59 protein-coding genes are annotated in these 83,674 nt (G+C 72.1%); 19 read left to right on the top strand and 40 right to left on the bottom strand.

Annotated features, from left to right (window positions below; all coding sequences use genetic code 11):
* The 3 genes from AB0B14_RS15455 to AB0B14_RS15445 form a co-directional block, all read right to left on the bottom strand.
* A partial coding sequence (locus tag AB0B14_RS15455) for an SDR family NAD(P)-dependent oxidoreductase (protein WP_357522809.1) occupies positions 1-12,475 on the bottom strand: 12,475 nt, incomplete at its 3' end.
* Positions 12,476-12,551: 76 nt separating this feature from the next.
* Complete coding sequence (locus tag AB0B14_RS15450; protein WP_357522808.1) at positions 12,552-18,068, bottom strand: type I polyketide synthase; 5,517 nt, start codon at positions 18,066-18,068, stop codon at positions 12,552-12,554.
* Between the two features lie 141 nt (positions 18,069-18,209).
* Positions 18,210-19,079, bottom strand: a complete 870-nt coding sequence (locus AB0B14_RS15445; protein WP_357522807.1) for a helix-turn-helix domain-containing protein — start codon at positions 19,077-19,079, stop codon at positions 18,210-18,212.
* Positions 19,080-19,701: 622 nt separating this feature from the next.
* Here AB0B14_RS15445 and AB0B14_RS15440 point away from each other — a divergent pair.
* The 3 genes from AB0B14_RS15440 to AB0B14_RS15430 all read left to right on the top strand — a co-directional run bounded on the left by AB0B14_RS15440 (position 19,702) and on the right by AB0B14_RS15430 (position 24,591).
* Complete coding sequence (locus tag AB0B14_RS15440; RefSeq protein ID WP_357079113.1) at positions 19,702-20,844, top strand: glycosyltransferase family 4 protein; 1,143 nt, start codon at positions 19,702-19,704, stop codon at positions 20,842-20,844.
* Between the two features lie 67 nt (positions 20,845-20,911).
* Positions 20,912-22,639 (top strand): ABC transporter ATP-binding protein, encoded by a 1,728-nt coding sequence (locus AB0B14_RS15435; RefSeq protein WP_357079116.1) that lies wholly within the window; start codon positions 20,912-20,914, stop codon positions 22,637-22,639.
* Positions 22,636-24,591, top strand: coding sequence for an ABC transporter ATP-binding protein (locus tag AB0B14_RS15430; protein WP_357079119.1), 1,956 nt, complete (start codon positions 22,636-22,638; stop codon positions 24,589-24,591). The genes AB0B14_RS15435 and AB0B14_RS15430 overlap by 4 nt, the downstream gene beginning before the upstream one ends.
* A gap of 123 nt (positions 24,592-24,714) precedes the next feature.
* On the opposite strand, the gene AB0B14_RS15425 is transcribed toward AB0B14_RS15430, so the two are convergent.
* Genes AB0B14_RS15425 through AB0B14_RS15415 form a run of 3 tightly spaced genes read right to left on the bottom strand, consistent with a single transcriptional unit; the run spans position 24,715 to position 29,187 of the window.
* Positions 24,715-26,208: an RICIN domain-containing protein gene (locus AB0B14_RS15425; RefSeq protein ID WP_357079122.1), complete on the bottom strand. Its 1,494-nt coding sequence runs from the start codon at positions 26,206-26,208 to the stop codon at positions 24,715-24,717.
* Positions 26,209-26,259: 51 nt separating this feature from the next.
* A complete protein-coding gene (locus tag AB0B14_RS15420) occupies positions 26,260-27,699 on the bottom strand; it encodes a glycoside hydrolase family 43 protein (RefSeq protein WP_357522806.1) in 1,440 nt (479 codons plus the stop codon).
* A 36-nt stretch (positions 27,700-27,735) separates the two neighbouring features.
* Complete coding sequence (locus AB0B14_RS15415) at positions 27,736-29,187, bottom strand: family 43 glycosylhydrolase (protein ID WP_357522805.1); 1,452 nt, start codon at positions 29,185-29,187, stop codon at positions 27,736-27,738.
* A 257-nt stretch (positions 29,188-29,444) separates the two neighbouring features.
* On the opposite strand from AB0B14_RS15415, the gene AB0B14_RS15410 reads away from it, so the two are divergent.
* The gene (locus AB0B14_RS15410; protein WP_357522804.1) at positions 29,445-29,927 is read left to right on the top strand and encodes a hypothetical protein; all 483 of its coding nucleotides are present in this window, start codon (positions 29,445-29,447) and stop codon (positions 29,925-29,927) included.
* Between the two features lie 63 nt (positions 29,928-29,990).
* On the opposite strand, the gene AB0B14_RS15405 is transcribed toward AB0B14_RS15410, so the two are convergent.
* The gene (locus AB0B14_RS15405; protein ID WP_357079136.1) at positions 29,991-30,608 is read right to left on the bottom strand and encodes a response regulator transcription factor; all 618 of its coding nucleotides are present in this window, start codon (positions 30,606-30,608) and stop codon (positions 29,991-29,993) included.
* A gap of 8 nt (positions 30,609-30,616) precedes the next feature.
* Positions 30,617-31,780: an ATP-binding protein gene (locus AB0B14_RS15400; RefSeq protein ID WP_357522803.1), complete on the bottom strand. Its 1,164-nt coding sequence runs from the start codon at positions 31,778-31,780 to the stop codon at positions 30,617-30,619.
* Between the two features lie 174 nt (positions 31,781-31,954).
* Between AB0B14_RS15400 and AB0B14_RS15395 the strand changes: the two genes are divergently transcribed.
* Positions 31,955-32,605, top strand: a complete 651-nt coding sequence (locus tag AB0B14_RS15395; protein WP_357522802.1) for a DUF998 domain-containing protein — start codon at positions 31,955-31,957, stop codon at positions 32,603-32,605.
* Between the two features lie 159 nt (positions 32,606-32,764).
* On the opposite strand, the gene AB0B14_RS15390 is transcribed toward AB0B14_RS15395, so the two are convergent.
* Complete coding sequence (locus AB0B14_RS15390; protein WP_357522801.1) at positions 32,765-33,679, bottom strand: phosphotransferase; 915 nt, start codon at positions 33,677-33,679, stop codon at positions 32,765-32,767.
* Positions 33,680-34,003: 324 nt separating this feature from the next.
* On the opposite strand from AB0B14_RS15390, the gene AB0B14_RS15385 reads away from it, so the two are divergent.
* Positions 34,004-34,399, top strand: coding sequence for a DUF3224 domain-containing protein (locus AB0B14_RS15385; RefSeq protein WP_357079149.1), 396 nt, complete (start codon positions 34,004-34,006; stop codon positions 34,397-34,399).
* Between the two features lie 337 nt (positions 34,400-34,736).
* Here AB0B14_RS15385 and AB0B14_RS15380 read toward each other — a convergent pair whose 3' ends face one another.
* The gene (locus AB0B14_RS15380) at positions 34,737-34,949 is read right to left on the bottom strand and encodes a hypothetical protein (RefSeq protein ID WP_357079152.1); all 213 of its coding nucleotides are present in this window, start codon (positions 34,947-34,949) and stop codon (positions 34,737-34,739) included.
* Between the two features lie 877 nt (positions 34,950-35,826).
* On the opposite strand from AB0B14_RS15380, the gene AB0B14_RS15375 reads away from it, so the two are divergent.
* A complete protein-coding gene (locus AB0B14_RS15375; protein WP_357522800.1) occupies positions 35,827-36,951 on the top strand; it encodes a transporter substrate-binding domain-containing protein in 1,125 nt (374 codons plus the stop codon).
* Between the two features lie 119 nt (positions 36,952-37,070).
* Here the strand turns inward: AB0B14_RS15375 and AB0B14_RS15370 are convergent, their stop codons facing one another.
* The 4 genes from AB0B14_RS15370 to AB0B14_RS15355 form a co-directional block, all read right to left on the bottom strand.
* Positions 37,071-37,193, bottom strand: coding sequence for a hypothetical protein (locus AB0B14_RS15370; protein WP_357522799.1), 123 nt, complete (start codon positions 37,191-37,193; stop codon positions 37,071-37,073).
* A gap of 302 nt (positions 37,194-37,495) precedes the next feature.
* Positions 37,496-37,990, bottom strand: a complete 495-nt coding sequence (locus tag AB0B14_RS15365; RefSeq protein ID WP_357522798.1) for a LamG domain-containing protein — start codon at positions 37,988-37,990, stop codon at positions 37,496-37,498.
* Positions 37,991-38,015: 25 nt separating this feature from the next.
* A complete protein-coding gene (locus tag AB0B14_RS15360) occupies positions 38,016-38,411 on the bottom strand; it encodes a hypothetical protein (protein WP_357522797.1) in 396 nt (131 codons plus the stop codon).
* A gap of 94 nt (positions 38,412-38,505) precedes the next feature.
* Positions 38,506-39,381, bottom strand: a complete 876-nt coding sequence (locus AB0B14_RS15355; RefSeq protein ID WP_357522796.1) for an endonuclease/exonuclease/phosphatase family protein — start codon at positions 39,379-39,381, stop codon at positions 38,506-38,508.
* Positions 39,382-39,694: 313 nt separating this feature from the next.
* Here AB0B14_RS15355 and AB0B14_RS15350 point away from each other — a divergent pair, with 313 nt between their 5' ends.
* Positions 39,695-40,225, top strand: a complete 531-nt coding sequence (locus AB0B14_RS15350; protein ID WP_357079172.1) for a GNAT family N-acetyltransferase — start codon at positions 39,695-39,697, stop codon at positions 40,223-40,225.
* Between the two features lie 14 nt (positions 40,226-40,239).
* On the opposite strand, the gene AB0B14_RS15345 is transcribed toward AB0B14_RS15350, so the two are convergent.
* The 3 genes from AB0B14_RS15345 to AB0B14_RS15335 form a co-directional block, all read right to left on the bottom strand.
* Positions 40,240-41,112: a CPBP family intramembrane glutamic endopeptidase gene (locus AB0B14_RS15345; RefSeq protein ID WP_357522795.1), complete on the bottom strand. Its 873-nt coding sequence runs from the start codon at positions 41,110-41,112 to the stop codon at positions 40,240-40,242.
* A gap of 131 nt (positions 41,113-41,243) precedes the next feature.
* The gene (locus AB0B14_RS15340; protein WP_357522794.1) at positions 41,244-42,260 is read right to left on the bottom strand and encodes an ATP-binding protein; all 1,017 of its coding nucleotides are present in this window, start codon (positions 42,258-42,260) and stop codon (positions 41,244-41,246) included.
* Positions 42,253-42,948 carry a response regulator transcription factor gene (locus AB0B14_RS15335; protein ID WP_357522793.1) on the bottom strand — a complete coding sequence of 232 codons (696 nt, stop codon included), beginning with the start codon at positions 42,946-42,948 and terminating at the stop codon, positions 42,253-42,255. The genes AB0B14_RS15340 and AB0B14_RS15335 overlap by 8 nt, the downstream gene beginning before the upstream one ends.
* Positions 42,949-43,097: 149 nt before the next feature.
* Between AB0B14_RS15335 and AB0B14_RS15330 the strand changes: the two genes are divergently transcribed.
* On the top strand, positions 43,098-44,174 hold the full coding sequence (locus AB0B14_RS15330) for an NAD-dependent epimerase/dehydratase family protein (protein WP_357522792.1): 1,077 nt from the start codon (positions 43,098-43,100) through the stop codon (positions 44,172-44,174).
* On the opposite strand, the gene AB0B14_RS15325 is transcribed toward AB0B14_RS15330, so the two are convergent.
* Entirely contained in the window at positions 44,146-45,492 is a 1,347-nt protein-coding gene (locus tag AB0B14_RS15325; RefSeq protein ID WP_357079190.1) for a hypothetical protein, read from the bottom strand. The two genes, AB0B14_RS15330 and AB0B14_RS15325, sit on opposite strands and share 29 nt — an antisense overlap.
* A 156-nt stretch (positions 45,493-45,648) precedes the next feature.
* Here AB0B14_RS15325 and AB0B14_RS15320 point away from each other — a divergent pair, with 156 nt between their 5' ends.
* The 7 genes from AB0B14_RS15320 to AB0B14_RS15290 all read left to right on the top strand — a co-directional run bounded on the left by AB0B14_RS15320 (position 45,649) and on the right by AB0B14_RS15290 (position 50,865).
* Positions 45,649-46,326 (top strand): glycosyltransferase family 2 protein, encoded by a 678-nt coding sequence (locus AB0B14_RS15320; protein WP_357522791.1) that lies wholly within the window; start codon positions 45,649-45,651, stop codon positions 46,324-46,326.
* Positions 46,323-47,003, top strand: a complete 681-nt coding sequence (locus AB0B14_RS15315) for a DUF2064 domain-containing protein (RefSeq protein ID WP_357522790.1) — start codon at positions 46,323-46,325, stop codon at positions 47,001-47,003. The genes AB0B14_RS15320 and AB0B14_RS15315 overlap by 4 nt, the downstream gene beginning before the upstream one ends.
* A complete protein-coding gene (locus AB0B14_RS15310) occupies positions 47,000-47,713 on the top strand; it encodes a class I SAM-dependent methyltransferase (protein ID WP_357079200.1) in 714 nt (237 codons plus the stop codon). Before AB0B14_RS15315 ends, AB0B14_RS15310 begins: the two co-directional genes overlap by 4 nt.
* Positions 47,710-48,858, top strand: a complete 1,149-nt coding sequence (locus tag AB0B14_RS15305) for a molybdopterin-dependent oxidoreductase (RefSeq protein ID WP_357522789.1) — start codon at positions 47,710-47,712, stop codon at positions 48,856-48,858. The genes AB0B14_RS15310 and AB0B14_RS15305 overlap by 4 nt, the downstream gene beginning before the upstream one ends.
* Positions 48,855-49,268 carry a hypothetical protein gene (locus AB0B14_RS15300; protein ID WP_357522788.1) on the top strand — a complete coding sequence of 138 codons (414 nt, stop codon included), beginning with the start codon at positions 48,855-48,857 and terminating at the stop codon, positions 49,266-49,268. The genes AB0B14_RS15305 and AB0B14_RS15300 overlap by 4 nt, the downstream gene beginning before the upstream one ends.
* 34 nt (positions 49,269-49,302) lie before the next feature.
* Positions 49,303-50,145 (top strand): S-methyl-5'-thioadenosine phosphorylase, encoded by an 843-nt coding sequence (locus AB0B14_RS15295; protein WP_357079209.1) that lies wholly within the window; start codon positions 49,303-49,305, stop codon positions 50,143-50,145.
* A gap of 108 nt (positions 50,146-50,253) precedes the next feature.
* The gene (locus AB0B14_RS15290; RefSeq protein ID WP_357522787.1) at positions 50,254-50,865 is read left to right on the top strand and encodes a DM13 domain-containing protein; all 612 of its coding nucleotides are present in this window, start codon (positions 50,254-50,256) and stop codon (positions 50,863-50,865) included.
* Positions 50,866-50,888: 23 nt separating this feature from the next.
* Here the strand turns inward: AB0B14_RS15290 and AB0B14_RS15285 are convergent, their stop codons facing one another.
* Positions 50,889-51,482 (bottom strand): histidine phosphatase family protein, encoded by a 594-nt coding sequence (locus AB0B14_RS15285; protein WP_357079215.1) that lies wholly within the window; start codon positions 51,480-51,482, stop codon positions 50,889-50,891.
* A 9-nt stretch (positions 51,483-51,491) separates the two neighbouring features.
* On the bottom strand, positions 51,492-52,136 hold the full coding sequence (locus AB0B14_RS15280) for a transcriptional regulator (RefSeq protein ID WP_357522786.1): 645 nt from the start codon (positions 52,134-52,136) through the stop codon (positions 51,492-51,494).
* 112 nt (positions 52,137-52,248) lie between these two features.
* Here AB0B14_RS15280 and AB0B14_RS15275 point away from each other — a divergent pair, with 112 nt between their 5' ends.
* A complete protein-coding gene (locus AB0B14_RS15275) occupies positions 52,249-53,394 on the top strand; it encodes a PEP/pyruvate-binding domain-containing protein (RefSeq protein ID WP_357522785.1) in 1,146 nt (381 codons plus the stop codon).
* 113 nt (positions 53,395-53,507) lie between these two features.
* Here AB0B14_RS15275 and AB0B14_RS15270 read toward each other — a convergent pair whose 3' ends face one another.
* The 5 genes from AB0B14_RS15270 to AB0B14_RS15250 form a co-directional block, all read right to left on the bottom strand.
* Positions 53,508-55,631 (bottom strand): radical SAM protein, encoded by a 2,124-nt coding sequence (locus tag AB0B14_RS15270; protein ID WP_357079224.1) that lies wholly within the window; start codon positions 55,629-55,631, stop codon positions 53,508-53,510.
* Positions 55,632-55,641: 10 nt separating this feature from the next.
* Positions 55,642-57,039 (bottom strand): TfuA-like protein, encoded by a 1,398-nt coding sequence (locus AB0B14_RS15265; RefSeq protein WP_357522784.1) that lies wholly within the window; start codon positions 57,037-57,039, stop codon positions 55,642-55,644.
* On the bottom strand, positions 57,032-58,198 hold the full coding sequence (locus tag AB0B14_RS15260) for a YcaO-like family protein (protein ID WP_357079231.1): 1,167 nt from the start codon (positions 58,196-58,198) through the stop codon (positions 57,032-57,034). The genes AB0B14_RS15265 and AB0B14_RS15260 overlap by 8 nt, the downstream gene beginning before the upstream one ends.
* A gap of 27 nt (positions 58,199-58,225) precedes the next feature.
* A complete protein-coding gene (locus AB0B14_RS15255) occupies positions 58,226-58,600 on the bottom strand; it encodes a class IIb bacteriocin, lactobin A/cerein 7B family (protein WP_357079234.1) in 375 nt (124 codons plus the stop codon).
* A 131-nt stretch (positions 58,601-58,731) separates the two neighbouring features.
* A complete protein-coding gene (locus tag AB0B14_RS15250; protein WP_357522783.1) occupies positions 58,732-59,094 on the bottom strand; it encodes a hypothetical protein in 363 nt (120 codons plus the stop codon).
* Positions 59,095-59,418: 324 nt separating this feature from the next.
* Between AB0B14_RS15250 and AB0B14_RS15245 the strand changes: the two genes are divergently transcribed.
* Positions 59,419-60,198, top strand: a complete 780-nt coding sequence (locus AB0B14_RS15245; protein WP_357079240.1) for a MerR family transcriptional regulator — start codon at positions 59,419-59,421, stop codon at positions 60,196-60,198.
* Positions 60,199-60,201: 3 nt separating this feature from the next.
* On the opposite strand, the gene AB0B14_RS15240 is transcribed toward AB0B14_RS15245, so the two are convergent.
* The 15 genes from AB0B14_RS15240 to AB0B14_RS15170 all read right to left on the bottom strand — a co-directional run bounded on the left by AB0B14_RS15240 (position 60,202) and on the right by AB0B14_RS15170 (position 81,636).
* Entirely contained in the window at positions 60,202-63,234 is a 3,033-nt protein-coding gene (locus AB0B14_RS15240) for an ATP-binding cassette domain-containing protein (protein WP_357522782.1), read from the bottom strand.
* A gap of 24 nt (positions 63,235-63,258) precedes the next feature.
* On the bottom strand, positions 63,259-65,442 hold the full coding sequence (locus tag AB0B14_RS15235; protein WP_357522781.1) for an NHLP family bacteriocin export ABC transporter peptidase/permease/ATPase subunit: 2,184 nt from the start codon (positions 65,440-65,442) through the stop codon (positions 63,259-63,261).
* Positions 65,439-66,248 (bottom strand): hypothetical protein, encoded by an 810-nt coding sequence (locus AB0B14_RS15230; RefSeq protein WP_357079249.1) that lies wholly within the window; start codon positions 66,246-66,248, stop codon positions 65,439-65,441. Before AB0B14_RS15230 ends, AB0B14_RS15235 begins: the two co-directional genes overlap by 4 nt.
* A complete protein-coding gene (locus AB0B14_RS15225) occupies positions 66,245-67,708 on the bottom strand; it encodes a SagB family peptide dehydrogenase (protein ID WP_357079252.1) in 1,464 nt (487 codons plus the stop codon). The genes AB0B14_RS15230 and AB0B14_RS15225 overlap by 4 nt, the downstream gene beginning before the upstream one ends.
* A 52-nt stretch (positions 67,709-67,760) precedes the next feature.
* Entirely contained in the window at positions 67,761-70,034 is a 2,274-nt protein-coding gene (locus AB0B14_RS15220) for a TOMM precursor leader peptide-binding protein (protein ID WP_357522780.1), read from the bottom strand.
* 149 nt (positions 70,035-70,183) lie between these two features.
* The gene (locus AB0B14_RS15215) at positions 70,184-71,209 is read right to left on the bottom strand and encodes a hypothetical protein (protein ID WP_357079258.1); all 1,026 of its coding nucleotides are present in this window, start codon (positions 71,207-71,209) and stop codon (positions 70,184-70,186) included.
* 151 nt (positions 71,210-71,360) lie between these two features.
* Positions 71,361-74,240: an AAA family ATPase gene (locus AB0B14_RS15210; protein WP_357522779.1), complete on the bottom strand. Its 2,880-nt coding sequence runs from the start codon at positions 74,238-74,240 to the stop codon at positions 71,361-71,363.
* Positions 74,241-74,775: 535 nt separating this feature from the next.
* Entirely contained in the window at positions 74,776-75,201 is a 426-nt protein-coding gene (locus AB0B14_RS15205; protein ID WP_357522778.1) for a hypothetical protein, read from the bottom strand.
* 20 nt (positions 75,202-75,221) lie between these two features.
* Positions 75,222-75,599, bottom strand: coding sequence for an AtzH-like domain-containing protein (locus AB0B14_RS15200; RefSeq protein ID WP_357079267.1), 378 nt, complete (start codon positions 75,597-75,599; stop codon positions 75,222-75,224).
* Positions 75,600-75,681: 82 nt separating this feature from the next.
* On the bottom strand, positions 75,682-77,310 hold the full coding sequence (locus AB0B14_RS15195; protein ID WP_357522777.1) for a regulator: 1,629 nt from the start codon (positions 77,308-77,310) through the stop codon (positions 75,682-75,684).
* Positions 77,311-77,322: 12 nt separating this feature from the next.
* On the bottom strand, positions 77,323-78,015 hold the full coding sequence (locus AB0B14_RS15190; RefSeq protein WP_357079273.1) for a cysteine hydrolase: 693 nt from the start codon (positions 78,013-78,015) through the stop codon (positions 77,323-77,325).
* Positions 78,016-78,024: 9 nt separating this feature from the next.
* Positions 78,025-78,714 carry an isochorismatase family cysteine hydrolase gene (locus AB0B14_RS15185; RefSeq protein WP_357079276.1) on the bottom strand — a complete coding sequence of 230 codons (690 nt, stop codon included), beginning with the start codon at positions 78,712-78,714 and terminating at the stop codon, positions 78,025-78,027.
* Positions 78,715-78,751: 37 nt separating this feature from the next.
* A complete protein-coding gene (atzF, locus tag AB0B14_RS15180) occupies positions 78,752-80,554 on the bottom strand; it encodes an allophanate hydrolase (RefSeq protein WP_357522776.1) in 1,803 nt (600 codons plus the stop codon).
* Positions 80,555-80,636: 82 nt separating this feature from the next.
* Positions 80,637-81,302, bottom strand: a complete 666-nt coding sequence (locus AB0B14_RS15175; RefSeq protein WP_357079282.1) for a GntR family transcriptional regulator — start codon at positions 81,300-81,302, stop codon at positions 80,637-80,639.
* A 199-nt stretch (positions 81,303-81,501) separates the two neighbouring features.
* On the bottom strand, positions 81,502-81,636 hold the full coding sequence (locus tag AB0B14_RS15170) for a hypothetical protein (protein WP_357522775.1): 135 nt from the start codon (positions 81,634-81,636) through the stop codon (positions 81,502-81,504).
* A gap of 544 nt (positions 81,637-82,180) precedes the next feature.
* Here AB0B14_RS15170 and AB0B14_RS15165 point away from each other — a divergent pair.
* A complete protein-coding gene (locus AB0B14_RS15165) occupies positions 82,181-83,485 on the top strand; it encodes a ricin-type beta-trefoil lectin domain protein (RefSeq protein ID WP_357522810.1) in 1,305 nt (434 codons plus the stop codon).
* The last annotated feature ends 189 nt before the right edge of the window (positions 83,486-83,674 follow it).

Below are 83,674 nucleotides of genomic sequence, written 5' to 3'. Positions count from 1 at the left end.
CCACACCCGACCCCGAACCACCCGACGCCACCACACCCAAACCCCGCAACAAACCCCCACGACCACCCGCCAACACCACCGCACGATGCTCCAGGCTGGAACGGCCGAGACCGAGGGAGAGGGCCAGGGACGACAGCGACACAGCGGGGTTGGCGGTGACGAAGTCGCGCAGCTGCGCGGCCTGGGCGCGCAGCGCCTCCTCGCCGCGCGCGGAGATCGGCACCGGCACCAGCTCGGGTTCTGGGTCGTCGCCGACGGGTACGGCCGGTACGTCGACCGGGACGTGTTCGAGGATCACGTGGGCGTTGGTGCCGCTGACGCCGAAGGCGGACACGCCCGACCGGCGCGGGCCCTCGCCCGCCGGCCACTCCGTACGCTCGGTGAGCAGGTCGACAGCGCCGGCAGACCAGTCCACGTGTGGCGTGGGCTCGTCGACGTGCAGGGTGCGCGGCAGCACGCCGTGGCGCATCGCCTGCACCATCTTGATCACACCACCCACACCGGACGCGGCCTGGGCGTGGCCGATGTTCGACTTCAACGACCCGAGCAGCAACGGCCGTTCCCGGTCCTGCCCGTACGTCGCCAACAACGCCTGCGCCTCGATCGGATCACCCAACCGGGTCCCCGTCCCGTGCGCCTCCACCGCATCCACATCCGACGCCGACAAACCCGCGTCCGCCAACGCGGCCCGAATCACCCGCTGCTGCGCCGGACCATTCGGCGCCGTCAACCCATTCGACGCACCATCCTGATTCACCGCCGAACCCCGCACCACCGCCAGAACCTGATGCCCGTTACGCCGCGCGTCCGACAACCGCTCGAGGACGAGCATGCCCGCACCCTCGGCCCAGCCGGTGCCGGCGGCGGAGGCGGCGAACGACCGGCAACGCCCGTCGGCGGAGAGCCCCCGCTGGCGGCTGAACTCCAGGAAGACGCCCGGCGTGGAGAGCACCGCCACGCCGCCGGCAAGCGCCAGCGAGCACTCGCCCCGGTGCAGCGCCTGCACCGCCAGGTGCAGCGCCACCAGCGACGACGAGCACGCCGTGTCGACGGTCAGCGCGGGCCCCTCCAGCCCCAGCTCGTACGCCACCCGCCCGGAGATCACCGCGTCGAGGCTGCCGGTGAGGAAGTGGCCCTCCAGCCCGGCGGGCACCTCGTGCAGTCGGGGACCGTAGTCCTGACTGCTGGATCCGATGAACACGCCGGTGTCGGTGCCCCGCAGCCGGACCGGGTCCAGCCCGGCCCGCTCGAACGCCTCCCACGAGGTCTCCAACACCAGCCGCTGCTGCGGGTCCATGGCCAGCGCCTCGCGTGGCGAGATCCGGAAGAACGCGGCGTCGAAGTCGGCCACGTTGGCGAGGAAGCCGCCGTGGCGGGTGTAGGTGGTGCCGGGGTGCTCCGGGTCCGGGTGGTACAGCGCCTCGACGTCCCAGCCGCGGTCGACCGGGAAGTCGACGACCGCGTCGACCTCCTGCTCCACCAGCCGCCACAGGTCCTCCGGCGACCGGACACCGCCCGGGTAACGGCAGCTCATCCCGACGATCGCGATGGGCTCGTCGACCGGCCGGGTACGGGTTACGGGCACCGCCTCGGCGCGGGCCGAGGTGCCGTAGACGAGGTGGAGCAGGTGCGCGGTGAGCGCTTCCGGCGTGGGGTGGTCGAAGATCAGGCTGCTCGGCAGTTTGCGTCCGGTCGCGGCCGAGAGCCGGGTACGGATGTCGACAGCGGTCAGCGAGTCGAAGCCCATCTCCTTGAACGTCCGCCCGGCGATGTCGGTGGCGTCGTCGTGCCCGAGGACCCCGGCGACCGCCGCGCGCACCACCTCGCGGATCGTCCTGCCCCGGTCGGCTTCGGCCACGGCGGCGAGCCCGGTCGGGGCGGCCGGCGTCGCGGCCAGCGCTCGGCGCACCTCGGGCAGCTCCGAGATCAGCGCACTGGGCCGCGCCACGGTGAAGGTGGCGGCGAACCGCTCCCAGTCGACGTCCGCCACGGCGACGAAGGTCTCGTCGTCGGTGAGGGCCCGCTCCAACGCGGTGAGCGCGTCCTCGGGGCGCATCAGCCGCAACCCCAGGCGGGCGAACCGGGAGCCGGTGTCGCCCGCCGCCATCCCGTCACCGGACCAGGAGCCCCAGGCCACCGAGAGGGCGTGCCGGCCACGGGCACGACGGCGCACGGCGAGTGCGTCGAGCATGGCGTTGCCGGCGGCGTACGCGCCCTGGCCGCTGCCTCCCCAGACGCCCGCGTTGGACGACATCAGCACGAACGCGTCCAGATCGCGGTCGAAGACGGCGTCCAGGTTGGCCGCGCCGACGGCCTTGCCGGCCACCGCCTCGGCCACCTCGGCCGGGGTGAGATCCCGCAGGTCGCCCCAGTGCGGGACGCCGGCCGCGTGCACCACGGCGCGGATCGGGTCGTCCGCCTCGGCGGAGGAGACCAGGGCGGCCAGGGCGTCGGCGTCCGCGACGTCGCAGGCCGCGATCGTCACCCGGGCGCCGAGGGCCCTCAGCTCCTCGGCCAGCGCTTCGGCGCCGGGCGCGTCCGGGCCGCGTCGGCCGGTCAGCAGCAGGTGCTCCGCGCCACGGGCCGCGAGACGGCGGGCCACGTGGGCGCCGATCGCCCCGGTGCCGCCGGTGATCAGGACGGTGCCGGTGGGCCGCCAGGTCGCCTCGCCCCGACCGGTGGGCGGGGCGTGCACGAGCCGCCGGCCGAGCACCTGCTGGTCGCGCAGCGCCACCTGGTCCTCCGCGCTGCCCGCGGCGAGCACCCCGGCGAGCTGCCGGTACGACTCCTCGTCGGCTTCCGTGGGCAGGTCGATCAGACCGCCCCAGCGGGTCGGCGCCTCCAGGGCGGCGGCACGGCCGAGGCCCCACACGGCCGCCTGGTCGGCCACCGGTTCGGCGCAGTGCACCGCCTCGCACGTCGCCACCCACAGCGGCGCCGGGAGGTCGGCCTGGATCAGGGCGAGCGTCGCGGCGACCGGGTCCGGGTCCGTGAGGGCGAGCAGGGACAGCACCCCGGCGAGGTCCGGGGTCGCGGCGACGGTCTCCGCGAGGGAGTCGACGGTCACCGCGACGGGTGACGCGCCGAGCGCGGTGAGCGCGGCGGTGGCCGGCGCCGCGGCGGTTTCGTCGGCGTGGACGATCAGCCAGGTCCCGGTGAGCGTCGGCGACGCGGCGGCGGGGACGGGCCGCCAGTCGATCCGGTAGCGCCAGGCGTCCGGCCCGGACCGCCCGGCGGGCGGCTCGGGGGCTTCGAGCCAGAGGTGGGTGCGTTGGAACGCGTACGTGGGCAGGTCGACCCGGCGGGCGCGCGCGGGGAACGCGGCGGTCCACCGCACCGGCACACCCTGGGTGTACGCCTCGGCGACCGAGCGCAGGAAGCGCAGCGGTCCGCCCTCGTCCCGGCGCAGTGAGCCGAGCACGATCACGTCGTGCTCGGCGGCCTCGGCGGTTCCGGCGACCGCGGCGGCGAGCACGGGGTGGGTGCTGGTCTCGATGAAGGCGGTGATGCCCTGGTCGAGCAGGCTGCGGGTGGCGAGGTCGAAGCGGACCGGTTGCCGCAGGTTGCGGTACCAGTAGCCGGCGTCGAGGGTGGTGGTGTCCAGCCGGGCGCCGGTGACCGCCGAGTGGAACGGGATGGTCGACGGCTGCGGGGTGATCGGGGCGAGGAGGTGGAGTAGTTCGTCCTCGATGGCCGTGACGTGCGCCGAGTGGGACGCGTAGTCGACGGGGATGACCCGCCCCTCGTTGCCGGCCACGAACTCGCGCAGCGCGTCCGCGTCTCCGGAGATGACGGTGGCGGTGGGGCCGTTGACGGCGGCGACGTCGACGCGCCCGGCGTACGGCGCGATCAACTCGCGGACCGTGTCCACGGGCAGCGCCACGGAGACCATGCCGCCGTGGCCGGCGAGCGAACGCCGGATCGCCTGACTGCGCAGGGCCACCACGCGGGCGGCGTCGGCCAGGCTGAGCGCCCCCGCCACGCAGGCCGCGGCGATCTCGCCCTGTGAGTGCCCGACCACCGCGGCGGGCTCGACCCCGTACGACCGCCAGAGGGCGGCCAGGGACACCATCGCGGCGAAGAGGACGGGCTGGACGACGTCGACCCGTTCCAGTGCCTGCGCGTCGTCGAGCACCTCGAACAGGTCCCAGTCGACGTGCTCGCCGAGGGCGTCGGCGCACTCGGCCATCCGGGCGGCGAAGACCGGTGCGGTGTCGACGAGCTCGCGGGCCATCCCGACCCACTGGGAGCCCTGGCCGGGGAAGACGAACGCCACCCGTCGCTGCGTGCCGCCGTCGCCGCGGACGACATCGGTGCCGGCGAGGAGGGTGGCCCGGTCGGTGCCGAGCACCACCGCGCGGTGTGGCATCCGTGCCCGGCTGGTGACCAGGGAGTATCCGACGTCGATCGGGTCCAGGGCGGGGTCCGCCGCGACGAACCGGACGAGCTGGTCCACCTGCGCGGTCAGCGCCGGGGCGGTGTGCGCGGAGAGCACCCACGGCACGACCGGTGGCGTGTCCCCGTCGGCGTCCGGGACGATCTCCGGCTCCGGCTCGGCCTGCTCGATCACCACGTGGGCGTTGGTGCCGCTGACGCCGAAGGAGGACACGGCGGCCCGGCGGGGCCGGTCGACGTCCGGCCAGTCGGTGTGCTCGGTGAGCAGGGAGACGGCACCGGCGGACCAGTCCACCCGTGGCGTCGGCTCGTCGACGTGCAGGGTGCGCGGCAGGGCGCCGTGCCGCATCGCCTCGATCATCTTGATCACGCCACCGACACCGGCGGCGGCCTGGGCGTGGCCGATGTTCGACTTCAACGACCCGAGCAGCAACGGCCGCTCCCGGTCCTGCCCGTACGTCGCCAGCAACGCCTGCGCCTCGATCGGATCACCCAACCGGGTGCCCGTACCGTGCGCCTCCACCGCGTCCACATCCGACGGCGACAGACCCGCATCGGCCAGCGCCGCCCGGATCACCCGCTGCTGCGCCGGCCCGTTCGGGGAGGTGAGTCCGTTCGACGCACCGTCCTGGTTGACGGCGGTGCCGCGGACCAGGGCGAGGACGCGGTGGCCGTTGCGCCGGGCGTCGGAGAGCCGTTCCAGCAGCAGCACGCCGGCGCCCTCGGCCCAGCCGGTGCCGTCTGCGGCGCCGGCGAACGACCGGCACCGACCGTCGGACGACAGCCCGCGCTGCCGGCTGAACTCGACGAACAGCGACGGGGAGGACATCACCGTGACGCCGCCGGCCAGCGCCATCGTGCACTCGCCGCGCCGCAGCGCCTGCACGGCCAGGTGCATCGCCACCAGCGAGGACGAACAGGCGGTGTCGACGGTCAGGGCGGGGCCCTCCAGGCCCATGGTGTAGGCGACGCGACCGGAGGCGACGCTGGCGGCGGTGCCGCTGGCCAGGTACCCCTCGAACTCGCCGGACCCGTCCGGCGCGGCCATCTGCTGTGCGCCGTATCCGCCGTTCATCACCCCGGCGAACACGCCGATCTGGCTGCCCCGGACGGTGTCCGCGTCGATCCCGGCCCGCTCGAACGCCTCCCAGGAGGTCTCCAGCAGCAGCCGCTGCTGCGGGTCCATGGCGGTGGCCTCCCGCGGGGAGATCCCGAAGAAGACCGGGTCGAACTCACCCGCGTCGAGCAGGAAGCCACCCTGCCGGACGTAGCTGCGGCCCGAGCGCTCCGGGTCGGCGTCGAACAGGTTGGCCAGATCCCAGCCCCGGTCGGTGGGGAAGTCGCCGACCGCGTCCGCGCCCGACTCGACAAGCCGCCACAGGTCCTCCGGCGAGCGGACCCCTCCCGGGTAGCGGCAGCTCATCCCGACCACGGCGATGGGCTCGTCGGCGCGGTCGCGGGTCGGCACCGGCGCCGCCGCGTCCGGCTGCGCGCCGGACAGCTCGGCGACCAGGAAGTCGGCCACCGCCCGGGGCGTCGGGTGGTCGAAGACCAGCGTCGCGGGCAGCCGCGTCTCGAACAGGGTGTTCATCCGGTTGCGGAACTCGACGGCGGTGAGCGAGTCGAACCCCATCTCCTTGAACGCCCGATCGGCGTCGACCGAGCCGCCGGAGCCGTGCCCGAGCACGGCGGCGACCTGGCCGCGTACCAGGTGCAGCACCGTGTCGAGACGCTCCTGGGCCGGCAGCGTGGCCAGGTCCGGCCGGCCGGCCGTGGCCTCCGCGACGGGGGTGCGCCGCACGGGCACCCGGACCAGACCGCGCAGCGCCGCCGCAAGGGTGCCGGCGGCGGCCTGCGCGCGCAGCGTGGCGTGGTCCAGCCGTACGGCGGTCGCGGTGACCGGGCCCCCGGCGACGGCGGCGTCGAAGAGCGCGAGAGCGTCCGAGGTGGGCATCCCGACGATGCCGGAGCGGGCCAGCCGGGCCCGGTCCGTGGCGGTCAGCTCGCCGGTCATGGTGCTGGTCTCGGCCCACAGTCCCCAGGCGACGGAGGTGGCCGGCAGCCCCGCGGCTCGCCGGGTCGCGGCGAGCGCGTCGACTGCCGCGTTCGCCGCCGCGTAGTTGCCCTGGCCCGCGGTGCCCAGCACCCCGGCGATCGAGGAGAACAGCACGAACGCGGTGAGGTCACGGTCGCGGGTCAGCTCGTGCAGGTGGACGGCGGCGGCGACCTTCGGCCCGTGCACGACGGCCAGCCGCTGCGGGGTCAGAGACTCCACCACCGCGTCGTCGAGGACCGCGGCGGCATGCACCACGGCGGTGACCGGGTGCGCGGCCAGCACCGCGGCGAGGGCGTCGGGGTCGGTGACGTCACAGGCCACCGCGACGGCGTCGGAGCCCAGCTCGGCGCAGAGCTCCGCCGCGCCGGCAGCCGCCGGCCCCTGCCGCGACAGCAGCACGAAGCCGCGTACGCCGTGCGTCCGCGACAGGTGACGGGCCACCGCCGCCCCGATCGTGCCGGTGCCGCCGGTGATCAGGACACAGTCGTCCGCACGCCAGGGCGCGTCACCGACCGGGCCGGTGACAGCACGCAGGCGGGGGGCGGTCAGCGCGCCCGCCCGCAGCCACACCTCGGGTTCCCCGCCCGCCAGGATCTCCGCGACGTACGCCGGGACGGTCTCCGGGTCGTCCGCGTCGACCAGGACGATCCGGTCGGGGTGCTCCGAGATCGCCGAACGCACCAGGCCGCGTACGGCCGCCTGGTCGAGGTTGCTCCCGGCGTCCCGGGTGACCACCAGCAGTCGTGCCCCGGTCGGCCGTTCCTCGCCGATCCACGCCTGGACGACCTCCAGCACCCGCTCGACCGGGGCCGGGCGCAGCAGCACGGCACCGGCGGACGAGGGCAGACCGGCCAGCTCGGAGACGTCGTCGACGGGCGTCACCGGCACCGGCACCGCCTCGGCGGCGCGCGGCACGGCGACCGGCGCCAGCTCCAGGAGCACCCCGGCGCGCCGCTGGACCAGCTGCTCCGGCACCGGCCGCAGCACCATCGCGGCGGCGGTGAGCACCGGGCTGCCGTCCTCGGCGGCGACGTGCACGGTGAGCCCGGCCGCTGTCGGCGCGAGCCGGACCCGCAGCGTCGTCGCACCGGCGGAGTGCAGCGTGACGTCGTGCCAGCTGAAGGGGAGGCCGGAGGCATCGAGCACGGCGGGGTGCAGTGCCGCGTCGAGCAGGGCGGGATGGATGCCGAAGCCGTCGGCGGTGACCATCTCGGGCAGGCGCACCTCGGCGTGGATCTCGTCGCCGTGCCGCCAGGCCCGGCGCAGGCCCTGGAACACCGGTCCGTACTGGTAACCCTTGTCGCGCAGCGTCTCGTAGGCGGTGCTGAGGTCCAGCTCGTCACCGGCCGGCGGCCACGGCATCCGCGCGACGGCCTCCGGTCGCCCGACGGCCAGCACGGCCGTGGCGTGCAGCGTCCAGTCGGCGTCCTCGGCCGCCTGCTCCTCCAGCGAGTGCACGGTGAGCCGGCGGTGACCGGCGGCGTCGGCCGCGCCGACCGTCACCTGCAACCGCACCCCGGCACCGTCGCCGGGGAGCACGAAGGGCGCCTCCAGCAGGAGTTCCTCGACCGACGTGCTGCCGACGCGCTCACCGGCGCGCAGGGCCAGTTCCAGGAACGCGGTGCCGGGCAGCAGGACCACGTCGTGGACGGCGTGGTCGGCCAACCACGGGTGGGTGACCAGGGAGATCCGCGAGGTGAAGAGGTAGCCGCCGGACTCGGGCAGCGCCACGGCGGCGCCGAGCAACGGATGCTCGGCGGCGAACAGCCCGAGGTCTGTCGCGTCGGTCGCGGCGGGGGCGGCCGAGCCGAGCCAGTACCGGCGGTGGTGGAACGCGTACGTCGGCAGGTCCGCCGGGCCGCCCTGGACCACGGTGTGCCAGTCCACCGGGACGCCCGCGACGTGCGCCTCGGCGAGCGACTGGCGGAACCGGGCCACGCCGCCCTCGCCCCGGCGCAGCGAGCCGAGCGCCGGCCCGTCCAGCCCGTGCACCAGCACCGGGTGCGGGCTGCACTCGACGAAGACGTGCCCGTCGAGCGCCCGTGCGACCTCGTCGAAACGGACCGTCCGGCGCAGGTTCTCGTACCAGTACGCCGCGTCCAACTCCGGGCCGTCGACGAACTCGCCGGTCACCGTGGATCGGAGCGGCACCCGTACCGGCTGTGGGTCGAGGCCGACAAGCGCGGCCAGCAACTCGTCGCGTATCGCCTCCACCTGGGCCGAGTGGGAGGCGTAGTCGACCGGGATCCGCTTGGCCCGGTCCCACCGGGTGAGCACCTCGTCCAGCGCCTCGGGCGCACCCGACACCACCGTCGCCGAAGGGCCGTTGACGGCCGCCACCGACAGCCGCCCGTCCCAGTGCTCCAGGGCCGCCCGGACCTCGGCCGCCGGCAGCGGCACCGACACCATCCCGCCGAGACCGGCCAGCACCTCACGGATCAGGCGGCTGCGCAGCACCACCACGCGCGCCGCCTCGTCCAGGGAGAGCGCCCCCGCGACGCAGGCCGCCGCGATCTCACCCTGGGAGTGGCCGACGACCGCGGCCGGTTCGACGCCGTGCGCCCGCCACAGCTCCGCCAGCGACACCATCACCGCGAACAGGATGGGCTGGACGATGTCGACGCGGCGCAGGGCGTCCTCGTCGCCGAGCACGTCCAGCAGGTCCCAGTCGGCGTACGTGGCGAGGGCGGTCGCGCACTCGTGCATCCGGGCGGCGAAGACGGGAGCGCTCTCCATCAGCTCCAGCGCCATGCCGGTCCACTGCGAACCCTGCCCGGGGAAGACGAAGACCGCGCCGGCCGGCCGGGCCACGCCGGTCACCACGCCGGGCGCGTCGGTCTGCCCGGCCAGTGCGGCGAGGCCGCCCAGCAGCTCGTCGCGACCGGCGCCGAGCACGACGGCCCGGTGCTCCATCAGGGTCCGTCCGGCCAGGGTGGCCGCCACGTCGGGCAGCGCCACGGCGGGCGTTGCGGTGAGGTACGCGTGCAGCCGCCCGGCCTGCCCGCGCAGCGCCGCGGCGTCACGCGCCGACAGCAGCACCGGTACGGGTCCGACCACGGTGGCGGCCGGCACGGGCACCGGGTCGGTCTCCGGGGCCTGCTCCAGCACCACGTGCGCGTTGGTGCCGCTGACCCCGAACGAGGAGACACCGGCGCGCCGCGGCCGGCCCACCTCGGGCCACGGCGTCTGCTCGGTGAGCAGCGACACCGCCCCCGCCGACCAGTCCACGTGACGTGTCGGCTGGGTGACGTGCAGCGTGCGGGGCAGGACACCGTGCCGCATCGCCTCGATCATCTTGATCACGCCACCGACACCGGCGGCGGCCTGGGCGTGGCCGATGTTCGACTTCAACGACCCGAGCAGCAACGGCCGCTCCCGGTCCTGCCCGTACGTCGCCAGCAACGCCTGCGCCTCGATCGGATCACCCAACCGGGTGCCCGTACCGTGCGCCTCCACCGCGTCCACATCCGACGGCGACAGACCCGCATCGGCCAGCGCCGCCCGAATCACCCGCTGCTGCGCCGGGCCGCTCGGTGCGGTCATGCCGTTGGACGCGCCATCCTGGTTGACCGCCGTGCCCCGTACGACGGCGAGCACCCGGTGCCCGTGCCGGCGGGCCGCCGAGAGGCGTTCCACCAGCAGCACGCCCACGCCCTCGGCCAGCCCGAAGCCGTCGGCGCTGTCGGAGAACGCCTTGCTCCGGCCGTCCGGGGCGAGCCCACCCTGGCGGGAGAACTCCACGAACATTCCGGTACCGGACATCACCGTCACGCCCGCGGCCACCGCGAGGGCAGACTCGCCCCGCCGGACGGACTGGGCGGCCAGGTGCAGGGCCACCAGCGACGACGAGCAGGCGGTGTCCACGGTCACCGCCGGCCCCTCGAACCCGTACAGGTACGCCAACCGGCCGGACATCACGCTGCCCGTGTTGCCGGTGAAGACGTAGCCCTCGACGTCGGAACCCTCGTCCATCCGGGGTCCGTAGTCCATCGTCATCGCACCGATGAAGACGCCCGTGCGGCTGCCCCGCAGCGTGCCCGGGGCGATACCGGCCCGCTCGAACGCCTCCCACGAGGTCTCCAACAGCAACCGCTGCTGCGGGTCCATCGCCGCGGCCTCACGCGGGCTGATTCCGAAGAAGTCCGGGTCGAACAGGTCCGCGTCGTGCAGGAAGCCGGCTTCGCGCTGGTAGAACGTGCCGGCGGGACGGGAGTCACCGTCGTACGACGCGGCGAAGTCGTACCCCCGGTTGTCGGGGAACGCGGAGACCGCGTCGCCACCGGCGGCGAGCAACCGCCACAGCTCCCCCGGGCCGGTCACGCCTCCGGGGTAGCGGCAGCCGACACCGACGATCACCACGGGGTCGTCCGCGTCGGCCGCGACCGGCAGGTCACCGTCGTCGGCCGACGCGTCGGCGGCGGCGCCGGTCAGCGTCACCCGAAGCTGCTCGGCCAGCTCGGCCGGGGTGGGGTGATCGAAGACGATCGTCGCCGGCAGGGTGGTGCCCACCGCCGCGCCGATCCGGGCCCGGATCTCCAGCGCCGTGACCGAGTCGAACCCCAGCTCCCGGAACGCCAGGTGCGACGCGACCGGCTCGGTCGTGTCGAGCAGCGCGGCGACCTCCTGGCACACCAGCTCGACAAGCAGGGCCCGCTGCTCCGGCACACTCAGAACGACCAACCGGGCGCGCAGTGGGGACTCCGGCCGGGCCTGGGCGCCGTCGGGTGGTGCCGGCAGCGTCACCGTCGTCGGGTCGTGGCCGGCGAAGACGGCGGCCCAGTCCGGGGCGACGCCGTCGACGTACAGCTCGCCCAGGGTACGAACGACCTTGCCGAGGTCGGCCTGTCCCCGCCGGACGGTGGCGCGGACGTTCGCCCGTGCGCCGGCCGCCTCGACGGTGCCCTGGAGGGCGCCGGTCAGGACGGGGTGCGGGCTGACCTCCAGCAGCACGCCCGCGCCGTCGGCCAGCGCGGTCCGGGTGGCCTGCTCGAACTCGATGGTGCTGCGCAGGTTGCGGCACCAGTACTCGGCGTCCAGCGGCACGTCGTCGGGGAGGACGTGCCCGTAGACGGAGGAGTAGAAGGGGATCCGCGGCGGACGCGGGCGCAGCGGGGCCAGCACCTCCCGCAGTCGGGGCACGATGCGGTCGATGTGCGCGGAGTGGGCGGCCAGATCGACTCCGATCGCCCGCGCCTTCACCCCCTCGGCGCCCAGCTCGTCGAGGAGCGCCGCGGCGGCGTCGGCGTCACCGGAGACGATCAACGCGCCGGGCCCGTTCACCGCCGCCACGTCCAGCCGACCCTCGTACGCGGCGAGCCGTCGGCGTGCCTCGTCGAGTGGCAGCGACACGGCGACCATCGCCCCGTCACCGGCCAGGGTGGCCTGCAGCTGGCTCCACAGCGCCGTGATGCGGGCGCCGTCGGCGAGGGACAGGGCGTCCGCGACGACCGCGCCGACCACCTCGCCGAGGCTGTGGCCGAGTACGGCCGACGGCTCGACGCCGTAGGACCGCCAGAGGGCGGTGAGCGACACCATCACCGAGAAGAGCACCGGCTGGACGACGTCGGTCCGCTCCAACGGTGGCGCGTCGGGCACCCCGTGCACGACGTCCAGCAGGGACCAGTCGAGGAACGGGGCGAAGGCGTCGGCGCACTCCCGCATCCGGGCCTCGAACACTCCGGCGGTGGCCATCAGCTCGGCGGCCATCGCCGGCCACTGCGAACCCTGGCCGGGGAAGACGAACACCACCCCGCCGGGAAGCGGTGCGCCCTCGGTCAGCCCGGCCGCGCCACGCCCCTCGGCGAGGGCGCTCAGCGCGCGGCGGAACCCGTCGGCGTCCTCCGCCGTGACCGCGGCGCGCCAGCCGTCGGTCCTGCTCTGCCGGGACAACGACCAGCCGACGTCGGCCGGCCGCCAGTCGGGCCGGCGGTCCAGCTCGTCGAGCAGCAGTCCGGCCTGCGCACGCAGCAAACCGGCGCTGGCTCCGGACAGTCCCCACAGCAGTGAGTCGGCGTCGCTCCGCACGATGTCATCGGCCCCTTCGGTGCCCGGTCCCCCGTGACGGCGGTCCGGAAAGGTGGTTCTCGGTCGGTCAGGTGGCTCAGGCGTCGGCGCGGCTGAGCGCGAGGCGGATCAGATCCTGGGCGTCCATGCCCCGGATCGCGCTCTCCTCCGGTGCCGCGGCGGCGCTGGCCTCGGTGCCGGTCTCGGTGGTGCCGGTATCGATGGCGGCGAGAGCGAGCACCTGGTCAAGGAGGCCGGCGGCGCGCAGCCGGGCCGCCGGGATCGAGGCGACACGTCGCTGGATGTCCGCGTCGTCGGTCACGACGGGCGTGGCCTGCGAGTCGTCGGGCAGCAACCGCGAGAGCAGGTGCTCGGCGAGCGCCTGCGGAGTCGGGTAGTCGAAGCTCACCGTCGAGGGCAGCCGCAGCCCGGTGACGGCGTCGAGCCGCTTGCGCAGCTCGACGGCCATCAGCGAGTCGAAGCCCATGTCGAGGAAGCCCTGGCCGGTGTCCACCGCGGCGGGTGTCGCGTGTTCCAGTACGGCGGCCACCTGCTCACACACCAGGTGCAGGAGTTCGCGGGACCGACCGGCGGCGGGCAGCTCGACCAGCCGACCCCGCAGCGCCTCGGTCTGTCCACCGGCCACACCGGATCGGGGTCGGGGCAGCCGAACCAGGTCGCGCAGCAGCGGCGGCACCTGGTCGTACGTGCCGAAGGCCTGCCGCATCACCCGGACGTCCAGCCGCGCGGCGACCACCATGGCGGCGTCCGCTCCGGAGGCCTGGTCGAGCAGCGCCAGCGCGTCCTGCGGGAGCAGGGGCGCCAGTCCGGTCCGGGCGATCCGGTCCAGGTCGGCGGTCTGCCCGGCCATGCCGGCACCTGCCCAGCTGCCCCAGGCCACCGAGACCGCGGGCAGACCCGCGGCCGTCCGGTGCGCGGCCAGGGCGTCGAGGAAGGCGTTGGCCGCCGCGTAGTTCGCCTGGCCCGCCCCGCCGAGGGTGCCGGAGAGGGACGAGAAGAGCACGAAGGCGGTCAGGCCCGTGTCGCGAGTCAGCTCGTGCAGATGCCAGGCGGCGTCGACCTTGGGTCGGAACACGGCGGCCAGCCGTTGCGGGGTCATCGATTCGAGGACTCCGTCGTCGACCACGCCGGCCGCGTGCACGACTCCGGTCAGCGGCTGCTCGGCCGGCACCTGCGCGAGCACCCGGGCCAACGCCTCGCGGTCGGCGGCGTCGCACGCGACGGTGGTGACCCACGCCCCCAGTGCGGCCAGCTCGGCGTCCAGCTCGGCGTCGGCGCGGCCGGTGCGGCTGAGCAGGAGGAGATTCCGGACCCCGTGGGTCGTCACGAGGTGCCGGGCCACCTCGCGGCCGAGCGCACCGGTGCCGCCGGTGACCAGCACGGTGCCGTGCGGCCCGAACGGCACGACGTCCGGCGGCGACACCGCACGGCGGGCGAGCCGGGGGGCCAGCAGTTCGCCGTCGCGGACCGCGATCTGCGGCTCGGTCAGGCCGACGACCGCCGGCAGCACCCGCACGGATGCCTCGGCGTCGTCCACGTCGACCACGAGGAATCGGCCGGGGTTTTCGGTCTGCGCGGTGCGCAGCAGTCCCCAGACCGCCGCCCCCGCCAGGCCGCCGCCGCGGCCGGCGGCGGGTGCCGCGTCGCGGGTCACGACGACCAGCCGGGAGGAGGCCAACCGGGCGTCGGCGAGCCAGGCACGTACGACGGCGAGCGTCCGGGTGGTGGCGTCGAGGACGCCCGCCGGCACGTCGCCGGGGGCCGGCGCGGGGCAGTACAGCACACCGACGGCGGGCGCCGGAGTGCCCGCGTCGAGGGCCGCCGTGAGCGAATCCGGGTCGGCGTGCCAGTGCCCGTCGCCCCAGGAGGGGCGCAGCGCCGCGGAGAGCCGGACGTCGTCCGGGCCGACCACGGTCCAGCCGCTGGCCAGCCAGCCGGAGCGGTCGCGCGGTGGCTCCTCGACCGGCACCCAGTCGACGTGGAACAGGCCGGCGTCGGACATGTCGCTGGCGATGAGCTGGTCGGCCGCGACGGTCCGCAGGCCGAGCCCCGCGACGCTGATCACCGCCGCGCCGGCCGGGTCCGCCGCGGCGAGGGTGACCTCGTCGTCGCTGACCGGCACCACCGCGACCCGCAGGGTACGCGCGCCGGTGGCGTGCAGTGTCACGTCCCGCCAGCTGAAGGGCAGCCGGGCCTGCGTCATCTCGCCGTCCTCGCCGAAGCCGGCGGCGGCCAGGGCCTGCACCGCCGCGTCGAGCAGCGCGGGGTGCAGCAGAAAGCGTTCCGCGTCGGCGTGCCCGGCGGCGGGGAGGTCCACCTCGGCGAAGACCTCGTCGCCGCGGCGCCACACCGCCCGCAGGCCGCGGAAGGTCTCGCCGTAGTCGTGCCCGTGCGAGGCCAGACGCTGGTAGGTGTCGGAGATGTCCACCGGGACGGCCCGGGCGGGCGGCCACTCGGCCGGCACCCGGGGCGTCGTCTCCGCCGGGTCGGCGGTGAGCACCCCACTGGCGTGTCGGTGCCACGGCTCGTCGAGATCGCCGCCCTCCGGCCGGGAGTACATCCCGATGGCGCGGTCGCCGTGCTCGTCCGGCGCGTCGACCACGACCCGCAGGTGCACGGCGGAGCGGTCGCTGATGGCCAGGGGCGCGTGCAGCACCAGCTCACGAACGCCGGGCCGGTCGACCAGGTCGCCCGCGGCAGCGGCCAGCTCGACGAAGGCCGTGCCGGGCAGCAGCGGAGTGTTCCAGATCGCGTGCTCGGCCAGCCAGGGATCGGTGTCCAGGGAGAGCCGCCCGGTCAGCACCACCTCGCCGCCCGGCACGTCGGCCACCGCACCCAGCACCGGGTGGTCGAACGGGCGCAGGCCGGCCCCGCCCACGTCGGCGGACGTGACGATCTGGTCGACCCAGTAGCGCTGCCGTTGGAAGGCGTAGGTGGGCAGGTCCACCACCCGGGAGGGGCGCTGCCCGTAGACGGCGGACCAGTCGACCGGCTCGCCGGCGGTGTGCAACCGCGCCATCGCCTCGGTGCTCGTCGTGATCTCCGGACGGCTGCGTCGGAGCGTGGCGGCGAACACCTCGTCCCCGCTGCCGGGTAGGTCGGCGAGGGTGTCCTGGGCGGCGGCGGTCAGCGCCGCGTCCGGGCCCACCTCGACGAAGCGGGTCACGCCCACGGCACGCAGCCACCGGACGCCGTCGGCGAAGCGGACCGTCTCCCGTACGTGCGAGACCCAGTAGTCGACCGAGCACGCCTGCTCGTCGGTGAGCAGTGCGCCGGTCACGTTCGACACCACGGGGATCTGCGGCGGGGCGAACGTCGCCGTGGCGAGCACCTTGGCGAAGTCGGCCAGCATGGGTTGCATGCGGGACGAGTGGAAGGCGTGCGACACCCGCAGCGGCCGGGTACGCAGGCCCTCCGCGCGGCACCCGGCCGCGAGCTTGCGGACCACGGCCTCGTCGCCGGAGATGACGATCGCGGAGGGACCGTTCACCGCCGCGACGCTGACGTCGGCGTCGAACTCGGCGATCCGCTCGCGCATCCACTGCTCGGTGGTGGCGACGGCGATCATCGCGCCGCCATCGGGCAACGCGCGCATCAGTCGGCCGCGGTGGGCCACGATCCGGGCGGCGTCGGCCAGGTCGAACACCCCGGCCACGTGCGCGGCGGCCAGCTCACCGACGGAGTGGCCGATCAGGTGCGACGGCCGTACGCCCCAGCTCTCCAGCAGTCGGTACAGCGCCACCTCCAGGGCGAACGTGGCGACCTGGGTGTAGTCGGTACGGTCGAGCAGCTGCGCCTCCGCGGTGTCCGGCCGGGCGAAGATCACCGTCCGGAGTGGCCGTTCGAGGTGCTGGTCCAGCTCGGCGCAGACCCGGTCGAAGGCGGCCGCGAACGTCGGGAACGCGTCGTGCAGCTCGCGTCCCATCTGGGCCCGCTGCGAGCCCTGGCCGGTGAACACGACCGCCAACTGGCCGGTGGCCGCCTCGGCCCGCACCACCTGGGGCTCGGGCGCACCGGCGGCGAGAGCGTCCAGGCAGCGGAGCAGGTCGGCGCGGTCGGCCGCGAGCACGGCCGCCCGGTGGGCCATGGCCGGGCGTCGGGTCAGCGCCACCGCCACCTCGGCCGCGTCGAGATCGGGGCGTTCCTCGACGTACGCCCGCAGCCGCGTCGCCTGATCCCGCAGTGCCCGCTCGCCGCGCGCGGACAGCAGCCACGGCAGTGGGCCGGCGAGCGCCGGCGTCGGCGCGTCGGCCGGCTCGGGTGCCTGTTCGAGGACGACATGGGCGTTGGTGCCGCTGAGCCCGAACGACGACACGGCGGCGCGCCGGGGACGGTCCACCGCCGGCCAGGACACCGGCCCGGTCACCAGCTCGACCGCGCCCTCGCTCCAGTCGACCTGGGGTGACGGCTCGTCCACGTGCAGGGTGGGGGGCACCACGCCACGCCGCATCGCCTCGACCATCTTGATCACCCCGGCCACGCCGGCGGCTGCCTGGGTGTGGCCGATGTTCGACTTGATCGAGCCGAGCAGCAGGGGCCGGTCCGCCGGGCGGTCCTGGCCGTAGGTGGCGATGAGTGCCTGCGCCTCGATCGGGTCGCCGAGCGTGGTCCCGGTGCCGTGCGCCTCGACCACGTCGACCTCGGCGGCGGGCACCCGTGCCTTCGCCAGCGCCTGGCGGATCACCCGGCGCTGGGCCGGCCCGTTGGGCGCGGTCAGCCCGTTCGACCTGCCGTCCTGGTTGACCGCCGTGCCCCGCACCAGTGCCAGCACGGGGTGCCCGGATCGGACGGCGTCGGAGAGTCGCTCCAGCAGCAGGATGCCGACGCCTTCCGCGAAACCGGTCCCGTCGGCCGACCGGGCGAAGGACCGGCACCGGCCGTCGACGGACAACCCACGCTGTCGGCTGAAGTCGACGAACAGGTCCGGGGTGGTCATCACCGTCGCGCCTCCGGCCAGGGCCAGGGTGCACTCCTCGGTGGCGAGCGCCTGACACGCCAGGTGGAGGGCGACCAGGGAGGAGGAGCAGGCGGTGTCGACGGTGACGGCCGGCCCCTCCAGCCCGAAGGCGTACGCCACCCGGCCGGAGGCGAGGCTGCCCATCTGCCCGGACGACGAGTTCGGCATGACCCCGCTGAACACGCCGGTCCGGCTGCCGCGCAGGGTCTCGGGGGCCAGGCCGGCCCGCTCGATCGCCTCGGCGGAGCACTCCAGCAGCAGGCGGTGCTGCGGGTCCATGGACGCCGCCTCGCGCGGACTGATGCCGAAGTGGTCGGGATCGAACAGGGCGGCGTCCGGCAGGAAGCCACCGTGCCGGACGTAGCTCTTGCCGGCGGCCTCCGGGTCGGGGTCGTAGAGGCCGGACACGTCCCAGCCGCGGTCGCGGGGGAACTCGGTCACCGCGTCGCGGCCCTCGACGACCAGCCGCCACAGCGCCTCGGACGAGTCGATACCGCCCGGGTACCGGCAGGCCATCCCGACGATCGCGACGGGCTCCTGACCGCGGCTCTCCACCTCCCGCAGTCGCCGCCGCAGGTCCTGGATCTCGGCGGTGGCCCGCCGGAGGTAGCCGAGATACTTCTGGTCGTCCGTCAACGCGCCGTCCCCCCATGATGTGCCGGCCGGCGATCGGTCTGCTGGATCAACCGGAATCATCTGCACCGACAGCGGCAGGGTCCAGGCGATTTCGGCGGCGGTTTCGCCTGCAGAAATCGCAATCCAAGACCCCGGTCGGTGCTAATTGCGGACCGGATTGGCCACCGGACGTGGCGCGCCGTGCACAACCTGGGCAGGCGTGGCAGCAGGCACGTCGATGGTCCAGACGCCCTCGAATGCGGCGAGCCTTCGAGGCGCTGTGACAATAATCGCGCACGAACCGCCACGGGGCAGCAGCGGTCGGATGTGAGTCGCGTCGGTGACGTTTTCCAGGACGACCAATGCCCTCCTGGAACGCAGCGCACTGCGCACCCGGCGAGCCTTTTCCTCAGGTGTGGCGCCGTCGCAGGGATCGATTCCTAAAAGCCAGGAGAGACGGGTCGTCAAAACATCAGCGCCGGGCTGGCCCGCCTCGGCGCTGACATAGAATTGACCGTCGGGGAAATGTCGCTGGAAACGTGCTGCGGCCTGGACGACCACCGCTGTCTTGGCTGGTCCAGGCACACCGACGAGTTCCACAAGTCGCATCTCGGCGCTGCCCGCCGCCTCCGCCTGATGCTGCCCGCCCGGTTCCTCGATCAGCACCTGCCGCATCCACTCGATCAGCGCGGACAGCCCGCCATGCTGCTGAACAGCGGAAACAGGAGTCGTGGTCGAGGGTCGGTGGCCAACCGCCATCGAGTAAAGGTGTGTGCCCGGCCTACGGCGGGCGGTCCGGCGGAAGCTCTCCAGGGAGTCGCCCTCCACTCGAAGCGCCTCGGCCAGGAGCGCCACGGAGCGGCGATGCGGTGTGCTCGTCCGCCCGCGCTCCAGATCAGAAATCGCCCGGATGCTCAGCCCGGATTTTTCCGCTAGTTCTTCCTGCGTCAGGCAGGCCTGCGTTCTCAGCTCACGCAGTAACAGTGCAAATTCGGACCCGGCGGCCTCGTCTAGAACATCCAGTGATTTCACTTTACCTCCCCCGTAGGCCGCGATGAATGACCCTGAGGTAAACGCGCTGGTTTAGTTGTCGAGCACACGCAGAACGAGAGGGGCACCGATTTTCTGGCGCACCGTTCCCCGGTGGGGACCTTTCCCGCCTACCGGTGATGTGAGACGACCATCAATAGATGGCCTGCCCTCTGTTTTTTGCATAGATCGAGGGCAAAGTGTCGACCTGCACTCCAGCGCGCTCCCCGTGTATCGCGGCATGCATAGTGATCTTTATACCCGAAGGGATGAAGGCGTGGCAACCGGTCGACCGGAAGAGTTGGAATGTTCATCGACACGCGCGCCCGCCGAACGCAATACGGGTCTTACGGGAAATCCCACCCCTTGTCAGCTTTACACGGCCTGTACCCCGTTGCATCCCTTTGGTCCAGGACGCCCCGCCACACCGCCGGAGACCGGTCGGCAGCGCGACGAGACCATCGCACGCGACACCCTGGCTGACACCGTCGGACGGTCGGGATGCTGCCCCGGGCGCGAAGCCGTGGCGGTGCAGGTCACCGCTGCGGCTTCGATGGACGTGGATGCGTTGGGCCCGTCGCCGACGGCGATCGCGGGCTCCGCGTCGGTGGCGTTCTTGGCTAGCATGCCGCTCGTGACTTCGCGCACCCTACTCATCACGACCGATTTCCCACCCCGCATCGGCGGCATCCAGTCGTTCGTGCACAACCTCGCGATCCGCCAGCCGGCGGACTCCGTCGTCGTCTACACCGTCACCGCGCCGGGTGCCGAGGCCTTCGACGCGCAGCAGCCGTTCGAGGTGATCCGTGAGGACACGCGCCTGCTGCTGCCCGTGCCCGGCGTGCTCCGGCGTGCGGTGGACATCGCCCGGTCCAACGAGTGTGAACGGGTCTGGTTCGGCACCGCGGCGCCGCTCGGCTTGTTGGCTGCCGACCTCCGCAAGCAGGCCGGTGTCGGCCGGTTCCTCGGCCAGACGCACGGGCACGACACCGCCTGGGCCGCCCTGCCCGGAGCACGTTCGGTGCTGCGCCGCCTGGGCCGGGAGGTCGACGTCGTGACCTACCTCGGTGAGTACACGCGGCGCCGGCTGGCCCGGGTGCTGTCCAACCTGGACCAGCTCGCGCCGGGCGTCGACACCGAGTTGTACCACCCAGGTGTGGACGGCTCCTCGGTGCGCGAGCGGCACGGGCTGACCGGGCGCCCGGTGGTGGTGTGCGTGTCCCGGCTGGTCCCGCGCAAGGGCCAGGACGTGCTGCTGCGGGCGCTGCCGCTGGTACGCCGCGCCGTGCCCGACGTCAGCCTCCTGATCGTCGGCGACGGCCCGGACCGCGTACGTCTGGAGAAGCGGGCGCACGACGCGGGTCTGGGCGACGCGGTCGTGTTCACCGGTGCGGTCGCGTCGGAGGAGCTGCCGGCGCACTACGCCGCCGGAGACGTGTTCGCGATGCCGTGCCGGACCCGGCGCGCCGGGCAGGACATCGAGGGTCTCGGGATCGTCTACCTCGAGGCGTCCGCGACGGGTCTGCCCGTGGTGGCCGGCAACTCGGGCGGCGCGCCGGACGCGGTACGCGAGGGTGAGACCGGGTACGTGGTGGACGGCCGCGACCCGGCAGCGGTCGCCGAGCGCCTGGTCACGATCCTGCGCGACAGCGCGCTCGCGAAGCGCCTCGGTGACGCCGGCCGCCGCTGGGTGGAGGCCGAATGGCACTGGGACCACCAGGCGGCCCGCCTCGCGGACCTCCTGCGCGACGGGCACGCCGCAAACTGATCGGTCAGACAGTTTCTGCCTGCGAAACCGCATTCTGGCGCGGGCCGCCCGCCGATAGCCTCGCCTTGTGCTGATCCGGTTGCTGCGTAGGTGCCTGCGCCCTTACCGGCGGCAGCTCGCCTACGTGGCGCTGTGGCAGCTGGTCGGCACGCTGGCGACGCTCTTCCTGCCCAGCCTCTATGCCGACATCGTCGACCGGGGCATCGCGACCGGCGACACCGGGTACATCCTGCTGACCGGGCTCCGCATGCTGGCCGTGGCGGCGGTCCAGGTCGGTTGTCTGATCGCGGTCGCCTACCTGAGCGCCCGAACGGCGATGGGCGTCGGGCGCGACCTGCGCCGGGACATCTTCGAGCAGGTCGCCGAGTTCTCCAGCCGTGAGATAGCCCGCTTCGGCCCGTCGTCGTTGACCGTCCGGTGCACGAACGACGTCCAACATCTGCAACTGCTGCTCATGCTGTCGCTCACCATGCTGGTCACCGCTCCCATCATGTGTGTCGGTGGCCTGGTCATGGCGATCCGGGAAGACCCGGGCCTGTCCTGGCTCATGGTCCTGATCGTGCCGGTGCTGGCCGTGGCCATCGGCCTGATGGCACGGCGGCTGGTCCCGCAGTACCGGTCGATGCAGATCAGGATCGACACCATCAACGCGATGTTGCGCGAGCAGATCGCCGGCGTACGCGTGGTCCGGGCGTTCGTACGGGAGGCGCACGAGAAGGCCCGGTTCGAGCGCGCCAACGCCGACCTCACCGCCACCGCCATCCGGGCCGGCCGGCTGCTCGCCCTGGTCCTGCCGACGGTGACGCTTGTGCTCAACCTGTCGAGCGTGGCCGTGCTGTGGTTCGGGGGCCGACGGGCCGACGCGGGCCTGGTGGGGATCGGTTCGCTCGCCGCCCTGCTGAGCTACCTGATGTTGATCCTCATGTCGGTGCTGATGGCGACCTTCATCCTGATGATGGTGCCCCGGGCCACGGTGGGCGCCGGGCGGGTCTGGGACGTGTTGGACACCCACTCCTCGGTCGTTCCCGCCGCCCACCCGGTCACGCCGCCGCTCGCGTACGCGGACCTGACGGTGGACGCGGTCCAGTTCCGGCACCCGGGCGCCGCCGAGCCGGTGCTCAACGACGTGAGCTTCCGGGCCTCGGCGGGGCAGACCACCGCCCTGGTCGGCAGCATCGGTGCCGGTAAGACGACGATGCTGTCGCTGGTGGCGAGGTTGCTCGACGCGACCGCCGGCGCGGTGCGGATCGGCGGGATCGACGTGCGCGAGTTGAACCTGGAGGAGATGTGGTCCCGGGTCGCGCTGGTGCCGCAGAAGCCCTACCTGTTCTCCGGCACCGTCGCCAGCAACCTCCGCTACGGTGACCCGGCGGCCACCGACGAGGAGTTGTGGGCTGCCCTGGACGTCGCGCAGGCGCGGGACTTCGTGGCGCGGATGCCCGCGGGCCTCGACGCGCCGATCGCGCAGGGTGGCACCAACGTGTCCGGTGGGCAGCGGCAACGACTGTCCATCGCGCGGGCGTTGGTCAAGCGGCCTGACGTGCTGCTGCTGGACGATCCGTTCTCCGCGCTCGACCTGGGCACGGAGAGCCGGCTCCGCACGGCCCTGCGCGCCGTCACCGCGCGGATGACTGTCATCGTCGTGGCACAACGCGTCTCCACGATCGTGGACGCGGACCAGATCGTCGTCCTCGACGGTGGTCGGGCCGTGGGCGTGGGGACGCACGCCGACCTGCTGGAAACCTGCCCCACCTACACCGAGATCGTCAGGTCGCAGCCGATGGCGATCGTGTGAGCAGCGTGCAGGGCGCGGCTGAGGTTGCGGCCGCGCCAGCGGCCAAGCCGAGGGCGTTCGGGCCGTCCGCCGCCCGGCTCATCCGGCGGTTGGCCGGCGATCGCCTGCGCCTGCTGTCACTGCTCGGGCTGGCCGTGGTCAGCGTGGTGCTCTACGTGCTCGGCCCGCTGGTCCTCGGGCACGCCACCGACCTCATCTTCACCGGTGTCGTGGGGCAGCGTCTCGACGCCGGGACGAGCCTCGACCAGAACATCGCCGAGGCGCGGGCAGCCGGCGACGACACCCTGGCCGACATGCTGCAGCGCATCCACCCGGTGCCCGGCGTCGGCGTCGACTTCACCCGGCTCGGCCAGGTGCTGCTGCTGGCCCTGGGCCTGTTCGTGGGCGCCAGCGTGCTCGGCTGGTTGCAGGGGCACCTGCTCGCCGGCGTCGTGCAGCGGGCGGTACGACAGCTCCGCACCGAGGTCGAGGCGAAACTCAACCGGTTGCCGCTGTCGTACTTCGACCGGCAACCTCGGGGTGAGCTGCTCAGCCGGGTCACCAACGACGTGGAGAACATCGCGCAGAGCCTGCAGCAGACACTGAGCCAACTGCTGACCTCACTGCTCACGGTCATCGGCGTACTCGTCATGATGATCGTGGTGTCCCCGCTGCTGGCCGTCATCGCGCTCGTCGCGCTGCCGCTGTCGGCGGTGGTCACCGGCCAGATCGCGAAGCGGTCGCGGCGGCACTTCACCGCTCAGTGGGCGAGCACCGGCGCGCTGACCGCCAAGGTCGAGGAGGCGTTCAGCGGGCACGAGCTGATCCGGGTGTTCGGCCGCCGGCGCGAGGTGTTGGCGTCGCTCACCGCGACGAACGACGAGCTGTACGAGGCGGGCTTCCGCGCCCAGTTCATGTCCGGGATCATCCTGCCCCTGATGGTCCTCATCGGAAACCTGAGCTACGTCGGCATCGCGGTGGTCGGCGCGATCAGGGTGGCGAACGGCGCCATCTCGCTCGGTGACGTGCAGGCGTTCATCCACTATTCCCAGCAGTTCAGCCAGCCGCTCGCCCAGGTCGCGTCCACGGCGACCCTGGTGCAGTCCGGCGTGGCCTGCGCCGAGCGGGTGTTCGACCTCCTCGATGCCGAGGAGGAGAGCCCGGAACCGGCGGTGACCGCGGCGGCCGTCCGACCGGCCCCGCCGGGTTCCGGCCGGGTGATCTTCGAGAAGATCTCCTTCGGGTACGCCCCGGGCGCGCCGCTGATGAAGGATCTGTCCCTCACCGTCGAACCGGGCCAGACCGTGGCGATCGTCGGCCCCACCGGTGCCGGGAAGACCACCCTGGTCAACCTCATCATGCGGTTCTACGAGCTGGACGGCGGGCGGATCACCCTCGACGGTGTGGACATCGCCGAGCTGCCCCGGGCCGACCTGCGTGGCCGGATCGGCATGGTCCTGCAGGACGCCTGGTTGTTCGGTGGCACGATCCGGGAAAACATCGCCTACGGCCGGTTGGGCGCGACCGATGAGCAGATCGTCGCCGCGGCGCGGGCGACCTACGTCGACCGTTTCGTCCGCAGCCTCCCCGACGGGTACGACACCGTCATCGACGAGATCGGCGGCAACATCAGCACGGGCGAGAAGCAGTTGGTGACGATCGCGCGGGCGTTCCTCGCCAACCCGCCGCTGCTGATCCTGGACGAGGCGACCACCTCGCTCGACTCGCGGACCGAGGTGCTGGTCCAACGCGCGATGGCGGCGCTGCGGGCGGAACGGACGACCTTCGTCATCGCGCACCGGCTGTCGACGATCCGCAACGCCGACCTGATCCTCGTGCTGGAGGACGGGCGCCTCGTCGAACAGGGCACGGAGCCCGAGCTGCTCGCCGCCGACGGCGCGTACTGCCGTCTCTACCACGCCCAGTTCGCCGGCGCGGTCAGCGACGAGGCGCAGGTCAGCGGGGCGCACTGACCGGTGCGCCGAGGGGCCCGCGCCGGGCCGGCTCCACGCTCCCGTAAAGGAAAAGCGGGTACGGCCCGCACCTCCCGGTGCTCGGGGGGTGCGGGCCGTACCGTGCTCAGGTCGCGACGACGGTCAGACCGCCGTGCGGGACCACTGTTGGTTGGTGCCGGTGTTGCAGGTGTACTGCTTGAGGACCACGCCGTCCGCGGTCGACGCGGCCGGTACGTCCACGCACTTGTTGCTGTGTCGGGCCCGGAGCTGGAAGTAGTTGCCGTTGGTGACCATCTGGAACTGCTGGTTGGTGCCGCTGCCGCAGGTGTACTGGACGAGTTCGGCACCGTCGGCGGTCGACGCGCTCACCACGTCGAGGCACTTTCCGCTGTGCCGGCTGACGATGCGCCAGTAGCCGCTGCCGGCGTCCTGGAACTGCCACTGCTGCCAGGCGTTGCCGCCGTAGGTGGACTGGGCGACACGCGCGCCGTTGTCGGTGTTCGGTGACTGGACGTTCATGGCCTTGCCGCTGTGCCGCACGTCGAGCCGGTAGAACGTTCCCGTCGACGGCGGCGGCGTCGTCGGGTCGCCGCCGCCGATGGTGTCGCCCCACGCGTACCGGATCCGGTCCGCGCCGGAGGTGTTGCGGACGGTCAGGTTGAGGTCGGTGCCGCTGCCGGTGAGGGCGAACATCGAGTACCAGTCGTAGCCGATGGTGCCGGTCTTGCCGCCGAGGGCCGGCCAGTAGGTGCCGCCCATCTGGTTGTCCCGCATGACCTGGGCCATGGCGCGGATGTAGCGCACGAAGTTGTCGGTGCTGCCCGCGTCGGCGTAGTTGCGACCGTCGTTCATGGGACCACCGAACTCGGTGGCGACCGCGCGCGAGGCGCAGTTTCCGAGGCGTTCCCGGATGTGGCTGCGGAAGCCGTCGTAGGTCATCGCGCCGTAGAAGAAGGTGTAGTAGTGGAAGGACAGCAGCGTCGAGTTGAAGCGGCTGTCGTTACAGATGTCACGCAGGTCCTGGCTGAAGCCGGTGCCCCCGATCAGCACCCGGCCGGGCACCGCCGAGGTGTGGTAGCTGAGCCAGTTCGCGGCGACGTTGCGCCACTCCGTCGAGCTGTAACCGTGCGGCTCGTTCATCGGCTCGAAGTAGACGTTGGTGTTCGAGCCGTACGTGTTGGTCACCGTGGACCACATCGTGTTCCACGCGGCGAGATTCGTGATTCTGCCGCCGGAGGCGGCGGCGTCCTCCCAGTAGGCGAGGATTACCTTGAAGCCGCGGGCGGTGGCGGCGTCGATCGCGCCTCGGTAGGCCTCCCACCAGGCAGTACCCACCGTGTGCGTGTTGATGGGCAGCCGGACGGTGTTGACGCCCATGGTGGATGCCATGTCGTCGTAGATGGCATTGGCCTTGGCCCGCACCGTCGCGTTGCTGTCGGACATGCTCAGACCCTGCACGACGAGCGGGCTGGTCTTGAAGTTGTCACCCAACATGGCCCAGTTCATGCCTCGGAACTGGTTGGTGGCGGCGGCGGCGGGCGACGACGCGACGACGACCACGCCGCCGACCATCGCCGTCACGGCGGCTACCAGGGCGATCAACGTCCGGCGCAACGACCGGCTGATCCGTTCCATGCGTTGTCCAATCACTAGATCGTGCCTCTCCGGGCTCGACATCTTGAGGGGTTAGCCGGTCACGCGGAAGGTCGCGTCGGCACGGCTCTGCGCGTCGGGGATCTGGTCGAGCCGGAGCAGGTAGCTGTAGTGCCGGATGTAGCGGTCCGGGTGGCTGTAGGACTGGAACGACGTCCACGAGGAGTTGGCGAGGCCGGCGACCTGTCGGAAGGTGGCGTCGGCGGCGAAGGTGGCGGTGCCGTCGTTGGCTTCCAGCCGGAAGTCGAACCCGTAGTGGCGCAGGTAGTAGCCCGGGTAGTTGACCGACTGGATGGAGACCGTGCCGGAGCCGACCAGGCCGGGCACGATCCGCCACTGACCGTCCTGGGCCGGGCTGACGTTCGGGTCGATGCGGACGTCGTAGTCGTAGTGCCGCACGTACCGGTCCTGGAAGTTGTACGACTGGATCCGGTTGACGGCGGTGACGGGCCAGCGGGCGAGCACCCGGTCCTGTTCGGCGGCGGTCAGGTTGAGGATCGTTCCGTGCCGCTTCTTGGTGCCACCCATGGCGTACGAGCCGGACGCCGGCAGCCGGTAACTGCTCGCGCTGGACGGGTTGGTGGTCAGCACCGGCAGGTAGCCGCGCCCGCTGGCGTACTGGTCGAGGTAGAGCACCCACTCGTTGCGGTTGTTGTACTTCAGCCACATCGGGCCCTCGACCTGGGCACCGGTCAACCCGATGCCGGACAGGTTCCCGAGGCTCGTCCAGGTGCCGAGGATGGAGTTGCTGCCCTCGATGGCGATCTGGCCGTCCCGGGAGGCCCGCACGTACCGGTAGGCGCTGACGCCGGACGGCACCTCGACGATCTGGGTGTCGATGATCTCCTGGTTACCGGGTCGGTTGATGTAGGGCTGCGGTGTGGTGATGCTGCGGAAGTTCGTCGTGCGCGCGGCGTAGATGCGGTGCTTGGTCGCCCCGTTGAGCGGGACGTTCGTCGCCCAGTAGAGGACGTAGTCGCCGGTTTCCGGGTTCCAGATCGCCTCCGGCGCCCAGGCGTTGCGTCCGTCCGGGATCGCGCCGGCCACGTTCAGCAGCCACGGCGCGGACCAGTTGACCAGGTCGGTGGACTCCCACACGACGAGGTTGCGGCTGCCGTTGTTGATCGCGGTCGACCAGTCCTGACCACAGCCGATGCACAGGTCGGTGGCGATGATCCAGTACCTGTCGCCGGCCGGCGAGCGGACCAGGGCGGGATCGCGAACGCCACGGGTGCCGACCGTGGAACGCAGGACGAGCCCGCCGTTGTTGAGGTCCGTCCAGCGCAGGCCGTCGGTGCTGTGGGCGAGGTAGATCTGCTGGGCGGTCGACGACTCACCGGTGAAGTGCGCCATCAGGTAACCGACTGTCGGATCGAGCGCGGACGCCTCCTTCGGTGTCGCCGCCGACCAGGTGGTGAACAGCAGGCACGCGGCCACCGCGACCGCGCCGAGCCGCGCGAGGACTCTCGACATGTGTCTTTCTCCTTCGCGGAGGGGCATCCGGGTCAGCTAGAGGGTCGGTACGACGGGGCGGATGGTGCCGTCGGCGTTGAACTCCATCCGGTCGGTGGCGGTCTCCCGGTTGGTGCCGTTGCCGGACGGCACGGCGAACCGGTGGTAGGCGATGTACCAGGTGTCGCTGCCGGGTGCCCGGACCACGGAGTGGTGGCCGGTGCCCTTGACGCCGACGTCGAGGCGCTTCTGCAGCACCACGCCGCGCCTGGTCCACGGCCCGAGGGGCGACGAGCCGGTGGCGTACGCGACCCGGTAGTCCTCGCTCCGTGTGTCGTTCTCCGACCACATGAAGTAGTAGAGGCCGTTGCGCCGGAACACGAACGGGGCCTCGTTGTAGCCGGACGGCGTGACGACCCGTACCTGTGCCGCGTCGAAGGAGGTCAGGTCCGCGTTCAGCCGTACCGCCCGCGCGACGCCCTGACCCCAGTACAGGTAGGACTGCCCGTCGTCGTCGGTGAACACCATCGGGTCGATGGCCTGCCCACCGGAGAACTGGTCGCTGCGGACGAGCGGCCGGCCCAGCGCGTCGCGGAACGGCCCGGTGGGGCTGTCGGCCACGGCCACGCCGAGCTGTTTGGCGGTGTTGCCGCTGGCGGCGCCGCCGCTGAAGTACAGGTAGTAGCGGCCGTTGGCGGTGGCCACCGCCGGCGCCCAGGCCGAGTTGTCCGCCCAGGACACGTCCGGGCCGTGGTCGAGGATCACGCCGTGGTCGGTCCAGTTGACCAGGTCGGTGGAGGAGAACGCCTTGTAGTAGGTGCCCGCCCAGCCCGCGTAGCCGTCGGTGGTCGGGTACAGGTAGTAGCGGCCGTTGAAGACGGCGAGGTGCGGGTCGGCGAAGAGGCCCGGGAGCACCGGCCCCTTGGTGGTCCTGGGCGCCCACGGCGCGGCGAGGCGGAAGGAGCTGTCCGCCCGGAACGCGGCCGTGTCCTGGTAGGTGTCAATCCAGAGCGCGTAGTCGCGGTGGCGGATCCGCCGGTCCGGGTAGTTGTACGAGGTGAGCGCCACCGAGCCGGAGACCGAGCCGTCCACCGCGCAGAAGGTGGCGTCGGCGCGGAACCCCGCGTCACCGGTGTTGGGGTCGACCCGGAGCCGGTAGTCGCGGTGCCGCAGGAACAGGCCGGTCTTGGTCTGGAACGAGTAGCAGGCGGGCGATGCCAGGCCGTTGACCACGGTGAAGGTGGCGTCGAGCTTGGTCTGGTTGGCGCTGCCGGAGGTCACCGGGTCGAGCTGACCGAGATAGTTGACGTGCCGTACGAATCGTCCGGCCTGGTTGACCGCCTCCAGCGAAACCGCGCCGGTCGGCAGCGTGGCGGCCTGCGCCGGCCCGTCGGCGACCACCACGAACGCGGCGGCGGCCACGGCGGAGAGCACCAGGATCCGGATCCGGGAGTAGCCGCTGGACCCGGTGGTCGATGCCGCTGTCGTTCGCCACGGAACCACGGTCACGACCCCTTCCGGAACGACAAACGTTGTTAGCGTTAACAAGATCAACTCGGGCGCGGCCTGGAGGGCTTCGCGGTTTCGGCGGCGGGCAACCCGCCACACGGGACAGCTCTGGTGCGCCGCGCGTTACAGGCACAATGTGTTCTGCTCGTTAAGGTCGCGTTGCGGACCAGTGTTAGCGATCGCATCAGCGAGTGTCAAGGATCGACGAAGCTCGTTCGTCTTGATCGCGCCGCCACGGCCGGCGCTATCGTTCTGGCATGGTGCGCACGTCATCCGGTGCCGTCGGTGCCGCCTTCCTCGCGGACGAGCCGGCCGACGGCGTCGACCTCAGCCTGTTTGGGCAGTTCTCGGGCTCCTGGGCCCTGGACTGCACCGAGTACGACCCCGACGGGTCCCCCACCGTGCGGCGAGGCGAGTGGCATTTCGGGTACGCGCTGGGCGGCCGGGCCACCACCGATGTCTGGATCCTGCCCGGCGTCGAACACGGCGTCAGCGTGCGATTCCCCGATCCCACCGCCGGTGCCGGGGTCTGGCGCTCCACCTGGGTGGGACCGGGACGGCGTCGGACACACACCTTCCTGGCCTCCCGCGTCGGCGAGCAGATCGTGCTCGACGGCGGCGATCTGCGCTGGACCTTCTCCGACATCGAGGCAGACGAGTTCCGCTGGCGCAACGAGGCACGACAGCCCGACGGCACGTGGCGACTCGACCAGACGTTCCGGGTGTGGCGGCAGACCTGACCCTCCCTGTGCCGCCGGGCCTGCCGGGGGCGTCGGGCCTCTCTGGGGCCTGCTCGGCTCGGACTACCCGTACCTGACGAGCCCGGCGCGCTGGGCGAGGAGGGCCGCCTCGGTCCGGTTGGTGCAGCCGAGTCGGGTCAGGACCCTTGAAACGTAGCCTTTGACGGTAGCCTCGGCGAGGTGCAGTTGGGCCGCCAACTGCGCGTTGGTCAGACCCTGTCCCAGGCCGGTCAGGATCTGCCGGTCCCGTTCGGACAGACCGTTCGGCAGGGTGACCGACGGGTCCGCGGGCAGCAGAAGCCGGGTCGCACCGGGCGGCAGGATCAGGTGGCCGGCGGCGGCGGTGCGGACGAGGTTGGCGAACTCGCGCGGCGGCGTGGTCTTTAGCACGTAACCGCTGGCTCCGGCACGTAGCGCGGCAGCCAGATACCGATCGGCCGTGAACGTTGTCAGTACCACCACGACCGGGGCCGGGTGCAGAGCGGCGATCTGCTCGGTGGCGACAAGTCCGTTGACACCCGGCATGCGCAGGTCCATCAGGACCAGGTCCGGACGGTGCCGGATGGCGGCCTCGACCGCCGCGGCCCCGTCCGCCACGGTGTCGACAACCTCGATGTCGCCGGCGCTCCCCAGGATTGTGCGCAGGTGCGCACCGACCAAGGGATCGTCGTCAGCCACCACGACCCGGATCATGACGACCCCCGCTGTTGTACGCCGGGCAGCCGCGCCCGCAGCGTGAAACCACCGCCCGGCTCGGGCCCGGCCGTGAGCGTGCCGCCGAGCAACTCGACCCGACGCCGCAACCCGTGCAGCCCGGTCCCCGACCCGGAAGCGGCCAAGCGCGCGTCCGCCGCCGACCGAACCACTCCGTTGCGGACAAGAACTCGCACCCCTCCGCCCTCGTACCGCACCCCCACCTCGACACAGGCACCCGGCGCGTGTTTCCGCACGTTGGTAAGGGCTTCCTGAACGACCCGGACCACCGCCCGCCCGACCGCCGGGGAAACCGGCACCGGGGTGCCCGTCACCTCCAGAGCCGCCGGACTCACCAATGGCCGCAAGTCGGGCAACAGCACCGGCGCCGGCTCCCGTTCCGTCCGCTGTTCGGGCAGGACCCGGACCAGGTCGCGAAGGTCGTCGAGCGCGGCGCAACCGGCCTCTCGGATCCGCTCGGCGGCCACCCGGGTCGCCTCGTCGACTGCGCTCATCCCGAGCGTCCCGGCTTCCAGGACGATGAGGGTGACCCGGTGCGTCACCACATCGTGCATCTCGGCGGTGAGCCGGTCACGTTCACCTGCGACCGCCCGCTCCGCCGCCGCGTACCGGTCAGCCTCGGCCCACCGGGCCCGCTCGCGCAGCAGATTGACCATGCGGCGGCGCGCCGCCAAGTACAGACCGAGAAGGACCGGAACACCGAGCAGCACCAGACCGGAGCGCAGCCGCACCCAGGAGGGCGGCCACGGCACCGCGGCCGCGACCACGAGAGCGACCACCGCCGCCCAGCCCAGGACGCGACGAGCCGCGTAGACCGCGACCGCGTAAGCCGCGAACGGGGCCGCCGGTATGAGGAACATGATCGTGTTCTCGCCCGGCCGGATCGAGCTGTCCGGGCCGAGAGTCTCGACGGCGACCAGGACGGCGCTGCCAGCGACAGCACTCCAGGCCACCGTGACCGGTGCGCTCCGGCGCCACCACAGCGCGCCCGCCCCGGCCGCGAAGACCACAGGTGTGAGGCCACTGCCGCCCCGCGGGTCAACGGTCGGCCCGGCCAGCAACAGCAGACCGGCGAGCAACGCGACCGCCACCACCACGGCGTCGACTGACCGCCGCCTCGGTGAGTCATCCCGCCGCACGACGGACTGCGTCCACCTCAACCTGGCCCCCACCACGGCGCCAACGGTAGGCCGGGACCGGGCGCCCCGTCCGGCCCGTACCGACGAAAGTAGGTTCGGAACCGCCACAATCGTCGCCATGGGGACCGACGGCCGCCGCTACCACGATTCCGGTCCCGCACGCCCAATGGAGTCATGAAGGAAAGCGTCACCACCCGCCGGCTCCTCGCCTGCGGTACCGCTGCCGGGCCTCTGTTCGTCATCGTGGTCCTCGTCGGCGGCGCGCTACGGCCCGGATACCGCCCGATCCGCCAAGCCGCCAGCGAGCTGGCCCTCGGGTCGACCGGATGGATCCAGATCACCAACTTTCTCGTCTGCGGCGCCCTGTTCGTGCTCTGTGCCCTCGGTGTACGCCGCGCCCTGCACCCCGGGCCGGCCGCCTGGATCGCGGCTGCCCTCACCGGCCTGTTCGGTGTTGCCCTCATCGCCTCCGGGCTGTTCGTCACCGACGTCGCCGGGCAGGCCCAGCGCACCTGGCACGGCACCGCGCACAACGCCGCCGGCAGCGTGGTGTTCCTGTCCCTGCCGCTGCTGACCTTCACCTGGGCATGTCACGCTGCCCGACGTCGGTCCTGGGGCTGGGCGACAACAAGCGCGATCACCGGCGTGACAATGCTTCTCCTCATCCAGGGCCTGGCCATCGCCGAATACCAGGGCCTGTACCAGCGCATCACCATCGGACTCGGCTGGACCTGGATCACCGCCTTCACCCTGCACCTCCGTCGCGCGACGCCCACCCACCCACGTGCGGCAGCAAATCGCCTCGGCTACTGGCGGCGTCGATGACACCCCCGAGGGTTCGTGACCTCCGGCGGTGGCGAGTCGGGCATCGTCCCGTCGGCGGCCCGGAGCGCCGCGATCTCCTTGCGTGCCACGGTCAGTCGTCCGTTTCCTCGCCCTCGTCGCCGGGCGTGGTCCGCACGCGCACGGCGGTCTGGTGATGGGTCAGCGGGTTTTCTGGAACCAGGCGGCGACCAACTCCAGCGGGCGGCGGCGACCGGTGAACATGGTGACCGTGTTACGGAGGTCGTAGGTCTGGCGGGCATCCGTGGGCGTGCTTATGAGGCGGTTGAGCATCAGGGGCGCTAACCAGAAGTACTTCGCGGCGCCGGTGAGTTGGATGGCGCGGCGGACGGTGGCGGCGTCCACCGCGCCAGCGAGGCCGCGAAGGTAGCCGGTGGTGACCAGTTCGACGACCTCGTCGATCAGGACCAGGTCGACCAGGCCGTCGAAGAACGTGTCGAGGATGAGGTTGGCGGCGTCCTCGCCGAGTGGACCTGGGCCGACGAAGCTCCAGTCCAGCAGCACCGGCCCCGAGTCGTCGACGATCAGGTTCGTCGGCCAGACGTCGTGGTGGCAGAGGGTGCGGGGCAGCTCATCCGTGGCACGCAGCACGTCGTACCGGCGTAGCCAAAGCTCTCGAAGGCTGGTCCGGAGGTCGTGCGGCCAGGCGGAGGCCGCGGTGGGATGGTCCCAGGGGATCGGTTCGGTGACGGGGCGGGTCGTGGTGTAGTCGCGCAGCCAGTCGCGGGACAACCATGGCTCGGTGGGGCGCCGGCCCAGCCAGAACGCGTGCCCAGCGCCGAGCCGCTCGGCGAAGTCGCCAAGCGTCGCGGGCGTTGCCGCGGTGCCGGGCACGCCGTCGACGTGCTCCAGCCACAGCGCGACCGACCCGTCGGGCCGGTCCGTCCACTCCAACAGGGCCGGAGCGCGGATGCCCGCCGCCGAATAGGCAGTCTCCGCCAGCCCGTCGCGGTAGGCCAGGGCTTCTCGCTGCCAGTAGTTCCAGTGGCCCTGGTCGGCGCTCGCCGCCCAGTGCGCGGGCACCCCGTTCCGGCCCGGCGGGGCCGCGATCTTCAAGATCGTATTGCGGCCATCGCGGTTCACCCGCCAGATGCCACCGGTCGCCCCGTTGAATGAGTTGTGAGTCAGCAGCTCGGCCTCTGACTGCCGCCCTATCAGATCATCAGGCGGGTTCATCAGCGCATCCTATGTACCGCTCTCAGCTGGACGCTGGCCAACCCGCCGGGCATGGTCACCCTCGGGGTGAGACACGACTATCGACGCTCTGTCGGCCCTCCGCCGGAGCAGTGAGCAGGGCCTCCGAGGGTCACCGTCCGGGAATGTCAGTGCCGTCTGCAAGGCTGCTGCGCGACAAATGCCACCAAGATGAGAAGGTGCGACATGAGCTCGAAGGCTGGCGGAACATTTGATGTCACATCATTCGAGCCAGAGGTGCTCGACGAAGGCCCGGGGGCCGCGCTTGGCCGGGCGCGGGTCACCAAGACCTTCCAGGGCGGCCTGGCCGGCACCAGTACGGTGACCATGCTGTCGGTGGCCGACAACGAGGGCAGTCCCGCTGCCTACGTCGCCGTGGAGCGATTCACGGGCGAACTTGACGGCCGCAAGGGTTCGTTCGTCCTGCAACACAGCGCACCCGGCAGCCACGGTGAGCAACTCGCGATCCGCGTCGTCCCGGGAACGGGCTCCGGTGACCTCACCGGGATCGCGGGAGCATTCGAGATCATCCAGTCCGACGACGGCGGCCACTCCTACGTCTTGGAGTACACCCTGGCCTGACGCGTGCCGACCTGCGCGACCAGCGACTCAACCGACCCACCGGGCAGTGGCGGCGAGACTTGCCCAGCACTCGCACCCCACAGAGCAAGGATGCTCGCGTGGAATCCAACACTGTGCACTGGGCGTCGGGCCCAGCGGATGTACGAGAAGGTCGGGTTCGTCGTCCAGGGCGTGTTGCGCCGCGCACGAGCGCCGGCCCCGGACACGCTCGAAGCACACCCGCCGCCATCCGTCCAGCGGACCAACTAACGGGGGCAGGATCTCTGGGCATCGGGGAACTCCGTGATGGGCGGTTACACGTGGCAGCGTCGGCCGGTGGGTACTCGTCAACCCCGGGTCAGTTCCAGGGATCGGCGTTCGGATTCTCGCCGAGCAACTGCGCGCTCTCCAGGCACAGGTCCTCGCCGAACAGTTGATTGCCGCGGGAGTCGGTGCCCCATGCGTCGTCGGCGGAGGCAGCGATGGCGCGCCATGTGTAGCCTTCAGCCCGCCACTGCCTGACTTGCCGCGCTATGTCCGTGGTCAGGGTCAGTCCCCACGCCTCCAGCATGGGTCGAAACTACGTCGAGCCTGGGACTCCACCCAGATGCGTGCCACGAACAGATCGGAATCCCCCCACAGCCGTAAGCCTGCCGAGGTCCCACAGCGGTCGGAGGATGCCCCTGCCCGGGATCGGCATGCGCCGGCCACCTTCGGACGGCGACAGGAGCCGTAACTCGGCGCGGATGATGCCGTGGATGTTTTCCCACCTACCCCAATGGCACCGTGCGGCGGTTTCGGCGAGCCACATCAGCTGCGTCGGTCACCGTCACGCCGGCCCCGTTGGCGACATCAGCCGGGACCATGGCCGCAGCCCGAGCGAGCAGATCGGCAACATCCACCCTCGGATTATTCAACGTCGCCGAAGCATCAGCGGGAATTGCTTCACCGGCGCGCTGATCTGCCGCGAACCGCGTTGCGCCAGCGAAGCTTCGCTTCAATGGGCCGCGGTCAACCAGATGTGCGCCGACTCACCGACGGGATCCGGCCCGGCGACAACAACGACGCACCTTCAAGTAGCCCGACCGACAGCCCACTCAAACACTCACCCAGAACGAAGGGCAGTCAGACGCGGTGTGAACATCTTGCGACGGCCCGTGTGGCGAGGGAACTAAGGAGACCACGACCGACGGACTCCTCTCGGGCAGTCAGAACAGATTCGATCGAGATCAGTCGCCTATCGGACTTATTGCGGGGACGACTGGCCTCGTTCATCAAGCTCCGGTCATGCGAAAATCTACTCGCCGTACCCGGCATTGTTCGATGACCGACACGTTCCAAAAAACGCAAACACGAATTTCGTTCGTCATGAGGTCGGCGCGTGGGGCAACCGGCACATTATCGCGCCACCGACCAGGCAGTGCACCAGCGGCACAAGGATGATCATCATGACCCAAGCGACAACAGCGAACAGTACCTCGACCGAACCCGTCCCCGTCCCCGTGCGACATTCGATCAGCAGGCAACTTTTCTGGCTGCTGCCCGTCGCCTTGGCCTCGGTCGGAATTTGCGTGTTGCTGTTCCAGAAGGAAGCGTGGGGTGCGAACGCTGCGGCCATCATCAGCGTGCCCATCAACATCGCGGCGATCGTGGTGACGATCCTAGTCGACCGGGGCGTATTCAAGACTCCCGCCCTCCGCAAGCCGGGCGGCAGGTCGTGGAGGATGAAGGGCGCTGTCTACTTCACCGCAGGCACCCTCGTCCTCAGTGCCGCGTTTTGGTGGTTCCAGCGGGAGCCCGACCCGTTCGACTACATGTCGGGCGAGGTCCGGATCGGTTACAACGCTTTCGAGTACGAGGGCTGGCATACCGACAAGGACGGCGGGACCGGGTTCGATGTCGCCCTGGCCAACGAGATCCAGTCGCACTTCGAGAACGCACACCTGAAGTGGGTGGACCTGGGCACCCTGGACAACCGGATCAACGCGCTACACGGGAAGTGGCGCGCCACTGACCAGAGCCCGCTCCAGAAACCCGTCAAACTCGTGATCTCCAACTTCTCGATAACCCCGGAACGAGCCGAGGTGATCGACTTCGCCGGGCCCTACTTCGTCGACACCCAGGGCTTTCTCAGCCGGAGCGATGCCAAGACCATAGCGGCGATCCCACGTGGCAAGGTGTGTGCCATCAAGGGCTCGACCACCTTCAAGAGACTGGATCAGATCAACTGGAATCCGGTACCGGCCGATTCCATCGCCGAGTGCATCAACAGATACAAGAGCGGGGAGGTCGATGCCGTGTCGGGCGACCGTTCGGTCCTCGCCGGATACGCACGAGCGGTTGGCGTGAGTCCACCGATCCGGCTGAGTAACGGATCGGAGAAGTACGCCATCGGCATCCCGAACAACATGCCACGGCTGTGCGGCGAACTCAGCAAGGTGATCACCGACTTCCTGGAGTACGGCTGGCAGACCAACTTCGACACCACCCTCGGAGCCCTCGGCCTGTCCGAGTCGCCACCACCGCAAGCCGTCGAACCCTGCCAACCGGCAGGGCCGTGGCTGGACCGTTAGCACAGCTCCGGTGCCTTACGCCTGCCGTGGCGAACCGACGTCCAGCAAGCACGCCGCGATCCCGTCGAGCTCGGTGGCCGAAGGGCTCGCCGGCACCTCACCCAGCGGTGACAGCCCGGTCAGCAGCACGTCGAGGCCGTCGGCTGGTAGCGCTGCACGCGCTGGATCCACTCCTCCATGCTGCGCTGGCGCCACGCCGTGCCCGCGCCGGCAGGGAAACCGATTTCGTCGAATTCGCGCACGACGAGTCCCTCGATCTCCGCGCAGGCCCGAATCGCGGTGGTCTTTCCAGAACAACTCGAGCCGGCGATCGTCAGCCCACATCACGAGAGGGTGCCCACGGGTACCGGCTCGCGGGCCGACTGATGGCAGACGGTCCGGTGGTCCGCCCCCTCGCCGGACCCGCTGCGAGGTCGTATACCCAGGTCTCGGTGCTTCGCCGGGACTTGGCGGACCACGTCGTTGCGATCCTTGACGCGAAGTCGTCCAGGACCTGATGTTCACTCACGATCCCACTCGTCGACGGGTTCGGCCTCGAGTCTGTTCAGCTCGACAACTCGGCGATCTCGGCGGGCTGAAGGGCCCGCTGGCGGACCCGCACGTCGTCTAGCGCGCCGACCAGCCAACCTCCGCTCATCGACACTCCCAGGTGGAACCCTCCGGTCGACGGGGGTGAGGTGGTTGCCGCGCCGGTTCCCTGTAGTACGCCGTCCACGTACAGCTGGAAGTGCCCCCATCCGGCGTTCCCGACCGCGGCTACGTGGGTCCAGCGGTTGACCGCCGCCGGGGACATCGACTCCACGGTCGGCCAGTTCGTGGCCCCCGAGTCGCTCGTCGGAACCTCGTAAGCCCACCGGCCGCTGTCCGTCTCGTACTGGAGGTAGAAGGTCGCCTGCTCCCGACCGTCCTGGCTGGCGATCACCTGGTCGCCGGGGCCGTCCGGGCGGCCGTCACGGTTGGCGTCCGTCAGGCGCACCCAGGCCGTTACCGTGTACGACCGGTCGGTCCACAGGGTCATGCCGCCGCGTACGTCGACCACCTCCGTACCCGTGAGCAGTAGCGTGCTAGCCCGCGATACCGCGGAACGGCCGCCCTTCCTCGATGGTCGGCAAGGCTGCCATTCTCGCGGTCCAGCGGTCGATGTAGATGTTCAACCCATCGGCGTTACGCGCCATGCTCAACCAGTCCCAGGCAACGTCGCGGATCTCCCGTTGGGCGATCATCTCGGCACCGTCGCCGTAGTCGAACGGGAAGCCGTCGACAATGTCCGACAGGTCGGCGTAGATGGGGTACAGCTTGTCGACACCCCGCACGAACACCTCGGGGTGCAGCTCGACCAATGCACCCTTCAGCTCCTCGATCACCATCACCGGATCCTCTGCGCCTTTCAGCACCCGGTACAGGTGCCCGTCGATGAGGTCGATCACGGTAGGCAGCCAAGACTGCGCGGTGTCGGTCACGCTCGCATTGTCGTCTGCCGTGACACGCGTGTGGCGTCTGCCCCCGGCCGCACAAACCGCTCCAGAAACTCGTGGCCGGCCGGAGGCGGGCGCGTCAGTTCTGGATGGAGAACGTCGCGACGACACCGTTGTGATCGGACCTGGTGCCACCGACGATGTCGTAGTCGGTCATCCACATGACCTGGTGATCGGGCAGCCGCTTCCAGAAGTAGACGTAGTCGATGTGCCGGTTGCCGTGCGTTCCGGTGCCCTTCTCGCCGTAGAGGTTGTAGCTGGAGCGCAGGTTCGGCAGGGCGTTGGCCTCGAAGACCTGCCACGGGAACTTCGCGTACCCGTAGCTCCGGTCGGCGCTGAAGTCGACGTTGAGGTCACCGCTCACGATGACCTGGCCCTCGTCCTGCTTGTCCACCGCCAGGTCCTTGAGTCCCTGGAACTGCGCCTCGGCGCACCTGGTGCGCGGCAGGTCCTCGGGCCGGCCCGCGTTTTCGATGCTGGCCACCGCATGGGCGTTGATGTGGGTCACGATGCGGCCGCTGGCCTTGTGCCGGTACTTGACCCAGTTGTTGTACCGCGCGGGCGGCACCTCGCCCGGACCGTTGGTGTCGCAGACGAAAATCGACCCCTTGTCGACCACGTCGAACATGCTCTTCCTGGCGATCAACGCTTCGCCGGCCTGGTTGGTCCCGCCCGGCGCGTACAACCACCAGCCGTTGTCGGCGGCCCAGCTCTCCAGGAACGCCTTGCGGGCACCGACCTCGTTGAGACCGACGAGATCCGCCCTGGACACGATCAGGTTCAGGTCGTGCACGAAGTCGGCCTGGCTCAGCCCGTAGTAGATGTTCAGCGTCGCTGCCCTGAAGCCCGCACTCGCGGCAGCCGCCGGGGCCGGCGGCAGCAGGGCCGCCACCAGCGCGACCGCGCCCGCGAGAGCGCCCAGTGCGCGGGCCCGCCACTCCGTTGTCCTGCGCATCGACGCCCCTCCACCCGAACCGCCGTCGGTGGCGGCCAACGCACCCTATCGATTCGAGTCGACGCGAGGCCGAACATCCGGTGACGAAGCATGGACAGACCTGGGTCGACCGGTGCGGGCGTAACCGGCTCTCCCAGTGGCGGTGGTGCTGCTACGCGAAGGTGAGGCCGTCGGACCGGGCGCGCTTGAGCTCGAGAACGCCTGGCAGCCGGAGAGCAGGCGGGCGCCGTCGAAGAGATTCTGGGCCTGCGGGCGGGGGTCAGGTCGGATGACGACCGGCCGTGCTCGACCAGGCACGAATTATCATTCCGCCATGGACGACACCACCCGCGGCGTACGAATCAGACGCGGTGGCCCGCCCGACGCCCCCGCGATACTGGACATGCTCGACGCCGCGGTGGCCTGGATGAATGATCGCGGGAACACCGAGCAGTGGGGCACGACCCCGTTCTCCGCGAAGCCCGGAGGGGCCGAACTGGTCGACCGGTACCTGACCGAGAACCTCCCGTACATCGCGGAGGTGGACGGGACGCCGGCCGCAGCCCTGGTGTTGGACTCCGGGCCCGATCCGCGGGCACCGATCGCGCCTGCGGACGAACCCGAGCGCTACGTCCGCCTCCTGGTCACCGACCGACGATTCGCCGGCCGGAATCTCGGGTCGGCCCTGCTGGCCCACGCCGTGCAGGAAACCCGGCGGGCCGGCGTGCGGTTGCTACGCGTCGACTGCTGGGCGGGCGGCGGTGGCGAGTTGGTGGCGTACTACGAACGCCACGGGTTCACTCCCACCGAAACCTTCCTGGCTGGATCCTGGCCGGGGCAGGTACTGGCCCAGCGGGTCGGCTGAGCCGCGCCTCTCCGTCAGTTGTGCGACCACAGCAGGCCCACCACTGCCGCCGTAGCCGACAGGAGAACAAGCTTCAGCCACGGGCCGCCGTTGCCCAGGTGTGGCATCGTCTCGTCGGCGAGGTTCCAGGCCGCGTGCATCAGGATCGCCGCTGGGACACCACCGCGCAGGCGTTCGGTGACGAAGAGCATGAGGTAGGTGAATGGAAAGAGCGCCAGGAAGAACACCACCCCCTGCTGGGTGAACAAGCCTTCGTCGTGCTGCCCGGTGCCAGGCAGGAAGAACAGCGGCACGTGCCACAGGCCCCACGCGGCTCCCAGCACCAGGGTGGTCGCCATCCGGCTGTAGGACTGCCTCAGGCGTGGCTGTACGTACCCCCGCCAGCCGAACTCCTCCGCCACTGGCCCTGCGAGCAGCGTGTAGGCCAACGCGATGAGCGGTCCGCCCACACCGGCGACTACCGAACCCGCGTGCTGCGGGATCGCCGACAGGTCGTTCAGGTTCATCAGGACCGCCGCACCCACCGGGGCGACCCCGCCCAGCAGTACCGCCACCACTGACGTGCCAAGCGACCATCGCGTGCGGGGGCCCGGACGCCTCTCCCCGCGGCGCCGCAACCACAGGATCAGCGCCGCCAGGGACGGGCCACTCGCCGCGAGCGCGAACACCAGCAATCCGAGGCCCTCGTCGATGCTCACACCCAGCACTCCCAGCAGTGCAAACGGGATCCAGGTCAGCAACAGACACACAGCCCAAAGCTCCAGCAGCCGCAGGCGGACCAAGCCGCGTTCGGCGGGCAGATGGCGCGTCAGCGCGAATTCGTCCACCACCGCGGCCCTGGTGACCGGACGGCGATGCCCACGCTGCCGTTGGCGCAACTTGGCCATGGTGTGCTCATCTCGTCGTCGCATTGATGATCACGACGCTACGAGGATCCTCAGTCCCTAACGATCCGGCTGGTCGGTGAGCGTCCGGTAGGGTTAACCCGCCTACCCCGCCACCCCGAACGTTCGATTCCTCAGGCGGTGGCCAACCGGACCAGGAACTGGCAGCCTTCCGGGGTGTTGCGCACCTCGACCCGACCCCCGTGCGCCTCCACCAGGCCGTGGACGATGGCCAGGCCGAGCCCCCCGGACGCCCCGCCGTCGCCGGCGCGGGGCGTGCGGGCCGGTTCGCCACGGAACGCGATGTCGAACAGCCGGGGCAGGTCGGCCGGGGGGATGCCGCCACAGGTGTCGGCGACCGACAGCCAGGCGTGGTCCTCCTCGTGGCCGGCCTCGATGCGGACGGTGCCGTCCTCCGGGGTGTAGCGCACGGCGTTGAGCAGCAGGTTGGCCACGACCCGGGCCAGCTCCGGCTCGCTCGCGGCAACCATCGGCCACCCCGACTCGCTGGCGATCAACTTGATCCGCCGGGCGTCGGCCAGTGGGGTGGTGCTGGCCAGCGCGTCCGAGACCACCTCGCCGAGCGACACCGCCCGCAACGACAACCGCAGCGCTCCCGCGTTGATCCGGGACAGCTCGAACAGGTCGTCGACGAGTCGGGTCATCCGGTCGGTCTCCAGCCGGATGCGCCGGTGGTACTCGTCGACGGTGTCCGGGTCACGGACCACCCGGTCCTCCAGCGCCTCCGCCATGGCCCGCAGCCCGGCGAGCGGGGTACGCAGGTCGTGGGAGACCCAGGCGACCAGGTCGCGCCGGCCCTTCTCCAGTCGCCGTTCCCGCTCCCGGGCCTGGTCGCGCCAGACCGCGGCGCGGGCCAGTCGACGGCCGAAGTGCCCACCGACGGCGAGGCTGACCACCGCCGCCGCCGCGACGGTGATCAGGACCACTTCGAGGTCGTGGGCGGAGAGGAACATCGCCTCCGCGACCGCCATCACCCCGACGACGACGGCGACCACAGTCGTGGTGAGCAGCACACTGACGTGCACGGTGATCGAGCTGCGCCGCAGCACGCGGAGCAGCACCGCGCCGGCGAGCCCGATGCCCACGGCCGCGCCGAGGGCGATCGCGAAGATCAGCAGCAGGTCACGCATCGGCGGGCTCGTACCGGTAGCCGACGCCCCAGACGGTCACGATCCGCCGCGGATCGGCCGGGTTCGCCTCGATCTTCTCGCGCAGCCGGCGGACGTGCACGGTCACTGTCGAGTGGTCCCCGAAGTTCCAGCCCCAGACCTGTTCGAGGAGTTCGGCCCGGCTGAACACCCGGGACGGATGCCGCATGAGGTAGACGAGCAGGTCGAACTCGCGCAGCGTCAGCGCCAGGTCGGTGCCGGCGAGGCGGGCGGTGCGGGAGGTCGTGTGCACCACCAGGCTGCCGTCGGTGAGCGCCTCCGGTCGCTCGGGGGGCGGCCCACCGCCGGCGCGCCGGAGCACCGAACGGACCCGCAGCACCAGCTCCCGGGGGGAGAAGGGCTTGGTCAGGTAGTCGTCCGCGCCGAGTTGCAACCCGAGGATCCGGTCGGACTCGTCACCGCGCGCGGTGAGCATGATGATCGGTACGCCGTCCGGCCGGGCCCGCAGCTCCCGGCAGACCTGGAGGCCGTTGATCTTGGGCAGCATCAGGTCGAGCACGACCAGATCCGGCGCCTGCCGCGCCACCGCCGCCAGCGCCATCGCCCCGTCGCCGGCGTGGCTCACCTGGAAGCCGTCGTGTTCGAGGTATCGGCAGATGACGTCACTGACGGTCTGGTCGTCGTCGACCACCAGCACCCGCTGTGTCACGAACGCCCCCCGCCCCGGCCCGTCGACCTGTCCATCCGCCCAGCGTAGCCAGGCACCGGGCACCGAGCGCACCGGCGAGACCTAACGAGGTTCTTACGGCTGCGCGCAGCACGCGGTGTCGGCGTACCCGGGGTCCTACGGTGACCGGAATGCGGATACTTGTCACCGGTGCTGCCGGGTTCATCGGCTCCCACGTCGCCGACCTGCTCAGCGCCGACGGGCACGAGGTGGTGGCCGTCGACGCGCTCGTGCCGGAGGCGCACGGCCCGACGCCGCCGCCCTGGGCGCGGCACGATCTGGTGGTCGGCGACGTCCGCGACGGCGAGCTGCTGACCCGGCTGCTGGCCGGGGTCGACGCGGTCTGCCACCAGGCGGCCATGGTCGGCCACGGCGTCGACCCGGCCGATGCCCCCCGGTACGCCGCGCACAACGACCTCGGCACGGCCACCCTGCTCGCGGCGATGCACGCCACCGGGGTACGCCGCCTCGTGCTGGCCAGCTCGATGGTGGTCTACGGCGAGGGCCGCTACCACTGCCCCGCACACGGAGTCGTCCGGCCTGCCGGCCGCCGCGCCGCCGACCTGGCCGAGGGCCGGTACGAGCCGACCTGCCCCCGCTGCGACAAGACGCTCTCCCCCGGTCTCGTGCCCGAGGACGCGCCGCTGGAGCCGCACAGCACGTACGCCGCCACCAAGCTGGCCCAGGAACACCTCGCCGGGGCCTGGGCCCGGCAGACCGGCGGGTCGGTCTGGGCACTGCGGTACCACAATGTCTACGGACCACGGATGCCCCGCGACACCCCGTACGCCGGGGTGGCGTCGATCTTCCGGTCGGCCCTGGCCGCCGGACAACCGCCCCGGGTCCTGGAGGACGGCCGGCAACGGCGCGACTTCGTCCACGTGACAGACGTCGCCGCGGCCAACCTGCTCGCCCTGACGACACCGGCACCGGACCCCGTGGTCCCGGTCAACGTCTGCTCGGGCGAACCGCACACCGTCGGCGAGCTGGCCCACGAGCTGGCTTCGGCGATGGGCGGGCCCAGGCCGGTCACCGTCGGGGGCGGGCGGGCGGCGGACGTACGGCATGTCGTGGCCGACCCGGCCCGCGCCACCCGGCTGCTCGGTTTCACCGCCCGGGTCGGCTTCGCCGCTGGCATCGCCGACTTCACCACCGCGGTGATGCGGGAGCCGGCAGCGCTCACGACACAGTCCACAGTAGGTGGTTGACGGCGAGCGCCGTGGCGGCCTGGGCGGCCAACCACCACCGTCGGTGACCGGTGGGCAGGTGCGCGGTGGCGACCAGCAGCCAGACGGTGAACGGTAGCCAGATCCGCTCCACCTCGGCCTTGCTGAGCCCGGACAGGTCCGCCGCGAGCACGGCCGCCGCCGCCGCGAGGGGCAACCACACGGTGGGCCCGGCGCTGACGAGCCGCTGTCGCAGGGCCGTCGGGTGCGGTGCGCGGATCGCCACGGCGGCCACCGCCCGTCGCAGCGCCGGCCCGACCACCGGCCCGGCCGAGAGGAGCAGGGCGGCGAGGTTCGCCCAGATCCAGTACCCGTACGGGCGGTCCGCCGCCCAGCCCTGGTAGTACCGACGGGACACCAGGTGGTAGCCGTCCAGCCACCAGAAACCGCAGAGGGTGAACGCGGCGACGACCGCCGCGACCGCCGTCGCCGCGGCCACGAGCACGCCGAGGCGGTCGCGCGCCCGCAGCAGCACCACTGTCAACGCGAGCATCCCGACCAGGACGAACCCGTACGACAGGTAGAGCGCGAAGCCGAGCAGCAGCCCGCCGAGCACGGCCCGGGGTCGGCCACCGACCGCCAGCAGCGCCAGCCCGGCGGCGACCACCGCGGCGAAGATGCCGTCCGCGGACGCACCCACCCAGACCGCCCCCGGGAAGAGGACCAGGAACGGCCACACCGCCCGAGCCGCGTTCTCGGCGCCCAGCGCCCGCAACGTCACCGGGACCGACACCGAGACCGTGGCGCCGAGCAGCACACAGGCGAGCCCGGCGGCGGTGCCGCCGCCCAGGCCGATCCGTTCCAGCCAGACGAAGAGCAGCAACGCTCCCGGTGGATGACCGGCGGTGTGGGTGGACCACGACCCGGGCTGGAAGTCGACGATCCGGTCGGCGAAGCCGGACAGCATGGCACCGACATCGGTCACCCCCGGCACCTCGTACAGGTACTCGGCCTGCACGGTGAGCCGCTCGGTCAACCCGGCGGACCAGCCGTCCACCAGCGCCAGCGACAGCGTCCAGAGCACCGCGGCGAGGTAGCCGACGACAAGCAGCCGCGGCCAGCGCGGGTCGGTCGCCCAGCGCATGCCCCGCCACACGAACACCGCCGCGACGAGAAGCGCGGCGGGAGTGCCGGGGCCCACATGGGGCTGCCAGGAGGCGTAGATCGGGGCGGCGTCCGCGTAGAGCCGCACGCCCCGATGGTTGAGCAACGCGCCGACGACGACGGCGACGGCGAGCAGGGCCACCTCGGCACCGAGGACGATCAGATCGGCGGACCGGGGTCGTCCCGGCCGGGTCATCATGGTCATGGTGACGGCCGACGATACGACCTCCGACCAGGGATCCGACAGCCACCCGCTGGGACGTCAGGGTCTCGTAAGATCCCTTGCCGCGTAAGCGATTCGTAAGGAGGAACAGCGGTCCGGATGCCCGGTGGCGGGCCTAGCGTCGCCGGTATGCACACAACGATCGACGTGGTGTTGCCGTGTCTGGACGAGGCGGCCGCACTGCCTGCCGTACTGAGCGGGCTGCCGCCCGGCTACCGCGCCATCGTGGTCGACAACGGCTCCACCGACGGTTCGCCGGCCGTCGCGGCCGAGTACGGGGCCCGGGTCGTGCACGAGCCGAGGCGCGGGTACGGCGCGGCCGTACACACCGGCCTGCTGGCGGCGGACGCGGAGCTGGTCTGCGTCCTCGACGCGGACGGCTCGTTCGATCCGGCCGAGTTGCCCAGGCTCGTCGGTGCGCTGCTCGACGGCGGGGCGGATCTCGCCGTCGGACGGCGTCGACCGGTGTCGGCGGAGGCCTGGCCGTGGCATGCCCGGGCCGGGAACGCGCTCGTCGCCGCGCTGCTGCGGCGTCGTGGGGTGCCGGTGTACGACATCAGCCCGATCCGGGTGGCCCGGCACGCGGCACTCCTGGGCCTCGGCGTCCAGGACCGCGCGTTCGGCTACCCCCTGGAGTTGCTGCTCCGCGCGGCCGAGGCGGGCTGGCGGATCACCGAGCTGGACGTCGCGTACGCGCCCCGGGCCGCCGGCACCAGATCGAAGGTCTCCGGGTCGGTCCGGGGCACGGTGCGGGCGACCCGGGACTTCGCCGGAGTGCTGCGCGCCGGTGTCGGCGGTGGCCGGTGAACGTCCTGCTCCTGGTCGCGAAGGCACCTGTCGCGGGGCTGGCCAAGACGCGCCTCTGCCCTCCGGCCAACCCCCGCCAGGCGGCCCGGATCGCGGCGGCGGCGCTGTTGGACACCCTCGCGGCGGTACGCGCCACCGCGTCGACGATTCCCGTGCTGGCCCACACCGGCCGGTTCGCCGACGCCGAGTACGCCGCCGAACTGACCGCCGCGCTGGCGGGGTGGCACCTGCTCGCCCAGCGCGGCGACACGTTCGCCGACCGCCTCGCCAACGCGCACGCCGACACCGGCGCGGCCTTCCCCGGCCGGCCGGTGCTGCAGATCGGCATGGACACGCCGCAGCTCCGGCCGGCTCTGCTCACCACCGCCCTGGAGTTGCTCGCCGCACACGGGTCGGTGTTCGGGCCGGCGCTCGACGGCGGCTGGTGGGCACTCGGGTTACGCGACCCGGCGTACGCCGAGGTGTTGCGCGACGTGCCCATGTCGACGGACGACACCGGTCGCCGTACCCTCGCCGCTCTGCACGGGCGCGGCATCCGGCCGGCGACCCTGCCGGTGCAACAGGACGTCGACGACTGGACCACCGCGACAGCGGTCGCGGCCGACCTGCCCGGCACCCGGTTCGCGGCTGCCGTCGCGTCGGTGGGTGACCAACTGGTGAGCGGACGCCCCCGGTGACCTCGACGATAAGTCTCGACGGTTTCGCCGTGGCGCTGGGCGGACTCGACGGGTGGCCGGCCGACCAGGATGCCCGCGGCACACCTGTGGCACCACTGCCGCCGGCCCAACCCGACCACTGGCTGGTGCACGGCGACGGGCGACGTGACCTGTTGCCGGTACGGCGCTGGCACGGCCCGCCCGAGCCGGCGATCGAGTCCGTCGCCGCCCGCTGCGACGGGCCCACGATCGACCTCGGTTGCGGCCCCGGCCGCATGACCATGGCACTCGCCCAGCGTGGCCTCGTCGCGTTGGGGGTGGACATCTCCGCCGAGGCGGTACGCCTGACCCAGGGCCGGGGTGTGGTCGCCCTGCGCCGCGACGTCTTCGAACCACTGCCCGGCGAGGGACGGTGGGCACACGCCCTGCTCGTCGACGGCAACATCGGCATCGGCGGCGACCCGGTCCGGCTGCTGCGCCGGTGCGGCGCCCTGATCGCGGCCGACGGGACCCTGGTGGTCGAGGTGGAACCTCCGGGCGCCGGGCTCTGGCAGGGGCAGGCGTACGTCCTGTCCGGGGCGTCCGGCGCGGGGGAACGGCAGGGACCGGCGTTTCGCTGGGCGCGGGTCGGGGCCGAGGCGGTGACCGCCACCGCCGCCGCTGCCGGCCTGCGTGTCGCCACCACGTTGCGGTTCGGTCCACGCTGGTTCGCCGAGCTGGTGCGCGCGTGATCCGCCGGCCCCGCGTCCCCGCGCCCGAGGACTTCACCGCGCCGACGCACTCGCCGCTCGTCGCCGCCCGGCTCGGCCTCTGGCTCGGGGTGGCGTTCGGGTTGTGTTTCGTCACCGGTCTGCTCAGCCACTACATCCAGCACCCGCCGGGCTGGTTCACCTGGCCGACCCGACCGGTCGACCTCTACCGGGTCACCCAGGGCGTCCACGTGCTCTCCGGCGTCGCGGCGATCCCGTTGCTGCTGGCCAAACTGTGGAGCGTCTACCCCCGGCTGTTCGTCCGTCCGCCCCTGCGCCGGCCGATCCGGCTGTCCGTCCACGCCCTCGAACGGATCTCCATCCTGGTGCTGGTCTGCGCCGCGTTCTTCGAGCTGGTCACCGGCCTGTTCAACGTCGCCCAGTCGTACCCGTGGGGGTTCTTCTTCCCGGCGGCGCACTACGCGGTCGCCTGGCTGGTGGTCGGCGCGTTGCTGCTGCACGTCGCGGTGAAGCTCCCGGTCGCCCGCGCGGCGCTGGGCACACCGCTGCGGCCCGGCCCCGGTGGGCGGGACGACCGGGACTCCTCCGGGCGGCGCGCGTTCCTGCGTACCTCGGCGGGTGTCGCCGGCGTCGCCGTGCTGGCCACCGCCGGGGTCACCGTGCCGTGGCTGCGTCGGGTGTCCCCGCTGGCGTGGCGGTCCGCGTCCGGCCCGCAGGGCGTGCCGATCAACCGGACGGCCGCCGCCGCGCACATCACCGTCCCACCCGACTGGCGGCTGGAGATCGTCTGGCCGGGCGGGCGGTACGCCCTGTCGCTGGCCGACCTGGTGGCCCTGCCGCAGCGTACGGCGGAACTACCGATCGCCTGCGTCGAGGGCTGGAGCTTCGCCGCCCACTGGACCGGCGTGCCAGTCGTTCAGTTGCTGCGCCACGCCGGTGCGCCCACCGGCCGGCCGGTCCGCGTCACCTCCCTGGAGACCGACGGCCTGTACGCGGCGAGCACACTCCCGGCCGCCCACGCCCGCGACCCGTTGACCCTGCTGGCACTGCGGATCAACGGCGAGGAGCTGTCCCCGGACCACGGTTACCCCTGCCGCCTCATCGCCCCGAGCCGGCCGGGCGTCCTGCAGACCAAATGGGTCGCCCGGCTTGAGGTGCTGGGGTGAGAATCGTCCGGCTGCTCCTGTTCGTGCTCGGTGCCGCCGTGGCGGCGTACGGCGGTTGGTTGCTCCTCCCCCAGCTCGACACCGCCCTGCCCTGGCTTGTCGGCGGCCCGCTGCTGCACGACCTCCTGGTGGCGCCACTCGTCGGGCTGGTCGGGCTGGCGCTGGGCCGGCTGGTGCCCGACCGGCGACGCCTGGCCTGGATCACCGCCGGGCTGCTGGCCAGCGCCACGCTGCTGCTGATCGCGGTGCCACTGCTGTGGCGACCGCCCTCGGCGCCGCCGAACCCCGGCCTACCGGACCGCGACTACCCCCTGGGGCTCACGATCGGGCTGGCCGCCGTCTGGGCCGTCATCGTGCTCGTGCTTGTCGCCGCCACAGTCGTCGGCCGGCGCGGCGCGAACCGTTCCTGAGTCGACAGCACCCGTCCCCGAGGAGAACGCACACATGTCAGAAGGCAACGCCCGCCCACCGATCGGCGTGATCGGCGGGTCCGGGTTCTACGAGTTCCTCGACGACGTCACCGAGGTCGCGGTCGACACACCGTACGGGCCGCCGAGCGACTCGCTGTCCGTCGGGAACGTCGCCGGGCGACCGGTGGTGTTCCTGCCCCGGCACGGACGTCGACACACCTTCCCCCCGCACCGCATCAACTACCGGGCCAACCTGTGGGCGCTGCGGGCGGCGGGCGTCCGTCAGGTGCTCGCACCGGGCGCGGTGGGCGGTCTGCGACCGGATCTGGGCCCCGGCACCCTCGTCGTACCGGACCAACTTGTCGACCGGACCAACGGCCGCGAGCAGACCTACTACGACGGACGGCGACGCACGGACGGGCAACTCCCCGGGGTGGTCCACGTGCCGTTCGCCGACCCCTACTGCCCGGTCGGACGGGCCACGGTCCTCGACGCCGCCCGCGCCGCCGACTGGCGACCGGTCGACGGCGGAACCATGGTCGTCATCGAGGGCCCCCGATTCTCCACCCGTGCCGAATCACGGTGGTACGGCCAGGCGGGCTGGTCGGTCGTCGGCATGACCGGCCACCCCGAGGCGGTGCTGGCCCGCGAGCTGGCGCTGTGCTACACCGCCCTGTCGCTGGTGACCGACCTCGACTCGGGCGTCGAGGTCGGGCACGGCGTGACCCAGCAGGAGGTGTTCACGGTCTTCGCGCGAAGCATCGACCGCCTGCGTCTGCTGCTCGGCGACGCGGTCCGGGCGTTGCCACCGGACCAGGCGGGCTGCCCGTGCGGCGAGGCGCTGTTCGGCACGGACACCGGCATCACGCTCCCCTGACGTCCGGGGCGGGGGGGGTCGACAGGGCCGCGCCGATGGCGGCCGTCGTAAGGGTTCCGAAAGGGTTCGCGACCGGTTCGACGGCTGCCGCGGCCGTACTCTGCGGGGGTGGGAAAATCGATCTTCCGGTCGCCGGTGGCCTGGGCCGCCCTCGTCTGCGCCGTCGTCGTGACGGCCCTGGCCCTCTTCTGGTTTCAGCCGTGGAAGCTGTTCACCGACACCTACGTCGACGAGGCGATCCCCGGCGCGGGGACGACGGCGGCCGTCCCCGCGCCGACCTTCGCGACCCCGGCCCCCACGACCCCGACCGTCCCGACCCTGGCCCCCGCGACCCCGGCCCCTTCGTCGAAGGCCACACCGGCGGCTAACGAGATCCTGGCCGCCGGGACGTTCGTCACCCACGAGCACCAGACGACCGGCAGTGCCGAGATCCACCGGCTCGCCAACGGGCGCCACCAACTCATCCTTCGCGACCTGAAGACGTCGAACGGGCCGGATCTGCGGGTGTGGCTGACCGACCAACCGGTCATCCGGGGCACGGCCGGCTGGCGCGTGTTCGACGACGGCGAGTGGGTCGAGCTGGCACGACTCAAGGGCAACAAGGGCAACCAGGTGTACGACCTACCGGCCTCGGTGGACCCCGGTGACTTCCAGAGCGTCTCCATCTGGTGCAAGCGGTTCTCGGTCTCCTTCGGCGCGGCCGACCTCAAGACCACCTGACCTGGCGGCGCTCGGCGGGGCCCTTACGGCCGGGTGGCCCCGCGGAACCCCGTCCAGCGCAGGTCACCCGACAGGTGGCTCTGGTCGTTGAACATGACGAGCGTGGGCGACAGGCCGGCCCGGTATTCGAGCACGGTGAGACCCGTGTTCGCGCTGTCCAGGCCGAGCCACCTGGTGGGCGGGGCCGCCAGCGCGTGCCGCACCAGCCACGCGATCGGGTACGCGTGCGTGACAAGCACCTCGTGCGAGTCGCGCTCCGGTGCCGTGGTGAACCGCGTCACCAGCGCATCCGCGGTGCGTCTGCCGGCCGCCGCCTCGGCCTCGTCGTAACCGTCGAAGAAGCCGGCCCAGGAGCGGGGCATCTCGTCCGGCGTCGGCACGTACGGCACGTGGTCGATGAGCTCGGCCGCCTCGGCGACCGGCACGTCCGGCAGGTGCTTGGCGATCTCGCGGGCGCTCGCGGCGGCACGCGGCAGCATCGAGTGCCACACCGCGTCGATCGGCAGGCCGGCGAGCCGCCGGCCGAGCAGGTCGGCCTGCCGGTATCCCGCGTCGGTGAGCTCGCCGAAGGCGTCCGCCGCGCCGTGTCGCGCCAGGTAGAGGTGTCGGGTGGCCACGACGCGAACCTACCGGCTTTCCGGTGCGGCACCGCGGGCGATCCCGAGCGTCGACAACAGGTCCTCGTGCAGCTCCATCCACACGGCGTGGCACGACGCGACACCAACCCCGGTCACCCACCGCCCATCCCCGGCGCGGGCACGTGTCAGCGCCGCGTCGAACCGGTCGGCGTAGCCGTCGAAGCGGGCCAGCGCGCCGGCGAGAACGCCGATCAGCCCGGTCAGTGCCGCGCCGATCGTGGTGAGCTCGTCCAGCACCCGGCCGTCCCACTGCGGGTCGCTGTGGTCGTTGGACGTCAACCGGTCACCCTCGGCGGGCCGCAACTGCCAGTCGGTGCAGGCCCGGACCAGCCGCCCGTTGAGGATCTCGAACTGCTTGTGGGCCTGCTCAACGGTGGCCCGCGCCCCGGTCTGGTCGAGCTCCTCGCCGAGCTTGCGGGAATCCTGTACACGGCCGCGATCGGTGAGCGTCCATCCGCTGGTGCCGGCGAACTCGACGTGTGTCACCCACCCGTACGCCTCGAAGTCCAACAGCAGCTCGGCGGCCGTCTCGAGGTCGACGCCGGTGCGGTCGGAGACGGCCGCGTCGTCGGCCACCCCGGCGACCCGCACGGCGTGCAGAACCGACAGGTCCGGTGCTGAGGCATGCGTCATGGTGATCAGCATTCCGACTCCCCCACCGGGCGTCAACGCGGCGCAGGCCCGGTACGCGTGGAAAATCTCGCCTTCCGGTCCGGATAGGCTCCCGGGAGCTGGAGGAGGCCCGTTGCTGATCGACCTGACCGACGCCGACCCCGCGACGTGCGGCGGCAAGGCCGCCACGCTCGCCCGGCTGCTGCGAGCGGGCCTGCCGGTCCCACCTGGTTTCGTGGTGCCGACCGCCGCTCACGCGCGGGCGGACGAGGGCCTGTCCACCGAGCTGATCGACGAGATCGCGCGGGCGCTGCCGCGGCTGGGCAACGGCTACCTCGCCGTGCGATCGTCGGCGACCAGCGAGGACACCGCCCGCGCCACCGCGGCGGGGCAGCACGACACCTTCCTGGGCGTGCGGGGCATCGATCAGGTGGCGGACGCCGTCCGCGGGTGCTGGTCGTCGGTGTGGTCCGAGCGGGCCGTGGAATATCGGCGTCGGCAGGGCGACACGCGGTCGCCGGCGGTCGCGGTGCTGGTGCAACGCCTGGTGGACGCGGACGTCGCCGGGGTGCTGTTCACCGGCGACGACATCCGGATCGAGGCGTCCTGGGGGTTGGGTGAGAGCGTCGTCGGCGGGCACGTCACCCCGGACTCCTGGACGGTCTCCGGTGGCGACATCACCCGCCGGTCGCTCGGTACGAAGGAGACCCGGATCGACCGCACTGTCACCCGCGAGGTGGACCAGGCCGACCGGGATCGCCTCTGCATCACCGACGACGAGGTCACCCGACTCGCTCAGCTCGGTCGGCAGGCAGCCGACCTGCTGGGCGGCCCGCAGGATGTCGAGTGGGCGATCGCCGACTCCCGGATCTGGATCCTCCAGTCGCGCCCGGTGACCAGCGCCCTCCCCGCCGCGCCCGGCGGCGACGAGAGCGCGGCCGACGGCGACGAGAACGCGGCCCGCACCGGTACGCCCGGAAGCCCTGGTCTCGCCACCGGGCCGGCGCGGGTGGTGCGCGGCCCCGACGACTTCGCCCGGGTGCGGCCCGGTGACGTCCTCGTGTGCCGCACCACGGATCCGGCCTGGACCCCACTGTTCGGCGTGGTCGCGGCGGTCGTCACCGAGACCGGCGGGCTCCTGTCGCACGCCGCGATCGTCGCCCGCGAGCTGGGCCTCCCGGCCGTCCTGGCGGTCCCGGACGCGATGACGGCCCTGCCCGACGGCGCGCCGGTGCGGGTGGACGGAAGCACCGGCCGGGTCGTCCTCCTGGATTCCTGACCTGGGGGACGACCGACGCCGGGCGGGCCGCTGGCACCGCCGCCGTGCCGGGCGGGCCGCTGTCACCGCCGGCCGCGCCGGGCAGGCCGCGGCGGCCGGCGGTGTGGGCGTGGCTACTCGGCCGGGGCCGGGAGCCGATGCCGGCGGATCAGCCGCTGCCCGATGAAGGTCCGCCAGACCCGGTCGGCGACCGTCGGTTCGACGATCCAGAGCCGGCGCTGCGCCTCGGCGAGGGTGAGCGGCGCGTGGAAGAGATCCAGGAACAGCCGGCTGCTGCGGTTGAGGGCGAACACCTGACCGTCGACGCGGCGGAACAGGTGCCGGTCCGCCGGCAGGTCGCCGGGGACGCCGTCCTGCTCGTCGGAGCGGATCCGCCGGTACGCCTCCCAGACCTGCTCGTCGTCGCGGTCCACGAACGAGCCGTTGGCGAGGAACTCGGTCTGGTCGTCGGTATCGTGGCGGACCCGGTCGTGGGCGAGGACGCCACGCACCGCCGTGCCGTAGCGGTCGTGGTAGAAGAACGTGTGCGGGGTGTCGGTGGCACCCAGCCACGGCCGGTGGTAGTGCCCGGGGTTGAGGCCGGCCTTGGCCTGCGCGATCTCGGCCTGCGCCGCCTCGGTGACCGGCTCGTCGAATTTGAGCATCCGGACGATGTCCGAGCCCTCCACCGGCCGTACGTTGGTGATGCCGAACCGGTCCGGCTCCTTGGCCACGATGGCGCCCGGGGTCAGCATGAAGTCGCCGAGCCCGCCGAGGGTCCACAGGTCCGGGTTGTCCCGCAGGAAGTTGACGCTGTCCAGCGCCTCCTCGCGGGTCTCGGTGGGGAACCCGGTGAAGCCCATCATCTGCACGCCGATGTTGGCCTTGGTCATCGCCATCATGGTGCGCCGCGCCTGCTCCGGCTTCGTGCCCTTGTCGATCAGGTCGAGGACCCGCTGGTTACCGGACTCGAAACCGACCGAGATGGCCACACAGCCACTGCGCCGCAGCAGCTCGCAGCGCTCGTCCGACCAGTACTTCTCCAGCCGGATCTCGGCACCCCAGCGGAAGTCCAGACCGCGCTCGACGACCCGTTCGGCGAAGCGCAGGATCGTCGCGGGAGCGAGCACGTCGACCGAGAAGTAGATGAACTTGGCGAACTTCGACAGCTCGGTGACGTCCGCGATCATGGTGTCCACCGTGTCCTGCCGCCACGGGCTGGTGGGGCCGTCGGTGTTCAGGCCATAGTCGCAGAACGTGCACTTGTTCCAGTAGCAGCCTCGGGTCGGCGAGTAGTAGACGAACCGTTCCGGGCTGAGATAGAGGTCCCACGGCAGGCCGGAGAAGTCCGGCACCGGTATCTGCGCCAGGCGTTCGTAGCGCAGGGGCAGCTGCCGCTGACGACCGTACTTCGGGTGCAGCCGGACGTTGGGGTGCCCGGCCGGCAGGGTGCCGGTCTGCACCGCGTCCAGGATCTCCGTGTACGCGCTCTCCCCCTCCCCGACCACGATGGCGTCGAAGTCGGCGAGCACCTGGAAGACGTACTCGGGTTTGCTGGCGCACTTCCAGACGTCGGAGATCTCGGTGCCACCCGCGATGAGGAAGACGTCCGGGCAGGCCCGCCGCACGAGTCGGGCGATCCAGAGTGCGAACGGCAACTGCCACTGGTAGGTGACGCTGATCCCGATCACCTGGTTTCCCCCGGCGGCCAGCCGGGGGATCAACACGTCCTCGTAGTACGGCTGGAAGGGCCGGTTGAGCCGGGCGAGCAGCGCCTCGTCGGTCAGCGCGGCCACCGAGCCAATCGAGATCATCGGCGGTGGGTGCAGCCGGAAGCCGGCGTGGAACTGCCCGGGGAACCCGACCGCGCCGAGCGCGTCCATCCAGGAGATCACGCCGTCGACGGCATCCTGGTAGTGCCGGTAGTCGTAGAACAGGGTCGGGTCCTGCAACACCCCGATCGACCGGCGCAGCCGCTCCGGATCGGGGTCGGGCAGGCCGAGCTGGTTCGCCCGGGCCATCAGCGCGTCCGGGCCGCTGAGGTCGTCGGTCGACAGCCGGGACAACTCCCGCCGCAGCCACTCGTACGCCGACGGGGTGTACGAGTGGTGGAACGCCTCGATGTTGGCGTCGATGATCTCCGCCGGTCGGTGCCCCTGTGCCCGGGCGTACGAGTCGAGGTAGTTCAGGGAGTGGTATCCCGAGGTGGGATCGGTCAGCGGGGGGTAGATCAGTGCCGCCTTCACCGTGCCGCTCATCGACGCCTCCTCAACCGATCCGGGCCGCGGAACCGGCCAGGGTGTCCTCCTGCGCCCGGGTGGCCACCGCCGGCAGTCGCGGGGCACCGAACGCCTTGACGTACGCGACGAGCGGTTCGGCCGCGTAACGGAACGCCGCCAGGTCGACGAAGCCCCGGTCCCACGCCGCCGCCTCCAGCTCGTCGACGGCACAGCCCCACAACCTCGCGAAGTACGTGTCGACGACCTCGGTGCGGAAGTGCAGCCGACCACCCGGGCGGCGGAGCCCCGTCGTACGGGGCACGAGCGTGTCGTTCAGCGACGCCGCGGTGGCCGCGACCTGTCGCGCCGCGGCGAGCAGCGCGGGGGTACGCAGCGGCGCCGCGACCATCCACAGCGCCAGGCTGCGGTACGGCGTGGTGCCGAACGCCCGCACCAGCACCCGCAGCACCGCCTCGTGCGCGTCGAGACCCCGTTCGGAGTCGGTCAGCCAGTCCCACCCGGTCGGCGGCGCGGCGCAGAGCCCTCGCCGGCGGGCCACCTCGCGGGCGTGGTCCTCGACCATGGGGTCGGCGATGTCGACCTCGGCGAGCCCGGCCAGCACCCCCCGCCGGTGCCAGGCGGGCGACTCGGGGTGCAACAGCATCAGCACCGCGGCGGCTTCCCGGTCGCTGACCCACTGCCCGCCGACCGATCCTCCGGCGAACCGCGACCGCCAGCTGTCGAGGAAGCGGGTGTGCAGGTTGTCGATCGGCTGGTCGTCGGCGTGTGCCGGGCACAGCTCGGGCGCGTTGTCCGCCGCCATCGACAGCAGCAGCCGCGCGTCGGCGCCCTTGGCGTCGCCGGGGTCCCGCCGGCGCCACGTCAGGAACCGGTCCAGCACCGCCGCCGCCTCGGGTGGCGCGCTGCGCTCCAGTGCCCGGTACGACCGCCGCCGGAAGGGCAGGTCCCGGCCGATGTCCAGCAGCCGGACCGCCTCGGCGTCGCTGAGCACGCCGGCCGCGACGGCGCGACGCAGCTCGATCCGGATGTTCACCAGCGGGACGCTCATCGCGCGGTGGCCCTCCTCGGCGGGCCCGTGCACCACCGCCACCTCGTCGTCGCCCGTGACGACCCCGTCACGGTAGAGCTGGAACACCTCGCCCACGCCACGCATCCCGAACGGCCACAGCTCGGCGGCGCGCAGCGCGCCCATGCTGGCGGCGCCGGCCACTGTCACGCCACGGTCGAGCAGGTCGAGGATCTCCCGGTGGCGCACCGGCGGGTGTTGCAGGAAGAACCCGTCGATGACGAGGACCCGGTCGCCGGGGCCGACGTCCAGGCGGAGCAGGTCGCCGTGCGCTACGGGTGGCAGCACCACCGCGTCGGGCAGCAGCCGACCGACCTCGTCGGTCGGCAGGCTCGGACCGATGAAGACGACGTCAGTCACGGGGCACTCCCGGTCGGATACTCAGGGCCCGCTCGTCGAACATCCGCAGGCCGGGGGCGAACACCTTGCTCACCGGAATACCGATGTCGTCGTGCGTCAGGTCGACGCTGAACGGTTCGACGCCGGTGACCCGCTGCACCCGCGACGCCAGCTCGCGCAGCACCTGGGTCACGTCGCCCACGGGTGGCGAGTCCCGACGGATCGGCCGGACGGGCCGGTCGACGGTGGGTGGCGGCACCGGCGGCGCGCCGACGTCGTGGTAGGCGGTGGCGTCGATGTCGTCCCGGGCTCCGGAGACCATGACCAGCCGCGACTGGGCCGCCTCCGACATGGCCCGACCGACGGCGATCTCCGGGTCGACGTGGCAGCCGAAGCCGCCGAAGGTGACCGGCAGGTCCTCGGACCAGATCGAGGCGGCGTAGCACGGCACGCCGACGGCGTTGGTGATGTCGCAGACCTCCACCCAGCAACCGGCCCGCAGCAGCGCCTCGTGCACGGTGCGGGTCATCGCGTTGGTGGCGGTGCCCGGGTCGGCGTAGGTGCGCTCGGCCAACGGCGAGGTGCAGTACGGGGCGATGCAGTCGCGTTCGACGACCTCCAGCAGGGCGTGCAGGCTGGCCTCGGCGAAGGTGTTCCCGGTGGCCAGCCCGTTGCTGCTGGGGGTGAACAGGGCGCGGTCCCAGCCGCGCCGGATGGTGAAGTCGAGTTCGATGGTGGCGCGGGGCACCAGGCACCGCGCACCGGTCACCAGGCCACGGCCGGCGACCCAGTCGAGTTCGACGGCGGGGGTCAGGGGTGACCGTTCCGCCAGGTGCAGCCACCGCACGTCGTACGGCAGGTCGAGCGCCTCGGCCGGGGACCGGACGACGGTCCCCGGCCGGAGGTTCTCGGCATGCCAGGACTCAATGCTCTCCATGACCGCGCTGACCCGGGCCTGCGTCGCCGTGGCGCCGGTGCCGACGCTCACCGCCATGGTGGCTCCGACCGGCCGGTAGGCGACGTGCACCGGTAGGCCGATCTCGTCGAGCCGGGTGATGTCGGCGACCCGGGTGATCCGGAAGCGGTCGAGCATGCCACCGATCCGTGCCCAGGTCTGCTCCACGGTGGCCGTCCGGTAGGTGCCGGATCGGAACGCGATGCTTTCGGTCGTGTCAGTCATTGAGGCTCCCGGCGGGGGGTCAGGAACTCAGAGGATGAGGACGGCGATGATGTTGACGTTGTTGTCGGCGATCGGGGCCACACCGCCGGCGACCGTCTCCAACTCGGCCTCGGTCAGCTCGTTGAGGTCGACCAGCGGCACCTCGGGCACGTGCAGCACGTGCAGGCCGGGCGTGCCGGCCCAGTCGGCGACGATCTGGTCCTTGGTGTAGAGCGTGGCGGGCTGGGCGCGGTCGACCTCGACCCGGGAACCGGCGGCGACCGGCAGGCCGGCGGCCGTCGCGTAGCCGGTCGGGTCGGCGAGGAGGCGCTGCAGTTCGTCGTCGCTGCGCCACACCGCGGTGACCAGTTCCGAGTACTTGGTCACGAACCTCGCGCCATATTCCTGGTCGTCGTTGCTCATCGTTCGGTCCTTTCCTCGGGATCACTGAGGCGTTTATCGCTGTGGCGAGAACGTTACGAAGATCGAGGTTCGACAATCAATGACTGCCATCAGAATCTGCCGCGCCGACCGGTGGGCGGCAGACATCGGTGTCAGGTGCAGCAGCACGGGCAGCAGCAGGCACAGCTGGGGTCCAGGCCGGCGACGACGCTGTCCAGCTCGTCCTCGGCCAGCTCCGCCTGGGCCACCGGCTGCAACGACGGCACGAACAGCACGAACGTGCCGGTGGTCCCCGCCGACCGCCACGACTCGACCTGCGCCTCCAGGTCCGGATCGGCGTCGGCGACATCGCGGACCACCCGGACCTGCACGTCCTCGGACAGATGCAAGCCGTAGCCGGCGAGGAACCCCCGCGGGTCCCGGTCGAGCGCCTGCTCCTTGACCGGGTCGGCCCAGACGTCGGCGACCAGCCGGCTGTACGCGGCCACGAAGACCGCTCGATCGACAGGTGTCACACCCTTGCTCCCTTCGACGGTCGACCGCCGGCGGCGGCGACAGGCAGCGCGGGAGGTTCCGGGCCGCCGATTTCGCTTCATCGTGGGCCACCGGCGGATCCGGTCCGCGCAAAGAGTGGGAATTTCATCGAATGTGGCCGCGAAAAGGTCGCGCTGCGGCGAAAGCCGGGTAATTGGGAATCGGCGGCAGGCGGCGGCGAGCGATTCTAATGATTGTGACCACTGTGGACAAGTAGTAATTCCTCGCCTGTCACCCGCGCGGCTTTCGCACCTACGCTGCGATCGGCGGACCGCCTCGGAGTGACAGCGGTTCGACGGGGTGCCGTGTTCCGTCACCGAGTGCTGCCGGAGGCCATCGTGACCATCGACCAGGTGACGACGACGCCCGGCGGCCCAGCCGGGTACAGCGTGGAGGAACTCGCCCGCAAGGTGGGGATGTCGCCGCGCAACATCCGGGCCCACCAGGCCCGGCGGCTGCTGCCCCCGCCGGTGCGGCGCGGCCGGACGGCCCTCTACGACGACTCCCACGTCCGCCGACTGGACGCGATCCTCGCCCTCCAGCGGCAGGGCTTCAACCTGGTGTCCATCGAGGCGATGCTGGGGGTCCGGGCCAGTGACGAGGCGCCCGACGGGCTGACCGCGATGTTGCAACGCCTGACCGCCGACCGTCCCGCGCTGGCCCACGCGCTGACCCGGCACGGGGTGATCGGCCGGACCACCGACGGCACCGTCCGCACCGTCCGGCCACGACCGCTGCGCGCCGCCCTGGACCTGCATCGGGTACGCGTGGGCACGGTGCCGGCACTGCAGACCCTCAGCGAGGTGCTGGACAGCCTGCGACCGGTGGCCGACGAGTTGGTCGCCGCCGTCACCGCCCGCCTGCTGACCCTCGCTCCGGAGCTGGTCCGCAGCGACGCCCGGTCGTCCTGGGCCGAACTCGACCGGGAGACCCTGCTGCTGACCCAGGGCGTGGTCAACGTGCTCACCGAGGCGTTCCGGCTCGCCGTGGAGAACCAGTCGGAGGCGCACGTCGCCGAGTTGCTGGAGAACCACCTCGACACGGACGTGTGCCTGGAGGACAGCACGGTCATCGACAACGGCTGACCGTCAGCTCGTCGCGGGCTGCCCGTCCGCGTGCCGGCTCGGCACCACGGCGTCGGGCCGCTCCGGTTCGGTCAGCAGCTGCCGTCGCGCCAGCCGGTGGAACAGCCCGTCCGAGTCACCCATCAACTCGTCGAAGGTCCCCCGCTGGACGATCCGCCCCGCGTCGAGGACCACGATGGTGTCCGCCGTACGCACCGTGGACAACCGGTGGGCGATGACCACCCGGGTGGCGGCCAGGGCCGCGGTGCTGCGGCTGACCACCTCCTGGGTCCGGTTGTCCAGCGCGCTCGTCGCCTCGTCGAGGTAGATGATCCGGGGCAGGGGCGCCAACGCGCGGGCGATCAGCACCCGCTGGCGCTGCCCGACGGAGAGCGTGCCGCCGCCGAACGGCACCATCGTGCTCATCCCCATCGGCAGTGCCTCCAGGTCGTCGGCGAGGCCGGCCATCCGCGCCGCCTCCCAGACCTGGTCCAGTCCGAAGCTGCCGGCGCCACAGATGTTGTCGCGTACCGAGCCGGCGAAGAGCTGGCCATCCTGCAGGACCACCCCGCACTGCCGGCGGACCGCGTGGACGTCGAGTTCGGAGAGGTCCTGACCGTCGTAGAGCACCGCGCCCTGCTGTTGGCGTTCGAAGCCGAGCAGCAGCCGCAGCAGTGTGGATTTTCCGCAGCCACTCGGACCGACGATGGCGACGAACTCACCCGGGCGGACGTGCAGGTCGATGTCGACGAGCACCGGTGGCTCGTCCGGCTGGTAGGCGAAGGTGAGCCGGTGCAGCGCGACCTCGCCGCGCAACTCACCCGGGTCCACCCGGTCCGGCCGCGCCTCGGGTTCGGCGCGCAGGATCTCCCGCAGGCTGCCCAGCCGGGGCACCGCCGCGATCACCTCCACCCCGGCCGACACCAGCACCAGCAGCGCGCCGAGCAGCATCGCGAAGCCGACGTTGAGGATGAAGAAGTCGGCCGGCGCGACCCGACCGGCGAGCGGTCCCATCAGCACGGCGAACAGGACGAGCTGACCCGCGATCGGCAGCACCGTGCCGAAGGCGACCAGGCCCGCCTGGCTCTGCCGGACCCGTTGCAGCGACGCGCGGGCCGTCGCGGCCACCTCCGACCAGCGCGCGTGCGCCCGGGTCTCGGCGGCGGCCAGTTTGATCTTCACGATGCCGCCGAGCAACTGGTTGGTCATCGCCGCCGCCCGGTGCTCGGCGGGCAGCGCGGACCGTTGCTGACGGACGATCAGGACGGCGAACGCGCCGAAGGTCAGCATGGTGACCGCGACGATCCCCGCCCCCCACAGCCCGAGCACGGGCTCGACGAACAGGAGCATGCCGAGGGTCACCGCGACGGTCGCGGCCGCCGAGACCAACTGCGGCAGCAACGCGCTCAGTGCCTCACCGACGAACGAGATCCCCAACATCGAGTTGGCGATCTCACCGCTGCTGCGACCGGTGAAGAACCGGGCCGGCAGCCGCATGAGCCGGTCCCAGATCGCCAACTGCGCGCCGGACTGCAACCGGCCGTCCAGGCGCAGCAGACGCAGATTTTGCACCACGCCGACCAGCCCCGCGACCACCGCCGCGCTGAGCATCAGCGCGACGAAGCCGATCAAGCCGTTCACCTCGCCCTGCCGGGCCAACTGGCCGAGCACCTCGCCGGTGGCCAGCGGCACACCCAGGCCCAGCAGTGCCACGCAGGTGGCGGCGAACAGCAGACCCCGCACGTCGCGGGACGCACCGACCAGCCCGGCCCGCAGCAGGTGGCGCATCCGCGCGGTCGGCGGTAGCGGCGCCTGCACCTCGGTCGCCTCGGCGGCGAACGTCGCGGCCACCGTCGCGTCGATCGCAGCGTGGGCGCGGGTGTCCGGGTCGACGTGGTGGTACCGGCCACGGCGGAACACCAGCGGCACCGCGACCGCGTGCTCCGGATCGGCACCGCCCCGCCACCCCACCAGCGGCCCCAGGTCCCGCCGCCACCAGCGCTCCGGCAGCCGCACCTCGCGCAGGAACAGGCTGGACGCCCGGGTCACCGCGTGCACCGCCGCCCGGTCGTCCAGCGGCGCGCGACTGCGGTCGGCTGGCTCGTTGATCGGGCTGCCCATCCCCTCGGTGACCACCCGGAGCACCGAGGCCGCCCGCCCGTACCTGTCGAAGCCGGCCTCGGTGTCCGGAACCGGCACCGCACCGCCGGCGCCAATCACCCCAATCGACCGGCGGGCCGCCGCGGCGAGCACCGCCGCGTCGGTCTGCCGGCGACGCCGCACGGCGCTCAGCAGGGCCGCGTCGGCCTCCTCGATCCGGGTCTCCACCATCCGCAACAGCCGGGCCACGTGCTGGTCGACGGCCGAGCGGAGCTGCCCGTTGACCAGCAGGTCCCAGCTGCCGTGGCTCTCCACCGCGCACGGCGACTCGGCCACCACCCAGTCCCGCTCGGCGACCAGCAGCAACTCCCGCTCCCCGGACATCTCCGCCGGGCCACCGTCGTTGCGGCGCAACTGCCCACCGGCGCTGCGCAGCCACCAGGCGCCGCCGGTGGAGGTGAGGGCACTCCCCTGCGCCAACGAGATGATCTCCCGTCCACGCAGGGTGGACGCCTCCCGGGGCGCCTGCCCGCGGCGCAGCGCGTCGGCGATGGTGACAAGCACCAGGTCCACCGCGGCGACCAGCTCCGTCGCGGCGGTCCGGGCCCGCAGCGTCGCCCCCTCGTCCGGCACGCGGCCGAGCCGGACGTGCCGCTCCAGCAGGGACAGGTGCCGCCGGGACAGGCCGCGCAACTCCGTGTCGGGCAGCGGCACCAGGATCAACTGCCACGCACCGATCGCGGTGGACGTCGGCACCAGGCCACCGGCCGGCAGCCGGGCCACATGGTGCCGCCGCGAGGGGCTCATCCCGGCCCGACGCACCGCGAACAGGTCGGCCTCGCCCCCGGTCACCAGCCAGCCGGCCACCGGGCCGTCCAGGCGGCAGACCTGGCGTACGCCGTCCGCGCAGAAGCCGATCAGGCCGCCGGCCGGGAAGTCCTGCACCGCGCCACTCATCAGCGTCTCCTCGGATCGTCGTGGTCAGTGGTCCCGGACCAGGCGCGCGTACGCCCCGTCCTGGGCGACCAGTTGCTCGTGGGTGCCCCGCTCGACCTCCCGACCGCCGTCCAGCACGACGATCAGGTCACAGTCGCGGACCGTGGACAGCCGGTGGGCCACGATCAGGCAGGTCGCCCCCCGCCGGCGCAGGTGCCTGTCGATCCGGCGTTCGGTCTCGGCGTCCAGCGCACTGGTGGCCTCGTCCAGCACCAGCACCCGGGGGTTGCGCACGAGCGCTCGGGCAATCTCCAACCGCTGCCGCTGGCCGCCGGAGAAGTTGCGGGCGTTCTCCCGCACCGGGCTGCCCAGGCCACCCGGACGCGCCGCCACCTCGTCGTAGAGGCACGCGTCGGTGAGCGCGCCGACGACGTCCTCGTCGGCGACGGTGAGGTCCCACATGGTGACGTTGTCGCGGACCGTCCCCTCGAACAGCCGTTGGTCCTGGTCCACCATGGCGACGGTGGCCGCCCACAGGCCGTCGTCGGCCGCCGTCCGCTCGACGCCGTCCACGGTGACCCGGCCGGTCCAGGGACGGTAGAGCCCGGCGACCAGCCGACCCACCGTCGACTTGCCGCTGCCCGACCGCCCGACGAGCGCCACCCGGGCACCCGGCGGCAGGTCCAGGCTGAAATTCTCCAGCAGCGGACGGCCCAGCGGGTTGTAGCCGAAGGTCACCTCCTCGATGCGCAGGTGCCCCTCCATCGGGGTCATCGGCTGGGCGGGTCGGTCCGGGGCTACCGGCAGCGGATACCGCTCCACGTCCCGCAGCCGGTTCAGGTCGGCGCTCATGTCCTGCAACCGCGAGCCCAGCGCGGTCAGATTGCCCAACGGCCGGTTCATGGCTGCGGCCAGGCTCTGCATGCCGACCAGCACGCCGACGCTCATCGCCTCCGCCACGACCTGCCGGCTGCCCAACCCCAGCAGCACCGCGGTGGTCCCCGAGGCCAGCAGCGCCGGCAGGACCGAGAGCACCGCCGTGGGTACCCCCAGCCGCTGCTGTCGCGTCGCGACGGTGGCGTGGCGCGCCGCGAACCGGGCCACGGCGCGTTCCTCCTCACCGCCGGCCTTCACCGTCTCGATCATCTGGACCGTGGTGTACACGGTGGTCACCAGCTTGCTGCGGTCCGCCTGGAGGCCGGCGACGGCTGTCGACCGGGTCGAGGCGACGTAACGGAGCACGCTGACGTTCAGCCCGGCGAGCACCACCGCGCACAGTCCGAGCAGCAGGTCGTACTGGCAGAGCAGTGCCCCGTACGCCAGCACCAGGCCGGTGTCCACCACCGTGGTGGCCGTCCGGCGGGTGAGCACCTCGGCGACCACCTCGTTGCCGCGGACCCGCTGGCTGAGGTCGGCGGCCTGCCGCTGGTCGAAGAAGGTCGGCGGCAGCCGCAGCAGATGTCGGAAGAACCGGGCGGCGCTGGCGAGGGCCAGCGCCGTCTCCGCGCGTACGGTCAGGCGTTGCTGAAGCAGGCTGGCCAGGAAGGTCAGCACGGTGGCCACCGCCACCGCCGCCACCAGGCCGGCGAACGCGGCCCGATCCTCCTGCAGCAGCACCCGGTCGACGAAGACCTTGGCCATCACCGGGATGGTCAGACCGACCACGGCGATCAGGAGGCCGAGCAGCAGCATCTGCGCGATCGCCGAGCCCGGGCCGCGCCACCGCTCGGCCAGCGCCCGCACCAGCCGGTAGCGGGTGCCGCCGGGCCGGAACTCCGGGCCGGGCTCCATGGTGAGCGCGACGCCGGTGAACGCGCCGTCGAACTCCTCCCAGCTCACCGCGCGGGGGCCGGTGGCCGGATCGTTGATGAAGACCTTGCGGCCCAGCCCCTCCAGCACCACGAAGTGCTCGAAGCGCCAGAACAGCACCGCCGGCAGCGCCACGGTGGCCAAGTCGGCCAGGTCCATCTGGAAACCCTTGGCCACCATCCCGTACCGGCGGGCGCCCTTGAGCACGGTGGCCGCGGTGGAGCCGTCCCGGCTCACCCCGCACACCCGGCGCAACTCCTCCAGGGGCACGTGCCGACCGTGGTGCGCGAGCAGGATGCCCAGCGCGGCGGCACCACACTCCACCGCCTCCATCTGGATCAGGGTGGGCGTGCGGACCCGTCGACGCCGGATCCGCGGGATCTCCGGCACGCCGCTGACGGCGGTCGTCGGCGCGCTCATCGGCGCAGCAACCAGTCGATCGGGTGTTCCCGGTCCACGGTGAACCAGGCGGTGACCTCGCTCGCCGAGTTGAGCTGGAACGGCGGCGGGGACTTGGTCCAGCGCAGGCCCCCCGGTGCGACCGGGTCGGGCTCCAGGGCGACTGTCACCCGCACCACGCTGCCCCGGGCGAGCAGCCGCCGGACGTCCGGCCCGGTGCCCAGGAAGGCGCGCAGCGACGCCTCGGTCTCCGGGAACGCGCCGACCGTGGTCACCTGGCCGGCCAGGGTGCCGAACACGTTGCGCGGCGCGGCCGCGGCGGCCACCTCGACGGACACGCCGGGTTGCAGCAGCGGCGCGGCGACGGCGGGGGCGTAGACGACGGCCTGCAACGCGTCCCCGGCGGTGTCGAGCCGTTCCAGGTCGGCCAGGTGCGTGCCCGGGGTGACGATCTCGCCCTCGGAGACCAGCCAGGCGACCACGTACGCGTCACCCGGCGCGGTCTCCACCCGCACCCTGCCGTCCGCCGTGCGCAGACTGTAGAGGGGGGTGCCCTTCGGCACCCGCTGGTGCGGTGCCGCCCACACCTTGGTGACCTGACCGCTCTCCAGCGCGTCGAGGGCGGAGATCCCGTTCGAGTGGATCAGCACCCCGGCCGCCTCCACGGTCCGGGGGACCACCGTGCGCACCGACCAGACACCCGCGGCGACCACGACGATGACCAGCGCGGTGGTGGCCAGCCAGTTCGGCACCGTGGTCAGCCGGACCGCCCGGTCCAGTTGCTCGGGCGCCTCCAACTGGCGCAGGGCCTGCCGCCGGAACTTCATGGCCGGCCCCCCGCCCCGGCCGGGCCGGTGGCGCAGCGCGAGCCGAGCAGGAAGTCGGCCACGCTCGGCTCGACAAGCGGGTCGATCCCGGACAACTCGGCGAAGGCCTGGGAGTCTCCGGCACCGAGGGCGCACGGCGCCAACCCCATGGCGGTGGCGACGAGATACATCTGCTGGGTCAGCACACCCGCGTCCTTGAGAATCATGGCGTAGCTCATCCCTTCGTACTTCCACATGAGCCGCTGCACCCGGGCGGTGACCACCAGGACCGTCTGCGGCGGCCGGGGCAGGGCGCCGGCCGCCCGGGCGTACGCCAGCAGCCGGTCGGCGGCCGGGCCCCAGCCGGCGACCGGCTCCAGCCGGTGCCCGACCGCGTCGTAGTGATAAAGCCCGGGATCCAGCCCGGCGCAGCGCGCGACCAGGGGATAGATCTCCAGCTCGTAGACCCCGCCGCCGCCCGGGTAGGGCCGCTGGCCGACCTCCTGCCCGCCGGCCTCGCCGACGGCGCTGGTGTGCTGCGACCGGTGCAGGAACTCGGCCAGCCGTTCCAGGGGCAGCGGCGCGGCGTCGTCGTGTTCCCGCACACTGCGCCGGTCCGTGACGACCTGACTGAACGCGGGATCCGCCTTGGCGATCGTCGCCAGGTCCGGCAGCGGCAGCTCGACAGCCCGGCCCCCGTCGTACGGGCGGCGCAGCGGTTGCGGCGCGAAGCGCTCGCGCATCCGGTAGGTGCCACCCACCGGCAGCGCGTGTCGACCGGCCCGGGAGCGGTGGTGCAGCCGCAACTCCTCCGGCGACCAGTAGGCCAGCGGCGCGTCGTCGCACTCCGCCTCGAACTCGGCGTCGGTGACCAGGATCCGGGCGGTGGCCAACTCGTCGAGCACCCGGCCGGCAGCCGCCGCCGACACGCCGAGCGTGCGGGCCACCGCGTCGGGTCCGACACCCGGCGCGGCGGCGGCGAGCACCGCGCCGAGGGCGGCGTCGGCGCAGCCGACAACGAGGGTGCTCAGCGGTGACGCGGCCACCAGCATGCCCCGTTCGTGCTGGAGGGCGGCGAAGCGGGAGAGCCGGTAGCGGACCCCGGGTGTGTGCGGGCGGCTCTCCGGCTGACTGCCCCGACCGAGGCCGGTGGGCACCAGGTCGAGCAGCGGCCGGTCGTCGACCTGCAGGCGGCGCTCCAGCCAGGAGTGGGCGAGCAACCGACGCAGCAGCAACTGCGCGGGCAGTACCCGGCTCTCCCCCTCCAGCCCGCTGATCAGCCGACCGACCTCGACGTCGTTGACCCAGTCGGCGGCGAGCCGCAGCAGCAGCGCCCGCCGGCCCATGCCCGGTTGCTCCAGGGTGAGCTGGAAGCGGGTCTGGCGCAGGGTCAGCGAGCCGTCCTCACCGAGCCGCAGTTCGGCGTCCCGGCGCAGCCGGTACGACTCCTGCACCGGCGGACCGCTGACGGTGCCGCTCACGGCGACCGCCGACCGACCGGATCCACCATGCCTGTCATCTGCGTATCCCTCACTAGAAGAAGACGTTCAGCGGATTGGCCGACGTCTCGTCGGCGGCCAGCGGGCCCCGGCCGAGGCGGGCCGGCACGTCCCACAGCCGGCCGGGCCCGAGTCGGCGCCAGAAGTGCCGCAGCCCCGGCACGACGACCTTCACCACCGCCAGGTCGACGTCCGGACGGGACTGGTCGACGACGATGACCTCCAGGCCGGCCCGCTCCGCCCGGCGTACGCACCGGCGCACGTCGTCGCCGACATCGCCGGTGGTCAGCGCCGGGTGGTCCGCGGCGGTGCTGGCCGGCCGGGTGGGATCCGGGGCCAGCCACGGCTGGTCGGCCACCCGCACGGTGGTGAACCAGCGCGCGGTGTCCGGATCGTCGGCGCCGTACCGGTTGCGGGTGGAGGTGGGTCCGGCGACGGCGGGCAGGAACTGGTTCACCTCGGTGAGCGCCCGGGTCAGCGCGACCCGCGCGTCCAGGTGCGCGCCGAAGCCGACCAGGACGTCCTCCGGCCCCGCGTCGACCCGCCGGGACACCGCGGCGAACGTGGGTACGCCGAGGTCGGCGGTCAGGTCGAGGGCCCACAGCTCGCGGCCCAGGGCGGTGGCGTGGTGGTCGACGCAGGCGGCGGTCCACGGGTCGGCGAACGAGGCGAGGTCCACCCCGGGCATCCGGGAACGGTGGTACCACCACAGGGCCACGCTGTCGCGCTCCACGAGTTCGCAGAAGCCCTGCAGGATCGCCTCGGACCGGGTGCCGCCGGCCGCGCAGCCGTTCGAGTCGGCCGAGCACACCCCCAGCCCGGTCAGCTCCGGATGCCCGTACCAGCAGTGCGCGGCGGGCAACTCGCGCGGCGCCTGCCGGGTCAGCGACCAACCGGTGGTCCAGTCCAGCTCCACCTCGTCGGGCAGCGGGCGGGGAACGCGGTGCAGGTGGCCCAGGTCGCGGTTGAGCCGATCCCGGTCGGCGTACTGGCGTTCCGAGAACAGCAGCAACTCCCGCAGGTGGACCGCGCGGTCCGGACCGAGTTGCCGGTAGGTCGCCCGGTGCACGGGGCGGTCGCCGCGCCACACGCCGCAGTAGCGCTCCACCGCCTCGCCGACCGCGCTCATCCGGGCCTGCAGGTCGGTGCGGCCCTTGCCGCCGCTCTGCCCGCGCAGGTTGCGGCGCAACGCGGCGAGTTGGCGGGGCTGGGCGAAGTTGTGCCCGGCCGAGTAGGTGTGGGTGACGCCGTTGTCGGTCGCCTCCAGCGGTGTCAGCCGGCTCACCACGCCCAGGTACCGGCTGACGTGGTGCGCGAGCGCGGCGTACGCCTCGGCGGGTTCCCGGGTGCGGGAGTCCCCACCCCGACTGGGCTGGGTGCCGCTGGGTGGCAGGTCGATGCGGGGCTCGGCCTTACCGACGAGGTCCGGGTCGCCGCAGGCGGGGCACTGCGGCTGGCGTACCAGTTGGTGGCTCTCCGTGCTCAGGTCCCGGGTGTCCAGGGCGACCATCCGGCCGGTGAGGCGGGGTGACGTGCCCCGGACGGCCAGCACGGCGAGTTCGGCGGCGAGCAGCCCGGCGGCCGTGGTGGCCAGTCCGGGCAGGACCGCGCGGCCGGGCTGCGGTAGCGGATCCGTCAGGTCCTGCCCGTCGAGGAAGGCGTTCACCTGTTCGTTCTCCTGCCACCGTTGCCGCAGGCAGGCCCAACAGCCGGTGCGGCCCGGCACGAGGTGCGGGCCGAGGAAGACGACGTTGCCGTGTGGCCGGGCCAGGGTCCAGGCGCGATCGGCGGCCAGGTGGCGGTCGTTGATCAGGGCCAGCCGGGGGTCGAGCATCGACGACGGCAGCACCAGCACCTGGGTGCTCGGGTCGGGGTCTGTCGCGTCCGGCCCGACCACCGTCACGGCGAGCCCGAGGGCGCGCAGCGCGTCGGCGGTCTCGGCCACCCGGGGCGCCCCGAGGTCCACGATGGTCACCGGGCCGCCGGCCATCCACCGCTGTCCGGCCTCGGGCGGGACACCCCGGGCGTCCCAGCCGGCGGCCTCGGCCGGCGACGTGTGCGCCGGCCCGGACACCAGCAGGCCGTGGTCGCGCAGCCGGGCGAGGGCGGCGGCGACGGCGGCGACCGGGTGGCGGGTGGCCAGCCGGGCCACCACGTCGGCCAGCGGCGCGGCGCCGTCGAGCTGGCCGGCCAGGTCCGCGGTCACCGGGTCGTCGATGAGGAGGCTGCGGGTCTCCCCCAGCACCACGAGCGGGCCGTCGGGCAGCCGCACCGGCACGTAGTCGGATCGGAAGCGCGGACGCCACATGGTTCCTCCCGGGCCTGGTGGCCGGACCGCGGCACCGCCGGCCCCGCCGGCGATCACGGCTGCTGCCATCGTCGCGGTCGGTGGCGTCCGATCCGAGTGATGCCACCGGTTTCTGCCGTCGGCGGCACGGTGGACGCTCGACGGCCGGGTCAGCCGGCGGTGACGGTCAACGCGCTGTCGTTGAGCCCCAGCACCGTCGTGCCGCTGGTCTGCGCCGGCACGAGCAGCACGAAGGTCTCCACCCGGGTGACCCGGATCGACTTCCCCCGGATCGGGGTGCGGTGACCGGTGGCGATCAGGTCGGGGCTCTGCGGCACCATCTGGACGGTGGCCGGGCCGCCGGGCGCCGGGCGCAGCGTGTCGGTGGCGTGGATGGTCAGGAAGGTCAGCGTGCCGGTCGGCACCGCGACGGCGCAGTCCGACCACTCCGCCTTGTCCATCGTCCGCCGCACCGCCGCGCCGGCCCCGGCGAGCTGCTGCCCGTAGACCTCCCAACCGCCGGCGAACTGGCCGTCGAGCAGCGGGCTCGACGCGACCAGGGCCCGGTTGCCCGTCGTGGACCCGATGCTGCGGGCGAACACCTCGGCTTCGAGGGCCCGGCGGCTGGTCTCGTCCAGGGCGGTGCCGCCGGCCGTGGCTGGGCGGCCGTCGATGCTCCGGGCGACCACCAGCGACGGTTGGGTGACCTGCACGTTGTGGCTGAGCTGCCACTGGTTGTCGGCACCGCGCACGAACTGGCTGACGTCGGTGGGGGCCAGCTCCGAGCCGCTCAGTCGGAGAGTGGCCGTGACGAGGAAGCAGGTCGGGTCGCCGGGCGGCACCGCGAAGGCCGGGTTGATGTGCTGGAAGGACGGTTGTGGACGCTGGTTGTAGGCGGCCCGGCGCACCGCGGCGATGCTGAGGTCCAGCGAGGGCGAGACCTCCTGGGCCCGCAGCGCCTCGACGTCACCGGCCACCGAGGCGGCGGAGTCGGCCTGGTCGAAGGCGGTGAGCACCAGGGCGGCCCGGTCCCGACCGAAGGCGGCCGAACCCTGGGGTGCGGGGGTCGCCGCGTCCACCGGCTCGCCACCACAGCCGGCCAGCACGAGCAGCGCCAGCACGGCGGCGCCGATCGGCGTGGCCGGCACCGGCGCGGTGGGGGTACGCGGGCTCCTGACGGATCTTCTGCCCAGCATCTCGTCCTCCATCCACCACCGGTGCACGGGAGTCGCGCCCGATGCAGTCGAGTATGTGAGCGGCGCTCGGGCCACGACGGCGGCGGCGCGGCCTCGTGCTGCCCGCCCCGTCGACGTTGCACCGAACGACGTCATCCGGCCCGGGTCGCGGTCACCGATCGGTGTCATCGAGCCGAGCGACCCAGGCGACCAGAGCCGATCGGGAGGCGACGCCCGCCTTGCGGTAGATGCGGGTCAGGTGCGCCTCCACCGTGCGGGGGCTGATGTTCAGCTGCCGCCCGATCAGTCGGCTGGTGGCCCCGGTGGCTGCCAGCCGGGCGATGTGCCACTCCCGGTCGGTCAGGGCGGCGACCTCGCGCGGGCCGACCGGGCGGGCCAGTCGCAGGGCGACCCGTTCCGTCCCGCACCACCCGGCCAGCTCCAGCGCCCGGCGGCGGGCCCGCGCCGCCGGGCCGGTCTGCTCCGCGGCCTCTGCCGCCCGGGCCAGGGAGGCCAGCGCGAGGCTGCGCCGGAGCACCATCCCGCCGGCACGGAACAGGTCGGCCGCGGTCTCCAGGTGCGGCAGGGCCGCCACGGCCTCGCCGCGGGCGAGCAACACCTCGCCGTACGCCGACTCGGCGAAGCCCCGCTGCCCGGGGAGACCGACCTGCTCCGCCTCGGCCATCGCCAGCCGCGCCTGCCGTTCGGCGTCGGTCAGCTCGCCCGCGGCGAGCGCGGCGGCACAGAGCAGCTCGAACCACCGGGGTCGCAGGGTGGTCTGCAGACGGCTCAGCCGGCTGTCGCCGCCGGCCGAGCGCACCAACTCGGCGCAGGTCGCCGGGTCACCGGACAGCAGCGACGCGGTGGCCAGCGCCGTCGCGGCGGTACGACCGCACCAGGTGGTCAGATCGGTGGCGATGCCGGCGGCACTTCGGGCCAACGCCACCGCCCGGTCGTCGTCGCGCGGGCCACCACGCCACGCCGTCGCCTCCGCCTCGAACGCCAGGGCGAAGCTCAACAGGTGGTGGCTGCCGATGCGTCGGGCGACGATGCCCGCCTCGGTGGCCAGTCCGATGGCGGTGTTCAGTTGGCCGCCGTGGTAGGCCACCTGGCTGCGACCGAGCAGCAACTGGCACAGGCCGTCGTCGCGGTGCGCGGCGCGGACGAGCGTGACCCCTCGGTCGAGGTGTCGCACCGCGTCGGCTTGCCGTTCGAGGTACAACTCGGTCAGGCCGAGCGCGGTGAGGCAGTCGGGGTGGTCCCGCACGTCGGTGTCCGGCAGCGCGTCGATGATCCGGGCACCGGCATCGAGCAGGCCTCGGGCGTCGTCGAGTGCGCCCTCGTGTGCGGCGGCCAGACCGCGGACGGCCAGCAGGCCGGCCCGATCCGCGCCGGAGCCGCCGAGATCTGCGTGGAGCCCGTCGGGCAGCCCGGCCACCGGGTGGCCGGCCAGGATGCCGGCGACGCCGATCTCGGTGGCGAGGCGGTAGCCGCCGGTGGGTTCGGCTGCGGCTGGCAGGTCGGCCAGCTCGCGCCGGCTGATGGCCGCCGCCTCGGCGTAGTTGCCGAGCAGGCGTTCCACCCGCGCCCAGAGGGCTACCGCCTGCGCCCGTCGGCCCTGGGCGTCGGCGGGGAACAGCGGCACGATCTCCTGGAGCAGGGCCCGGCTCTCGGCCAGGTCGCCCGCCTCCCCGGTGATCTGGGCCAACGCGAGTGACACGTCCTGGCGGCGCTGCGCCAGACCGGCCGTCGGCCGCAGCGCCCGCAACGCCAGCCGTAGCCAGCGGATGGCCAGGTCCGGAGTCTCGCGTCGGACCTCCTGTGCGGCCCGGCAGAGCACGTTGACGCAGCGGTCGGCCCAGCGGCCGTTCGGCAGGGCGAGCAGGCGCTCCGCGTAGCGGGCCAGGTCCGCGGGCGGCGCGCCCAGCTCGACCAACGCGCCCAGCGCCCGCGCACACGCCTCCACCTGCCACGCCGGGTCGGTGTCCTGGGCGACCGCCATGCGCAGCACCGGGTGCCGGAAGGCGAACCGCCCGGTGCCGGGGACGCGGCGGATCAGGTCGAGCCGGGCCAGCCGCCAGCCGGCCTCGACCGCCAGGGCCACCGGGACCTGCGCGACCTCGGCGAGCAGGTCCGCGGCGAAGGGCGCATCGACGATCGCCCCGGCGCGCAGGCAGGCCAGCTCGACGGGGGGCAGGCCGGCCCACTCACGTCGCAGCACGGCCACCGCCGCGTCGGACAGCCGGGCGCCCGGTGCCGCACGGATCGGTTCGGCGCCGTTGGAGGTGGCATCGCCCGGCAGCGCCGCCAGGTAACCGGGGTTTCCGCCGCTCACGTCGTAGCGGGCGCGTAGTTCCACCTGGTCGACGTAGGGGTGCAGCAGCGCGACCTCGGCGAGGCCGAGCGGGCGGAGCTCGATCCGGTCGTGTGACGTCGGCGCGGCATCGGCGTCCTCGCCCGGATCCGGTGGACCGAACGGCATCGGAGTCGCCATCTGCCGGGGGCGGTAGACGAGCACGAGCAGCAGCGGGGCCGGCACCGGATACCGCAGGAGGTGGGTGATCAGACCGGCGGAGGAGGCGTCCGCCCAGTGCAGGTCGTCGAGGACGAGCACCAGACCGTCCCGGGCCGCCAGGCCGATCAGCCGGCGGGCCGACTGGTAGGTCCGGAACCGTCGGGCGTCCGACGCCCGCGCCGGCGCGGGTGGCACCTCGGCGGCGGACTCGGCCCAGGTCTGCCCGGTGGACCGTCCGGAACGCAGCCCGCGTCGGGGGGCCTGCCCCGCCGTGAGGGCGTGTCGGAACACGTGGAAGGGAACGCCTCGCTCGTCGGGCGAGCAGGTCCCGATCGCCCACGGGACGGTGGGGACACTGCGTTCCAGGGCCTCGTGGACGAACCGGGTCTTGCCGATGCCCGGCTCCCCCACCACCTCGCAAACCATTTGCCAGCCACGGCTCAGCACGGTGGCCTGGGCTCTCTCGATACGCGCCAACTGTGGTCGCCGCCCAACGAAGCACGGGTCTTTCGACGCATTTTCCAGCCCAGTTGTCATCACGCAGATCAGACGCTTTCCGGCGCACTCAAAGGGATTGCTCGCACTATACCGGAGCACCGGCAAATGTCGAATATGCAGAAGTGACCAGCTCTTGCCCACCAACCGGCATGGGCACACAAGCATTACCCGGCAGCACACCACAATTCGTTGAAAGGGACCGGTCGCCCGAAGGCTGGAACGATATCCCGGAAACCCATTAAATCACCCCGCAGCCAACGTTCCGAGACACCATCAGCCGACTTGGAACGCGCCACTGGGTTTGTGTTTGGTGTCGACATGAACCATGGACAACGCCCTTGCGCTGCTCGGGCCAGGACACCCGGCTGATTGCCAGACGGCAGCTCACCTGATATCACCGCAGTCACCAGCGCCTATACAAAACAACCTGGGTGATTATCTCAACTGGCGGGAAGGCGCACCGGCTGCCGCAGACCAGCGACGACCTCCGGGCTCGACGCGCAGGCGTCGGCGACCGTGGCGCGTCGGCTGCCGCGCTCGTCGCCGCGCCGCTCACCCCGTGCCGGCACCGCGCTCAGAAGCCTCGAAAGACACCGTCCGGATCGGCGGCCCGCGCGAACTCGAAGAAGTCCATGTTCGCGATCGACAGGTTGTTCTCGATCGCCTGGACCTGCCGGGGCAGCGCCCGGAACGGACCCGTCTCGTCACCTTCGTTCAGATTGACCACGAGCAGTGGATGCTCCGGCAGCGAGACGGTGACGGCGTCGACGACGAAGACCACCGGGTGCCGGTACTCCTGCGGGTAGGCGCGGGGGTAGCCGGCCGCGATCGCCGTGTCGTCGAGGCCGGTCAGCTCACGGTCCTCGACGAACTCGACATCGGCCAGGAAGCCCTCCGGCGTGGGGTTGACGATCTCGGCTCTGAGCCGCTCCCACCCGCCGTCGTCGCGGAAGTCCGCACGAACGACCGGAACGCTGAACGTCGCTGGCAGTCTGGCCATCGGCGAAGCGTAACGAAATCCTAGCCGGCCGAGACGGAGACGTGGGCGGTGACGATCCGCCAACCGACGGGCAGGCGTACCCAGGTCTGGGTCTGCCGCCCGGTGGCGGCGGTGCCGGCGTACCCGAATCGGGTCGTCACGACCGCCAGGTCCGGCCCGAACGTGGTGACCACCGGGTCGACCAGCCGGCGACCGGCCGGCAGTGGTGGCTGTGCGGCCCGCCACTTGCGCTGCTCGTCCAACCCGTACTGATGGTCGGCGAGGCCGAAGCGCACGGTCTGGTCGGAGTCCCAGAAGTATCCGCAGATCTCCTCGGCGTCGCCGTCGGCCAACGCCCGCTCGTAGGCGGCGAAGGCCGCCGTCACCTCGGCGACCACGTCCGTCCGGTCGATCTCCATGCGGTACGTCCCTTCGATCCGGTGGGTCGGGAACCGGCCGGCCCGGTCGGTGACCGTGACACCTCCGACCGGGCCGGCCGGCTCAGCCGCTCAGCGCCGACGTCCGCCGCTCGCCGTCGGCCCGCTCGGTGCCGACGTCAGCCGGACCGTGCTCCCGGTCCAGTGCGGCCTCCTCCGGGTCCGGCTCGCGGGGTGTGGGGCGACCCAGCGCGAAGATTCCGCAGATCACCGCGACGAAGAGGTAGCCGAGTGCCACCTGACCGTTGGCGTTCCACTCGATCCGCTCACCGTGGATCAGCCCGACGAATGACAGCACCGCGCCGGTGCCGGCGAAGATCGCGGCCCGGACGAACCGTTTGTCGATGATGAAGACCACCACCGCGCCGAGCACCAGGCCGGCGAGGATCGCTCCCTGACCGAGCACCAGCAGCCCGTCGTAGATCACACCCGCGCCGTTGAGCGCGTCGTCGCCGACCGCGGCGGCGGTGGTGCCGGCCGCCGCCAGCGCGTTGTCGATCTGCCCGGTCGCCCAGGCCGCGATGTTCGGGATCAGCGCGGCGACCACGGCGGCGGCGTGCGCCCGGGGGGTCGCCTGGAACGCCTGCGCCCCGATCAGCAACCCGATGTAGAGCAGGATCGGCACGATGGCCGCCGTCGGGAAGATCGCGCCGAGCAGCCCGAACATGCCGAGGAAGCAGAGCACCGCGATCACCACACCGGTCGCCATCGAGTAGCCGCTGCGGCCACCGGCCGCCTTCCAACCCGGGTGTCCGACATAGACGGCCGGCGGGAAGGGCGAGCCGAGCGCGGCCCCGATCACCGCGCCCGCGCCGTCGGCCAGCAGCACGCTACGCAGGTTGTAGTTGTCGCCCGCGGTGGCGGCGCTCTCCACGTTGGTCATGCCCTCGGTGAAGTTGTAGACACCGAGCGGGATCGCCGTCGCCAGCAGCGGGGCCATGTCGGTCAGCCCGCTGACGAGCAGGTCCAGCTTGAACGAGGGTACGGCGATCGCGATGTCCCGGGCGGCGGCCGTGACGTCCGGCACCGACATCGCACCGCCGGCCCAGCCGATCGCGGTGCCGAGCAGCAGTGCGGCGAGCCCGATCGGGAAGTTGAACGGCAGTTTCACGTCGGTGAGCAGACCGATCAGCAGCAGCGCGAAGACCGGTAGGGCCACCCAGGCCATCCGCCACATCTGCCCGGCCGGGTTCATCGAGATGAACGTGATGGAGATGCCCGCGAGGGTGCCGAGCAGCGCGGCCCGGGGCGCGTACCGGCGGATGTACGGCCCGACGAACGCGCCGATCAGCACGATCACGCCGATGATGAAGGCCCACGCCAGCCCGGCCTCCCAGGCCCGGACGGGATCCTGGGTACGCAGGTAGATCGGCAGCATGATGACGAAGATGACGATGAACATGTGCGGCACGCTCGGCCCGTACGGCAGGGCCGTCACGTCGGTGCGGTGCTCCCGGCGGGCCAGCCGACGGGCCAGGTAGGTGTAGTAGATGTTGCCGGCGACCAGGGCGATACCCAGCGCCGGCAGAATGGTGCCGAACACCTCCCCCTCGGGAAGGTTCACCACGGCGAGGCAGAGCCCGGTCAGGGTGAGCACGTTGACCAGGACGTTGACGCCGAAGCCGAAGAACGCGTTGGTGTCGCCGCGCACCCAGTACGGGAGCGGGGCGACGGTGGGCTTGGTCGAGACCATGGCTGCTCCCGGTCAGGAAGAGGGTTGCAACACGGTGGTGGTGGGCAGCACGGCGCGGAGCTGCGCCGAGTCGGCGACCCACCCGAAGATCCCGCCCTGGGCGGCGATCATGTCGAGGCCGACCCGCTGGAACTCGGGGAAGTAGGACCCGACGCAGTCGGCGAGCACGAGGCACTCGTACCCGCGGTCGTTGGCCTCCCGGACGGTCGTGTGCACGCACACCTCGGTGGTGACCCCGGTGACCAGGAGACTGCGGACGCCCCGCTCGACGAGCAGGCCGTCCAGTTCGGTGGCGTAGAAGGCACCCTTGCCGGGCTTGTCGATGACCGGCTCGTCGGGCAGCGGGGCCAGCTCGTCGATGATGTCGTGGCCGTACTCGCCGCGGATGAGGATCCGGCCCTTGGGGCCGAGGTCACCGATCCGCCTGCTGGGCGCTCCGCGGCTGAGTTTGGCCGGCGGGCAGTCGGACAGGTCGGGCAGGTGCCCCTCGCGGGTGTGCACGATGCTCAGGCCGACGGCGCGGGCGTCGGCCAGCAGCGCCGCGAGCGGCGGGATGGTGCGGCGCAGCTGACCGACGTCGTTGCCCAGGCTCGCGCCGAACCCGCCGGGCTCCAGGAAGTCGCGCTGCATGTCGATGACGAGCAGCGCCGTGGTCGAGAGGTCGAAGGTGTACGGGCCGGGCCGTGCGGCGGGGATGGTCAACATGGGCGCACCTCACTGGGCCGTGGCGGCGATGACGTCGTCGGATGTGGTGACGCAGCCGAAGACGCCGCCCTGCATGGTGACCATGTGCAGTGCCGCGTCGTGGTTGGCCTTGTCGGTGGCGCCGGTGCAGTCGGAGAGGATCAGGCACTCGTACCCCCGGTCGTTCGCCTCGCGCATCGTGGTGTGCACGCAGACGTCGGTGGTGATGCCGGTGAGGATCAGGTGGGTGATGCCCCGGGTGCGCAGCACCAGGTCGAGGTTGGTGGCGTAGAATGCGCCCTTGCCCGGCTTGTCGATGATCACCTCGCCGGCCACCGGGGCGACCTCGGGCACGATCTCCCAGCCCGGCTCGCCCCTGATCAGGATCCGGCCGGCCGGACCGGCGGTGCCGATCTCGGCGCCGATGCGCGCCGAGCGCCACCGCTTGTTCGCCGGCAGGTCCGACAGTTGCGGGTCGTGCCCCTCCCGGGTGTGCACGACGAGCATGCCGAGTGATCGGGCGTGCTCCAGCAGCCGGGCGGTGGCCGGCAGGCCGGCCCGGGTGAGGCCGATGTCGTAACCCATCGCGTCGACGTAGCCGCCCGGCCCGCAGAAGTCGGTCTGCCAGTCGATACAGAGCAGTGCGGTGCGCGCGGTGTCCGCCGCGCCGTCGTACGGCCACGGGTAGGGGTTGGCCGGTACCGGCCCGATGCTGCCCATCCTCTCGCCTCCTGTCGTGATCGCTGGTGCTGGCGCGTCAGCGCCGCGCGGCGGCGTGCCGGTAGGCCCGCCACCCACCGGTGGCGCTGATGTCCTCGGCCGGTGGGCCGGCGGCGTACGCCTCGCAGAGGAAACCGAGCACGTCGCGCCCGTCGTCGAGCCGGATCCAGCCGAGCGAGAGGGGGGCCGGGACCCCGGCCAGCAACCCGCCGACCGCGGAGCCGGGCAGTCGCCACAGCTCGACCTCGATCGGATGGCCCGCCGGCCCGTCCGGCGCCATCCGGACCAGCCCGGGCAGTCCCTCGCCGTCGGGCGTGTCCATCCGGAAGAGCCGGTAGAGCGGCGCGGTGCGGGCGGTGTCGACGAGGGCGGCACCGTGCCCGACCAGCTCACCGTTGCGGGACTCGCCCGTCAGGTGTCGGCCCACCACGGCGATCAGCAGGTCCGCCGGACGCTGCGCCGGTGGTGGGCTGGCCTCGACCACTCGGGTCGGTGCGCCGCCGTCGGTGAGGGCGGCGGCCAGTCGGGCCAGTGTGGTGTCGGTGAACGCCGGGCCGAGGAGGGTCAGGCTCGCCGGGCGGCCGGTGCTGGTGAATCCGTTGGGCACGGTCACGGCGGCCAGGTCGAGCAGGTTCGCGAACTGGGTGTAACGGCCGAGCATGGCGTTGCGCCCGATCGGATCCTCGGCGATCTCGTCGAGCGTGAACGTGGTGCCGACGGTGGGTACGACCAGCACGTCGATGTCCTGCCAGAGCTCGTCGACCTGTGCTCGCAGCTCGCGCAGGCGGTGCTGGCCCCGGAAGGCGTCGATCGCGTCGTAGCGCCGGCCGGTCTCCAGCACGGCCCGGGTGACCGCGAGGACCGAGTCGGGATGCGACCGCAGGAAGCCGTCCAGCGCGACCAGCCGCTCGGCCACCCAGGGCCCCTGGTACAGCAGGTCGCCGGCCTCGAAGAAGTCACCGAGCGGCACGGACCGAGTGGAGCCGACGAAGGTGCGCAGCCGCTGCACTCCCGCGACGAACCGGGTCTCCTGCCCGGCGTCGCCGAAGAACTCGAGGTCTTCTGCCCGGGGCACCCCGAGGCGTAGCGTCCCCGGCATGCGGGCCACCACCCGCTCCGTCGGCAGCGGACGCCCCCAGGGGTCGGCCGCCGTGACGCCACGGGCCGCGTGCAACACCTCGACGGCACCGGCGACGTCGGCGGCGAAGACCGACACGCAGTCCAGCGAGCGGCAGGCCGGGACCACGCCGGCCGCGCTGAGCAGACCCGGGGTGGGCTTGAGGCCGACGATCCCGTTCAGCGCCGCCGGCACCCGGCCGGAGCCGGCGGTGTCCGTACCCAGGGCGAAGCTGACCTGGCCGGCGGCGACCGCGACCGCCGAGCCGGAGCTGGAGCCGCCGGAGATCAGCCCGCCGCCGAAGACGCTCGGGCAGCTGCCGTACGGCGAGCGCGCGCCGGTCAGGCCGGTGGCGAACTGGTCGAGGTTGGTCTTGCCGACGAGCATCGCGCCGGCGTCGAGCAGCCGGCGCACCACAGGTGCGTCCTCAGCGGCCCGGTACCCGAAGTCGGGGCAGCCGGCGGTGGTGATCATGCCGGCCACGTCGATGTTGTCCTTGACCGCGAACGGGATCCCGTACAGCGGCAGCGCGGGATCACCGTGGCGGGTCAGCGACTCGGCACGGGCGCGCAGGCGGTCGGCCGGGACGGTGCTGATCCAGACCGGCCCGCCGTCCCGCCCGGCGAGTCCGTCCAGGACACGCTCGGCCTGGCCCGCCGGGGTCAGGCTGCCGTCGCGGTACGCCGACCGAAGCTCCGAGATGGACCCTACTGGCTCTGGCATACAGTCGATTGTCGACTGAACTGTTACGGGAACCAGCGCGCTGTGTAACGACGACATGACGGCACTCCGGCCGCCCCGCCCCCTAACCGAGGTACGAGCGCGCACCGTGCCCGGCGAGGACGGTGAGCACCTCCTCCGGGTCTCCCCCGGCGACCGCCTCGAACAGCCGCTCATGCCGGTGGACCCCGTCCAACGGCTGCGCCAGCTCCGCCTCCCGGCGCAGGTTGATCGCCATGTAGAGCTGCAACTTCACCAGGATCGACCCGTACACGGCGGAGAGCTGCCGATTGCCGGCGAGCGCCACCAGCGCGACGTGGAACTCCCGGTGCGACTCGGCGACCGCCATCCGGTCGCCGGCCCGGGTCGCCTCCCGCATCTGGTCCAGGGTCGCCCGCAACCCGGCCAGGTCGCTGTCCCGGCCGACCGGGATCCCGGCGCGCACCGAGAACTGCTCCAGGACGTCCCGCAGCTCGTACAGCTCCCGCACGTCGCGGTCCGACAGGGTGGCCACCCGGACCCCCCGCCGCGGCACGTGCTCGACCAAACCCTGCTGGGCCAGCAGCCGCAGGGCCTCCCGCAACGGAGCCCGGCTGATCCCCAGCCGCCGGGTCAACTGCTCCTCCACCAGGCGTTCGCCCGGATCGCTCTTGCCGCTGAGGATTTCCCGGGTCAGCCGAGAGACGGCGAGGTCCACCAGACTGACACTCTCCAGCTCACCATCCACCGACGATGCGGCCACGTCGTTCACGCCGATGAGTCTGCCACCGACAGACATCGCGTCGACCACGGCTCCGGCCCCGGGCCGCCCAACCACGCGGGCGACCCGCGGCGGAACCTCAGGTCGCAATGCCACAGTGCGGGCGTTGATCATGAGGTTGTAGCCGCGACACGCCGTGGCGCATGACAACAACCTCATGATCAACCAGGCGACTCGCGTCCGTCGTCGGTCACCCGTCGCCGGCGGCGCGGTGACGATCGGCCTCGCCGACAATCTCCCCGCCGGAGTCGGCGCCCGCCCCGTCGTCGTCGATGAGCTGTTCGGGGGCGGCCACTGCAAACGGTACGTACCTGGGCTCGGTCATCTCGTCCTCCTCCGGGGTTTCGGTGTGCCTCTCTACCGCTACCCCGAGGAGCGCTCGACACAACCTCGACCACACCGCCGAGTTATGACCGACGTCGATCGCTCGGCGCCGGGCGCGCCAACCACCGGAGGGCCTCGTCCCCGTGCCCTGACCTGGGGATTCGGACCGGCCGGGGCCTCCTGGGTCAGCGGTCCACACTGTCGGTTGGTGCCGCGTCGCCGTCCGACGTCATACGTCAGACGATGATGCTAATCTATTTCGGCGCGGTAAACGGATCTCGACTGCGGAAGGATCACGATGCCATCGGATCGGTCGACAGTCGACTCCGCGTCGCCCGTCCCTGCCCGCACGGACGTCCGCACCGCGTCAGCCACGCCGTCCCCTGCTGGCCGCCGTCCCGACAACCACAACGGGACGTCCGTCCAGCCGCGTGTCGCCGACGCGAATCGGACGCCGCACATCGTCAACAACGCAAACCCAAGGAGGTTTGACTGTGCCACTTCGTAAACTCGCCACCCCCTGGATAGGGGCGGCCATGGCCGCCATGATGCTCGTCGCCGTCGGGGCGTACGTCATCATGACCGGCGCGTCGGCGTCCGCGGCCAGCACCGCCGGCTGCGGCAAGGCGCCCGGACTGAACAGCGGCACCCACACCATCCAGAGCAGCGGAAAGACCCGCAGCTTCATCCTTCGGCTGCCCGACAACTACAACAACACCTATGCCCACCGGTTGGCCTTCGGGTTCCACTGGTTGGGTGGCACCGCCAGCCAGGTCGCGAGCGGCGGCACCGACGGAGCCCCGTGGGCCTACTACGGCATGCTCTCCCAGGCGAACAACACGACGATCTTCGTCGCGCCGCAGGGCATCGGCAACGGCTGGGGCAACTCCAACGGTGAGGACGTGACCTTCACCGACGACATGATCCGCATGATCGACAACGCGCTCTGTGTGGACACCACCCAACGCTTCTCGGTCGGGTTCAGCTACGGCGGCGCGATGAGCTACTCGTTGGCGTGTTCCCGGCCGACGGTGTTCCGTGCGGTCGCGGCAATCGCGGCCCCCGGGGCGATCAGCGGATGCAGCGGCGGCACCCAGCCCGTGGCGTACCTGGGGATCCACGGCATCAACGACAACATCGCGAGCGGACGGTCGCTGCGCGACAGGTTCGTCCGTAACAACGGTTGTGCCGCGCAGAACCCGCCCGAGCCGAGGGCGGGCAGCCTGACCCACATCACCACCGCCTACTCCTGCCGGGCCGGATACCCGGTCCTCTGGGCCGCGTTCGACGGCGGCCACCAGCAGGGCCCGGTCGACGGGTGTGCCGGCTGTGAGAGCGGCGCGCGGAGCTGGGTCAAGCAGGAGGTGTGGGGGTTCTTCAGCCAGTTCGGGTCCACCCAGCCCACCAGCGCACCGCCCACCACCACGCCGCCGCCGTCGAGCCCGCCGCCGGGTGGTCAGCAGAACGTGCTGATCGCGGGTAACCAGTCCGGGCGATGCATCGACGTCCCCGGTTCCAGCACCACAAACGGGGCTCGCCCGGCGCTGTGGGACTGTCACGGTCGCACCAACCAGCGCTGGACCCACACCTCCAACCGCGCCCTGACCGTCTACGGCAACAAGTGTCTGGACGCCAGCGGGGCGGGCACCAGCAACGGCACCGCTGTCATCATCTGGGACTGCAACGGCCAGGCCAACCAGCAGTGGAACCTGAACTCCAACGGCACCATCACCTCTGCCCAGTCGGGGCTCTGCCTCGACGCCGTCAACTCCGGCACGGCCAACGGAACGCAACTGCACCTCTGGGCCTGCCAAGGCAGCGCCAACCAGCAGTGGAGCACGCGCGCCTAGTGCCGCATCCGGCCTCTGCCGAAGACGCGCCGCCCGGGTCCCATCCCGGGCGGCGCGTCGCCGTCCGGCGTGCGAAAACCCCCCCCCCCCCCCCCCCCCCCCCCAACCCCCCCCCCCCCCCCCCAAAAAAAAAAAAAAAAAATAATACGACCCCCACCCGCCGGGCAACAAACCAAAAGAAAAAGATAC

This window comes from Micromonospora sp. NPDC049171, assembly GCF_040648275.1.
Classification (GTDB): domain Bacteria; phylum Actinomycetota; class Actinomycetes; order Mycobacteriales; family Micromonosporaceae; genus Micromonospora.
This window is presented reverse-complemented; position numbering and strand designations above follow the sequence as displayed.

What these genes read in the sequence shown, in the direction of transcription:
- AB0B14_RS15440 (WP_357079113.1), top strand. Translation starts at nt 19,702, where the DNA reads ATGCCGCTCGTGACTTCGCGCACCCTACTCATCACGACCGATTTCCCA.
- AB0B14_RS15425 (WP_357079122.1), bottom strand. Translation starts at nt 26,208, where the DNA reads ATGGAACGGATCAGCCGGTCGTTGCGCCGGACGTTGATCGCCCTGGTA.
- AB0B14_RS15420 (WP_357522806.1), bottom strand. Translation starts at nt 27,699, where the DNA reads ATGTCGAGAGTCCTCGCGCGGCTCGGCGCGGTCGCGGTGGCCGCGTGC.
- AB0B14_RS15410 (WP_357522804.1), top strand. Translation starts at nt 29,445, where the DNA reads ATGGTGCGCACGTCATCCGGTGCCGTCGGTGCCGCCTTCCTCGCGGAC.
- AB0B14_RS15395 (WP_357522802.1), top strand. Translation starts at nt 31,955, where the DNA reads ATGAAGGAAAGCGTCACCACCCGCCGGCTCCTCGCCTGCGGTACCGCT.
- AB0B14_RS15385 (WP_357079149.1), top strand. Translation starts at nt 34,004, where the DNA reads ATGAGCTCGAAGGCTGGCGGAACATTTGATGTCACATCATTCGAGCCA.
- AB0B14_RS15380 (WP_357079152.1), bottom strand. Translation starts at nt 34,949, where the DNA reads ATGCTGGAGGCGTGGGGACTGACCCTGACCACGGACATAGCGCGGCAA.
- AB0B14_RS15375 (WP_357522800.1), top strand. Translation starts at nt 35,827, where the DNA reads ATGACCCAAGCGACAACAGCGAACAGTACCTCGACCGAACCCGTCCCC.
- AB0B14_RS15355 (WP_357522796.1), bottom strand. Translation starts at nt 39,381, where the DNA reads ATGCGCAGGACAACGGAGTGGCGGGCCCGCGCACTGGGCGCTCTCGCG.
- AB0B14_RS15350 (WP_357079172.1), top strand. Translation starts at nt 39,695, where the DNA reads ATGGACGACACCACCCGCGGCGTACGAATCAGACGCGGTGGCCCGCCC.
- AB0B14_RS15345 (WP_357522795.1), bottom strand. Translation starts at nt 41,112, where the DNA reads ATGGCCAAGTTGCGCCAACGGCAGCGTGGGCATCGCCGTCCGGTCACC.
- AB0B14_RS15340 (WP_357522794.1), bottom strand. Translation starts at nt 42,260, where the DNA reads ATGCGTGACCTGCTGCTGATCTTCGCGATCGCCCTCGGCGCGGCCGTG.
- AB0B14_RS15330 (WP_357522792.1), top strand. Translation starts at nt 43,098, where the DNA reads ATGCGGATACTTGTCACCGGTGCTGCCGGGTTCATCGGCTCCCACGTC.
- AB0B14_RS15325 (WP_357079190.1), bottom strand. Translation starts at nt 45,492, where the DNA reads ATGACCCGGCCGGGACGACCCCGGTCCGCCGATCTGATCGTCCTCGGT.
- AB0B14_RS15320 (WP_357522791.1), top strand. Translation starts at nt 45,649, where the DNA reads ATGCACACAACGATCGACGTGGTGTTGCCGTGTCTGGACGAGGCGGCC.
- AB0B14_RS15295 (WP_357079209.1), top strand. Translation starts at nt 49,303, where the DNA reads ATGTCAGAAGGCAACGCCCGCCCACCGATCGGCGTGATCGGCGGGTCC.
- AB0B14_RS15280 (WP_357522786.1), bottom strand. Translation starts at nt 52,136, where the DNA reads ATGACGCATGCCTCAGCACCGGACCTGTCGGTTCTGCACGCCGTGCGG.
- AB0B14_RS15270 (WP_357079224.1), bottom strand. Translation starts at nt 55,631, where the DNA reads ATGAGCGGCACGGTGAAGGCGGCACTGATCTACCCCCCGCTGACCGAT.
- AB0B14_RS15260 (WP_357079231.1), bottom strand. Translation starts at nt 58,198, where the DNA reads ATGACTGACACGACCGAAAGCATCGCGTTCCGATCCGGCACCTACCGG.
- AB0B14_RS15255 (WP_357079234.1), bottom strand. Translation starts at nt 58,600, where the DNA reads ATGAGCAACGACGACCAGGAATATGGCGCGAGGTTCGTGACCAAGTAC.
- AB0B14_RS15240 (WP_357522782.1), bottom strand. Translation starts at nt 63,234, where the DNA reads ATGAGTGGCGCGGTGCAGGACTTCCCGGCCGGCGGCCTGATCGGCTTC.
- AB0B14_RS15235 (WP_357522781.1), bottom strand. Translation starts at nt 65,442, where the DNA reads ATGAGCGCGCCGACGACCGCCGTCAGCGGCGTGCCGGAGATCCCGCGG.
- AB0B14_RS15230 (WP_357079249.1), bottom strand. Translation starts at nt 66,248, where the DNA reads ATGAAGTTCCGGCGGCAGGCCCTGCGCCAGTTGGAGGCGCCCGAGCAA.
- AB0B14_RS15220 (WP_357522780.1), bottom strand. Translation starts at nt 70,034, where the DNA reads ATGTGGCGTCCGCGCTTCCGATCCGACTACGTGCCGGTGCGGCTGCCC.
- AB0B14_RS15215 (WP_357079258.1), bottom strand. Translation starts at nt 71,209, where the DNA reads ATGCTGGGCAGAAGATCCGTCAGGAGCCCGCGTACCCCCACCGCGCCG.
- AB0B14_RS15210 (WP_357522779.1), bottom strand. Translation starts at nt 74,240, where the DNA reads ATGACAACTGGGCTGGAAAATGCGTCGAAAGACCCGTGCTTCGTTGGG.
- AB0B14_RS15205 (WP_357522778.1), bottom strand. Translation starts at nt 75,201, where the DNA reads ATGGCCAGACTGCCAGCGACGTTCAGCGTTCCGGTCGTTCGTGCGGAC.
- AB0B14_RS15200 (WP_357079267.1), bottom strand. Translation starts at nt 75,599, where the DNA reads ATGGAGATCGACCGGACGGACGTGGTCGCCGAGGTGACGGCGGCCTTC.
- AB0B14_RS15195 (WP_357522777.1), bottom strand. Translation starts at nt 77,310, where the DNA reads ATGGTCTCGACCAAGCCCACCGTCGCCCCGCTCCCGTACTGGGTGCGC.
- AB0B14_RS15190 (WP_357079273.1), bottom strand. Translation starts at nt 78,015, where the DNA reads ATGTTGACCATCCCCGCCGCACGGCCCGGCCCGTACACCTTCGACCTC.
- AB0B14_RS15185 (WP_357079276.1), bottom strand. Translation starts at nt 78,714, where the DNA reads ATGGGCAGCATCGGGCCGGTACCGGCCAACCCCTACCCGTGGCCGTAC.
- atzF (WP_357522776.1), bottom strand. Translation starts at nt 80,554, where the DNA reads ATGCCAGAGCCAGTAGGGTCCATCTCGGAGCTTCGGTCGGCGTACCGC.
- AB0B14_RS15170 (WP_357522775.1), bottom strand. Translation starts at nt 81,636, where the DNA reads ATGACCGAGCCCAGGTACGTACCGTTTGCAGTGGCCGCCCCCGAACAG.
- AB0B14_RS15165 (WP_357522810.1), top strand. Translation starts at nt 82,181, where the DNA reads ATGATGCTCGTCGCCGTCGGGGCGTACGTCATCATGACCGGCGCGTCG.